113 protein-coding genes and 1 pseudogene (1 of these 114 running past the window's edge) are annotated in these 109,913 nt (G+C 64.9%); 63 read left to right on the top strand and 51 right to left on the bottom strand.

Translation table 11 applies throughout. The features are described 5' to 3' along the window. The 5 genes from B7G53_RS12760 to B7G53_RS12740 form a co-directional block, all read left to right on the top strand. Positions 1–688 carry the 3' portion of a metallophosphoesterase gene (locus B7G53_RS12760; protein WP_096668180.1) on the top strand. The gene continues 83 nt to the left of window position 1, outside the view, so only the last 688 of its 771 coding nucleotides appear in the window; its start codon lies off the left edge, out of view; the stop codon is at positions 686–688. A gap of 53 nt (positions 689–741) precedes the next feature. Beyond that, positions 742–1,458, top strand: coding sequence for an RNA polymerase sigma factor (locus B7G53_RS12755; RefSeq protein ID WP_096668178.1), 717 nt, complete (start codon positions 742–744; stop codon positions 1,456–1,458). An 18-nt stretch (positions 1,459–1,476) separates the two neighbouring features. After that, positions 1,477–2,049, top strand: a complete 573-nt coding sequence (locus B7G53_RS12750; protein WP_096668176.1) for a ferritin-like domain-containing protein — start codon at positions 1,477–1,479, stop codon at positions 2,047–2,049. Next, complete coding sequence (locus tag B7G53_RS12745) at positions 2,046–2,432, top strand: c-type cytochrome (protein WP_096668174.1); 387 nt, start codon at positions 2,046–2,048, stop codon at positions 2,430–2,432. Before B7G53_RS12750 ends, B7G53_RS12745 begins: the two co-directional genes overlap by 4 nt. 473 nt (positions 2,433–2,905) lie before the next feature. Beyond that, entirely contained in the window at positions 2,906–3,307 is a 402-nt protein-coding gene (locus B7G53_RS12740) for a hypothetical protein (protein WP_096668172.1), read from the top strand. On the opposite strand, the gene B7G53_RS12735 is transcribed toward B7G53_RS12740, so the two are convergent. Further along, a complete protein-coding gene (locus B7G53_RS12735; protein ID WP_096668170.1) occupies positions 3,304–4,755 on the bottom strand; it encodes an aminotransferase-like domain-containing protein in 1,452 nt (483 codons plus the stop codon). The genes B7G53_RS12740 and B7G53_RS12735 overlap by 4 nt on opposite strands. A 145-nt stretch (positions 4,756–4,900) precedes the next feature. Here B7G53_RS12735 and B7G53_RS12730 point away from each other — a divergent pair, with 145 nt between their 5' ends. From B7G53_RS12730 to B7G53_RS12715, 5 genes are all read left to right on the top strand, one after another. Next, complete coding sequence (locus B7G53_RS12730) at positions 4,901–5,647, top strand: c-type cytochrome (RefSeq protein WP_255249999.1); 747 nt, start codon at positions 4,901–4,903, stop codon at positions 5,645–5,647. Next, on the top strand, positions 5,644–6,921 hold the full coding sequence (locus B7G53_RS12725; RefSeq protein ID WP_096668229.1) for a c-type cytochrome: 1,278 nt from the start codon (positions 5,644–5,646) through the stop codon (positions 6,919–6,921). The genes B7G53_RS12730 and B7G53_RS12725 overlap by 4 nt, the downstream gene beginning before the upstream one ends. A gap of 237 nt (positions 6,922–7,158) precedes the next feature. Further along, positions 7,159–8,466, top strand: coding sequence for an NAD(P)/FAD-dependent oxidoreductase (locus tag B7G53_RS12720; RefSeq protein WP_096668166.1), 1,308 nt, complete (start codon positions 7,159–7,161; stop codon positions 8,464–8,466). Between the two features lie 39 nt (positions 8,467–8,505). Next, complete coding sequence (locus B7G53_RS22855; protein WP_170954859.1) at positions 8,506–8,649, top strand: hypothetical protein; 144 nt, start codon at positions 8,506–8,508, stop codon at positions 8,647–8,649. Positions 8,650–8,664: 15 nt separating this feature from the next. After that, entirely contained in the window at positions 8,665–8,958 is a 294-nt protein-coding gene (locus tag B7G53_RS12715) for a VF530 family DNA-binding protein (RefSeq protein ID WP_096668164.1), read from the top strand. On the opposite strand, the gene atpE is transcribed toward B7G53_RS12715, so the two are convergent. Continuing rightward, on the bottom strand, positions 8,955–9,197 hold the full coding sequence (gene atpE, locus B7G53_RS12710) for a F0F1 ATP synthase subunit C (RefSeq protein ID WP_096668162.1): 243 nt from the start codon (positions 9,195–9,197) through the stop codon (positions 8,955–8,957). The two genes, B7G53_RS12715 and atpE, sit on opposite strands and share 4 nt — an antisense overlap. Positions 9,198–9,237: 40 nt before the next feature. Here atpE and B7G53_RS12705 point away from each other — a divergent pair, with 40 nt between their 5' ends. The 3 genes from B7G53_RS12705 (at position 9,238) to B7G53_RS12695 (ending at position 11,472) form a co-directional block, all read left to right on the top strand. Then, on the top strand, positions 9,238–9,939 hold the full coding sequence (locus B7G53_RS12705; RefSeq protein WP_096668160.1) for a pseudouridine synthase: 702 nt from the start codon (positions 9,238–9,240) through the stop codon (positions 9,937–9,939). Positions 9,940–10,018: 79 nt separating this feature from the next. Continuing rightward, positions 10,019–10,666: a dioxygenase family protein gene (locus tag B7G53_RS12700; protein WP_096668158.1), complete on the top strand. Its 648-nt coding sequence runs from the start codon at positions 10,019–10,021 to the stop codon at positions 10,664–10,666. Positions 10,667–10,716: 50 nt separating this feature from the next. Beyond that, positions 10,717–11,472 carry an SDR family NAD(P)-dependent oxidoreductase gene (locus B7G53_RS12695; RefSeq protein ID WP_096668156.1) on the top strand — a complete coding sequence of 252 codons (756 nt, stop codon included), beginning with the start codon at positions 10,717–10,719 and terminating at the stop codon, positions 11,470–11,472. A 123-nt stretch (positions 11,473–11,595) separates the two neighbouring features. On the opposite strand, the gene B7G53_RS12690 is transcribed toward B7G53_RS12695, so the two are convergent. The 7 genes from B7G53_RS12690 to B7G53_RS12660 all read right to left on the bottom strand — a co-directional run bounded on the left by B7G53_RS12690 (position 11,596) and on the right by B7G53_RS12660 (position 17,243). Then, positions 11,596–12,033, bottom strand: a complete 438-nt coding sequence (locus B7G53_RS12690; protein WP_096668227.1) for a universal stress protein — start codon at positions 12,031–12,033, stop codon at positions 11,596–11,598. A gap of 40 nt (positions 12,034–12,073) precedes the next feature. Further along, entirely contained in the window at positions 12,074–12,355 is a 282-nt protein-coding gene (locus tag B7G53_RS12685; protein WP_096668154.1) for a DUF427 domain-containing protein, read from the bottom strand. 191 nt (positions 12,356–12,546) lie between these two features. After that, entirely contained in the window at positions 12,547–13,227 is a 681-nt protein-coding gene (locus B7G53_RS12680; protein WP_096668152.1) for a glycine zipper 2TM domain-containing protein, read from the bottom strand. Positions 13,228–13,394: 167 nt separating this feature from the next. Continuing rightward, a complete protein-coding gene (locus B7G53_RS12675; protein ID WP_096668150.1) occupies positions 13,395–13,910 on the bottom strand; it encodes a cupin domain-containing protein in 516 nt (171 codons plus the stop codon). A gap of 40 nt (positions 13,911–13,950) precedes the next feature. Continuing rightward, positions 13,951–15,132: a serine hydrolase domain-containing protein gene (locus B7G53_RS12670; protein WP_096668225.1), complete on the bottom strand. Its 1,182-nt coding sequence runs from the start codon at positions 15,130–15,132 to the stop codon at positions 13,951–13,953. Positions 15,133–15,142: 10 nt separating this feature from the next. Further along, positions 15,143–16,165 (bottom strand): methionine synthase, encoded by a 1,023-nt coding sequence (locus tag B7G53_RS12665; protein ID WP_096668223.1) that lies wholly within the window; start codon positions 16,163–16,165, stop codon positions 15,143–15,145. A gap of 67 nt (positions 16,166–16,232) precedes the next feature. Continuing rightward, positions 16,233–17,243 carry an LLM class flavin-dependent oxidoreductase gene (locus tag B7G53_RS12660; RefSeq protein WP_096668221.1) on the bottom strand — a complete coding sequence of 337 codons (1,011 nt, stop codon included), beginning with the start codon at positions 17,241–17,243 and terminating at the stop codon, positions 16,233–16,235. A gap of 106 nt (positions 17,244–17,349) precedes the next feature. Here B7G53_RS12660 and B7G53_RS12655 point away from each other — a divergent pair, with 106 nt between their 5' ends. After that, a complete protein-coding gene (locus tag B7G53_RS12655) occupies positions 17,350–17,907 on the top strand; it encodes a YaeQ family protein (protein WP_096668148.1) in 558 nt (185 codons plus the stop codon). A gap of 26 nt (positions 17,908–17,933) precedes the next feature. On the opposite strand, the gene B7G53_RS12650 is transcribed toward B7G53_RS12655, so the two are convergent. After that, positions 17,934–18,827, bottom strand: coding sequence for an ion transporter (locus B7G53_RS12650; protein ID WP_096668146.1), 894 nt, complete (start codon positions 18,825–18,827; stop codon positions 17,934–17,936). 162 nt (positions 18,828–18,989) lie between these two features. Further along, positions 18,990–20,714, bottom strand: coding sequence for a long-chain fatty acid--CoA ligase (locus B7G53_RS12645; protein WP_096668144.1), 1,725 nt, complete (start codon positions 20,712–20,714; stop codon positions 18,990–18,992). Between the two features lie 273 nt (positions 20,715–20,987). Here B7G53_RS12645 and B7G53_RS12640 point away from each other — a divergent pair, with 273 nt between their 5' ends. From B7G53_RS12640 to B7G53_RS12600, 9 genes are all read left to right on the top strand, one after another. Continuing rightward, the gene (locus B7G53_RS12640; protein ID WP_096668219.1) at positions 20,988–21,959 is read left to right on the top strand and encodes a Bug family tripartite tricarboxylate transporter substrate binding protein; all 972 of its coding nucleotides are present in this window, start codon (positions 20,988–20,990) and stop codon (positions 21,957–21,959) included. Positions 21,960–22,194: 235 nt separating this feature from the next. After that, the gene (locus tag B7G53_RS12635) at positions 22,195–23,361 is read left to right on the top strand and encodes an MFS transporter (RefSeq protein ID WP_096668142.1); all 1,167 of its coding nucleotides are present in this window, start codon (positions 22,195–22,197) and stop codon (positions 23,359–23,361) included. Beyond that, the gene (locus B7G53_RS12630; RefSeq protein ID WP_096668140.1) at positions 23,358–23,642 is read left to right on the top strand and encodes a hypothetical protein; all 285 of its coding nucleotides are present in this window, start codon (positions 23,358–23,360) and stop codon (positions 23,640–23,642) included. Before B7G53_RS12635 ends, B7G53_RS12630 begins: the two co-directional genes overlap by 4 nt. Then, positions 23,639–24,334 (top strand): DsbA family protein, encoded by a 696-nt coding sequence (locus tag B7G53_RS12625; protein ID WP_096668138.1) that lies wholly within the window; start codon positions 23,639–23,641, stop codon positions 24,332–24,334. The genes B7G53_RS12630 and B7G53_RS12625 overlap by 4 nt, the downstream gene beginning before the upstream one ends. A gap of 164 nt (positions 24,335–24,498) precedes the next feature. Continuing rightward, on the top strand, positions 24,499–24,873 hold the full coding sequence (locus B7G53_RS12620) for a hypothetical protein (protein ID WP_141396330.1): 375 nt from the start codon (positions 24,499–24,501) through the stop codon (positions 24,871–24,873). A gap of 82 nt (positions 24,874–24,955) precedes the next feature. Then, positions 24,956–26,239, top strand: a complete 1,284-nt coding sequence (locus B7G53_RS12615; protein WP_096668134.1) for a TolC family protein — start codon at positions 24,956–24,958, stop codon at positions 26,237–26,239. Then, entirely contained in the window at positions 26,236–27,915 is a 1,680-nt protein-coding gene (locus B7G53_RS23215; protein WP_255249998.1) for an efflux RND transporter periplasmic adaptor subunit, read from the top strand. The genes B7G53_RS12615 and B7G53_RS23215 overlap by 4 nt, the downstream gene beginning before the upstream one ends. A 17-nt stretch (positions 27,916–27,932) precedes the next feature. Then, positions 27,933–31,046, top strand: a complete 3,114-nt coding sequence (locus tag B7G53_RS12605; RefSeq protein ID WP_096668132.1) for an efflux RND transporter permease subunit — start codon at positions 27,933–27,935, stop codon at positions 31,044–31,046. 42 nt (positions 31,047–31,088) lie between these two features. Continuing rightward, the gene (locus tag B7G53_RS12600; protein WP_096668130.1) at positions 31,089–31,472 is read left to right on the top strand and encodes a hypothetical protein; all 384 of its coding nucleotides are present in this window, start codon (positions 31,089–31,091) and stop codon (positions 31,470–31,472) included. A gap of 52 nt (positions 31,473–31,524) precedes the next feature. Here the strand turns inward: B7G53_RS12600 and B7G53_RS12595 are convergent, their stop codons facing one another. Further along, entirely contained in the window at positions 31,525–31,998 is a 474-nt protein-coding gene (locus B7G53_RS12595) for a Cd(II)/Pb(II)-responsive transcriptional regulator (protein ID WP_096668128.1), read from the bottom strand. Between the two features lie 70 nt (positions 31,999–32,068). On the opposite strand from B7G53_RS12595, the gene B7G53_RS12590 reads away from it, so the two are divergent. Next, positions 32,069–32,713, top strand: coding sequence for a cation transporter (locus tag B7G53_RS12590; protein ID WP_096668126.1), 645 nt, complete (start codon positions 32,069–32,071; stop codon positions 32,711–32,713). A 6-nt stretch (positions 32,714–32,719) separates the two neighbouring features. Here B7G53_RS12590 and B7G53_RS23210 read toward each other — a convergent pair whose 3' ends face one another. Continuing rightward, the gene (locus B7G53_RS23210) at positions 32,720–32,848 is read right to left on the bottom strand and encodes a hypothetical protein (RefSeq protein ID WP_255249997.1); all 129 of its coding nucleotides are present in this window, start codon (positions 32,846–32,848) and stop codon (positions 32,720–32,722) included. Positions 32,849–32,870: 22 nt separating this feature from the next. Between B7G53_RS23210 and B7G53_RS12585 the strand changes: the two genes are divergently transcribed. The 11 genes from B7G53_RS12585 (at position 32,871) to B7G53_RS12535 (ending at position 44,648) form a co-directional block, all read left to right on the top strand. Next, the gene (locus B7G53_RS12585) at positions 32,871–33,320 is read left to right on the top strand and encodes a hypothetical protein (RefSeq protein WP_096668124.1); all 450 of its coding nucleotides are present in this window, start codon (positions 32,871–32,873) and stop codon (positions 33,318–33,320) included. Positions 33,321–33,432: 112 nt separating this feature from the next. After that, positions 33,433–33,753 (top strand): hypothetical protein, encoded by a 321-nt coding sequence (locus B7G53_RS12580; protein ID WP_141396329.1) that lies wholly within the window; start codon positions 33,433–33,435, stop codon positions 33,751–33,753. Positions 33,754–33,761: 8 nt separating this feature from the next. Further along, a complete protein-coding gene (locus B7G53_RS12575) occupies positions 33,762–35,180 on the top strand; it encodes a TolC family protein (RefSeq protein WP_096668120.1) in 1,419 nt (472 codons plus the stop codon). 1 nt (position 35,181) lies between these two features. After that, on the top strand, positions 35,182–36,600 hold the full coding sequence (locus B7G53_RS12570; RefSeq protein WP_096668118.1) for a multicopper oxidase family protein: 1,419 nt from the start codon (positions 35,182–35,184) through the stop codon (positions 36,598–36,600). Positions 36,601–36,618: 18 nt separating this feature from the next. Further along, positions 36,619–37,119, top strand: a complete 501-nt coding sequence (locus tag B7G53_RS12565) for a cupredoxin domain-containing protein (protein ID WP_096668116.1) — start codon at positions 36,619–36,621, stop codon at positions 37,117–37,119. A gap of 59 nt (positions 37,120–37,178) precedes the next feature. Continuing rightward, entirely contained in the window at positions 37,179–37,646 is a 468-nt protein-coding gene (locus B7G53_RS12560; RefSeq protein ID WP_096668114.1) for a DUF411 domain-containing protein, read from the top strand. Positions 37,647–37,666: 20 nt separating this feature from the next. Continuing rightward, the gene (locus B7G53_RS12555) at positions 37,667–37,951 is read left to right on the top strand and encodes a copper-binding protein (RefSeq protein WP_096668112.1); all 285 of its coding nucleotides are present in this window, start codon (positions 37,667–37,669) and stop codon (positions 37,949–37,951) included. Between the two features lie 108 nt (positions 37,952–38,059). Further along, entirely contained in the window at positions 38,060–38,473 is a 414-nt protein-coding gene (locus tag B7G53_RS12550; RefSeq protein WP_096668110.1) for a hypothetical protein, read from the top strand. A gap of 69 nt (positions 38,474–38,542) precedes the next feature. Further along, positions 38,543–39,880, top strand: a complete 1,338-nt coding sequence (locus B7G53_RS12545; RefSeq protein WP_096668108.1) for a TolC family protein — start codon at positions 38,543–38,545, stop codon at positions 39,878–39,880. Further along, the gene (locus tag B7G53_RS12540; RefSeq protein WP_096668106.1) at positions 39,877–41,490 is read left to right on the top strand and encodes an efflux RND transporter periplasmic adaptor subunit; all 1,614 of its coding nucleotides are present in this window, start codon (positions 39,877–39,879) and stop codon (positions 41,488–41,490) included. The genes B7G53_RS12545 and B7G53_RS12540 overlap by 4 nt, the downstream gene beginning before the upstream one ends. Further along, positions 41,487–44,648, top strand: coding sequence for an efflux RND transporter permease subunit (locus tag B7G53_RS12535; protein ID WP_096668104.1), 3,162 nt, complete (start codon positions 41,487–41,489; stop codon positions 44,646–44,648). Before B7G53_RS12540 ends, B7G53_RS12535 begins: the two co-directional genes overlap by 4 nt. A gap of 146 nt (positions 44,649–44,794) precedes the next feature. On the opposite strand, the gene B7G53_RS12530 is transcribed toward B7G53_RS12535, so the two are convergent. The 6 genes from B7G53_RS12530 to B7G53_RS12505 all read right to left on the bottom strand — a co-directional run bounded on the left by B7G53_RS12530 (position 44,795) and on the right by B7G53_RS12505 (position 48,250). Continuing rightward, positions 44,795–45,841 (bottom strand): YVTN family beta-propeller repeat protein, encoded by a 1,047-nt coding sequence (locus B7G53_RS12530; RefSeq protein WP_441338983.1) that lies wholly within the window; start codon positions 45,839–45,841, stop codon positions 44,795–44,797. After that, positions 45,841–46,338: an SRPBCC family protein gene (locus tag B7G53_RS12525; RefSeq protein ID WP_096668100.1), complete on the bottom strand. Its 498-nt coding sequence runs from the start codon at positions 46,336–46,338 to the stop codon at positions 45,841–45,843. Before B7G53_RS12525 ends, B7G53_RS12530 begins: the two co-directional genes overlap by 1 nt. 45 nt (positions 46,339–46,383) lie before the next feature. Continuing rightward, positions 46,384–46,635 carry a DUF2933 domain-containing protein gene (locus B7G53_RS12520; protein ID WP_096668215.1) on the bottom strand — a complete coding sequence of 84 codons (252 nt, stop codon included), beginning with the start codon at positions 46,633–46,635 and terminating at the stop codon, positions 46,384–46,386. 18 nt (positions 46,636–46,653) lie between these two features. Beyond that, a complete protein-coding gene (locus B7G53_RS12515) occupies positions 46,654–47,103 on the bottom strand; it encodes a hypothetical protein (protein WP_255249996.1) in 450 nt (149 codons plus the stop codon). 97 nt (positions 47,104–47,200) lie between these two features. Continuing rightward, the gene (locus tag B7G53_RS12510; RefSeq protein ID WP_096668098.1) at positions 47,201–47,623 is read right to left on the bottom strand and encodes a hypothetical protein; all 423 of its coding nucleotides are present in this window, start codon (positions 47,621–47,623) and stop codon (positions 47,201–47,203) included. A gap of 183 nt (positions 47,624–47,806) precedes the next feature. Then, positions 47,807–48,250 (bottom strand): hypothetical protein, encoded by a 444-nt coding sequence (locus B7G53_RS12505; protein ID WP_096668096.1) that lies wholly within the window; start codon positions 48,248–48,250, stop codon positions 47,807–47,809. A 277-nt stretch (positions 48,251–48,527) separates the two neighbouring features. On the opposite strand from B7G53_RS12505, the gene B7G53_RS12500 reads away from it, so the two are divergent. Together B7G53_RS12500 and B7G53_RS12495 are read left to right on the top strand one after the other, a co-directional pair. Next, on the top strand, positions 48,528–51,227 hold the full coding sequence (locus tag B7G53_RS12500; protein ID WP_096668094.1) for a cation-translocating P-type ATPase: 2,700 nt from the start codon (positions 48,528–48,530) through the stop codon (positions 51,225–51,227). 146 nt (positions 51,228–51,373) lie between these two features. After that, the gene (locus B7G53_RS12495) at positions 51,374–52,690 is read left to right on the top strand and encodes a TAXI family TRAP transporter solute-binding subunit (protein ID WP_096668092.1); all 1,317 of its coding nucleotides are present in this window, start codon (positions 51,374–51,376) and stop codon (positions 52,688–52,690) included. Positions 52,691–52,747: 57 nt separating this feature from the next. On the opposite strand, the pseudogene B7G53_RS12490 reads toward B7G53_RS12495, so the two are convergent. The 6 genes and pseudogenes from B7G53_RS12490 to ettA form a co-directional block, all read right to left on the bottom strand. Further along, a pseudogene (locus B7G53_RS12490) lies at positions 52,748–52,924 on the bottom strand (YgaP family membrane protein); the annotation flags it as partial. Between the two features lie 261 nt (positions 52,925–53,185). Further along, on the bottom strand, positions 53,186–54,190 hold the full coding sequence (locus tag B7G53_RS12480) for a sodium:calcium antiporter (protein ID WP_096668090.1): 1,005 nt from the start codon (positions 54,188–54,190) through the stop codon (positions 53,186–53,188). 131 nt (positions 54,191–54,321) lie between these two features. After that, the gene (locus B7G53_RS12475; protein WP_096668211.1) at positions 54,322–55,179 is read right to left on the bottom strand and encodes a universal stress protein; all 858 of its coding nucleotides are present in this window, start codon (positions 55,177–55,179) and stop codon (positions 54,322–54,324) included. Positions 55,180–55,197: 18 nt separating this feature from the next. Next, positions 55,198–56,682 carry a SulP family inorganic anion transporter gene (locus tag B7G53_RS12470; RefSeq protein ID WP_096668088.1) on the bottom strand — a complete coding sequence of 495 codons (1,485 nt, stop codon included), beginning with the start codon at positions 56,680–56,682 and terminating at the stop codon, positions 55,198–55,200. A gap of 298 nt (positions 56,683–56,980) precedes the next feature. Then, positions 56,981–57,517 (bottom strand): DUF1415 domain-containing protein, encoded by a 537-nt coding sequence (locus B7G53_RS12465; protein WP_096668086.1) that lies wholly within the window; start codon positions 57,515–57,517, stop codon positions 56,981–56,983. A gap of 227 nt (positions 57,518–57,744) precedes the next feature. Then, positions 57,745–59,406 (bottom strand): energy-dependent translational throttle protein EttA, encoded by a 1,662-nt coding sequence (gene ettA, locus B7G53_RS12460; protein ID WP_096668084.1) that lies wholly within the window; start codon positions 59,404–59,406, stop codon positions 57,745–57,747. 352 nt (positions 59,407–59,758) lie between these two features. Here ettA and B7G53_RS12455 point away from each other — a divergent pair, with 352 nt between their 5' ends. Beyond that, positions 59,759–61,474 (top strand): DEAD/DEAH box helicase, encoded by a 1,716-nt coding sequence (locus B7G53_RS12455; RefSeq protein ID WP_096668082.1) that lies wholly within the window; start codon positions 59,759–59,761, stop codon positions 61,472–61,474. Further along, on the top strand, positions 61,389–62,045 hold the full coding sequence (locus B7G53_RS12450) for an NAD-dependent epimerase/dehydratase family protein (RefSeq protein WP_096668080.1): 657 nt from the start codon (positions 61,389–61,391) through the stop codon (positions 62,043–62,045). Before B7G53_RS12455 ends, B7G53_RS12450 begins: the two co-directional genes overlap by 86 nt. A 91-nt stretch (positions 62,046–62,136) precedes the next feature. Here B7G53_RS12450 and B7G53_RS12445 read toward each other — a convergent pair whose 3' ends face one another. The 7 genes from B7G53_RS12445 to B7G53_RS12415 all read right to left on the bottom strand — a co-directional run bounded on the left by B7G53_RS12445 (position 62,137) and on the right by B7G53_RS12415 (position 68,056). After that, the gene (locus B7G53_RS12445; RefSeq protein ID WP_096668078.1) at positions 62,137–62,520 is read right to left on the bottom strand and encodes a hypothetical protein; all 384 of its coding nucleotides are present in this window, start codon (positions 62,518–62,520) and stop codon (positions 62,137–62,139) included. Positions 62,521–62,553: 33 nt separating this feature from the next. Continuing rightward, positions 62,554–63,066, bottom strand: coding sequence for a gluconokinase (locus tag B7G53_RS12440; protein WP_255249995.1), 513 nt, complete (start codon positions 63,064–63,066; stop codon positions 62,554–62,556). Positions 63,067–63,091: 25 nt separating this feature from the next. Beyond that, complete coding sequence (locus B7G53_RS12435; protein WP_096668076.1) at positions 63,092–64,297, bottom strand: mandelate racemase/muconate lactonizing enzyme family protein; 1,206 nt, start codon at positions 64,295–64,297, stop codon at positions 63,092–63,094. A gap of 71 nt (positions 64,298–64,368) precedes the next feature. Further along, entirely contained in the window at positions 64,369–65,373 is a 1,005-nt protein-coding gene (locus B7G53_RS12430) for a TRAP transporter substrate-binding protein (RefSeq protein ID WP_096668074.1), read from the bottom strand. Between the two features lie 53 nt (positions 65,374–65,426). Further along, complete coding sequence (locus B7G53_RS12425; RefSeq protein ID WP_096668072.1) at positions 65,427–66,725, bottom strand: TRAP transporter large permease subunit; 1,299 nt, start codon at positions 66,723–66,725, stop codon at positions 65,427–65,429. Continuing rightward, positions 66,722–67,285, bottom strand: coding sequence for a TRAP transporter small permease (locus B7G53_RS12420; protein WP_255249994.1), 564 nt, complete (start codon positions 67,283–67,285; stop codon positions 66,722–66,724). Before B7G53_RS12420 ends, B7G53_RS12425 begins: the two co-directional genes overlap by 4 nt. A 27-nt stretch (positions 67,286–67,312) precedes the next feature. Next, the gene (locus B7G53_RS12415) at positions 67,313–68,056 is read right to left on the bottom strand and encodes a FadR/GntR family transcriptional regulator (RefSeq protein WP_096668068.1); all 744 of its coding nucleotides are present in this window, start codon (positions 68,054–68,056) and stop codon (positions 67,313–67,315) included. A gap of 82 nt (positions 68,057–68,138) precedes the next feature. Between B7G53_RS12415 and B7G53_RS12410 the strand changes: the two genes are divergently transcribed. From B7G53_RS12410 to B7G53_RS12365, 10 genes are all read left to right on the top strand, one after another. After that, the gene (locus B7G53_RS12410; RefSeq protein WP_096668066.1) at positions 68,139–69,881 is read left to right on the top strand and encodes an IlvD/Edd family dehydratase; all 1,743 of its coding nucleotides are present in this window, start codon (positions 68,139–68,141) and stop codon (positions 69,879–69,881) included. Between the two features lie 15 nt (positions 69,882–69,896). Then, positions 69,897–70,898: a D-erythronate dehydrogenase gene (gene denD / locus B7G53_RS12405; protein WP_096668064.1), complete on the top strand. Its 1,002-nt coding sequence runs from the start codon at positions 69,897–69,899 to the stop codon at positions 70,896–70,898. A 47-nt stretch (positions 70,899–70,945) separates the two neighbouring features. Next, the gene (locus tag B7G53_RS12400) at positions 70,946–71,848 is read left to right on the top strand and encodes a 2-dehydro-3-deoxygalactonokinase (protein ID WP_096668062.1); all 903 of its coding nucleotides are present in this window, start codon (positions 70,946–70,948) and stop codon (positions 71,846–71,848) included. 12 nt (positions 71,849–71,860) lie between these two features. Further along, positions 71,861–72,499 (top strand): 2-dehydro-3-deoxy-6-phosphogalactonate aldolase, encoded by a 639-nt coding sequence (locus B7G53_RS12395; protein WP_096668060.1) that lies wholly within the window; start codon positions 71,861–71,863, stop codon positions 72,497–72,499. Beyond that, on the top strand, positions 72,496–73,290 hold the full coding sequence (locus tag B7G53_RS12390; RefSeq protein ID WP_096668058.1) for an SDR family NAD(P)-dependent oxidoreductase: 795 nt from the start codon (positions 72,496–72,498) through the stop codon (positions 73,288–73,290). The genes B7G53_RS12395 and B7G53_RS12390 overlap by 4 nt, the downstream gene beginning before the upstream one ends. Before the next feature lie 124 nt (positions 73,291–73,414). Then, positions 73,415–73,852, top strand: coding sequence for a hypothetical protein (locus B7G53_RS12385; protein WP_096668056.1), 438 nt, complete (start codon positions 73,415–73,417; stop codon positions 73,850–73,852). Between the two features lie 8 nt (positions 73,853–73,860). Beyond that, a complete protein-coding gene (locus B7G53_RS12380) occupies positions 73,861–74,322 on the top strand; it encodes a DUF302 domain-containing protein (RefSeq protein WP_096668054.1) in 462 nt (153 codons plus the stop codon). A 12-nt stretch (positions 74,323–74,334) separates the two neighbouring features. Then, complete coding sequence (locus B7G53_RS12375; protein ID WP_255249993.1) at positions 74,335–74,589, top strand: SHOCT domain-containing protein; 255 nt, start codon at positions 74,335–74,337, stop codon at positions 74,587–74,589. A gap of 263 nt (positions 74,590–74,852) precedes the next feature. Next, on the top strand, positions 74,853–76,103 hold the full coding sequence (locus B7G53_RS12370; RefSeq protein ID WP_096668052.1) for an MgtC/SapB family protein: 1,251 nt from the start codon (positions 74,853–74,855) through the stop codon (positions 76,101–76,103). A gap of 43 nt (positions 76,104–76,146) precedes the next feature. Beyond that, on the top strand, positions 76,147–76,791 hold the full coding sequence (locus B7G53_RS12365; RefSeq protein ID WP_096668050.1) for a DNA-3-methyladenine glycosylase I: 645 nt from the start codon (positions 76,147–76,149) through the stop codon (positions 76,789–76,791). A 73-nt stretch (positions 76,792–76,864) separates the two neighbouring features. Here the strand turns inward: B7G53_RS12365 and B7G53_RS12360 are convergent, their stop codons facing one another. The 3 genes from B7G53_RS12360 to B7G53_RS12350 all read right to left on the bottom strand — a co-directional run bounded on the left by B7G53_RS12360 (position 76,865) and on the right by B7G53_RS12350 (position 80,141). After that, complete coding sequence (locus tag B7G53_RS12360; RefSeq protein ID WP_096668048.1) at positions 76,865–78,277, bottom strand: MATE family efflux transporter; 1,413 nt, start codon at positions 78,275–78,277, stop codon at positions 76,865–76,867. A 123-nt stretch (positions 78,278–78,400) separates the two neighbouring features. Continuing rightward, positions 78,401–79,663, bottom strand: a complete 1,263-nt coding sequence (locus tag B7G53_RS12355) for an MFS transporter (protein WP_096668046.1) — start codon at positions 79,661–79,663, stop codon at positions 78,401–78,403. Next, a complete protein-coding gene (locus tag B7G53_RS12350; protein ID WP_096668044.1) occupies positions 79,656–80,141 on the bottom strand; it encodes a MarR family winged helix-turn-helix transcriptional regulator in 486 nt (161 codons plus the stop codon). Before B7G53_RS12350 ends, B7G53_RS12355 begins: the two co-directional genes overlap by 8 nt. 48 nt (positions 80,142–80,189) lie before the next feature. Here B7G53_RS12350 and B7G53_RS12345 point away from each other — a divergent pair, with 48 nt between their 5' ends. Then, positions 80,190–80,744 carry a PaaI family thioesterase gene (locus B7G53_RS12345; RefSeq protein WP_096668042.1) on the top strand — a complete coding sequence of 185 codons (555 nt, stop codon included), beginning with the start codon at positions 80,190–80,192 and terminating at the stop codon, positions 80,742–80,744. 20 nt (positions 80,745–80,764) lie between these two features. Here B7G53_RS12345 and B7G53_RS12340 read toward each other — a convergent pair whose 3' ends face one another. Beyond that, complete coding sequence (locus B7G53_RS12340; RefSeq protein WP_176491351.1) at positions 80,765–81,511, bottom strand: transglutaminase-like domain-containing protein; 747 nt, start codon at positions 81,509–81,511, stop codon at positions 80,765–80,767. A 130-nt stretch (positions 81,512–81,641) separates the two neighbouring features. Between B7G53_RS12340 and gloA the strand changes: the two genes are divergently transcribed. The 4 genes from gloA to B7G53_RS12320 all read left to right on the top strand — a co-directional run bounded on the left by gloA (position 81,642) and on the right by B7G53_RS12320 (position 85,449). After that, positions 81,642–82,055: a lactoylglutathione lyase gene (gene gloA / locus B7G53_RS12335; RefSeq protein WP_096668038.1), complete on the top strand. Its 414-nt coding sequence runs from the start codon at positions 81,642–81,644 to the stop codon at positions 82,053–82,055. Between the two features lie 614 nt (positions 82,056–82,669). Further along, positions 82,670–83,380: a hypothetical protein gene (locus B7G53_RS12330; RefSeq protein WP_096668036.1), complete on the top strand. Its 711-nt coding sequence runs from the start codon at positions 82,670–82,672 to the stop codon at positions 83,378–83,380. Between the two features lie 62 nt (positions 83,381–83,442). Further along, on the top strand, positions 83,443–84,657 hold the full coding sequence (locus tag B7G53_RS12325; protein WP_096668034.1) for an IS256 family transposase: 1,215 nt from the start codon (positions 83,443–83,445) through the stop codon (positions 84,655–84,657). A gap of 465 nt (positions 84,658–85,122) precedes the next feature. Further along, complete coding sequence (locus B7G53_RS12320; RefSeq protein ID WP_096668032.1) at positions 85,123–85,449, top strand: hypothetical protein; 327 nt, start codon at positions 85,123–85,125, stop codon at positions 85,447–85,449. Between the two features lie 919 nt (positions 85,450–86,368). Here the strand turns inward: B7G53_RS12320 and eda are convergent. The 3 genes from eda to B7G53_RS12305 form a co-directional block, all read right to left on the bottom strand. Continuing rightward, positions 86,369–87,016: a bifunctional 4-hydroxy-2-oxoglutarate aldolase/2-dehydro-3-deoxy-phosphogluconate aldolase gene (gene eda / locus B7G53_RS12315; RefSeq protein ID WP_441338982.1), complete on the bottom strand. Its 648-nt coding sequence runs from the start codon at positions 87,014–87,016 to the stop codon at positions 86,369–86,371. 8 nt (positions 87,017–87,024) lie between these two features. Beyond that, positions 87,025–88,845 (bottom strand): phosphogluconate dehydratase, encoded by a 1,821-nt coding sequence (gene edd / locus B7G53_RS12310; RefSeq protein WP_096668030.1) that lies wholly within the window; start codon positions 88,843–88,845, stop codon positions 87,025–87,027. A gap of 192 nt (positions 88,846–89,037) precedes the next feature. Beyond that, entirely contained in the window at positions 89,038–89,601 is a 564-nt protein-coding gene (locus tag B7G53_RS12305; RefSeq protein WP_096668203.1) for an OmpA family protein, read from the bottom strand. Positions 89,602–89,704: 103 nt separating this feature from the next. Here B7G53_RS12305 and B7G53_RS12300 point away from each other — a divergent pair, with 103 nt between their 5' ends. Next, positions 89,705–90,331: a gamma-glutamylcyclotransferase gene (locus B7G53_RS12300; protein WP_369680282.1), complete on the top strand. Its 627-nt coding sequence runs from the start codon at positions 89,705–89,707 to the stop codon at positions 90,329–90,331. 62 nt (positions 90,332–90,393) lie between these two features. Continuing rightward, entirely contained in the window at positions 90,394–90,909 is a 516-nt protein-coding gene (locus B7G53_RS12295) for a superoxide dismutase family protein (protein WP_096668028.1), read from the top strand. Positions 90,910–90,911: 2 nt separating this feature from the next. On the opposite strand, the gene B7G53_RS12290 is transcribed toward B7G53_RS12295, so the two are convergent. From B7G53_RS12290 to B7G53_RS12275, 4 genes are all read right to left on the bottom strand, one after another. Further along, positions 90,912–91,481, bottom strand: a complete 570-nt coding sequence (locus B7G53_RS12290; RefSeq protein WP_096668026.1) for a nucleotidyltransferase family protein — start codon at positions 91,479–91,481, stop codon at positions 90,912–90,914. After that, the gene (locus B7G53_RS12285; RefSeq protein WP_096668199.1) at positions 91,481–93,760 is read right to left on the bottom strand and encodes a xanthine dehydrogenase family protein molybdopterin-binding subunit; all 2,280 of its coding nucleotides are present in this window, start codon (positions 93,758–93,760) and stop codon (positions 91,481–91,483) included. Before B7G53_RS12285 ends, B7G53_RS12290 begins: the two co-directional genes overlap by 1 nt. A gap of 11 nt (positions 93,761–93,771) precedes the next feature. Then, positions 93,772–94,230: a (2Fe-2S)-binding protein gene (locus B7G53_RS12280; protein WP_096668024.1), complete on the bottom strand. Its 459-nt coding sequence runs from the start codon at positions 94,228–94,230 to the stop codon at positions 93,772–93,774. A 96-nt stretch (positions 94,231–94,326) separates the two neighbouring features. Then, entirely contained in the window at positions 94,327–94,899 is a 573-nt protein-coding gene (locus B7G53_RS12275; RefSeq protein WP_096668022.1) for a TetR/AcrR family transcriptional regulator, read from the bottom strand. 83 nt (positions 94,900–94,982) lie between these two features. Here B7G53_RS12275 and pdxH point away from each other — a divergent pair, with 83 nt between their 5' ends. Then, entirely contained in the window at positions 94,983–95,630 is a 648-nt protein-coding gene (gene pdxH / locus B7G53_RS12270; protein ID WP_096668020.1) for a pyridoxamine 5'-phosphate oxidase, read from the top strand. An 11-nt stretch (positions 95,631–95,641) separates the two neighbouring features. Here pdxH and folK read toward each other — a convergent pair whose 3' ends face one another. The 5 genes from folK to B7G53_RS12245 form a co-directional block, all read right to left on the bottom strand. After that, entirely contained in the window at positions 95,642–96,157 is a 516-nt protein-coding gene (gene folK / locus B7G53_RS12265; RefSeq protein WP_096668018.1) for a 2-amino-4-hydroxy-6-hydroxymethyldihydropteridine diphosphokinase, read from the bottom strand. A gap of 10 nt (positions 96,158–96,167) precedes the next feature. Beyond that, the gene (gene pcnB / locus B7G53_RS12260; protein WP_096668016.1) at positions 96,168–97,766 is read right to left on the bottom strand and encodes a polynucleotide adenylyltransferase PcnB; all 1,599 of its coding nucleotides are present in this window, start codon (positions 97,764–97,766) and stop codon (positions 96,168–96,170) included. A 62-nt stretch (positions 97,767–97,828) separates the two neighbouring features. After that, positions 97,829–98,518, bottom strand: coding sequence for an HAD family hydrolase (locus tag B7G53_RS12255; protein ID WP_096668014.1), 690 nt, complete (start codon positions 98,516–98,518; stop codon positions 97,829–97,831). Further along, positions 98,515–99,201 (bottom strand): DnaA regulatory inactivator Hda, encoded by a 687-nt coding sequence (gene hda / locus B7G53_RS12250; RefSeq protein ID WP_096668012.1) that lies wholly within the window; start codon positions 99,199–99,201, stop codon positions 98,515–98,517. Before hda ends, B7G53_RS12255 begins: the two co-directional genes overlap by 4 nt. Positions 99,202–99,218: 17 nt before the next feature. Further along, positions 99,219–100,289, bottom strand: coding sequence for an AI-2E family transporter (locus B7G53_RS12245; RefSeq protein WP_096668010.1), 1,071 nt, complete (start codon positions 100,287–100,289; stop codon positions 99,219–99,221). Between the two features lie 94 nt (positions 100,290–100,383). Between B7G53_RS12245 and purM the strand changes: the two genes are divergently transcribed. From purM to B7G53_RS12230, 3 genes are all read left to right on the top strand, one after another. After that, positions 100,384–101,424 carry a phosphoribosylformylglycinamidine cyclo-ligase gene (gene purM, locus B7G53_RS12240; protein ID WP_096668008.1) on the top strand — a complete coding sequence of 347 codons (1,041 nt, stop codon included), beginning with the start codon at positions 100,384–100,386 and terminating at the stop codon, positions 101,422–101,424. 33 nt (positions 101,425–101,457) lie between these two features. Beyond that, entirely contained in the window at positions 101,458–102,684 is a 1,227-nt protein-coding gene (locus B7G53_RS12235) for an MFS transporter (RefSeq protein WP_096668006.1), read from the top strand. Between the two features lie 111 nt (positions 102,685–102,795). Further along, a complete protein-coding gene (locus tag B7G53_RS12230; RefSeq protein ID WP_096668004.1) occupies positions 102,796–103,731 on the top strand; it encodes a ParA family protein in 936 nt (311 codons plus the stop codon). A gap of 144 nt (positions 103,732–103,875) precedes the next feature. On the opposite strand, the gene B7G53_RS12225 is transcribed toward B7G53_RS12230, so the two are convergent. Both B7G53_RS12225 and murJ read right to left on the bottom strand, forming a co-directional pair. Then, positions 103,876–104,727, bottom strand: a complete 852-nt coding sequence (locus B7G53_RS12225) for a SirB1 family protein (protein ID WP_096668002.1) — start codon at positions 104,725–104,727, stop codon at positions 103,876–103,878. Between the two features lie 54 nt (positions 104,728–104,781). Continuing rightward, positions 104,782–106,347 (bottom strand): murein biosynthesis integral membrane protein MurJ, encoded by a 1,566-nt coding sequence (gene murJ / locus B7G53_RS12220; protein WP_096668000.1) that lies wholly within the window; start codon positions 106,345–106,347, stop codon positions 104,782–104,784. 233 nt (positions 106,348–106,580) lie between these two features. Here murJ and rpsT point away from each other — a divergent pair, with 233 nt between their 5' ends. Then, complete coding sequence (rpsT, locus tag B7G53_RS12215; RefSeq protein WP_096667998.1) at positions 106,581–106,889, top strand: 30S ribosomal protein S20; 309 nt, start codon at positions 106,581–106,583, stop codon at positions 106,887–106,889. A gap of 250 nt (positions 106,890–107,139) precedes the next feature. Here the strand turns inward: rpsT and B7G53_RS12210 are convergent, their stop codons facing one another. Continuing rightward, on the bottom strand, positions 107,140–107,451 hold the full coding sequence (locus B7G53_RS12210; protein ID WP_096667996.1) for a DUF3579 domain-containing protein: 312 nt from the start codon (positions 107,449–107,451) through the stop codon (positions 107,140–107,142). A gap of 229 nt (positions 107,452–107,680) precedes the next feature. Between B7G53_RS12210 and B7G53_RS12205 the strand changes: the two genes are divergently transcribed. Together B7G53_RS12205 and argF are read left to right on the top strand one after the other, a co-directional pair. Beyond that, positions 107,681–108,904: an aspartate aminotransferase family protein gene (locus B7G53_RS12205; RefSeq protein WP_096667994.1), complete on the top strand. Its 1,224-nt coding sequence runs from the start codon at positions 107,681–107,683 to the stop codon at positions 108,902–108,904. Beyond that, a complete protein-coding gene (gene argF, locus B7G53_RS12200) occupies positions 108,901–109,836 on the top strand; it encodes an ornithine carbamoyltransferase (RefSeq protein WP_096667992.1) in 936 nt (311 codons plus the stop codon). The genes B7G53_RS12205 and argF overlap by 4 nt, the downstream gene beginning before the upstream one ends. Positions 109,837–109,913: the final 77 nt, after the last annotated feature.

Here is a 109,913-nt window from a genome sequence, read left to right as displayed (position 1 = left end):
GGCGGGCGACATCGCGCGGCCGGAACAGGCGGTGGCGTGGGCGTTGCGGCTGGAAAAACCGGTGCTGTATGTACCCGGCAACCACGAGTTTTACGGTGGCAGCATTGCCGGCACCGCCGCAAGGCTCAAGGTCTTGTGTGCCGACACCCCTGTCCATGTGCTTGACGACGATGTGCTTCAGCTGGGCGGTGTGCGCTTCCTCGGCTCCACCTTATGGACGGACTTTCTGCTGTTCGGCGATGGCGATGAACGGGCCAGCGCGGTAGAGGAAGCCTTTCGCTCCATGCGCGACTTTCGCCGCATCCATCTTGATGAAGCGGCCACCCAGCCCTTCATGCCGCTGGACGCGGAGACGCTGTTTCGTCGCCATGCCGCCTGGCTGGCAGCCCGCCTGGCCGAACCTTACGCTGGGCCGACTGTGGTGATCACCCACCACGCGCCATCACCGCGCAGCATCCACCCGCGGTTTGCAGGCTCGCTGCTGAACCCTTGTTTTGTCTCGAATGCCGAACACCTGCTGGACGGCACACGCGTGCAGCTCTGGGTGCACGGGCATACCCACGACAGCTTTGACTACCAGCTGAACGGCACACGCGTTGTGTGCAATCCGCGTGGTTACGCCAGCGCTACGGCCAATGAGAACGCGCTGTTTGACGCCAACTTCATGGTTGATCTGCCCCAAAACTAGAAGCACGCGGGAACGTGGCGGGCTCCAGCAACATCCAACGACCAGAGCCCACCATGCAAAACATACCCGCCCCCTCTCCCGCCGACTATTCCGGCCAGGTCACCGACGCCGAACTGGCGGCGCGCGCCGCGCAAGGCGATGCCCGCGCCTTCGAATGCATCATGCGCCGCCACAACCGGCTGCTGTTTCGCACCGCGCGAAGCATCCTGAAAAGCGACGCCGACACGGAAGATGCGGTGCAGGACGCTTACCTCAGCGCATGGCGCTCCATAGGCAGCTTTCGTGACGACGCCCGCCTGTCAACCTGGCTGGTGCGCATTGTGCTCAACGAGGCATTTGGCCGCGTCCGGCGCCAATCCGCCCAGGTCATTTCACTGAACATGGTGACCGGGCATGCCGAATCCGGGGAGCACGAACCCATGCAAGGCCATACCGACGAACAACCCGACCAGCTGGCAAGCCGCGCCGAAATACGCCGCCTGATGGAAGCCCGCATCGATGCATTGCCCGAGGTATTTCGCACGGTTTTCATGTTGCGCGCGGTGCAGGAGCTGAGCGCAGAAGAGGTCGCCGGCGCACTCGGGATTCCCGATGCCACCGTGCGCACACGTTTCTTTCGTGCCCGCAGCCTGCTACGTGAAAGCCTGTCACGCGACATCGACTTCGCCATGGAAGACGCCTTTTCGTTTGCCGGTGAGCGTTGCGACAACATCGTCGCAAACGTCATGGCAAACATCACCGGGGGCGGACACAAACCGCCCGATATTTGAGCCCACCAGGAGATCACCATGTCCTTTTTTGCCATGCCCAACCCCGTCGCCGCGCGGCGCCTGTTTTTAGGCCAGTCCGGCCTGGTCCTGTCCGGAGCGGCAGTGGCCCTGCTCTCCGGCAACGAAGCGCTTGCCGCCAAGGCGGGCAGCGGCACCGCCGGTGACGTGCAGATCCTGAACACGGCGCTGGGCGCAGAGCTGGAAGCCATTGCCGCCTACCAGTTGGGCGCCGAAAGCAATCTGCTGCAAAAACCTGCGCTTGATCTTGCCGTGAGTTTTCAGGGCCATCACAAGGAGCATGCCGACGTGCTCAGAAAAACCATCATGAAGCTGGGCGGAAAACCAGGCGTGGCAAAAACAAAGTACGACTTCCCTGTGGACCAGCTCAAGTCGCAGGCCGACGTGCTCAAGTTTGCGGCCAAACTGGAGCAAGGCGCCGTCAGCGCCTACCTGGGTGCGGTGCCACTATTCGGCGACCGCGACCTGGCCAAGGCGGCCGCCAGCATCCTCGGCGATGAGGCCATGCACTGGGCGGTGCTGCGCCAGGTGCTGGGTGAAACCCCGGTTGTTCCCTCGGCCTTCATGTCATGAGCTTGCGCGGCCTCATGCTCGCCTGTGCGTTTGCGTGCAGCGCCGCGGCTTCGGCAGGCGCGGCGACCGACACGCTGCACGGCGAGCAGGTGTACAGCCGCTGCCTGGCCTGCCATGCACTGGCAAGCGACCGGGTCGGCCCGCGGCACTGCGGCCTGCTCGGCCGTCGCGCCGGCACGGTGCCCGGTTTTGCATATTCGCAGGCGATGAAAAACGCCAAGCTTGTATGGGATGAAAAAACGCTAAACCTGTTTCTGGCAAAACCGCTCAAGGTGGTGCCGGGAACAGCCATGACTTACGACGGCGTTCCGGATGCAAAAGACCGCCGCGACCTGATCGCTTACCTGAAGCAGGCAGGCCACTCTGCCGAATGCAGGCGGTGAAAATCGGGCGCCTGCATCCCCTGCATCCATCTGTCAAACAACTGCGCCGAACGCACCATCCAACGGCTGACCTGCAACAACACCTCATCGCGCGCGGTCAATGTCGCGGCATGGGCCCACATTCGCCAGACGGCCCCACGCTGGTGTTGACGTCGGGCGCCGACCGGCTGCTGGACCGCGCTGCTCATACCGGGTGGCCGGCGCCTGGCAGGCGGCCCACCACCCCCACCTCTGGGCCGGCCACGACCTGCCGCACGATGACCCCGGCTGGGTCTGCCTGCAGCTTGCCCGCTGGCTGGCCGGACCATGAAATTGCTCCTATTTTTATAGCTGTCGACGCTTTACCTATAAGGGTCGGCGTCGCCAAGGCCGTCGAAGTGCGCAGGCGTAGCACAGCGTCTTGCAGGCGCCGGCCAGCAGGCCCCGGACAAGTCAGGGAAAATTCAGCTTTGCCTGCCAAGCTCAGCAGTTCCATGAAGACGTCACTCGCAACCGAACCCCAGGAGACCGCGGCACCCGTTGCCGGGTCGATTCACGTCGCGCCCACACGCGACAAGCGCATCTGGGCACTGGCACTAGGCACGGTGGCGGTCTGGTACCTGGACCCGGCTTTGGCAGAAATGGCCGAACTGGTGGGCGGCATCGCCTGCGCGTCCAACAAGTCACTGGTCAAGGACGATATCTCGGACATGCGCATTAAGGCCGGCGCCATGCGCCAGCAGGTCGGGCCCCTGCCGGCCAGCGCCCTGTCCAAGGTGGTCAGGCGCACCGAGGCGGCCAGCGGCGCCGTGCTCGACAAGGGCGCCCGCATGAGAGAGCTGCAGGCCAGCTGGGACCACTTCCTGGCCTGCCTGCGCAGCAGCCCCAAGCGCTAGGGACCCGGCTCGGCATACGGGCTTTGCTGGCGGGCCAACACCCCCAGCGTGCGCACCGCGTCCTCCAGCCGCGCACCCCAGGGATGGCCGTAATTGAGCCGCAGGCAATGGCGAAAATCCCGCCGCGCTGAAAAAATCGGACCGGGAGCCACGCTGATGCCGTGTGCCAGCGCCGCCTCGTACAGGGCCAGCGCATCAAAACCGGCGTCAAACGCCACCCAGACGAAATAGCCGCCCGCCGGCCGCCCCACCCGCACACCGGGCGGAAAATGCCGCGCGATCGCGGCCAGCAAGCTGGCCAGTTGGGCCTCCATCGCATGGCGCAGCTTGCGCAGGTGTTTGTCGTAACCGCCGTGCTGCAGGTAGTCGGCCAGCGCCAGTTGCGCCGGCAGGCTGGCCGACAGGGTGGTCATGAGCTGCAGCCGGGCAATACGCTCGCCGAAACGTCCGGGCGAGACCCAGCCCACGCGGTAGCCCGGCGCCAGCGTCTTGCTGAAGGAGCTGCAATGCATCACCAGACCCTCGCGGTCAAAGGCCTTGGCCGGCCACGGTGCGCGCTCGCCGAAATACAGCTCGCCATAAACATCGTCCTCGATCAGCGGAATGCCGCGCCCGGCCAGCAGCGCCACGAGCGCCTGTTTTTTCTCCCGTGACAGGCTGGTGCCCGTTGGGTTCTGGAACGAGGTCATGAACCAGCAGGCTTTCACCGGATGCCGCTCCAGCGCCTTGCCCAGCGCGGCCAGGTCCAGCCCGTCCTGCGGGTGCACCGGTATCTCCAGGGCTTGCATGTTCAGCCGTTCCAGCGCCTGCAGGCTGGCGTAAAACCCGGGCGACTCGATCGCCACCAGATCGCCCGGTTGCGCCACCGCCGACAGACACAGGTTCAGGGCTTCGAGCGCGCCGCTGGTAATGACCAGCTCATCCATCGGCTGCGCGATTCCCATCGCCAGGTAACGCAGCGCAATCTGCTGACGCAACGCCGGGTGGCCCTGCGCAAGATGCGCCACCATCTCCCGACCGTGCAGGCGCGGCGCGACACGGGCCAGCGACTTGCCCAGACGCTGCAGCGGAAACAGGTCCGGACTGGGAAAGGCCGAGCCCAGCGGCACGATGTCCGCGTCCTGCACCGCGTCCAGCACCGAAAACACCAGTTCGCTGACATCCAGTCTGGACGACACATGCGCGGGTTTTCTTTTCTCCCTCACGCCTGCCTGGCCGCCCGGTGCGAGGGCGAGCACGGGCGGGCCGATCACGTAGTAGCCGGACCGGGGCCGGGCCCGCACCAGGCCCTTTTCTTCCAGCCGGTAGTAGGCCTTGAAGGCGGTGGACGCGCTCAGGCCATGCTGCAGCGTGATGGTCCGTATCGAGGGCAGACGCGCGCCCGGCGCCAGCCGCCCGTTGCGAATGTCGGCGGCCAGCAGTTCAACGAGTTGTTCGTAGCGCTTCAAGGGCTTGCCCGCTCCAGGTTCCGGCACGGCCCGGGGGCCGAATCTGATATTGTAAATTTTTCTGCTTTATCATCTGATATGGTTTTTTGCACGGCATCTGAGTCTTACGCTTGGTGACGCCATGGCTCATGATGTGGTCATGCCAATGACTTTTTCAGCAACTTCCCCTTGGGCGCGCCGACTGGCGGCCCTCACCTTGGCCGGGTCCGCCCTCGCCCCGGCGCTGGCCGCCGCGCCGTTTGAAAACACCATCGCCCAACGCACCCTGGCCTGCACCGCCTGCCACGGCGCCCAAGGGCGCGCCGGCCCCGACGGCTACTACCCACGGCTGGCCGGCAAACCCGCCGGCTACCTGTACAACCAGCTGCTCAACTTCCGCGACGGCCGGCGCCACTACGCGTTGATGACGCAGCTGGTCGATCCGCTGTCCGATGACTACCTGATGGAAATTGCGCGCTACTTTTCGGCCCTCGATCTGCCCTACCCGGGCCCGGCCGCACCGGCTGCTGCGCCTGACGTGTTGCAGCGCGGCAAGGCGCTTGTCATGCAGGGTGACCCTGGGCGGCGCCTGCCGGCCTGCGTGTCCTGCCACGGCCAGGCCATGACCGGCGTCACCCCCCATGTGCCCGGCCTGCTGGGCCTGCCGCGCGACTACCTGAACGCGCAGCTCGGCGCCTGGCGCACCGGACAGCGGCGCGCCCATGCGCCGGACTGTATGGCCGACATCGTCGCCCGGATGAGCGACGCAGACATCCATGCCGCCACCAGCTGGCTGGCGGCCCAGCCCCTGCCGGCCAGCAGCAAACCGGCGACGGCCCTGCCGGCCGCGCCCGCCGGCCAGCTGGTGCCGGCATGCGGCAGCGCCACCGCACCCCGGGGCACCCGGCCATGAAGCGGCTCGCCATCTGGATCCTGGGCCTCGCCGTGGCCATGCTGGCACTGGCCGCCCTCGTCTGGCAGCTCAACGTGCGTGATGAACCCAACGTCACGACCCCGGTGGCCACCGCCGCCGCGCTGCCGGCGCGGATAGCACGTGGTGCCTACCTCGCGCGCGCCGGCAACTGCATGAGTTGCCACACCGCGCGCGGCGGTACTCCCTACGCCGGCGGCCGCGGCATAGACACGCCGTTCGGCACCGTGTACTCGAGCAACCTGACATCCGACCGCAGCACCGGCATCGGGCAATGGTCGCCTACCCACTTCTGGCGTGCCATGCACAACGGCCGCTCCCGGGACGGCCGCCTGCTTTATCCGGCCTTCCCCTACACCAACTACACCGAAATCACGCGCGAAGACTCGGACGCGCTCTACGCCTACCTGCACAGCCTGCCGCCGGCCACGCAGCCCAACACGCCCCACACCCTGCGCTGGCCCTTCAGCACGCAGGCCGCGCTGGCGGTCTGGCGCGCGCTGTACTTCAGCCCGGGGCGTTACGAGCCCGACACGAAACAATCGGCCGAGTGGAACCGCGGCGCCTACCTGGTGCGCGGCCTGGGCCACTGCAGCGCCTGCCACAGCACGCGCAATGCGCTGGGGGCCAGCAACACCCCGCTGGACCTGGCCGGCGGCCTGATCCCGATGCAGAACTGGTACGCGCCCTCGCTGACCTCGGCGTCGGAGGCCGGCGTGGCCGACTGGACGCCGCAGGACATTGCGGCGCTGCTCAAGACCGGCGTGTCGCCGCGCGGTTCGGTGCTCGGGCCCATGGCCGAGGTGGTGCTGCACAGTACCCAGCATATGAGCGATCAGGACCTGGCGGCGATGGCCGTGTTCCTGAAGTCGCTGCCGCCTGCGCCGGTGGCCCGCGCTTCCACCGCAGTGGCTGGCCGGCCGCCGGCCGCCGGCGCCAAGCTCTACGAGCAGCATTGCGCGCAGTGCCACGGCGACCAGGGACAGGGCGTGCCGGGCGCCTACCCGGCGCTGGCCGGCAACCGCGCCGTGACCATGGACGCCACCGCCAACCTCGTGCAGATCGTGCTCAACGGCGGTTATGCCCCAGCCACGGCCGGCAACCCGCGCCCCTTCGGCATGCCGCCGTTTGTCCTGGTGCTCGACGACACCGAACTGGCCGAGCTGCTGACTTACCTGCGCAGCGCCTGGGGCCACCAGGCGAGCGCGGTGACGCCGACCGAGATCAATCGCATGCGCGGGGAGAATCAGCGGTGAGGGTTGGCTGCCTTTTTTGCCTGCTCGATCTGGCGTAGTGCCGCCAGCAAGCCGGGTCTCGCCCCGGCTTGTTGGCCGACCACCAAAGCTATCCACACCAGAAACCCAATCACTCTCACCCCGATTTCCACAACGATAGAGTCTCCACCCCAAACCCGCGGCAACATCAGGCACCCCCGGCAGTTACCATGTCGCCACAACAACACTGCCGGCGCCTGATGCCGAGGAGGGAAATTCATGCAACGTATCGTCATCGTCGGCGGCGGCGCAGGCGGGCTGGCGCTGGCCACGCAACTGGGCAAGCGTCTGGGCAAAAAAGGCCAGGCCGAAATCACGCTGGTGGACGCCGCGCGCACCCATGTGTGGAAGCCGCTGCTGCACCAGCTGGCGGCCGGCAGTTTTGACACCCATGCCGAAGAGATCGAGTATCTGGCGCAGGCGCGCTGGAACCATTTCAAGTTCCGCCTCGGCCGCCTCGAAGGCGTGGACCGCAGCGCCAAAACCCTGCAGCTGGCCGCCAGCCACGACGAGGCCGGGCGCGAGATCACGCCGGCGCAGCAGCTGGGCTACGACACGCTGGTGATTGCCGTGGGCAGCCAGACCAACGACTTCGGCACCCTGGGTGCGGCCGAGCACACGATCAAGCTGGACAGCCCGCAAGCGGCCAAACGTTTCAACGACCGCCTGATCAACGCCTGCATACGGGCGCAAACCGTGCCGCGCAGTGCCGGCAGCGGGCGCCTGACGGTGGCCATTGTCGGTGGCGGCGCCACCGGTGTGGAGCTGGCCGCCGAACTCCATGCGTCGGCCAAGGTGCTGGCCCATTTCGGCTTCGACCACATCCACCCGGAAAAAGACCTGCAGATCGTGCTGATCGAAGCGGCCCCGCGCCTGCTGGCTCAACTGCCCGAACGCCTGAGCGATGCGGCCCTGCGCGAACTGCGCAAGCTGGCCATCGAGGTGCATACCAATGAGAAGGTGGTGGAGGTCACCGCGGACAGCCTGAAGATGGCCAGCGGCAAGGTGATTTCCTCCAGTCTCTCGGTCTGGGCGGCCGGCGTGAAGGCGGCGGACTTCCTGAAAAGCCTCGGCGGTGATGCCCCCCTGGAAACCAACCGGCTGAACCAGCTCGTCGTCAACGGCAACCTGCAGACCACGGATGCCAGCATCTTCGCTTTCGGCGACTGCGCCGCCTGTCAGCAGCCCGACGGCACCTGGGTGCCGCCGCGTGCGCAGGCCGCCTACCAGCAGGCGATGTACCTGGTCAGGGCGCTGCCGCGGCTGCAGCGCGGCGAGCCGGTTTCCCCCTTTGTCTTCCGGGACCAGGGCTCGCTGGTGTCGCTGTCGGAGTATTCCTCGGTCGGCAGCCTGATGGGCAGCCTGACCAAGGGCAGTTTTTTCATCGAGGGGCAGCTCGCCAAGATCATGTACTGGGCGCTGCACAAGCAGCACCAGCTGGCGCTGGGTGGCTGGAAAAAAACCGCCCTGATCACGCTGTCGGAAATGATTGACCGCACCTATCGCCCGCGCATCAAGTTGCACTGATAATCACGCTACATCCCCATCAACCCACCGGAGAACACCATGGCAAAAGGACAGCAAAACAAGGACAAGATGGTCAAGAAGCCCAAGAAGGACACGGCGCCCCCGAAAGCCGTGTCGCCCGATGCGGTGCGTCCGACCGTCGTCACGCAAGTCCCCGTGCGCGGCAAGCTGAAAAACAAATAAAAAGCAGCCTGCAGCATGGCTGACACGCCCGCAACGCCTGCAACGTCCGATCAGTCCGGCAACCCGCTGCACGGGCTGACGCTGGAAGCGATTGTCACGGCGCTGTCAGACCATTACGGCTGGGAGGAACTGGGCCAGCGCATCAACATCCGCTGTTTCACCAGCGAGCCCAGTGTCGCGTCCAGCCTGAAGTTCCTGCGCAAGACCCCCTGGGCCCGGGACAAGGTCGAAAGCCTTTACCTGTTCATGCTGCGCGAGCAGCGGCGTGCCGCTCCGACCGTGCACAACTTCCCACCGCCCAAAAACTAGGCCGCCAGCGGGTTGGCGAACAGCAGCATCATGGCCACGCCGACACCGATCAGGAAGTTGGCATCGATCAGGCCCGCCAGCAAAAACATCTTGACCTGCAGCGGCTCCATCAGTTCGGGCTGGCGCACCGCCCCCTCGATGAAGCGGCCGCCCATCACGCCAATGCCCAGGCAGGCGCCAATCGCGCCCAGGCCGATCATCAAGCCACATGCAATCGAAATGGCACCTGCGTCACTCATGGTTTTCTCCTTCTTCAAGTTGCTTGCTGATGGGTGAATCATGAACGCGGCGGCGCAGCAAAACCATGACCCCGCAGGTCATGGCGTCCCCGACGGTTTTGAGCTCGTCCATGCCGATGCCGCCCTGCTGGTACTCGCCAAACCCGCCGGCCTGCTGGCGGTGCCGGGCAGGGGCGAAGACAAGCAGGACTGCCTGAGCGCGCGCGTCCAGGCGAGCTACCCCGACGCGCTGGTGGTGCACCGGCTGGACATGGCCACCTCGGGCCTGATGCTGATGGCGCGCAGCATCAGCATCCAGCGTGCCCTGGGCGCGCTGTTCGAACGCCGCGAGATCCACAAGCGTTATGTCGCCGTGGTCGATGGCCGGCCCACGGCGGCGCCCGGTGCCGGTCCCGCGGGCTGGAGCCTGATCGACCTGCCCATCGTGGTGGACTGGCCGCGCCGGCCACTGCGCATCATCGACGCCGAACGTGGCAAGGCCAGCCAGACGCGTTGGCGGGCCGTGGCGTTTGACGCAGCCAGCCACAGCACCCGCGTGGAACTCGAGCCCATCACCGGCCGCTCGCACCAGTTGCGTGTGCACCTGCAGGCCCTGGGCCACCCGATCCTGGGCGACAGGCTGTATGCGCCGGCGGACGTGCAAGCCCGCGCGCCCCGGCTGCTGCTGCATGCCTGCGCGCTGGGTTTGGTGCACCCGGTCAGCGGCCTGCCCCTGCAGTTCGACAGCCCCGCACCCTTCTGACACCTGCTGACAAGCCGGGGCGCCAGGCCGGAACTTCAGTGCCGGCTTCGCCTCTCATGTTGATCACCGGAGACCACCGATGCGCCCTGCCCCACCGCCTTCTTCCCCGGCCGCCCTGCTGCGCCGCCGCACCGTGGCCGCCGCCCTGGCGGCGGCGCCTGCCCTGTGGCTGGGCCCGCGCGCCCAGCCGGCCGCCAGCCGCCGCGCCACACCGGCGCAAACCGAGGGGCCGTTTTACCCGGTGGTCCTGCCCCGGGACAGCGACCACGACCTGCTGCGCAACGGCGCGCTGACTTACCCCGAAGGGCAAAGCGCCTGGATCGAGGGCAGCGTCAGCGACCTGGCCGGAAAACCCGTGGCCGGCGCGCAGGTGGAGATCTGGCAATGCGACCACGCCGGTCACTACCACCACCCGGGTGACGGCGACAGGGCCGACCGCCGCTTCCAGGGCTTTGGCCGGGTGACGGTGGGCGCCGACGGCAGCTACCGCTTTCGCACCCTGCGCCCGGTGGCCTATGCCGGGCGCACACCGCATATCCACGTCAAGGTCAGACTCGGCCAGCGGGAGCTGCTGACCACCCAGCTGTATGTGGCCGGCGACCCCGGCAATCCCCGCGACTTCCTGTGGCGCAGCCTGGGCGAGGCGGACCGCGCGGCCCTGACCGTGCCGTTTGCGCCGGGCAGCGACGGCCTGCAGGCCCGCTTTCCCATCGTGCTGGCCGCCTGATCCGCAGGAACAAGGCTCAGCGTCACCGTTTGTCGGTAATATCGCTAGCCATGACCCAACACCTCTTTATCCTCACCGGCGCCTCCCGCGGCATGGGCTTGGCCATGGCGCGCAAGCTGCTCAAGCCAGGCAACACCCTGCTGTGCATTTCACGCAAGGCCAATGAAACCCTGGCCGCCCAGGCCAAGATCGCCGGCACGCCGCTGCTGCAGTGGACGCTGGACCTGGCGCGCAGCGCGGATGCCAGCGCGCGGCTCGAACAATGGCTGCGCGAGCAGGCCCACGCCGGTTTCTCCAGCGCCGTGCTGATCAACAACGCCGGCATGATTCCGCGCATCGGCCCGCTCAGCGATGCCGACGCCGACGATCTGCGCCTGGGGCTGCGTGTCGGCCTGGAAGCGCCCATGCAGCTGACCGCGGCTTTTCTGCGCGCCACCGAAAGCTGGCCGGCGCGGCGCAAGGTGCTCAATATTTCGTCGGGGCTGGGACGCAAGGCCATGGCCTCGCAGTCCATCTATTGCGCGGCCAAGGCCGGCATGGACCACTTCACGCGTTGCGTGGCGCTCGAAGAAGCCCTCAAGCCGAACGGCGCGGCGGTCTGCTCGCTCGCGCCCGGCGTGATCGACACCGACATGCAGATCCAGTTGCGCAGCGCCGACGCGTCGGCGTTTCCCGACCAGCAGAACTTCATCAGCCTCAAGGACAAGGGCCAGCTGACGTCGCCGGACGAAGCCGCCGCGCGCATCCTGGCCTACCTGGCCCGGCCGGACTTTGGCAACCAGCCGGTGGCCGATGTGCGCGACTGAAGTCTGGTCAGCACGTCAGTTCGCTATACTTTTGATAGCTTCTTGCGCTTTCACTATATGGGATACAGCCCGATTTGATGCAAAAAAAACAGGTGGGATCGGGCAATCCCCCGAGTAAAGAACTCAGTCCCGCACCACCAGAATCGGCAAGTGCGCATGCGCCAGCACCTGCGCGGCAACGCTGCCAAGCACGAGTTTTTCCAGTCCGCGGCGCCCGTGCGACCCCAGCACAATCAGGTCGGCACCGATCGCACTGGCGGTCTCCAGAATGCCGCGGTAAACCGCATGGCCTTCGATGACGGAGGCCTTGACCGCCACACCTGCCGCTTCCAGCACCTGCGTGGCGCCCTTGAGGGCTTCGTTGGCTTCCGCCGTGGCCGCTCCGAGGTATTGGGCCTGGCCATAGGCGAAATCGGTGCCTACCCCGCTGAAGGCGTAGGGATCGATCACGTAGATCACCGTCACCTTGCTTTTGAAAGCCTGGGCCAGCCCGCAGGCCTTGTCGACCGCCATCATCGAGGTGGAGGAGCCGTCAACCGGCAACAGGATGTGTTTGAACATGATCTGGCTTTCTTCGCAAAAACTCACTCGGGCCGGGGCATCAGGGTTCGATCTTCACACCCTTCCAGAAAGCCACATGGCCCTTGATGTTGTCGGCCTCGGGTTTCGGGTCGGGGTAATACCAGGCGGCGTCGGTGTTCATCTCGCCATTGACCAGCAGCGAGTAGTAGCTGGCCTGCCCTTTCCAGGCGCACATGGTGTGGTGGTTGCTGAAGGTGACGTAGTCGCGATTGAGCGAACTTTCGGGGAAATAGTGGTTGCCTTCGAGCACCACGGTGTCGTCGCTTTGCGCAATCACTGCGCCGTTCCAGATGGCCTTCATATCACTTCTTTCATGGGTTGCCGGGGTCCGCCGTCTGCGGAGGGGAAGGGGGTTGCCTGTCAACAATCTTCGCACACTCTGCGTGAACTGCGAGGCCAGGTTGCAAACGGAAAAAAAAGAAAAGCGTGATGGTTACCCATCACGCTTTTTCGAGATTCTGTGAGAAATCGCGCCGCCAAGGCGGCGACCCATCAGGCCATGCGCAGGTTGTTGCCTTCAACAATCACGCGGGAGCCCACGGGGATCGAGCTGGACACTTCCACGTTGCGGGTCGAACCGTCGTTCATGCGCACGCGCACCTGGTAGACGGTGACTTTCTTCATGTTTTTCTCGATCTGGTTGCCGGCAAACGCACCGCCGGCGACGCCGAGCACCGTCATGGCCGTCTTGCCGTTGCCGCCGCCCACCTGGTTGCCCAACAGGCCGCCGACCACGCCGCCCGCGACGGTGCCCAGGCCGACGGTGGTGTTGCCCACAGCCACGCCGTTGACTTCGCCCTGGCGCTGAACGGCAGTCACGGCTTCCACCGTGCCGCAGTCGGCGCAGACCACGGGCTTGGGCGCCGGTGCCTGGGCCACGACAACAGGCCGGGGCTGGACGACCGGCTTGGCTGGTGCCGGCCTGGTGCTGTTGGTGCTGGTCGTGCTGTTGCTGGCCAGCTTGGTGGAAGTGCTGGATTGTGTCGTTGGGGCGAGGGCCTCGGTGCCGCCCGGCTGCGCGTCAGAACGGTTGACCACGAGTGCGGCGGCGAGCGCCATCACGGTGACCCCGAGCACGGCCACAATCGCGATCAGCGATTTGCTGTGCTGCATGCGTTGCGAGAAAGCGGGCTGGCTGCCGGGGGTGGCTGGTGTCTGGTTGTTTGTATCCATGATGGGTACTCCTTGGTTGAGCCTCAGTTGTAACCAACTCATGTGAACGCGGATGTAGGACGAGGTGACATTCGTAAGGGAAGGTTAGCGCGACCCGTCCCAAAGTGTGTCTTATTGCACACTCGCGCACAGCTTCACCCGCTGCTCACCGCAGCTTGACCTGCGCTTTACACACCACCGTGGGGGTGGGTCGGATCAATCCACAACACCTGCTCGGGCTTCTCGACCGGCGCGATATCGAGGTTGATGGCCACCGCTTCGCCGTCGCTGCGGCAGAGCACACACTCGAGCAGCTCGGTCGGACTCGCGTTGATTTCCTGGTGCGGCACATAGGGCGGCACATAAATGAAGTCGCCCGGGCCGGCCTCGGCGGTGAACTCCAGGTGCTCGCCCCAGCGCATGCGGGCCCGGCCGCGGACGACGTAAATCACGCTTTCCAGGTGGCCATGGTGGTGCGCGCCGGTCTTGGCGTTGGCATGGATGGTGACGGTGCCGGCCCAGAGCTTTTGCGCACCGACGCGGGCGAAATTGATCGCCGCCTTGCGGTCCATGCCGGGCGTGGACGGCACGTTGCCGTCCAGTTGCCCCCCAGGGATCACGCGCACACCGTCATGTTTCCAGTCGGTGCCTTCGGGCGCGTGGCTGTGCGTGTGGGGATGGCTGTGGCCGGTGTCGTGGCTCATGGTGTGTCTCCGGAAAAACCAGTTTCTGGTCCAGCAATTTCTAATCCAGCAGGGCAGCGTACACCAGGCTGCGAAACAGCGGCCGGTAGTGGTCACGCTGGTTGGGCGCCTGGATCATCAGCACCGCATACAGGTCTTCGGCCGGGTCCACAAAAAACGTGGTGCCGGCGATGCCTCCCCAGTAATACAGGCCCCTGGAGCCGTGCACGGACGCGATGCCGGTCGCGGTGCGCACGGCAAAGCCGAGGCCGAAGCCATAACCAGGCGGCAACACGTCACCCGTGACGGGGATGGCGCCCAGGTGGTCGGCTGTCATGAAGTCCACGGTACGCGAACCCAGCAGGCGCACGCCATCGAGTTCGCCCCGGTTGCGCATGAACTGCAGAAACCGCGCGTAGTCCATGGCCGTGGACAACAGGCCACCACCACCACTTTCCATGGCCGCCGCGCGGCGCGGCTCCAGCACGCGCATCGGCACACCACCGTCCGGGTCGTGTGCAAAGGGCTCGGCAATCCGCGGGTGATGGGCCTGGTCCACCGAAAAACCGGTGTCGTCCATGCCCAGCGGAACGAAGATGTGGCGGTGCAGGTACTCGCCCAGGGCCTGGCCGCTGAGCACTTCGACCAGCCGCCCCAGCACGTCCGTCGCACGGCTGTATTCCCAGACGCTGCCGGGCTGGTACATCAGCGGCAAGCCGGCCAGCACCCTGGAAAACTCCGCATTGCTGCGCTCGCGCGAGCCCATCTGCAGCTTGGCATACTGGCGCTGCACGTCGGCGCTTCCCAAAAATTCATAGGTCAGGCCGGCCGTGTGGCGCAGCAAGTCCTGCACGGTGGCGGGCCGCTGGACATCGGCCAGCGTCACCTGGCCGCCCCGCTCCACGGCAACCTTCTGGTTGGCAAATTCCGGCAGGTGCCTGGCCACCGGGTCACTGAGCAGCAGCCTGCCCTGCTCCAAAAGCATCATCACCGCCACCGACACCAAGGGTTTGGTCATGGAGTAGATGCGGAAAATCGAATCGCGGGTCATCGGGCTGCCTGCAGCCGGGTCCTGCCGGCCCAGGCTTTCGAACAGGGCGACCTGGCCGCGGCGCGCCACCAGCGCCACCGCGCCGGGCAGTCGGCCACGGTCGATGTCGGCCTGCAACACGGCCAGCAGGCGCTGCAGGCGCTCAGGGCACAGGCCGACCTCGGCGGGCGCAGCAAAAGCCAGTTCGGTCACGGCGCCCGCCTCAGGCGCCGTAACGCTCGCGCGCCAGTGCCGCACCCTGGGCCAACGCCTGCAGCTTCTTCAGGGCCACCTCGCGGTCCATGGGCGCCAGGCCGCAATTGGTGCAGGGCAGCAGGCGGTTTTTCGGCACGTACTTGAGGGCCTCGCCGATGGTGTCGGCAATCTGCTCGGGGGTTTCAATCTCGTCGCTCGCCACGTCGATCACACCGACCATCACGTCCTTGCCTTCGAGCAGGGCCATCAGGTGCGGCGGCACATGCGAGTGGTAACACTCGAGGCTGACCTGCTGGATGCTGCTTTTGGCGAGCGCGGGAAGGATTTGCTCATACTGGCGCCATTCTTCGCCCAGTGTTTTCTTCCAGTCGTCGTTCGCCTTGATGCCGTAGCCGTAGCAGATGTGCACCGCCGTCGTGCAGGTCAGGCCCTGCGCGGCACGCTCGAGCGCCTTCACGCCCCAGTCGGCGGCGTCCTTCATGTAGACGTTGAAGGCCGGTTCGTCGAACTGGATGATGTCCACGCCGTCGGCCTGCAGTGCCAGCGCCTCCTGGTTCAGCAGCTCGGCGAACGCCATGGCCATCTTCACGCGGTCGCCATAAAACTGGTCGGCCACGGTATCGACAATCGTCATCGGGCCGGGCAAGGTGAACTTGATCTTTCTGGTCGTGTGCGCGCGCAGCAGTTGCGCCTCGGCCGCATGCACACGCCCCTTGAGTTTGAGCGCCGACACGACCTGCGGCAGCATGGCGTCATAGCGGTTGTTGCGTATGCCCATCTTGACCTTGTGCTCGAAGTCGATGCCTTCGACCTGCTCGAGAAAGCCGTGCACAAAATGCTGGCGCGACTGCTCGCCGTCACCAATGACATCCAGGCCGGCATCCTCCTGCGCCTTGATCCACAGCAGCGTGGCATCGGCCTTGGCCTGCGCCAGTTCGGCGCCTTCGGCCTTCCACTGCGGCCAGAGTTTTTGGGTTTCCGACAGCCAGGCGGGTTTGGGCAGGCTGCCGGCAATGGTGGCGCTGAACAGGGGAGCAGTCATGGCGGGGTCCTCGGGTTGTTGTCTCATGGGGTTATTGTCTGATGGCGTGATGGGCTCAGGCCGGGGCGGCGCCCAACGCCTGCGCCAGCAATTCGTAGGAGCGGCGGCGCGCCACCGGGTCATGCGTCCAGGTGATGACCACCAGCTCCTCGACCTGCAGGGTGTCGGAGAGCGCACGCAGCTTGCCGGCCACCTGCCCGGCACTGCCGACCAGCGCCGTGCGCCGCAGCCGGTCGGCCTCGGCCTGCTCGGCCGTGCCGTAAGGCCGCTGCGCGACTTCCGCCGGTGACTGCAGCGGTCCCAGCGCACCCTGGTTGCGGTCGATTTTCCAGCGCTCGCGGCTGGTGAAAAGCTGCCAGGCTTGGTCCTCGGTGTCAGCGGCCAGCGCCCACACACACAGCGCGGGCTGCGGTTCGGGATGTAGCGCGCTGGGCCGGTACAGCTCGCGGTAAATGGCCAGCGCCTCTTCGGCCCCCTGGCCGTCGGTGATGAAGTACGCAAACGCATAGGGCAGGCCGTAATGCGCCGCCAGCTGCGCGCCGTAATTCGAGCTGCCCAGCATCCACAGTGTGGGCGCGCCCGGCCCGGTCGGGTTGGCCGTCACGCCGCGGCCGGGGTGGCCCTCGGGCAGGTCGACGCCGCCGACCCAGGCCTGCAGTTCACGCACCTGCCGGGGAAAATCATCGGCCGCGTGACGCGCATTCGGGTTGAGCAGCTGGGCCGTGCGCCCGTCCGAGCCCGGCGCACGCCCGACACCGAGGTCGATGCGACCCGGGGCCAGCGCCTCCAGCACGCGGAACTGCTCGGCGACCTTGAGCGCTGAATAATGCGGCAGCATCACGCCGGCACTGCCGATGCGGATGCGCTGCGTGGTGGCGGCGATCGCGGCCATCAGCACCTCGGGGGCGCTGCCGACAATCGTCGGGTGGCTGTGGTGCTCGCTGACCCAGAAACGGTCGTAGCCGAGGCCCTCGCAGTGCTGCGCAAGCGCCAGCGTTTCGCGGATGGAAGCGTCTTCGCTGCGGCCGGTAACGGCGACGGACTGGTCAAGAACGGACAAACGGATCATGCATGAACTATAGCCAGCCTGCCGCTTCCGGACAGGCGGTCGCACAAAGGTCTGTTCCAATAGGGGGTTACCGCCCGCCCCTCACCCAACCAGCAGACCCGCCATGGCACTCAAAGCCACCATCTACAAAGCACAACTGGCGATTGCCGACATGGACCGCGGCGTCTATGCCGACCACAACGTCACGATCGCGCGCCACCCCTCCGAGGCCGATGAACGCATGATGATCCGGCTGCTGGCTTTTGCGCTCAACGTGACGGCCGATGACAACAAGGGCAAGCTGGAGTTCGCCAAGGACCTGTGGGATGTCGACGAGGCAGCCCTCTGGCACAAGGACTACACCGACCAGATCCTGCACTGGATCGACGTTGGCCAGCCCGACGACAAGCGCCTGATGCGCGCCGCCGGACGCGCCGAACGTGTCACCGTCTACAGCTTTGCCAGCAGCACGCCAGTGTGGTGGAAGGCCATCGAAAGCAAGCTGACCCGCGCCGCCAACCTGGTGGTCTGGCAGATCGAGGCGGCGCAAAGCCAGGCGCTGGCCAAACTGGCCAACCGCACCATGCAGCTGCAGGTGACGATCCAGGATGGCACGGTCTGGATGAGCACCGGCAGCGAGTCGGTCGAGATCACACCGATCCGGCTCACGGCCGGCGGCTAGGAGCCTGTCGGGCTTGAGGCCAACCGTCAGGACGCCTTGCCGGCCTGCTGCTGGTAAGGCGGCAGCCGGGCGCCGCAGTTGAAGCAGAAATTCGCGTCGGCGGCGTGGCCCTCGGTCAGGCACTCGTGGCAAGTGCGTGTGGTCGGCGTCTGAAGCAGCGGGTGCCGCCGCTGCGCGGCCATTTCCGCGGTCACGATGCCGGTCGGCACGGCCAGGATGCCCCAACCCATCAGCATCATGAAAGACGCAATCAGCCGGCCCAGGTCGGTCTTGGGCGTGATGTCGCCAAAACCCACGGTTGTCACCGTGCTGATCGCCCAGTAGACCGAGGTCGGGATGCTGGTGAAGCCGTTGCCCGGCCCCTCGACCACGTACATCACCGTGCCCATGACCAGCACCACCATGACCACGGCCGACAGGAACACCAGGATCTTGCGCCCGCTGGCGGCCAAAGCGCGCCCCAGAAACTGGTATTCGGCGACATAGGCGGCCAGTTTGAAGATGCGGAACACCCGCAGCAGGCGCAGCACCCGCACATCGATGAGCGCATGCAGCTCGGGGAAAAACAGCGCCAGGTAGGTCGGCAACACGGCGACCAGGTCGATGATGCCGAAGAAGCTGGTGGCGTACTGCAGCGGCCGGCGCACACACAGCAGGCGCGCAATGTATTCGGCGGTGAACAGCAGTGTGAAAATCCACTCCAGGCCGTTGAGCGCACGCCCATGCACCTGGTGCACAGCCTGCACGCTGTCCGCCATCACCACCACAATGCTGAGCAGGATCACGGCGATCAGGGCCTGGTCGAACAGGCGTCCGGCGCGGGTGTCCGCTTCAAAAATGATGGTGTACAGGCGCAGCCGCCAGCCGGCCGGCGGCTTGTCGTACACGGGGTCAGAGGTGGGCGGTGAGTTTTGTTCCATGAGCGCAGGCGACGCCTCCAGAGCGTCGCACCTGTTCGAAGTCCGGGAGACGAACCTTAACCGATCTGGCCGGCCGCGCGCCGAGCCCTCCAGGACGCTCTTGTTTTGATAGCTGCCTGCGAGCGCCAATAAAGGGCTGCAGGCACTTTTTATTCAAAAACCTCAGGCGGTGGCGCCTTCCGCCTCCTGCAGGGTCCGCCACATCACCTTGCCCGAGCCGCTTTTCGGCAGGGCATCGACAAACTGCACGACACGCGGGTACTTGTAGGCCGCCATGTTCTCCTTGCACCAGTCGATGATGTCGGCCTCGCTGACCTGTCCCTTGTGGCTTTGCCGCAGCACCACCACGGCCTTGACGGTCTCGCCGCGGTAGGCGTCGCGCGTGGAAATGATGCAGGCCTCCTGGATGGCCGGGTGCTTGAACATCAACGCCTCCACCTCGGCCGGCCAGACCTTGAAGCCCGACGCGTTGATCATGCGTTTGAGCCGGTCGGTGATGAAGAAGTAGCCCTCTTCATCGACGCGCCCGAGGTCGCCCGAGCGGAAGAAGCGCTTGCCGTCGATCTCGATGAAGGCTGCCTCGGTGGCCTCGGGCCGCTTCCAGTAGCCGGAGAAATTCTGCGGCCCGCACATGATGATTTCGCCCTGCTCGCCCAGCGGCATTTCCTCCAGTGTCAAGGGGTCGATCACGCGTGCATCGACATTGAGAAAAGGCACGCCCAGGCACTGCTGCTTGGTGGCGTCGGGCGGGTTGCTGTGCGAGGGTGCGGCGGTTTCCGTCAGGCCATAACCTTCGGCAAAACGCAGGCCGTACTGCTCCCACAGGCGCTGGGCCACGGCCTGCGGCATGGCCGCGCCGCCGCCGCCGATATAGACCAGGCTGCTCAAATCAAACTCTGCAAAGTTCGGGCTGGCCAGCAGGTCGATCACCATGGTCGGGATGTTGGTCCAGTGGGTCACGCGCCATGTGGAGATCAGCCGGCCCGCCAGTTCGCGGTCCCAGCGCGGCATGATGACCAGCGTGGCGCCGCCGTAGATCGAGGCATGCATGACCGACACCATGCCGGTGATGTGGAACATGGGCACGACCGAGAGCACGGTGTTTTCCGGCGTGCTGTTGCCCCACAGGCTGCTGGCCACCGCGTTGTGCATGATGCTGGCATGGGTGTGCATGCAGCCCTTGGGCAGGCCGGTGGTGCCGCTGGTGTAAGGCAGCACCGCCAGGTCCTGCGGCGTGGCGGTGTGGTCGGGCAGCCGGCCCTGCGCGCCCTGCGCCAGCGCCTCGGCCCAGGACATGACCTGGCAATCACCGGCCGCCGGTGCCGGGTGCTGCGTGCCCAGCCACTCCTGCCAGGCCGGCGGCAATGCTGCCGCTTCGGCCTGTAGATCAAAAGCATCGCTGTAATGCGTGACGATCAGGTGTTGCAGTTGCTGCCCGGGCGGTAGCTGGCTGTTGGCCTTGACCAGTTCGGGCGCCAGGTCCGCCGCGGTGATGGCCACCCGGGCGTCCGGGTCGATGATGTAGTGCTTGAGCTCTTCGGCGCGGTTCATCGGGTTGACCGGCACCACCACGGCATTGGCCCGCAGGATGGCAAAGTGGGCAATCACCCATTGCGGGCAGTTCTGCATGTTCAGCACCACCCGGTCGCCTTTTTTGACACCCATGTCGTGCAGCGTGGCCGCCAGGCGCTCGGCTTTGTCCAGCACCTCGGCATAGGTGAAGACGCGCCCGAAAAACACCAGCGCCGCCTTGTTCGGGTAACGCAGCGCGCTGACCGCCAGGTTGTGCCACAACGAAGTGGCCGGTGCCGTGATGCGGTGCGGCAGGCGCTTGGGCCAGACCTTGTAATGCAGGGTATGCGGGACGGCGCTTTTGCTAGCTGCCATTGCAGCTGTTTTCGGGTCGGACAAATCGGGCTCCAGATTGCAGGAAATTGAAGCTACAGCCTACTCCACCTGTACCGCCCGTCCATCGGGGAAGCTCCTGATAAAACAGTGTCGCCTGAGCGACCTCGCCTGACTATGATGAAACCCTGCGCGCAGCCAGCGGCCGGGCCGGGAGCGTTGCCTCCACCGCCCGCGCCGGCTGCGATTTCCCGGCTGGCCACACCACCAAGAAACACCATGCGCTTTTTTTCCGCCCACGCCCTGTTCCCCACCCTGCGGCCACGGACGCTGATCAAGGCCTGCCTGGTCGCTGCCTCCGCGCTGGCCGCGTCCGCAGCGCTGGCCGCCTTTCCCGACAAGCCCATCCGCGTGGTGATCGGTTTTCCGGCGGGCGGGCCGCTGGACCAGCATGCACGCCTGCTGACCGAACGGCTGCAGGCCGTGCTGGGGCAGCCGGTCATCATCGACTACAAGTCGGGCGCCGGCGGCACGGTCGGGGCGCAGGACGTGATGAAGGCCCCACCCGACGGCTACACCCTGATGCTGGCCAACACCGGCGTGATGGTCATCAACCCGGCGCTGTACACGCGGCTGCCCTACAGCACGCTGCGCGACTTCACGCCAATCGCCCGCACCGCCATGCAGCCGCTGGCCCTGCTGGTCAATCCCAAACTGCCGGTCAACACGCTGAAGGAATTTGTCGACTACGCCCGCGCGCGCCCCGGCCAGATCAACTACGGCTCGGCCGGCAATGGCGGCATCAGCCACCTGGTGCCCGAAATGTTCAAGAACGCCACCGGGCTGTTCATGGTGCACATTCCCTACCGCGGCAGTGCCCCGGCCTTCACCGACCTGATGGGCGGCCAGGTGCAGTTCATGGGCGAGTCGATTCCGCAGGCGGCCGCGTACCACAAGCAGGGCAAGGTGCGTGCCCTGGCCGTCACCAGCAAGGCGCGCAACCCGGCCCTGCCCGATGTGCCCACCGTCATGGAGTCGGGCATCAAAAATTTCGAAGTGGTCGGCTTTTACGGCTTTCTGGCGCCGGCCGGGTTGCCCGCGGACGTCACCGCGAAACTGAGCGATGCCTTCAAACAGGTCATGACCAGCGCCGAGGTCCGCAACCGCATGATCACCCAAGGCGCCGACCCGGCCTTCATGGGCAGCGAGGAGTTCGGCAAATTCCTCTCCGCGGAAATGCCGCGCTGGGCTCAGGCGGTCAAGGCGTCGGGCGCCAGGCTCGATTGACGGCCGGGACTCCGCCCCCTGGCGTCCCCGCCACTCCCACCGCGCGGCCAACCCAAAGCCGCGCGCGTTTGGCGCCATCCGGGCACAATCAGCAAATAGCCGGCGTGCAGGCACTCTACTTTTCATAGCAGCCTGCGTCCGTATTTATTGGGCTGAGACCCGTTTCATTGATTATTTTTCAGAACTTGCCCGGTGCACGTCAAAACGCCCGGGTGCTGTTTGCCCACCTGCAACCATGCCGCCTGTTCTTTATCTCTTCGCCCTGTGCAACCTGGTCATCGGCAGTGGCGCCTTTGTGCTGGGCGGCATTCTGGTGCCGCTGAGCGAGTCGCTCCACATCAGCCTGGCCGCGGCCGGTCAGGCCATGACGGCCTACGCGGTGTCCACCGCGCTGCTGGCGCCGGTGCTGATCATTGCCACCGCACGCTGGCCGCGCAAACGTGCGGTGCAGCTGGCCCTGGCCCTGTTTGCCGCCGGCTGCCTGGTGTGCGCACTGTCGGGCAGCCTCGTCATGCTGCTGCTGGGCCGGGTGCTGATGGGCGCCGGCGCGATGTTCAGCGCCGCGGCCTCGGCGCTGGCCGTCAGCCTGGTGGCGCCGGCACTGCGCGGCCGGGCCTTGTCCATCACCTTTCTGGGCATGAGCATCAGCTATGCGGTGGGCGTGCCGGTCGGTGCCTGGCTCGGCTTTGAATACGGCTGGCGCGTGCCGGTCTGGCTCTCGGCAGGCGCCAGCTTGGCGGCGCTGGTGGCGGCCAGCTGGCTGCTGCCCGCCAACCTGGCCTCGGCCGGCGCCAATTTCTCCGGCTTCGGCGTAGCGGCGCGGCAGCCCGCCGTGCTGCGCACCTGGCTGCGCACGCTGCTTTATTTCGTGGCGATTTTCAGCGTGTTTGCCTACATCGGCCCGGTGCTGCAGGCGCTCAACCCCCTGAGTTCCACGCAGCTGTCCATCACGCTGGCGGTGTTCGGTCTGGCCGGCGTGGCCGGCACGCTGTCGGGCGGCTGGGCCAACGACCGCTTCGGCTCCCTGCCCACCATGCGCGTTCAACTGGCGGTGCTGGTGACCACCATGGCCGTGCTGCCGCTCACGCGCGGCCACCTCTATGCGACCATGGCGACACTCGTCGTCTGGGGCATCGCCGGTTTCGGCGTGATGGCGCCGCAGCAAAGCCGCCTGGCCGGCATGGCACCGGCCCAGGCGCCGCTGCTGCTGAGCCTGAACGGCTCCATGTTGTATGTGGGCACGGCACTGGGCGCCGTCATCAGCGGCGCCATGCTGGACCACCTTCCTCTGTCGCAACTGGGCTGGGTGGGCGTGCCCTTCGGCCTGCTGGCGCTGCTGACGCTGGCGTTTGAACCGGCGCAGGTCCGGCCTGTGGCCGGTGCCGCCACCGGATCGCCATGACGGCCCGTGACCAGCTCGCCAGCCTGGCCACTGCCTTGCAGCAGTTGCGCAGCGATGCGCTGGGCATACCGGCGTTTTCCCGGCTCGCGCAAAGCCAGACGGCGCTGCAAGCGGCACTTCCGGCAAGGTATGCGGAGGTGCTGCAGCAGTTGCTCGACAGGCTCGAGTCCAGTGCCCTCTTCAGCGAAGAAAGTTGCTCGTTCAGCCAGAAGGAACTGCTGGACAGCCTGCAGCTGTGGGTGGACAAGGCCCAGACCCTGCTTGACAAGACCAGCCCATGAACACGCCAACGCCGACGCCTGCTCCAACTTCTGCTCCTGCTCCTGCTGTCACCCTGATTTATGTCGGCGACCCGATGTGCTCCTGGTGTTACGGTTTTGGCGTGCCGCTGGGGCAGTTGCTGGCGCGCTTTCCCGAGGTGCCGGTGCAGCTGGTGCTGGGCGGCCTGCGCGCCTACAACACGCAGGTGATGGACGCCGCGCTGAAGGACAAGCTGCGCAACGCCTGGGCAGAAGTCGGCAGGCGCTCCGGCCAGCCGTTTTCACAGGCGCTGTTCGAACGCGAGGACTTCATCTACGACACCGAGCCGGCCTGCCGTGCGGTCGTCACGGTGCGCCGGCACGCGCCGGCGCTGGCCCTGCGCATGTACCACGCGATCCAGCAGGCCTTTTATGCGCAGGGACGCGACGTCACCAAGGCGGCGGTGCTCGCTGAAATCTGGGACGAGCTGCGTGGCCGCACCCAGGAGGCCTGGGGCCACATTGACTTCCTGCGCGACGTCGAGAGTGAAGCCATGCGCCAGCAGACCAGAGACGATTTTTCGCAGGCGCAGCGCTGGGGCATACGCGGCTTTCCCGCACTGCTGGCCGTGCGGGATGGCCAGGCCCAGTTGCTGGCCAGCGGCTACACCGGGGCCGATGTGCTCATCGAACGCCTGGCAGCGCTGGCCGGCCCGCGGGACCACACCCGCTAGACGTGGCGTTTTTTCGGTGCCGGGGCCGCCGGGCCCGCGGCCTGCGCATCGGCCAGCTCGTGCGAGGAATTGCGCTGAGGCCAGCACGCATCAGCAGCAGTTTGCCGGCCTTGATTCATCCCTTACGCGCCGCGGGGACTTTGCCGGCTGTTAGCATGGCGCCCGTGAAACGTTTTATTTGTCACGTCCTGATCGTCTGGCTGGCGCTGCTGTCGAGCGGCGCCCATGCCCACGCAGCGGCCGACGCCGCGCAGGAACTCGGCCACATCGCCGCCCACGCCGTGGAGGCCCAACTGGCCGGCGCAGAGGCCGCTGAAAAATCCGGCATGACCCATGAACATGGCCACACCGAGTCCTGTAGCCATAGCCACTGCGGCCATGGCCACACGACCGGCATGCTGGCTGCCCAGTTCCGTTACACCGATGCGAGCGTCGGCGCCCCGCTGCCCACGCGGCAGGCCTGGGCCAGCCGCGAGCAGCCCAACAGCATCGAGCGCCCCAAATGGAAGTTCACCACGCCATCTGTGGTGAACCTTTGAGCTGACGGGCGCTTAAACTCTTTTTTTCCATCCGCCCTCGCGCAAATGTTCGCCGAAGTTTCAGTCACTTCGGAGAACGCTCTTGCCTTACTTTTCCCCCTTCTGCCTGGCACAGCCGGCCTGTGCGGCCCTGGTGCTGGCGTCTGCCTTTGTTGCCGCCGCGACCGCACAAACGTCCCCCTTGCCACTACCCCCTGGCCCGGAAGCCACCGCCCCGGCGCGCAGCGGCCCCAACCTGCGCGAGGCACTCGATGCCGCCTGGGCCCTGAGCCCGGCGGCCCGCAGCGCCGACAGCCGCCGCGCGCAACTGCAGGCCCGGGAACGCGCCGCTTCGTCCTGGATCAACGGCTCGCCCAGCGCCCTGCTGGCGCAACGCAGCGACCGCTTCAACAACAACGGCGGCTTACTGGAATACGAAGCCGAGCTGGAATTCCCGGTCTGGAGCCCCGGCGTGCGCGGCGCCACCCAGCGTGAGCTTGCAGCGCTGCGCTTGGGTTTCGAACCACAGCAGCTGGTGGCGCGGCTGAAACTTGCTGCAGAGGTGCGCGAAGCGGCCGCCAGCTTGGCTGTGGCGCGTACCGAACGCGACTTGGCTCAACGCAAACACGGCGAGGCGCTGGCGTTGGCGCAGGATGTGCAACGCCGCGTGAAAGCCGGCGACAGCGCGCGCGTGGATGAGTTGCAGGCACAGTCTTTGGTAGCGCAGGCCGCCAGCGGACAAGAGCAGGCGGGGCAGACCCTGGCCCGCCTGCAAAACCAGTGGCTGGCCCTTACCGGGCTGGCCGCCGTGCCGTCGCTGGAGGAGCCGCTACCACCCGCCAACCCGGTCATTGGTCCAGACCACCCTGCGATACAGGCCGCACAGACGCGGGGCCAGGCGGCGCAAGCGGCGCTCGAGCTGAGCGAAACCGACAAGCGTGACCCGATGTCAGTCGGTGTAGGTGTCACGCGCGAACGTTCGGCCTTCGGCGCCGCGGGCGAGAACAGCTTGCGTCTGGCGCTGAAAATTCCCTTCGGTACCGACAGCCGCAATGCCCCGCGCATCGCTGCGGCACGCGCAGAACTCGACGCCGCGCAGGCCGAACTGGATGCTGCCCAGCGGCAGGTACAGACCGAACTGGCATCGGCACTGGCCGAACTCGACGCCGCCCGCCGCACGCAAGCCAGCATGACCGAACGCGCGCGCCTGAGCACCGAGGTGCAAGCCCTGGTGGCCAAGGCTTACCGCCTGGGCGAGTCCGACCTGCCGACCCGCCTGCGCGCCGACAGCGAAAAGTTTGAAGCCGATCTTTCCCTGGCGCGCTCCCGTGTGGGCCTGCAGCGCGCCGTATCCCAATTAAATCAAGCCCTTGGATTGCTCCCATGAACCCCATTTACAAGCCAAATAAGCCTCTAGCCCATATCCAGAAAGTGCTGGCAGCTATTTTTTTCATAGCGTTTAATTTCTTCGCCACGGCCTGGGCGGCGGGAGACCACGGCGCAGAAGCGCCAGCAACGGCCGGCGCGGTCACCTCACCGCGTATCAGCAGCCACTCCGACCTGTTCGAGCTGGTCGGGGTCGTCGAGAACGGGGAGATGAAAATTTACCTGGACCGCTACACGAGCAACGAGCCGGTCACCGACGCGAAGATCGAGGTCGAGGCCGGTGCAGCCAAAGGAACCGCCGCGCCCCAGCAGGACGGCAGTTACAGCTTCAAACATGAGTTGCTGGGCCAGCCGGGCACGCTGGCCGTCAGTTTTGTCATCGCCGCAGGAAAGGACACCGACCTGCTGGCTGGCGACCTGGTCATTACAGACCCGCACGCTGAAGACGATCATGCCGGCGTGAAGCGGCCCTGGCTGCGTTGGGCAGCCTATGCAGGCGCTGCGCTGCTTCTTGTGGCGACGGCCATCGCCGTCTTCAAGCGTCGGCGCGGAAAAGTCGTTGCTAGCATTTTTATAGCTGCTGGTGCTTTAGTGATGGGCGCCACAGCCACTTTTGATGCCCAAGCCGCTGCCGGCCACGACCACGGCGAAGAATCCGCGCCCGCCACAGGCGGCAATACGCCGCAGCGCCTGACCGACGGAGACGTGTTTTTGCCCAAGGCGAGCCAGCGGCAACTCGGCGTGCGCACCATCAGCGTCGAAGAAGCGTCCCTGCCGACCACCGTCGAGCTGACAGGCCGGGTGGTGCTGGACAGCAACGCCGGCGGCAAGGTGCAACCCACACAGGCTGGGCGCATTGAAGCCGGACCGCGCGGCCTGCCGCAACTCGGGCAGGCGGTGCGCAAGGGTGAAGTCCTCGCAGTCGTGCGTGCCTCCAGCAGCGCCATCGAACGCGCCAACCAGCAGGCGCAAAGCGCTGAGCTCAATGCCAGCCTGGACCTTGCCCGCAGGCGCGTGGACCGGCTGCAGCAACTCGAAGGCACGGTGCCACAAAAAGACATTGAAGCAGCGCAGTCCGACGTGCTCAGCCTGCGCCAGCGCGCAGCCGCCGTGACCGGCAGCGTGTCAGCCACCGAAGCGCTGGTGGCGCCCGTCTCCGGTGTGATTGCCGCCGCCAACGTGGTGGCTGGTCAGGTAGTCGATGAGCGCGAAGTGTTGTTTGAAATTGTCGACCCCTCGCGCATGAGTGTGGAGGCCAGTGCCTTTGATGCCGCACTGTCGGCCAACATCGCTTCGGCCAGCGCCAGCGCGGCCCCCGGCACCAGCGTGCCGCTGCAATTTGTGGGCGCGGGCAGCAGCCTGCGCGAGGGCGCGATCCCGCTGGTGTTTCGCACCGTGCCAGGCAAAAACGCCCCGCCGCTGTCCATCAACCAGCCGGTCAAGGTGACGGTGCAGACCACAAGCCAGGTCAAGGGCTTTGCCATACCCACCGGCGCCGTGGTCAAGAACGCCAGCAACCAGGACATGGTATGGATTCACACCGGCGCCGAACTTTTCGCGCCACGCACCGTGCGCCAGGTGCCGCTGGATGGCAGCACTGCAGCCGTTGTCGATGGCCTGAAAACCGGTGACCGGGTGGTGACGCAAGGTGCGCCACTGGTCAACCAGGTTCGCTGAGAACAGGGCCACACACCATGTTTGAAAAACTCATTCATGCCGCCCTCGGCAACCGCCTGATGGTGGTGGTGCTGTCGGTGGTGCTGCTGCTGGTCGGTGCGCTCACGCTGGTGAAAATGCCGGTCGATGTCTTCCCCGACCTGAACAAACCCACGGTGACGCTGCAGGCCGAGGCCGGCGGCATGGCGCCCGAAGAAGTCGAGCAACTGATCACCGCGCCGCTGGAAATTGCCATGGGCGGCATCCCGGGCGTGGAAAGCATACGCTCGATCTCCAGCGTCGGCCTGTCTTTCGTCTACGTCACCTTCGACTGGAAAACCGACATCTACCGCGCCCGCCAATTGGTGGGCGAGCGACTGCAACTGGCCCGCGAGCAGTTACCGCAGGGCGTGACGCACGTTGGCATGGGGCCAATCAGCTCGGTCATGGGCGAGATCATGCTGCTGGCATTGCCGATTGACACCAGCAAGATCAGCCCGATGGCGGTGCGTGAATACGCCGACTTCGTGATGCGCCCGCGCCTGCTCACCCTGCCCGGCGTGGCCCAGGTGGTTCCGATTGGCGGCGAGGTGCGCCAGTACCAGGTGCAACCCGACACCGCGCTCATGGCAGCACTCAAGGTTGATCTGGAAAACGTCGAGTCTGCGCTCAAAGGCTTTTCGGGCAACTCCAGTGGCGGCTTTCTCGAACTCAATTCACGCGAGTACCTGATCCGCAACATCGGCCGCACCACGCGGCTGCAGGACCTGGAGCGCCTGCCGGTGGCGTTTCAAAACGGCAAACCGATTCAGCTCAACCAGGTCGCCAAGGTCACGTTTGCACCGGCCATCAAGCGCGGCGATGCGGGCCTGAACGGCCAGCCGGCGGTGATTTTGGGCATTCAGAAGCAGCCCGATGCTGACACCGTGAAGTTGACGGAAAAAATCGAGGCCGCCATAGCAGAGCTGAAAAAAGGCATGCCCCCAGGCATGGGCGAGCCTAAAGTCACCATGCGCCAGGCTACCTTTATTGAATCGTCGGTGAACACACTCAAAGGCAAGTTGATGCTGGCGTTTGCCGTTGTGGCGGTGGTACTGTATTTATTTCTGCTGAACGTTCGTACCACCGTGATTTCGCTGGTGGCCATACCGATTTCGTTCATGGCGACCGTGCTGGTTTTCAAGTATTTCGGTTTCTCCATCAACACCATGACGCTGGGCGGTCTCACGATTGCCATCGGCGAGCTGGTCGATGATGCCGTGGTGGGCGTGGAAAATGTGCTGCGCCGCCTGAAGATGGACCGCGCCGCGCATCCCACCAGGCGGCTCGGCCCCCTGGAGTTGATTGCCAAGGCCACACTGGAAGTACGCTCTGGCATCGTGATTGCCACCTTGATTGTTGTGCTGGTGTTGGTGCCGCTGTTCTTTTTGCCGGGTGTCGAGGGGCGCTTGATGCAGCCGCTGGCTGTGGCCTACATCGTCGCCATGCTTGCATCAATGCTCGTGTCGGTGACGCTCACGCCAGTGATGGCGTATTACCTGTTACCGGGAATGAAAGGGCTGGACCATGGAGATACGAGGGCCCAGCTATGGCTGAAAGCACGCTACGCGAGAGCACTGGCGTATGTACTGGGGCGTCCTCGCGCCTGGGTGACCGCTGGCGCGGTTGCTGCCGCACTGGCAATGGCAGCAGTGCCGTTCTTTCCCACGACTTTCTTGCCGCCGTTCAACGAAGGCGTGGCGCTGGTCGGCCTGCGGCTGAACCCCGGCACCACACTCACGGAATCGGCCCGCATTGGCAGCATTGCTGAAAAAGCACTGGCCAGCCTGCCCGAGGTGGAACATGTAGGCCGCCGCTCGGGCCGGGCCGAGCTAGATGAACATGCCGAGGGCGTCCATGTGTCGGAGCTGGACTTGAAGCTCAAACGCAGCGAGCGCAGCATGGAAGAGATCTACGCGGACATCCGTAGCCGCGTCGCCACCCTGCCCGCGGCCATCGGCATCGGCCAGCCGATCAGCCACCGTATCGACCACATGTTGTCGGGCGTGCGCTCACAAATCGCCATCAAGATATTCGGCGACGACCTGGACACCCTGCGCACGCAGGCCGCGGCGTTGCGGCAAAAGCTCGCGGGCATTGAAGGTGTGGTGGACCTGGAGGTGGAAAAACAGGTGCTGACGCCGCAAATCAGGATCCAGGTGGACTATGACCGTGCCCTGGGCCTGGGCCTGCCACCGGCCAAACTGCTGCAAGAGCTGCAGGTGCTGATTGATGGTGAAAAAGTCACGCAGATCGTCGAAGGCAGCCGCCGCTTCAACCTGGTGCTGCGCCTGCCGGAAGCCTCTCGCGGCATCGAGGGCCTGCGCAACCTGATGATTGACACGCCCGGTGGCCGTGTGCCGCTGAGCCAACTGGCCAGCGTGGAGGAATCCGACGGCCCCAATCAGGTCAGCCGCGACGACGGGCGCAGGCGCATCGTGTTGTCGGCCAACACCCAGGGCAGGGCGCTGAGCGAAGTGGTGGCCGACATGCGGGCGTCGATTGCTGGCACGGCCTTGCCCGAGGGCTACTTCATCACGATAGGCGGGCAGTTCCAGGCGCAGGAAGACGCCTCGCGCCTGATCGGCCTGCTGTCGCTGGCCTCGGTGGCGATGATCTTTTTAATTCTTTACTCGCGCTACAGATCCGGTGTACTGGCGGCCATCATCATGGCCAACATTCCGCTGGCGCTGGTCGGCGCGGTGGTGGGGCTGTGGCTGTCCGGCCAGCCGCTTTCGGTGGCGGCGCTGGTGGGCTTCATCACGCTGGCTGGCATTGCAATCCGCAACGGCATTTTGAAGGTGTCGCACTACATCAATCTGTGCGCCTTTGAAGGTGAAAACTTCGGCAACGCCATGCTACTGCGCGGCTCGCAGGAGCGCTTGACGCCGGTGCTGATGACCGCACTGGTGGCCGCCCTGGCTCTGGCCCCGCTGCTGTTCGAGGCCGATATGCCGGGTACCGAAATTTTGCACCCGGTGGCGGTGGTGATTTTCTCGGGCTTGATCACCTCGACCCTGCTCGACTCGTTTTTGACGCCGGCCATGGTCGCGCTGTTTGGCCGCAAGCCGATAGAGGCTCTGATTGCCGACTCCGGTTCCGAAACGTTTTGATTTCCCCACAACTTTGTTAAACCTCAACCTGAAAGCCATTTCATGAAACGCACATCCCTTAGCCTCGCCCTTACCGCCTGCCTCGCGCTGTCCAGTTGGACTGCGATGGCTGCGGGCGGCCACGCCCATACGCCCAAATTTGGCGGCATGGTGGTCGAAACCAAAGCGGCTGAACTGGAGATCGTCGCCAAGCCCGATGCCATCCAGATTTACCTCAGCGACCACGGCAAAGCCGTGAAGCCCGACGGCGCCAAGGCCAGAGTTACCCTGCTGAATGGCACCGAAAAATCCGAGGTGGAACTGGTCCCCGCCGGTGACAAGCTTGAAGCCAAAGGCAACTTCAAAGTAGGTAAAGGGACCAAAGGCATTGCGGTGTTGATGCTGGCTGGCAAGCCACCTGCCACGGCAAGATTTGAAGTGAAGTAGGCACCGAGCGTTCGCAGGCCGCTATCGCGGGGCCTACCCGCACCCATCGCCGCTAAACGTGGCGTTTTTTCGGTGCCGGGGCCGCCGGGCCCGCGGCCTGCGCATCGGCCAGCTCGTGCAGCGCCTCGATGATGTGGCAATGGGCGTCAGTTCCGTCGCAGCGGCTGCGCAAGGCCTTGAGGTCCTTCTCCAGCGCCTTCAGCTCCGCCAAGCGCGCGCGCACATGGCCCAGGTGCCCGTCCAGCGCGTCGCGGGCCGCCGCGCAATCGGTCTTGTTGTTCAGGTCCAGCCCCAGCAGCGCGCGCACCTCGGCCAGCGACATGTCCATGGCCCGGCACAGGCGGATAAACCGCAGCTGGTGCACGTCGCCTTCGCTATACAAACGATAGCTGTTGTCGCCCCGTCCGTGCGGGCTGAGCAGGCTTTCCTTCTCATAAAAGCGGATGTTCGCGGGGCTGACGCCGCTTTGCCGCGCGGCTTCACCGATCTGGTAACCCGCGGTGGCAGAGGGACTTGACACAGGCATCGCTTGACCTTGAAGTGACTTGAGGGTTTCCAATCATGCCATCAACCCGATGTTTCTGGAGAATCCCTCAATGTCTGCCCACTGCTGCGATCACAACCACGACACCACCGCCGCCGAGGCCAACAGCCCGCGCTACCGGAAAATCCTCTGGATCGCACTGGTCATCAACTTCGCCATGTTTGCGCTGGAAATTGCGGCGGGCTTCCGCTCCGGCTCGGTCTCGCTGCTGGCCGATGCGATCGACTTCTTCGGCGATGCCGCCAACTACGGCGTGAGCCTGGCGGTGTTGTCCCTGGGCCTGGTCTGGCGTGCCCGTGCGGCGCTGTTGAAGGCCTCCAGCATGCTGGCCTTCGGCGTGTTTGTGCTGGCACGGGCGGGGTGGGTGGCCAGCCAGGGTGGTACGCCCGAGGCCCTGACCATGGGCGCGATCGGCCTGCTCGCCCTGATCGCCAACGTGTCGGTCGCCGCCCTGTTGTATGCGTACCGGGAAGGCGACGCCAACATGCGCAGCGTCTGGCTGTGCTCGCGCAACGACGCCATCGGCAACCTGGCCGTGATGCTGGCCGCGCTGGGCGTGTTCGGGACCAAGAGCGCCTGGCCCGACCTGGCCGTCGCCGCGGTCATGGCCAGCCTGGCGATCTGGGGCGGCTGGTCGGTGATGCAGCAGGCGCGGCGCGAGTTGCGGGCCGGCCGCTTGTTGCAGAAGCCGGCATGAACAGCGTCACGCCCCGTCCACCGGCGGCCGCGCCACGGTCAGCGCGTTGGCGCCCATGCCGGTTGATGCGCGTTTGGGCGACCTGATCCGGCTGGCCGCAGCGGCCTCCCGGAAACCCTTCTTTTGAACTTTCACAACTCCAACGTATCATCTACCTATGCGCCGACCCCTGTTCATCGCCATGATCTTCCTGCTGCTCCTGCGCGGCTGGGTGGGCGATGCCATGGCCACCGGCATGGCCGCCGGCCATCTGCAACAGGCGGCACCTGCTACAGAATTCATAGCTACTCACATCCATGAATCAGGGGCTGGCGCTCATTTTGACCATGAAATGGCCAGCGAGCCGGTCGCACCCATGCTGCATTCGGCGGCGGTTCCTCCGGACTGCGCAGGACACGCCTCTGGCCAGACTTCCGACCCCCTGGCCCCGGAAGCCGCCGGGCACTGCGAATCCTGTTCCGCCTGCCAGACCTGCCACACGGTCGCGCTGTCGCCGGTGACCGCCAGCACCGCTTCCCTCACCATTTCACCTGTCCTGCCGCATTCGCCGGCCGCCCGCTTTGCCAGTGTCATCGCGACGCTGGGCCAAAAACCACCCATTTCCTGATTTCCAGGCCCGTAGTGGGTCTGTACTTGCCATCCGGCACGGGGCAGCCTGCCCTTTTTGCCGGATTCGCGCGATTTTTACGATCGCCCCGCTTGTCCGTCAGGAGATTTTTGTGACCTTCCGTATCCTTTTTTGCATGCTGCTCCTGCCGCTGGGCAGCGCCCATGCACAGGGCGCACCGGCCTTGCAGCCCGGCGACCCCGCGGCGCCCGTGCCGGCGGTACCGTATCGCTCCGTGTTTGCCGACCTGCCCACCGGCGTGGAAGCCGGGCGCGAGAACTGGAAGAAGGCCAACGCCGAGGTTGGCCGCTTCACGCGCGGCCATGTCGACATCCTCAAGTGGGAGCAGCAAACGCCACCGGCGAACCCGGCAACCCCGGCAACCCCGGCGGAGGCTGCCAAACCTGCAGCCCCTTCGTCGCACCAACGTTGAGCCCAACCATGTTTACATTCCAACCCTCCGCCACAGCCCTGCTGGTCGTGACGCTGCTCGGCGGTTGTGCCAGCCTCTCGCCCGACGGCAACCAGGCCGACATCAACGCCCTGACCGCCGGCAAAACTGCGGGCATCAACGCCTCCGTCGGGCGCGGCGACAGCGCGGAAACCCGCGAAGCGGTGGCACGGCTGCTGGCCGGGCCCCTGAGCGCCGAGTCGGCCGTGCGTATTGCGCTGCTGAACAACCCCGGCATCCACGCGTCGATGGCCACGCTGGGCATCAGCGATGCCGAGCGCGTGCGCGCCGGCACGCTGCCGAACCCGCATTTCTCGATTGGCCGCTTTGTCGAAGGCAGCAAGGTGGAAATCGAGCGCGGCATTGGCTTCAATGTCATTGGCCTGATCACCCTGCCCTGGCGTGCCAGATACCAGAGCCAGCAGCATGAGGTGGCCAAGCTGCAGGCCGCGCAGGAAGTCGTCAAGCTCGCCGCCGACACGCGCAAGGCCTGGATCCACGCCGTCGCCGCCCAGCAGACCGCCAGCTACATGAAAGACGCCAAGGAGGCAGCCGAAGCCAGCGGCGAGCTGGCGCGGCGCCTGGCACGCGTGGGCAACTGGAGCAAGCTGAACCAGGCGCGCGAGCAGGCCTTTGTCGCCGATGCCGGCGCGCAGCTGGCGCGCAGCCAGAACACGGCCTATGCCGCGCGCGAAAAACTCATACGCCTGATGGGCCTGTGGGGCGCACAGACGCAGTTCACGCTCAGCGAGCGCCTGCCCGACCTGCCCAAAACCGTGGCGGAGATGCCGGACATCGAGGCCCGGGCCCTGCGCGACCGCCTGGACGTGCGCGCCAGCATGGCGCAGGCAGGCTACGTCGCCGACTCGATGGGCCTGACCCGTACCACCGGCTTCATCAATGCCCTCGATGCGAAGTATTCCCGCAACACCACGTTTGACAATGCAACGGGTGACAAGGAGATCAAGCGCGGTTGGGAGCTGGAACTGCCGCTGCCGATTTTCGACTGGGGCGGTGCCAGCAACGCGCGCGCGCAGGGCCAGTACATGCAGTCGGTGGCGCGTGTGCGCGAAACGGCCGTCCAGGCCCGCTCCGAGGCGCGCGAAAGTTACCACGCCTGGCGCACCGCCCATGACCTGGCGCTGCACTACCGCGACGAGGTCGTGCCGCTGCGCAAGTTCATCAACAACGAGCTGCTGCTGCGCTACAACGGCATGCTCTCGGGCGTGTTCGAGCTGCTGACCGACACCCGCACCTCCATCGCTGCGGTCAATGCCAGCATTGAAGCGCAGCGCGACTTCTGGCTGGCCGATACCGACCTGCAAACCACACTGACAGGGACCTCCGCCGGCATGGCGCCCCTGGCCGCCGGCACTGCTGCCAGCGGCAGCGACGCCAAAGGACATTGACATGAGCATCAACAACGAACGCAGACGATTTTTTGCCGGTGCCGCCGCTGCCACAGCCACCGCGGTGGCCGCCAGCGCCGTCAGCCGCGTCGCCATGGCCGCCCTGCCCGAGCCGGTGCTGCAGGACAAACCCGACACCATGCCGCCGCTGGTGCCCAGCACGGGCCGGCCCTACAACCCGGTGGTCACGCTCAACGGCTGGACCCTGCCCTGGCGCATGAACAGCGGCGTCAAGGAGTTTCACCTGGTGGCCGAGCCCGTGGTGCGCGAGATGGCGCCCGGCTTCAAGGCCAACATGTGGGGCTACAACGGGCAAAGCCCCGGCCCGACCATCGAGGTGGTGGAAGGCGACCGGGTGCGCATTTTTGTCACCAACAAGCTGCCCGAACACACCAGCGTGCATTGGCACGGCCAGCGCCTGCCCAACGGCATGGACGGTGTGTCGGGCCTGACGCAGCCGGCCATCCCGGTCGGCAAGACCTTTGTCTACGAGTTTGTCGCGCGGCGCCCCGGCACCTTCATGTACCACCCGCACGCCGACGAGATGACGCAGATGGCCATGGGCATGATGGGCTTCTGGATCACCCACCCCAAGGCAAAACACCCGCTGATCGACGAGGTGGACCGCGACTTCGTGTTCCTGCTCAACGCCTACGACATCGACCCCGGCAGCATGACCCCAAAAATCATGACGATGACGGACTTCAATCTGTGGTCGTGGAACAGCCGGGTCTTTCCGGGCATTGACACCCTCAACGTGCGCAAGGGCGACAAGGTGCGCATACGCATGGGCAACCTGACCATGACCAACCACCCCATCCACCTGCACGGCCACGAGTTTTTGGTGACCGGCACCGACGGCGGCCCCACCCCCAAATCCACGCGCTGGTACGAGGTGACCACCGACGTGGCGGTAGGCCAGATGCGGCAGATCGAGTTTCTGGCCGATGAGGAAGGCGACTGGGCCTTTCATTGCCACAAGAGCCACCACACCATGAATGCCATGGGCCACGACGTGCCGACGATGATCGGCGTGGACCACCGCGGCCTGATCAAGAAACTGCAGAAGGCCGTGCCCGACTACATGGTCATGGGTGAACGCGGCATGGCCGACATGGGCGAAATGGAGATGGAGATCCCCGAAAACACCGCCCCGATGATGACCGGCACCGGCCCGTTCGGCCCGGTCGAAATGGGCGGCATGTTCAGCATGCTCAAGGTGCGCAGGAACCAGAAGCCCGGCGACTACAAGGACCCGGGCTGGTACAAGCACCCGGCCGGCGAAGTCGCCTATGAATGGACCGGCGCGCTGCCGGCCCCGGCCCGGCCGCGTGTCGGCAGCAAGGCGATGCCGGCGGCCTCACCCGGACCGGTGACCGAAGTGCAGATCCGCAAACCCTCCGGCCATGCCGGCCATTGATTTGAAAGAGACAGTCTCATGAAACAACTTCACTTACTCCTTGCCGCACTGCTGCTCGCAGGCGCCACCACCCAAAGCATTGCCCATGGAGATGGTCCGAAAACCGGCAAGGCCGCCGTGGTTGCCAAGGAGCAAAAGGAATGGGGCATCGCCGGCGATGCCAAATCGGTCACGCGCACCGTGACCCTGACCATGGACGACAAGATGCGTTTCACACCCGACAAGCTGGACTTCAAGCAGGGCGAGACCGTGCGTTTTGTCATCCGCAATAAAGGCAAGCTGTTGCACGAACTGGTGATTGGCACTAAAAAGGAACTCGAAGAACATGCCGCCCTGATGCTGAAGTTCCCCACCATGCAGCACGACGAACCTTACATGGCCCACGTCGCCGCGGGCAAGCGCGGCGACATCATCTGGACCTTCAACCGTGCCGGCGAGTTCGACTTTGCCTGCCTGATTGCCGGCCACTACCAGGCGGGCATGGTCGGCAAGATCAGCGTCGCCGCGACAACCCTCTGACCCGCTAACGCGTTAACCCGATAGCCCCCGACGACACCCAACCACTCAAGGAGCATCTCATGCAAAGACGATTTTTTGTACACGCCATGGCCGGCCTCGCCGGGACCGCTCTGCTGGCACCCACGCTGATGGCACAGACCCGGCCGCAGGTCGAAGTCTGGAAAGACCCCAACTGCGGTTGCTGCAAGGACTGGGTGGCCCACATGGAAGCCAACGGTTTCGATGTCAAGGTGCACGACAGCGGCAACACCGCTGCCCGCAAGCGGCTGGGCGTGCCCGACAAGCTCGGCTCCTGCCACACCGCACTGGTCGGCGGCTATGCCATCGAAGGCCATGTACCGGCCCGCGAGGTGCACCGCCTGCTCAAGGAGCGTCCGGCCGCGGTCGGCCTGTCGGTGCCTGGCATGCCGGTTGGCTCGCCCGGCATGGATGGCCCCGAGTACGGCACGCGCAAGGACCCGTATGACGTCGTGCTCATCAGCCGCAGCGGCGCGACCCATGTTTATCAAAGTTATCATCGCGCCTGAGCGCATTCAAGGAAATTGACATGAAATACTTCACCACACTGATCGCCACCCTCGTGACGTCGGCCGCATTCGCGCAGGCCGCCCTGCCTGTTTCTGAAGCCGAGGTCCGCAAGGTCGACAAGGATGCCGGCAAGATCACCCTCAAACACGGCGAAATCAAGAACCTGGACATGCCGCCCATGAGCATGGTGTTCCAGGTCAAGGACAAAGCCCTGCTCGACAAGGTCAAGGCCGGCGACAAGGTCAGCTTCACGGCCGACAAGATCGACGGCAGGTACACCGTTCTGACCCTCGAGCCGAAGTAAGTTGTTTGATGCCTATCAGTCACAGCGGTGAGCGGCCTTGTCAAAAAGCAGTCCTCCACGTTTAAAATCCGCTGTGCCGTTCATCATGACTTCACCTGACCCCCTCCCATGACCTGGAACCGCCGCAAGCGCCTGTTCACCGTGCTGTTCGCGCTGGTGAATGTGCTGTTCATGCAGCTTGCGGTGGCCGCCTATGCCTGCCCGGGAGGTGGCACCCTGGAGTCCAGAGTGAACCAGGCCGCCGCCCTGGCGGCCCACGCGGCCATGCCCTGCGCCGAGTCCATGGAACTCGCAATGGACAACGAGCAGCCCGGCCTCTGCGCGGCCCACTGCAAGGCCGACCTGCAGACTGCCGACAAGTACCAGCTTCTTGTCCTTGCCTCGCTGGCCGCGGCAACCAGCGACTATTCGCTGGCCCGTCTGCTGGACCTGGCGCCGCCGGGTGTGTCCCTGCAAGCCCCCTTGCTGGCGCGCACCACTGCGCTGTCGGTGGCGGTGCGTCACTGCTGCCTCCGCCTTTAAAGCCTCCTGCTTCCTGCTTTACGCCTGAGCACGTGGTGTGCTCCGGCTTGACATGTCGTCGGAGGTTTCATGCTTGCATTTGCTGTTATTCATTGGGCACGCCCGCTTCGAGGAGCGGCGCTGTCGTCCCTGCTGGTTCTTGCTGCGCCGCTGCTGTGGGCCACTGGCGCCGCGCCTCCGCCCTTGTCCCTGCGGGAAGCGCAGCAACTTGCCGTGCGGCACTCCCGGCAAGTGCAGGCCCAGGACGCGCTGGTCCGCTCGGCGCGCGACATGGCGGTGTCGGCTGGCCAGTTGCCCGATCCGGTGCTCAAGCTGGGCGTCGACAACCTGCCTCTCAGCGGGCCCGCGCAGCTCAGCCTCACGCAGGATTTCATGACCATGCGCCGCATCGGTCTCATGCAGGAGTTGCCTCGCGCGGAAAAGCGCCAGCTCAAGGCCGAGCGCTTCGAGCGCGATGCCGAGCGTGCCCAGGCCCAACGGCGGCAAGCCCTGGCCGGCATCCAGCGTGACACGGCCCTGGCGTGGCTGGAACGTTATTACGCGCTGGCCGTGCGCACGCAGCTGCAGCAGCAACAGGAAGAAACGCGGCTGCAGGAGCAAGGCGCCCTCATCGCCTTCCGCGAGGGCAAAGGTGCGCAGGCCGATGTGTTTGCCGCACGCACGGCGCTGATCGAGATTGAAGACCGGCTCAGCCAGGTGGACAGCCAGGCCAGAAATGCCGACCTGATGCTGATGCGCTGGACCGGCACGCAGGCCAACCGTCCGCTGTCGGGGACGCCCGACTGGCAAAACACCGTCCTGGAAAGCAAGCTTTCCATCGACGAACTCCGGCAGCATCCGCCGCTGGCGGTGCTGGCTGCGCAGGTGGATGCCGCCGAGACCGAACTCAGGCTGGCCCAGGCCAACACCAAGCCCGACTGGGCGCTGGAGGCGACCTACCTGCAGCGCGGACCGGCTTACGCCAACATGGTTTCGATCGGCGTCTCGATTCCCTTGCAGTGGGACCGGAAAAATCGCCAGGATCGCGACATCGCGGCCAGGCTGGCACAGGTCGATGAAGCCCGCGCCAACCATGAAGACGCCCTGCAATCCTATGAGGCCGACGTGCGCACACTGCTCAACGACTGGCAGACCAGCAAGGAGCGGGCAAGGCGCTACAGGCAGCAGATGGTCCCCGTGGCCGGCCAGCGTTCGGCGGCCGCCCTGAGCAGCTACCGCGTCGGCAAGGGCGACCTGGCCAGCGTGCTGGCTGCACGCCAGGCTGAAATCAACACCCGTCTCCAGGCCCTGGAGCTGGAACGGGAAACCGCGCGGTTATGGGCGCGGCTCAACCACCTGAGGCCGGACCCCGCCATCGACAGCAGCGCCCCTGTCAACACGCCCGTACCCGCGAAAGGCCAGCCATGAACACCAGAAAAATCCTCATCGCATCGCTGGCTATCGCATTGACCGTGCTGGCCGGCGGCTACGGCCTGTACACGCTGGGAATGAAACGGGGCATGACTGCGACTGCGCACACGGCCAGCTCCGCCGCTGGTACCCCACCCCCGCAGCCCGCGGATCCGCAAAGCCTGGACGGCGAGCAAGCCACCCGGCGGCACATCAGCGCCGGCATCCAGGCAGGCGACATCGACCCGGCCAGCGGCCGCAAGGTCCTGTACTACCACGACCCCATGGTGCCGGGAAGCCGCTTCGACAAACCCGCCAAATCCCCCTTCATGGACATGATGCTGGTGCCCGTTTTTGCAGATACAGACAGCGATCAGGGCAAAGTCACCGTAAGCCCCCGTGTTCAGCAAAACCTGGGGGTACGCATGGCGCCGGTGACGGAAGGCACGCTCTCGCCCGAACTGTCGGCGGTCGGCAGCATCGCCTTCAACGAACGCGACCAGGTCACGGTGCAGGCCCGCGCCACCGCTTATGTGGAACGCCTGCATGTGCGCGCCACGCTGGACAAGGTCATCCGGGGCCAGCCGCTGGCGGAACTCCATGTTCCCGACTGGGTGGCCGCACAGGAAGAGTTCCTGGCGGTGCGCCGCATGCAGGGCTCCCAGCTGGCGGAGCTGGTTGATGGCGCGCGCCAGCGCATGCGCCAGGCCGGCATGAGCGAGGCGCAAATTGCCGCGGTGGAAACCAGCGGCCGGCCGCGCGCGCGCATCACGCTGTTTGCGCCCATCGCAGGTGTCGTCACGGAGCTGGCGGCGCGCGAAGGCATGGCGGTGATGCCGGGTGCGACGCTGTTCCGCATCAATGGACTCTCCACCGTCTGGGCGAATGCCGAGGTTCCGGAAAGCCGGGCGGCCTTGCTGCACCCCGGGGCCAGGGTTGAGGCCAGAAGTCCGGCCGTGCCGGGCGAGGTGTTCAAGGGCCAGGTCCAGACGATCCTGCCGCAGGTCAGTGCGGACACCCGCACGCTCAAGGCCCGGCTGGAACTGGCCAACCCCGGCAACCGCCTGGTACCCGGCATGTTTGTGCAAATGCAGTTCATGGACACACGCGCCGGCAAGGTACTGCTGGTTCCCACCGAGGCGGTGATTCAGACCGGCCGGCGCAGCGTGGTCATGCTGGCAGAAAAGGAAGGCCGCTTCCGTCCGGTGGAGGTGGAAACTGGCATGGAAAGCGGCGGGCAAACCGAAATCACGCGCGGGCTGCAGGCCGGCCAGCAGGTGGTGGTGTCGTCGCAGTTCCTGATCGATTCGGAAGCCAGCCTCAAAGGTGTGGAAGCCCGGCTCAACGACCCGGCCAAGGCCGCTGCCGCCAGCGGTGTGCCTCACCATCAGGGAGAAGGAAAAGTTGATGCGCTTGCACCGGATGCCGTGACCTTGACGCACGGCCCCATTGCTTCGCTGAAATGGGGCGCCATGACGATGGAGTTCCTACCTCCCGAGGCAGGAATGCCGCGCAACGTCAAGCCAGGCGACCGCGTGACGTTCGAGTTCTATATAGATGCCGGAGGCATGGCGCAACTCACGGGGATCCGTCCGCTGACTACACCGGAAACACGGAGCAAACCATGATTGCCGGCCTGATCCGCTGGTCCATCGTCAACCGCTTCCTGGTCCTGCTGGCCACACTGATGATCAGCGCCTGGGGCGTGTACGCGGTTCTGAAGACACCGCTGGACGCACTCCCCGACCTGTCCGATGTGCAGGTGATCATCCGCACCAGCTACCCCGGCCAGGCACCGCGCATTGTGGAAAACCAGGTCACCTACCCGCTGACGACCACCATGCTCTCGGTACCGGGCGCCAAAACGGTACGCGGCTATTCCTTCTTTGGCGATTCTTTTGTCTATGTGTTGTTTGAGGACGGCACAGACCTCTACTGGGCGCGTTCGCGCGTTCTGGAGTACCTGAACCAGGTGCAGTCGCGCCTGCCTGCCGGCGCCAAAGCCTCGCTCGGTCCCGATGCAACCGGTGTCGGCTGGATCTACCAGTACGCGCTGGTCGACCGCAGCGGCACGCAGGACGCCTCGCAGCTGCGCGCGCTGCAGGACTGGTTCCTGAAATACGAACTCAAGACAGTGCCCAACGTGGCCGAGGTCGCCTCGGTGGGTGGCATGGTGCGGCAGTACCAGATCGTGCTGGACCCTGACAAGCTGGCAGCCTACCGCCTGCCGCACACGCGGGTGCTGGAGGCCATGCAAAAGGCCAATCAGGAAAGCGGCGGTTCGGTGCTGGAACTCGGGGAAGCCGAATACATGGTGCGCGCCTCGGGCTATTTGCAGACGCTGGACGATTTCCGCAAGGTGCCGCTCGTGACCACCGAGGCCGGCATCTCGGTCAGGCTGGGTGACGTGGCGCGCATCCAGCTGGGCCCCGAGATGCGGCGCGGCATTGGCGAGCTGGACGGCGAAGGCGAAGCGACCGGCGGCGTGATCGTGATGCGTTCCGGCAAGAATGCGCTGGAAACCATTGCAGCGGTCAAGGCCAAACTGCGGCAGCTCCAGACGAGCTTGCCCCGCGGTGTTGAAATTGTTCCGGTCTACGACCGTTCCGGCCTGATCGAGCGGGCCATCGACAACCTGGGCTTCAAACTGCTGGAAGAGTTTGCCGTGGTGGCCGTGGTGTGCCTGATCTTCCTGTTCCACCTGCGTTCGGCGCTGGTGGCCATTGTCTCGCTGCCGCTGGGCATTCTCGCGGCCTTCATCGTCATGCACTACCAGGGCGTCAACGCGAACATCATGTCGCTGGGCGGCATCGCGATTGCCATCGGGGCCATGGTCGATGCGGCGGTGGTGATGATAGAAAACGCGCACCGGCACCTGGAACAATGGACGCACGACCATCCGCACGGCAGGCTTGCCGGGGATGCGCGCTGGAAGGTGATTGGCGACTCTGCGGTGGAGGTCGGGCCCGCCCTGTTTTTCTCGCTGCTCATCATCACGCTGTCCTTCATCCCGGTGTTCACGCTGGAAGCCCAGGAGGGGCGGCTGTTTTCGCCGCTGGCATTTACCAAGACCTACGCCATGGCGGCTGCAGCCGGCCTGTCCGTGACCCTGATCCCGGTGCTGATGGGCTACCTGATCCGCGGCCACATCCCGGGCGAAAAGGCCAACCCGCTGAACCGCCTGCTGATCAGGTTGTATGAGCCGCTGCTCGACCTGGTGCTGCGCTGGCCCAAACTCACGCTGGGTGCCGCCGCACTGCTGCTGGGTTTGAGTCTGTGGCCCCTGCAACACATCGGCGGCGAGTTCATGCCGCGACTGGACGAGGGCGACCTGCTCTACATGCCGTCGGCCCTGCCGGGCTTGTCCGCAGGCAAGGCGGCCGAGTTGCTGCAGCAGACCGACCGCCTGATCAAAACCGTGCCCGAGGTGCTCAGCGTGTATGGCAAGGCGGGACGCGCAGAAACCGCCACCGACCCGGCGCCCATGGAAATGTTTGAAACCACCATCCAGTTCAAGCCGCGCGGCGAGTGGCGGCCGGGCATGACGCAGGACAAGCTGGTCGAGGAACTGGACCGCATCGTCAAGGTACCGGGGCTGGCCAATATCTGGGTTCCTCCTATCCGTAACCGCATCGACATGCTGGCCACCGGCATCAAAAGTCCGGTGGGGGTGAAGGTCGCCGGCGCCGACCTGGCCACCATCGACCGGGCGACCGGCGAGATCGAGCGGATCCTGAAGGGCGTTCCCGGGGTGAGCAGCGCACTGGCCGAGCGGCTGACGGGCGGCCGCTACGTCGATGTCAACATCCGGCGCGACGATGCGGCCCGCTATGGCATGAACGTCGCCGACGTGCAATCGGTCATCTCGACAGCTGTGGGCGGCGAAAACCTGGGCGGTAGCGGCGGCGAGGTGGTGCTGGGCCTGCAGCGCTTTCCGATCAATGTGCGCTACCCGCGTGAAATCCGCGACTCACTGGAAAAGCTGCGCAGCCTGCCCATCGTCAATGAACGCGGCGCGCGGCTGGTGCTCTCCGATGTCGCCGATATTCGCATCACCGATGGGCCGCCCATGCTGCGCAGCGAAAACGCACGCCTGTCGGGATGGGTTTATGTGGACATTCGCGGCCGCGACCTGCGCTCGGCGGTCCGGGACATGCAGGCGGCCGTGGCAGCGCAGGTTTCGCTGCCGCCGGGTTACTCGATTTCCTGGTCGGGCCAGTTCGAATTCCTGGAGCGGGCAACAGCCCGCCTCCAGGTGGTCGTTCCCTTCACGCTGTTGATCATCTTTGTGCTCCTGTACCTGACCTTCAGGCGCTTTGACGACGCTTTCCTGATCATGGCCACCCTGCCTTTTGCACTGATAGGCGGCATCTGGCTGCTTTATCTGCTGAGCTACAACCTGTCCGTGGCAGGTGCGGTGGGCTTTATTGCACTGGCGGGCGTCTCGGCAGAGTTCGGCGTCATCATGCTGCTCTACCTGAAACAGGCCTGGGACAGACGGACGGCAGAAGGGAAGACCTCCGCCGGTGACCTGATCGAAGCAATCCACGAGGGCGCGGTGCTCAGGGTGCGGCCCAAGGCCATGACCGTGGCGGTGATTCTGGGCGGCCTGCTTCCGATCATGTGGGGCGCTGGCACGGGCTCCGAGGTCATGCAGCGCATCGCGGCGCCCATGGTGGGCGGCATGATCACCGCCCCGCTGCTGTCCATGTTCGTGCTGCCGGCCGCGTACCTGCTGATCCGGCGCCGGCACTGCACAGCCGAAAGCCGGCCGGCCGGCGGGTGAAGGGCCGCTTGGCGGCGCAGCCCGGCAGGGTTTTGCTGCTCCGACGCCTGCGTCAGCGCAGCAGGGTCTCCTGACACCCGTGCACCTCGCCGGAAGTACGCATTCTCATTTCGGCCGGCTGCATGAACCGGCTCCTGTGGAAGTTCTCAAGGTCGCACGCTGACGCCGTTGGGCCCTTTGCCAACGGGGACCGTTGCCACCACACTGCGCTTGCTGATGTCGAGCACCGACAGGGAGCCAGCGTAGGTGTTCGTGATGTACGCATACCGTCCTTCCCGGTCCAGCGCCACGCCGTGGGTGCCGGACCCGGTTTCAACGGTCTTGACCACCTCGAAACTCCCCAGATCGATCATGCTGATGGTCTTGCCCGGCTTATGGCGCGTGCCCTGGTTGGCAACAAGCAAGGTGCGGGAATCCGGCGTCGCGAACAACTGGATGGGGACCGTGCCCACAGCGATCCTGCGCAACACCTTGCGGGTCGCCGGATCAATGACGGCGACAGCGTTTTCTTCAGACAGTGAAACAAAAGCCAGTCGCCCGTCGGGGGTGAAACCCACCTGGGCAGGCCCTTTGCCCACCGGTATCTGTGTCACCTCTTTTTGACTGGCGGTATCCACCACGGATACCGTGCCCCCCTTGAGGTTGGCCACGTAGGCCTGCGTGCCGTCCGGGCTGAACCGAATGCCGTGGGGAAATTTTCCCACCGCGATCGTCGATACCCGGCGCTGTGTCGAGGCATCTATCACGCTCAATGTGTTGTCGCCGCCGTTGGTGACGTAGGCGAAGCGCCCATCAGGTGTCAGCACCACATGGGCGGGATGCAGCCCTACGGGGATTTTTGCAACCACTGCATCGCTGCTGGCGTCGATCACCCAAACGGCTCCGGCACGGCCCATGGCCTGATGTTCTTCCTTGCCCATGCCTTGATGGGCAGAGGCATCTGCGGTAGCGGGCTCTCCGTTGTTGGTCACCCACACCCGTTGGCCATCCGGTGACGCCTGCACGTTGTGCGGCCTGGCGCCGACACGCACATTGGCGAGCATCCTGAACGATGCAGCATCCAGCACACTGACGGTGTCGGACTCCTCGTTCGCGACATACACCTTGCCCGCCGCTGCGCCGGCACCCGCAACACCCCACAGTCCTGACAGCATTGCCGCCGTCACCAGCCAGTTCCAGGTTCCAGACATGATCACCCCTTGTTAAAAAATTTCACCGCGTCCCGCACCATGCGAGTCACACACCAATCTGCATAGACCCGACCCAGGCGTTGTCCCAGCCAGCGCCCGACCAGGCCGGAGGGCAAGCTGTAGTCAATCCAGACACGCAAGTGGGTACCGGTGGCTGCAGGGGAAAGCTCGAATCCCATTTGGTAACGGCCGATCACCAGCAGGCGTGGCTGGCCGCGTGTTTCCCAGGTTTTCCGCACAGGCGGTTCATGGTGGATAACCACTTCCTCCACCTGCAAAGACATGCCGAGAATCCTGCCTTTCATGCGTATCACTGATCCCACCGCCTGGCCGCGCAGGCTGTCGAGCTCTGTTGTCATCGTCGCACCCGCCATCATGAGAGACGGCTTCTCCATGTGCGCAGAAAGTCGCCTGTGATCGTCCAGCACGGCGAAGACGGCGCTGGAATCCGCGGCGATCTCGGCCAGTGCTTCCCGATGAAGCGGGAACGGCGCACTCATGCCCGGCTCCGCTGCAGGCCGTGGTGAAGCATTTTCAGTTCCATCTCATGACCCCTTCCCTTGGCTCGTGCGCTCCGGCGCCTGTCGCCGATGCTCATGGCCGTCGTGGCCATGCCCATGCATCAGGTGCATCAACGGACAGACCAGCAAAAGCAGGTACGACCAGTAGCCCAGGACATGGCTCCAGTGTTCACGCAGCAGGTAGAAGCCGGCGATCAAGGCGGCCGTGGTGACCGCCATGCCGGCAGGCCGACGCCAGAACGGTGACGCCTGCCGATCGCGATCGTTGTCCAACATGTCCATGATGGCACTCCTTCAAAGTTGCCAGCGAAAAATGCGGGGGGCGGCTTCGCCCGGTCGCGCAATCCTGAGTTCGATCACGCCGGGCCGCGGTGCCGGAACATCGAAGGCCAGCACGCCTTCGCGGTGATGGCCGCCGGGTGGTGCGCCCCGCCAGCTCACAGGCCTGAATGTCCGCCCATCGTCGGTCACCAGGGTGGCGCTGAGGGTCAGGTCATCGCTCAGGTCAGCACTGTGCGTGTCCAGCGTGACCCCGAACTCCCACCGGCTGTCCGGGCTTTCAACCGACTTCGGTGTCACCCTGACCGTCACCCCTTGATCGCTCGTCGACTGCGTGGTGACCGCCTCGGGACTGGCCTGAGCCATCACCCCCCAGGACACGGTCGCCAGCACCAGGCCGGCGCAGGCCGCCCCGCCAGCGAGCAAGCTGCGCCGACTCAATTTGTAGCCTCTTGTGTCAAGCATGCCGATCTCCTCGAAAAACATCTGTACTGAAAGCCAGCCTGCGGCCAGTGGCCCGATGCATGACGACATCGCTCGGCAACGGCGGGCCGGCAACGCCTCACCTGGCGGGCGCAGTCGGCATGCGGTCCATCATCATTTTCATCATGGTCTGCATCATCTCCATGCGTTTTTCCATCATCTGCTGGCGCGCGTCCAGGTCGCCGGCCATACCCGGCATGCCTTTCATGCCGCCCATGCCAGCACCCGACATGCGGTCCATCATGGCCATGCCGTCCTGCATTGTTTTCATGTGTTCGGCCATCAGTTTGTTGCGCTCCTCTGCCGACTTGGCGTTCATCATTTTTTCGTGCATGCCCTGCATGGTTTTCATCTGAGCGTCCATCCTGGCCATCTGGTCAGATGCAGCCATGCTGGGGGTGTTTGTGCTGCCCATGCGCATGGCAGGGGCCGTGTTGCAGGCCGTCAATGCGCCGACAGCGGTGAGCGCCACGGCAAGGGGAATGAATCGGAATGGGGTCATGACAAACTCCTGATGGGTTGAAGGAAGTGAAAAAAAAGGAGGGAGTGCAGCGTGTCTGGGTAGACACAGGCGCTGGCGCGATGCCTGACGCCACCGCCTTCACCTGGACACAGCGTCCCTCGGGCTTGAAATGGAGACAGGTCTGCGGGGCCACGAGGTTCCGGGCCAACCGTCAGAAGGCGGCTAAAGTGCCAGGCGCGAGTAGCGGACCCGAATGGGCCGCTCAGGTAAGGCAGGCTGGACGTCGTCCATCCGCCGGAGCGCCGTGGCCGCAGGCGACGCCGTCCAGAGAATTGACAGGAGAGGCGCCGGACCAGGATCGGCCTGGGTCGCCGTCAGGTCCTGCCTGGCCAGGGAATGCGCGCCGTCTTCGCAGGCCTTCAGGCACGGGGCCTTGGCGGCGTGCGAGTCGTCGCCGCCGTGGCCAGCCACAACGCCCGCATGGGCCGCGGAGACAAGGGGTGCCTGCACTGTTTCGAACAGTTCGACGGGTGTGGCGTGGGCGTGCGTAACGCGCACTTCCAGCAAGCAGGCATTGGCGACCCCTGCAACCAGGGCAAACAGCCACCCCAGCAACACCAAGCGTGTGGTGTGGCGTTTGCTGCGGGTGCTGAAAGACGGCATCATGGAGGTACAGGTTCCGAATGGTTCATGCTACCGAGGTCGCGCCATGGCTGATTGATATGCATCAAGGGGATGCCGCATGTGGATGCGTCCCGCCGCTCGCCACGCGAAATTCATGCGCCTTGCGGTATGGCAGCGGCCCCTGCAGGGCGGCGTGATCGCCGCGCTGGCAGGCTTGATGTAACGCAAGCGGCAGGACATTCGGTCCGGTGAGGCTGAGGCTTGCAGGCCGTTGTGGCTGATTTTTACGCTACCCTGACAAGACCAACCAGTCCTGCCCATGACCGCCAAGACCCTCTCCTCACACAGCGGGCCTGCGCCCGTGCTGTGGCATGCCTTGCCGGCCGGCGAAGTCCTCGACCGGCTGGCCTGCGATCCTGCGCTGGGGCTCGGCGCCGCAGAAGTGGAGAAACGACGCGCAAGCGAAGGCGCCAACGCCCTGCCCGAAGCACCACGCCGCCCGATGCTGGCCGTGTTTGCGCACCAGTTCAAGAGCCCGCTGATCTACATCCTGTTTGCCGCCGCGGTCCTGGCGGTTGCCATGGCCCACCATGGCGATGCGGTGGTCATCCTGGCCGTGGTGCTGGTCAATGCCGTGGTGGGCACCTTCCAGGAGGGTCGTGCGGAACGCTCGATGGCCTCGTTACGCCAGCTCGCGGCACTGCGGGTGCGGGTCTTGCGCGATGGGCAGGAGGCCATGATCGCAGCGCGTGAGTTGGTGCCGGGCGATCTGCTGCTGCTGACGGCGGGCGACGCAGTGGGTGCCGATGCCCGCCTGATCGACGCGGCGCAGTTGCAGGTCGCCGAGGCTGCCCTGACCGGCGAGTCGGTCCCGGTCAACAAGGCGGTGGCGCCGCTGGCCGAGTCCACCGGGCTGGCGGACCGCCGCAACATGCTGTTCTCCGGTACCTACGCAACTGCCGGCCGCGGTCGGGCGGTGGTCGTGGCCATCGGCAGCCACACCGAGGTCGGCCGCATTGCCGAGCTGACCGAAGCGGCCGCCGACCCCCAGACGCCGCTGGAGCAGCGCATCGCGCAGTTTGGACGCGCACTGGTCGTCGCCGCGCTGGTTCTTTTCATGACGGTGGTCACGCTCGGGAGGTTCCGGGATCTGCCGCTGGCCGATGTGCTGATGGTGGCCATCAGCCAGATGGTGTCCATGGTGCCCGAAGGCCTGCCGGTGGCCATGACCATCGCTCTTGCGGTGGGCATGCAGCGCATGGCGGGGCGTGGGGCCATCATCCGCCGCCTGTCGGCCGTCGAGACCCTGGGCTCGACGACCGTGATCTGCACCGACAAGACCGGCACCCTGACACGCAACGAAATGACGGTCAGCGCCTTGTGGCTGCCCGGCGGGCTGGAGGTGTCCGTCAGCGGCACGGGCTACGCGCCCGAGGGCCTGCTCAGTGCTGACCATGCGGCCCTGCTGCCGCTGCTGCAGGCTGCGGCGCTGTGCAATGACGCGCAGCTGATGCCGCCCGAGGGGGCGCGCAGGCAGTGGTCGGTGCTGGGCGACCCGACGGAAGGCGCGCTGAAGGTGCTGGCCGCCAAGGCGGGAATCGATCTGGAAGAACTTGCCCGCGAGGCACCGCGCGAGGCCGAACTGGCCTTCGATGCCGACACCCGCATGATGGCCACGCGCCACCGCTTCGCCGGCGCACCGCGCCGCGTGTTCATCAAGGGGGCGCCCGAAGTGCTGCTGCACCTGTGTGCGGCCGACGGAACGGCCGTGATCCACGCGGCCCGCGCTGCCGCCGACGCCATGGCGGCACGCGCGCTGCGGGTGCTGGCTTTTGCCGTGGTGGACGACGATGTGCTGGACCCCGACGCCGGTTTCGACGCGCTGGCCGGTCGCGCCCACCTGCTCGGCCTGGCCGGCCAGATCGACCCACCGCGCGAGGAGGTCAAGGCCGCCGTCGCCGAATGCCGCGCGGCTGGCATTCGCCCCGTCATGGTGACCGGCGACCACAAACTCACCGGCCTGGCGATTGCCCGTGAACTCGGCATCGCGCGTGACAGTGACCGCGCGGTGGACGGTGACGAACTCGAGCGCATGAACGAGGCAGACCTGCGCGACGGGCTCAATCACATCTCGGTCTTTGCGCGTGTGCATCCGGCGCAGAAGCTGCGCATCGTCGAAGCCCTGCAGGCGCAGGGCGAGGTGGTGGCGATGACCGGCGACGGCGTCAACGATGCGCCGGCGCTGGCGCGCGCCGATGTCGGGGTGGCCATGGGCATCACCGGCACCGATGTGGCCAAAAGCGCGGCCAAGATCATCATCACCGACGACAACTTCGCCACCATCGTCGGCGCGGTCGAGCAGGGGCGCGTGGTCTACGGCAACCTGAAAAAAGTCATCCTCTACCTGTTCGCCACTTCGATCGACGAGGTCGTGCTGCTGCTGCTGGCCTTGCTGGCCGGCTACCCGCTGCCGCTGGCGGCGGTGCAGATCCTGTGGATCAACATCGTGACCGAGGGCACCCTGACCCTGAACCTGGTGATGGACCCGCCCGACGGCGACGAGATGAAACGCACGCCGGTGCCACGCAACGACAGGCTGGTGGACCGCACCATGCTTGGGCGGGTGCTGCTGATGTCGGCGACCGCCGTGCTGGTCACCTTCGGCTGGTTCGTCTGGCGGCTGGGACAGGGCCTGCCGATGGACCTGGTGCGTACCGAAACCTTCACCGTGCTGGCGATGTGCCAGTGGTTCAATGTGCTCAACTGCCAGTCGGCCACCCGCTCGGCGTTCAGGCTGGGCCTGCTGAAAAACCCCTGGCTGCTCGGCGGCCTGGCCCTGAGCGTCGCGCTGCAGCTGCTGGTGCTGTATGCCTCGTTCATGAACACCCTGTTCTACACGGTGCCGCTGGCGGCCGCCACCTTGCTGCCCTTGTTGCTGCTGGCCAGCGGTGTGTTGTGGGCGGAAGAGCTGCGCAAGTTCATCGTGCGCCTGCACCAGAAGCGGACCGCATCAGCCTGACCGTGCGCATGCTCGTCCCAGCGCTCCCGCTGTTCGCTATCAATAATGTAGCAGACGGCACAGGCGGATAGTTGGCTGCAGCCTGTTTTCTTGATGAGACGGGAAAGCCCGCCGTGACTTTGGCAGGTCCATGTTAAGGTTCCTGCATGAGCAAAACCATACGTTACACCTTGCTGTCGCTGCGCGATCTGGTGGTTTCTGCAGGGCCTTTTGTGGTGCTGGCGGCCACGCTGCTGATACTGGCCTATTGGTGGTTGGACCCGAACCCGCCCAAGCGCGTCACGCTGGCCACCGGCCCCGCACAAAGCGCCTATGAGGAGTTCGGCAAGCGTTACGTCAAAATTCTGGCAGCAGAGGGCATTGAAGTGGCACTGTTGCCATCGCAGGGTTCTGCGCACAACCTGCAACTGTTGCGGGAAGGCAAAGCCGACCTGGGTTTCGTGCAAGGCGGCACCAGCGACTACAGTGCCGCCGATGCTGAACACCTGACGTCTCTGGGCAGCCTGTTTATCGAGCCCCTGTGGCTGTTTTACCGCGAAGAAGCGGCGCAAAAAGCCGGGAAGACCGGAGGCCTGAATTCACTGACCCAATTGCAGGGCATGCGTATCAATCTGGGCACGGACGGCAGCGGCGTCCCCAGCCTGATGGGCAAGCTGCTTGAAAGCAACCGGATTGAACCGGCCAGCCTGACCATCACCACGCTGGATCAGACCCCCGCCACCATGGCCTTCCTCGGTGGTGAGCTCGATGCGATTGTGTTTGCCTCGGCACCTGAATCGTTGATGGTGCAGATGCTGCTGCAGACACCGGGTGTCAAACTCATGAACTTCACCCAGAGTGAGGCGTATTCCAAACGATTCTCCTTCCTGAGCACGGCCCGCCTGCCGCAAGGGGTGGTGGACCTGGCGCGCAACATTCCGTCCGAAGATATCAGTCTGGTGGCACCGACCACCTCCCTGATCGCCCGCAGCTCCACCCATCCGGCACTGGTGCAACTGTTTGCCCAGGCCGGCAACGTGATCCACGGACCCGCCGGCTGGTTCAAGGATGCGCGCGAGTTTCCGAACCGCAACCACAGCGAACTGCCCATCTCCGAGGAAGCCGAGCGCGCGATCAAGAACGATGCACCGCTGCTGCAGCGCTACCTGCCTTTCTGGGTGGCCAACCTGGTCGAGCGCATGTGGCTGGTGATGGGCGTGATCATCGCGATCATGCTGCCGTTGTCGCGAATCGTGCCGCCGCTGTATGAGTTCCGCGTGCGGTCGCGCATTTTCAGGTGGTATGGCCAGTTGCGTGATATCGAGATGCGCAGCGAAAACGAAGACAGCGCCGTCCTGCTGCAAGCGCTGGATGAACTTGAAAGCCGCGCTGAAAAAATCACCGTACCGCTGTCTTACACCGATGAGCTGTACGCGCTGAGAAACAACATTCAACTGGTGCGCAAGAAGCTGCAGAAACTCTAGGGCCGTCGATTGCTCAGCGGCCTGCGGGCCTGCGGGCTTGCGGTCCATCGGGCAGGTACTGATCCCCAGCAGCGAATAAAGCGGGCAGATACCGACCACCCCGGTGAGCAGCGGCACCAGACCGACCAGACTCCACCAGCGGGCCTGGCCTTCGAGAACAAAAAACAGCGACAGCAAGGCCAACCCGACAACGATGCGCAGCACCTTGTCGATGGTTCCCACATTGGTTTTCATGGATCGCTTCCTCAGAGACAACAGACGATCAGCATAAATAGCCGGGCTCGCCGGGGGTTGATGCAAATCAATTCCCGCGCGTACCAGTGTCAGCGGGCCAGCGGGCCCCGGCTGGCTGCGGGACGGAAGGTGCCGCGCCAAGTGTGGCAGGTGCGCGCCGAGGCCATGCTGGCGGCCGCGGACATGACGCTTTTTCGCAAGCGGCTGGCGGGCCAGCTCTCGGGCGGCATGAAACTGCAGGTGAGCTCCTCCGAGTTTCCCTTACTGTCCGTGCAGGAACTGAATCGCTGCGTTGAGCAAGTACAGGGCCAACAGCGAAATGCTGGCCCAACTGGCGATATGCCACACCCGGGACACGGGCCGGTACACCAGCGCCACGATGACGGCGCCACTCATCAGGCAGGCACTGATCGCAGATACGGCATGGACTGGCGACACATGGGCGTAGATCGGCCCCTGCAGGTAGGCGAAGTCATCGATGGCCAGGATCAGCACGTCGAACAAATTGCTGCCCAGCAGGTTGCCAATCGCCATATCGATGGCGCCGATACGAATCGCCCCCCAGGTGGTGGCCAGTTCTGGCACGGAGGTGGCAAACGCCACGAACAGGGTTCCGACAAAGGAGTTGGACCAACCCATCAACCGGGCCAGTTCCACACCGATCAACGGCAACCATATGCCAGCACCCACAATCACGGCTGAAGCCACGCCATAACCCATCAACGCGGCCTTGAGGGTCATGCCTGACTGCACTGCGGCGATGGTGCTGGTGTTGCGCTGTTCCGTGAGATACAGCGCACGCATCGCCACCAGGTACATCACGAAGATCGCCACGCTGGCGAAGCTGACATGCCCAAAGGACGGCATCATGCCCTGCATGGTCAACAGCACGGCCAGGCCCACGCCCGCCAGCAGAATGACGCCAAAACCCGCCGACATGACATGGCCAGGGCCGGCGAGGGCGTAGATGGAGCCTTTGCGGTAGGACACATCGATCATGGCAAGAATCGCCAGATTGAACACGCAGCTGCCCAAGGCATCGCCCACGGCTATGTCGGGCGCGGCAGCCACGGTCACGGCGCTCAAGCCCGTCACGAGTTCGGGCAAGGAGGTGACGGTGGCCACCAGAATCAGGCCGATCCAACCGCGGGAGAGTCCGGTCAGCGATGCGATAGCGTCTCCATAGCGGCTCAGGCGCACGCCGGCGATGCCTATCACGCCGACGCAAACAAGGAATTGCAGCCAGATCAGGACGATGGGATTCATGGCGTTTCAAGACAGAACGACAGACAGTGGGCCTCAGCAAGCAAGCTCACGATAGCCGAATGTACGTTTGATGGAACAGGCTGGCAAGCGCGAGCTGATGGCGAGCGAAGCACAGCTGTGGTGCCAGTTCCTCAGCGAAGTACGAGAACCGGAACCGGGCTGGTGCGAAGCAAGGTGGTGGTCGTGCTGCCTATGATGAACTGCCGGATGCGGGAATGCCCGTAAGCGCCCATGACCAGCAGGTCAACGGCGTGTGTCTTCAGGTATGCCGGCAAGGTGGCTTCAGGCTCTCCTGTCACGACAGAAACCCGCGCATCGAACCCTGCCGTGACCAGGGTGGTCCGTGCCCACGCAAGGTGTTTTTGCATGCTTGCAGTTTCCTCTTGGCTGGCAATCGCCACATGGCACAGCAGGCCCTGGAGCAAAGGGCTATTCGCAACCGTCTCTATCATCTTGCGGCCAGTCGGACTGCCGTCGAAAGCGATGGCAAAGTGTTTGGGATCGCGGAAGTCGGTAGAAGCCACCAGCACCGGGCGCTGCACCGAACGGATGGCCTGCTCAACGTGATGGTCCAGGTGAAGCTTTGCGCCAGGTTCGGCAGGGTGGTCTTGCCCGATAACAAAGAGCTTGCTTTCGGGCTCCAGGTCCACCAGGGTTTCGATCAAGCTTCCGTGGCGTTGCCGGCTTTCCACCGCGGGCACGCCCGCCTCCTTCGCCCGGCGCACCATGGCATTGAGCAGTTCCCTGCCATGTTGCTGCGCCAGCGTGCTACGTCTTTCATCCAGCGCACCCAGTTCCTGCAGCAAAGACTCCTGGGTGCCCAGGCCTATGCTTCCGCTGTAGTCGGTGACCGGCGCACGCTCCGGATGCCGGTCCAGCACATGCAAAAACTCCAGCGGCGTGGCTAGCCGCTGCGCAGCCCAGGTCGCGTAGTCGCACACTTTGAGCGTGGAGGCTGCTGCATCCACACAGGCAATGACTTTATTCATGGTTTTCGCCTCCATTTTTTAATGGCCCATCATTCGTTCAACGGCATCAGGCTTGTCGTGTACCGCGAACTTGTCGATCAGGGTCGCGCTCGCTTCACTCATTCCAATGACTTCGACCGCCGTGCCTTCGCGGCGAAACTTCATCACGACCTTGTCGAGAGCATTCACGGCGGTGATATCCCAGAAGTGCGCCCGGCTCACATCAATGTGCACATTTTGGATGACTTCCTTGAAATCGAAACTGGCGATAAAGTTATCGGCCGAGGCAAAGAACACCTGACCGACAACTGTGTAAGCACGGCCCTGGCCTTCACCGGTGCTCTCACTGTCTACCCGCAGCACGCGTCCAACCTTGTGCGCGAAGAAGATGCCGCTCAGCAGCACGCCGACAAACACGCCTTTGGCCAGGTCATGTGTGGCGACCACCACCAGGACCGTGGCCACCATGACCACGCTCGAGCTGGGCGGATGCTTGCCCAGGTTCTTCAGCGACTCCCAGCTGAAGGTGCCTATGGACACCATGACCATGACGGCCACCAAAGCAGCCATGGGGATCTGTTTGACCCACTGGCCCAGGAACACCACCATGATGAGCAGGAACACGCCTGCCGCCAATGCTGACAGCCGCCCCCGGCCACCGGATTTCACGTTGATCACCGACTGGCCAATCATGGCGCAGCCGGCCATGCCGCCTAGCAAGCCCGATGCGATGTTGGCCACACCCTGCCCGACACATTCGCGGTTCTTGTTGCTTGGCGTATCGGTCAGGTCATCGACGATGGAGGCGGTCATCATCGACTCCAGCAGACCGACCACGGCCAGCGTCAGCGCGTACGGGAAAATGATCTGTAGCGTCTGCAAGTTCAGCGGCACGTCGGGCAGCAGGAAGACAGGCAGGCTGTCGGGCAGCTGGCCCATGTCGCCGACCGTGCGGATGTCCAGGCCAAGCGCCATCGCCACGCCGGTCAGCACCACGATGCACACCAATGGCGAGGGCACGGCTTTCGTCAACAAAGGAAAGAGATAAATGATCCCCAGACCCGCAGCAACCATCGCATAAACGACCCAGGGCGCGCCAATGAGCTCGGGCAACTGCGCCATGAAGATCAGAATGGCCAGCGCATTGACGAAGCCGGTGACCACGGAGCGCGAGACGAAGCGCATCAGCACGCCGAGCCTCAGCCAGCCCGCCACGATTTGCAGCACCCCCGTGAGCAGGGTCGCCGCCAGCAGGTATTGCAGCCCATGGTCCTTGACGAGCGTGACCATCACCAGCGCCATGGCGCCGGTGGCCGCCGAGATCATGCCGGGCCGGCCGCCGGCAAAGGCGATGACCACGGCGATGCAGAACGAGGCGTAGAGACCGATTTTGGGGTCGACCCCGGCGATGATGGAAAAAGCGATGGCCTCGGGAATCAGGGCCAGCGCGACGACGAGTCCGGCAAGCAGGTCGCCACGGATGTTGGCCAGCCAGTTCTGGCGCAAGGATGTTTTGAGTTGCATGGATGGAATAGCAGCAGCAGCGCCTGCGCGGGGCAGGGGCGGATCATGAAAAGGAGTGGCGCGTGAAGCGCCCAGTATGGCTCGCGAGGAGCAGGCTCAAAAGCCGCTCAGGGCGGCGTGACCGAACAGAAGTAGCCGAGCGGCAGCATGCTCACTGGAGAGCTTCCCGGCCTGCCATGGACTTTGCGATCGGCTTGCTGCATGGCTTCATTGTATCTGTGGCGGTTTCATGCTCAGGCAGAAAGCAACGTTCATCTGATTGACGCTTCGCGGTCAAACCGGCGTGGGCCATTTGAACCTAGAGCCCGAGCGCCTTCCAGCCTGCGTGGCCGAGCTTTTCCAGCGTCTGGATGTTGACGTCGAAAATGGCATCGGCCTCGGGGAAGGCTTCGACCGCGCGCTCCATGCTGTCCTCGCGCAGCAGGTGCAGGATGGCAAACGGCGCGCGGTTGGTGAAGTTGCCGATGTCGTCGGGCTCGGTGCCCTCGAACTGGAACTTCGGGTGAAAACTGGCGAGCTGCACCACGCCGTCAAGGCCATGCTCGTCCACCACCCCTTCGGCAATCTCCAGGAAATCATTGAAGTCCAGGAAATCATCGAACAGCGTGGGGTGGATCAGCAGCGTGGTGTCGATCTGCTCAGCCGGTGTGGCCACCAGCAGGTCGAGCTCCTTGTCGAGCTCCTCGAGCAGATCGTCGGCGTGACGCGCATGGCTGACCACCAGGCGCACCTGGTTCTTGACATACACCGCCTTGGCAAACGGGCACAGGTTCAGCCCGATCACGGCTTTTTCGAGCCAGTGACGCGTTTGAGTCAGGACTTCATCGTCGGTCATCAGCATCTCCAGGAAACGACACGCAATCAGCGGTCGTGAGAGTTCTTCATCCCAGCCGGGGCCGCGGAACCGGCTTTGCCGGCCCGCAGGCTGGCGGCTGCGGCTCCGAGCCCGCTTGAGCGGGCTTGGACAGCCTCCAGATGCGCTGCCTCTGGCAGCGTGGCGCCCTGCAAGGGCAGCGCCCCCTCGGGGAGCAGCGCATTACACGAAGTGAAAAGCGTGGGGGCTTAGTGAAGTGCCTTGAACCGCATGCGTTTGGGCTTGGCGCCCTCTTCGCCCAGGCGTTTCTTCTTGTCGGCTTCGTACTCCTGGTAGTTGCCGTCGAAGAAGGTCCACTGGCTGTCGCCTTCGGCCGCCAGGATGTGGGTGGCGATGCGGTCCAGGAACCAGCGGTCATGGCTGATCACCATGATGGAACCGGCGAACTCGAGCAGCGCGTCTTCCAGCGAACGCAGCGTTTCGACGTCGAGGTCGTTCGAGGGTTCATCGAGCATCAGCACGTTGCCGCCGGCAATCAGGGTCTTGGCCAGGTGCAGGCGCCCGCGCTCGCCGCCGGACAGCATGCCCACGCGTTTTTGCTGGTCGGCGCCGTTGAAGTTGAAACGGCCGGCATAAGCGCGGCTGGGCATGGTGAACTTGCCGACGGTCAGCATGTCGAGTCCGCCGGAGATGTCTTCCCAGACGGTTTTTTCGTTGGCCAGGTCGTCGCGGTGCTGGTCGACAAAGGCCATGCGCGCGGTCTTGCCGATCGCCACCTCGCCGCTGTCGGGCTGCTCCTTGCCGGCAATCAGCTTGAACAGCGTGGACTTGCCGGCGCCGTTCGGGCCGATGATGCCGACAATGGCGCCGGCCGGGATCTTGAAGCTCAGGTTGTCGATCAGCAGGCGGTCGCCGAAGGACTTGCTGACGTTCTTGAACTCGATGACCTCATTGCCCAGGCGCTCGGCCACGGGAATGAAAATCTCCTGGGTTTCGTTGCGCTGCTGGTATTCAAAGTCGGACAGCTCTTCAAACCGTGCCAGACGCGACTTGCTTTTGGCCTGGCGCGCTTTCGGGTTCTGGCGTGACCATTCGAGTTCTTTCTTCAGGGCCTTGGCGCGGGCTTCCTCGCCCTTTTGCTCCTGCGCCAGGCGTTCACCCTTTTGCTCCAGCCAGGTGCTGTAGTTGCCTTTCCAGGGAATGCCGCGGCCGCGGTCCAGCTCCAGAATCCACTCGGCGGCGTTGTCCAGGAAGTAGCGGTCATGGGTGATGGCCACCACGGTGCCCGGGTAGCGCTGCAGGAACTGCTCGAGCCAGTCCACCGATTCGGCGTCCAGGTGGTTGGTCGGCTCGTCGAGCAGCAGCATGTCGGGCTTGGACAGCAGCAGGCTGCACAGGGCCACGCGGCGCTTCTCGCCACCCGAGAGGACGCCGACCTTGGCATCCCAGGGCGGCAGGCGCAGCGCATCGGCGGCGATCTCGAGCTGGTGCTCGGAGTCGCTGCCGGAGGTGGCGATGATGGCTTCCAGGCGCGCCTGCTCGGCAGCCAACGCGTCAAAGTCGGCATCGGGCTCGCCGTAAGCGGTGTACACGGCCTCGAGCTGGGCCTTGGCGGCAAACACCGCACCCATGCCGGCTTCCACGCTCTCGCGCACCGTGTGTTCGGGATCGAGCTTGGGCTCCTGCGGCAGATAACCGATGTTCAGGCCCGGCATCGGCGTGGCTTCGCCCTCGATCTCGTGGTCCAGGCCGGCCATGATCTTGAGCAGCGTGGACTTGCCGGAACCGTTGGTGCCGAGCACGCCGATCTTGGCGCCGGGGAAAAAGCTGAGGGAAACGTCCTTGAGAATCTGACGCTTGGGCGGCACGATCTTGCCGACCTTGTTCATGGTAAATACGTACTGGGCCATCGGGGTTCAACTTCTAAAAAATGGGAAAACAAGGCAGGAAGAATGAAGCCCATGCAGCCTGCCAACAGGGCTTTTGACAGGCCATTTGCGGATCTCCCTGCAAACGAAAATCACACTCCCCAAGTGGGGGGCTGGCGCCCCAAATCAAGGCGCGTTTCTGGCGTGAACCCCCCGATTATCGTTCCATGCGACAATACACGGGTTGCTGGCTCCAGTTGCCTGCAGCAATTAGGCACACCTTCGGTGACAGTTTGGGTGCCCAGCCTGACTTTTTTACCCGTCTGCCTTTCACTGGCGGAGGCTTCAACAGCCCCCGACTGGCCGATCTTTGGCACCTCCGCGTGCACCATCAATGACTTTTGAAAATCTGAACTTGGCTCCGGCCATTCTTAAAGCCGTGCTTGAGCAGGGCTATACCGTTCCCACCCCGATCCAGGCCCAGGCGATCCCTGCCGTGCTGGCAGGCGGCGACCTGCTCGGCGGCGCCCAGACCGGCACCGGCAAAACCGCGGCCTTTGTGCTGCCCATGCTGCAGCGCCTGTCCTCCGAACCATCCCTGAAAAACAAGCGCGGCGTCAACGCCGTGCGCGCCCTGATCATGACCCCGACGCGCGAACTCGCCGCCCAGGTCGAGGAAAGCGTTCGCCTCTATGGCAAATACCTCGAACTCTCCTCCATGGTGATGTTCGGCGGTGTCGGCATGGGCGCGCAGATTGAAAAACTGCGCCGCGGCGTCGACATCCTGGTGGCCACCCCCGGCCGCCTGCTGGACCACGCCAGCCAGGGCACGCTGGACCTGAGCCAGGTGCAGATCCTGGTGCTCGACGAAGCCGACCGCATGCTGGACATGGGCTTCATCCACGACATCAAGAAGGTGCTGGCCCTGGTACCCAAGCAGAAGCAGACGCTACTGTTTTCCGCCACCTTCAGCGACGAGATCCGCGACCTGGCCAACGGCCTGCTGCGCGACCCGCTGCACATCCAGGTGACGCCGCGCAACACCACGGTGCAGCGCATCACGCAGACGATCCACCCGGTCGGCCGCGGCAAGAAAAAAGCGCTGCTCACGCACATCATCAACGAGCACAACTGGAGCCAGGTTCTGGTGTTCACGCGCACCAAGTTCGGCGCCAACAATGTGGCCGAACACCTGACGAAAAACGGCATCCCGGCGATGGCGCTGCATGGCAACAAGAGCCAGACCGCCCGTACCCAGGCGCTGCAGGACTTCAAGAGCGGCAGCATCCGCGCGCTGGTGGCCACCGACATTGCCGCCCGCGGCATCGACATCGACGAGCTGCCCCACGTCGTGAACTATGAAATCCCCAATGTCAGCGAAGACTATGTGCACCGTATCGGCCGCACCGGCCGCGCCGGCAACAGCGGCGAGGCCGTGAGCCTGGTCTGCCTGGACGAGGAAGGCTTCATGCAGGACATCGAGCGTTTCACCAAGCAGAACATCGAAAAAGTCATCGTGCCCGGTTTTGAAGCCGAGCCCGGCGAAAAAGCCGAGCCGCTGGCCATGGGCCGCCAGACCATCTGGGGCGGCCTGGGCAAGCCGCCGAGCCGTGACGTGATGCAGGCCGCCGCCAAGGCCGCCCGCAGCGAAATGATGACGCGCATCCGCGAGAACAAGCCCCAGGCGGGCCGCGGCGCCGGCAATGGCGGCGGCGGCAACGGTGGTGGCAATGGCGGCGGCAACGGTGGCGGACGAGGCCGCAGCGGCGGTGGCGGCAATGGTGGTGGCCGCAGCCAGCCCCAGGGCGGCCAGCCGCGCCAGAACTCGGGTTATTCTTCGCAAGGCGGCCAGCCACAGCAGCAGCAAGCGAGGAACTCCAATGACCAACCCCCACGGCAGCGTGAACCCCAGGAACGCGGCGATGCCCAACCGAGCAGCCATGTCTCTTCCGGCTTCCCCTCCTCCGGCCAGCCCACGGGCGGCAACCGCGGCAACTACCGCGGCGGCGGACGGCCAGCTGGCGGTGGCGGCGGACGCTCGGGTGGCTCTGGTGGCCGGAGCAACGGGTCTGGTCGGTCGGGAAATTCTGGCTCGTTTACTGGCCGATAAAGGCTACTCGGCGGTCCACTGCGTGGGCCGCCGCAACCCTGATCCTGTACACCCCGCACTGGTGGTGCATCTGACCGATTCGCTCCGCGAGTTTTCAGCCCCGCCGGTGGACGATGTCTTCATCGCGCTGGGCACCACCCTCAAGGTGGCGGGCAGCCAGCAGGCGTTCCGGGCGGTCGATTTCGACACCGTCGTGGCCCTGGCCCAGTCGGCGCGTGCCGCCGGCGCAACCCGCCTGGGCATCGTCAGCGCCATGGGCGCCGACGCCCAGTCCCCCGTTTTTTACAACCGCGTCAAGGGCGAGATGGAAGAGGCTGTCAGCCAGCTCGGCTACGACAGCGTGGTGTTCGCACGCCCCTCGCTTCTGGCGGGCGACCGCGCGGCCCTGGCACAGGCCAGCCGACCTGGCGAACAGCTCGCCCTGGTCGCCATGCGCCTGTTCAAGCCGCTGATCCCGCGCAACTACCGCGTGGTTGCAGCAGCCGACGTCGCCGCGGCCCTGGTGAAAGCCGTCCAAGCCGGCCAGCCGGGACGCCGCGTGCTGCTCTCGGGTGAGCTGCAGCCCGCCTGACAATTCACAGCCTTTTTGGCCTCCAGCCCTTTAGATACGGGCGCATATAGCTATCTATTCAATAGCATTTGATCCCCTGTCCGTGCGGCTTTCAGCCCTGCACAAACAGCGTCACCAGCGGGTCCGGCCCGACCTGGCGGCTCCAGTGGCCGTGGATGGCCGCATCAAACTTGGCACCCGGTGGCAACAGATCGGCCGAATAAAAATGGTCCCCGGGCTTGAACACGCGCGATGTGCCATCCTGCAGGCCAATTTCCATCTGGCCGCCAAGAATGACCACCCATTGCGGTGTCACCGTGCAATGAAACTGGCTGCGAAACCCCACCGGGCTGTGGCGCAGTTGGTAGCCGGTCGACGGCAACAAGGGCGAGAGCAGCGCTTGTGGCGACCCTTCGGTCAGCGCCAGCGGCTCTTCGCGGAATCCGGCGCGGCCATCGGGGCCGGTGTAAAGCGTGGTTTTGGTGAAAACAGTCATGGCACATCCGTGAAAAGTAAATAAAGGGTGGGCTCAGGCACCGGGGTTTTGCCGCCAGGCCAGCACGGCGGCCACGATGTCTTCGGGCCGGCTCGCTAGGTCGAAGCTTTGTGCATTTTCCTCCGGGCCGGGCGCTTCCAGCGTGCTGAGCTGGCTGGCCAGCAGCGACAGCGGCATGTAGTGGCCGGTTCGCGCGGCCATGCGCGCCGCGAGCAAGGGATAGTCGCCCTGCAGATGGAGAAAACGGGCGTCGGGCGCACCGCGCCGCAGGATGTCGCGGTAGGCCCGCTTGAGCGCGGAGCACGACAGCACCAGACCCCGCCCGCCCGCCTGCGCCTGCTGCAGCCGCCCGGCCAGCGTTTGCAACCAGCCCTCGCGGTCCGCGTCGCTCAGCGCCACCCCGGCGGCCATGCGCGCCACGTTGGCCGCGGGATGCAGGCTGTCGCCCTCCAGAAACTCCAGGCCCAGGGCGGCCGCCAGCTGGGCGCCCACGGTGCTTTTGCCGCAGCCGCTGACGCCCATGACCACAAAAATATCGGAACCCATCTGCGTCATCTTCGACCTTGCACGCCTAGGCCGACCAGCGCACCGTGGCGTCGGCGCGTAGGTGCAGGTCGGGCAGCAGCTCCAGCCCCAGCCCGGGCTTGCCGTTCAGGCTGAGCATGCCTTGGGTCACCGTGGGCAACTCGGTCACGAGTTCCTTGTACCAGCCGGTGTAGAACGCGCGCACGCTTTCCTGGATCAGGGCATTGGGCGCGTGCAGGGACAGGTGGCTGGACGCCGCCCAGACCACCGGCCCGGTGCAGTCGTGCGGCGCCACCGGCAGTTGCCAGGCATCGGCCATGGCCGCGATCTTGCGCGCCTCGGTCAGGCCGCCGCACCAGCTCAGGTCCAGCATGGCGACCCCGGCCACACCGGTCTGCAGGTAGTCCTTGAAGCCCCACTTGTAGCTGAGCGTTTCGCTCGCGCAGATCAGCGCGTCACAGTCTTTTGAATATTGCTTGAGCAGGTCCAGCGAATCCATGCGGATCGCATCCTCGTGCCAGAAGGTATTGAAGGGCTTGAGCGCGCGCGCAATTTTCTGCGCCATCGGCAGCCGCCACAGGCTGTGGAACTCCACCATGATGTCCATCTGCTCGCCGACCGCGGAGCGGATCTTGCGAAACGGCTCCAGCGCGAGGTCCAGGTCCGCGTTGCTGATGTATTGCCCGTCGCTTTTTTCGGCTGCCGGATCGAAGGGCCAGATCTTCATGGCCGTCACGCCTTCAGACAGCAGCGATTCGGCCAGTTCATCGGCCCGGTGCAAAAAGCCTTCGAGGTCCTCATAAGGTCCGGCGTTGGACTTTTTGGCGTCGCCTATGCCCCAGTTGGCGCTGCTCTGGTTGACGGTGCTGCGCACGTACTGGTAGCCCGCGCAGGTGTTGTAGATGCGTATGCTGTCGCGGCTCTTGCCGCCCAGCGCGGTGTACAGCGGCATGTTGGCCGCCTTGCCGAAAATGTCCCACAGCGCGATGTCGATGGCCGAGTTGCCGCGCGTTTCCACGCCGGAGCCGCGCCAGCCGAGGTAACCGGTGATGTCCTTGTTGCGCGCCTCGATGGCCAGCGGGTCCTTGCCCAGCAGCTTGGGACCGGCCCATTCGTGGACGTAGGCTTCCACGGCCGCGGCCCCCATGAAGGTTTCGCCGAGGCCGACCAGGCCTTCGTCGGTGTGGATGCGGACCCAGATGATGTTGGGAAACTCGCCCAGGCGCAGGGTTTCGACTTTGGTGATTTTCAATTCATGCTCCGTAAAAAAGGCCGCGAGGGTTACCCCTTGCGGCCTTGCAACGACTCCGGCAAGAAAGCCGCTTAGCCGCCGCGCGCCTTCTTCAGCGCATCCATCACCATCTTGACGGGTTCAGCGCCTATGGTCGGAATGTTTTTGTCATAGACAGGCTTGACCTTGTCGAACATGCGTTTCTGTTCGGCCGCACTCACTTCGTTGACCTGCATCCCTTTGGCCTTGAGGCTGGCCAGGGACTTTTCATTGAGCGCACGGTTGGCAGCGCGCTGGACCTTCTGGCCCTCCATCGCCGCTTCACGCAGCACCGCCTGCTCCTGGGGGTTCAGCTGGTCCCACAGTTTCTTGCTGTACAGCACCAGGAAGGGGGTGTAGGCGTGACGCGTGACGCTCAGGTACTTCTGCACTTCATTGAACTTGGACGTTTCAATGGTCACGAAGGGGTTTTCCTGGCCGTCGATGGTCTTGGTTTCCAGCGCGGTGAACACCTCGCCAAACGCCATGGGCACGGCGTTGGTCCCCAGGGTCTTGAAGGTGTCGATGAAAATGTTGTTCTGCATCACACGGACCTTGACGCCGTCAAAATCTTCCGCCCGGGCGACCGGCCGCTTGCTGTTGGTCAGGTTGCGGAAACCGTTTTCCCAGTAGGCCAAATTGATCAGGCCGGCTTCTTCCAGCTTCTTGTTGAAGTAGGCGCCAGCCGGGCCGTCGAGCACGGCGTCGGCTTCCTTTTCATTGGCAAACAGGAAAGGCAGATCGAAGGCGCCGAGTTCCTTGACGATGCCCACCAGCGGCGAGCTCGAGGTGCACACCATCTCCTGCGTGCCGGCGCGCAGCGCCTGAGTGGCCGGCAGGTCGCCGCCCGCGGCGCCGCCCCAGAAGGCATTGATTTTCATCTTGCCGCCGGTCTTGGCGGCCAGCACTTCCTGCATCTTCTTGACGCCGACGCCGACCGGGTGGTCTTCGTTGACGCCGTTGGTGAACTTGATCGTGCGGTCGGCAAACTGCGCGAAGCTCGAAGTGGCCACCAGCAAGGCGGCGGCGGCCAGGGCCAGGGTTCTACGTTTGAACATGGTTGTCTCCTTTTATAAAAACGACAGGGTTGAAAAAAAACGACGGGGAGCCCTCATCGCATCCACCATTTGAGTGGCTCGGTGACGATGGAGGGAAAAAGCACCAGCAGAAAAAGCACGGCCAGTTGCGCCATGAGGAAAGGCAGCACGCCCTTGAAGGCCTCGTCCATGCTGATCTTGGCGACGCCACAGACCACATTGAGCACGGTGCCCACCGGCGGCGTGATCAGGCCAATGGCATTGTTCATGATGAACATGATGCCGAAATACACCGGGTCGATGCCGGCCTTGAGCACCAGGGGCATCAGCACCGGCGTGAGGATCAGCACCGTCGGCGTGAAATCCAGCGCGGTACCGACAATCACGATGAGCACCATCATGATGAACATCAGCAGCATCTTGTTGCCCATGAAAGGCGCCATCATGTTGGCGACTTCGGTGGGGATGTTGGCGACCGTGATCAGCCAGGCGCTGACCATGGCCGCGGCCACCAGGAACATCACCACCGCGGTGGTCTTGCCGGCGGCCAGGATCAGGCCGTACAACTCGGACCACTTGAGCTCGCGGTAGATGAACATGCCGACGACAAAGCTGTAAACGGCGGCCACCACGGCGGCCTCGGTCGGGGTGAAGATACCGAACTTCATGCCGCCAATGATGACGATGGGCAGGGTCAGCGCGAAGCCGCCCTGGGCCGTGATGCGCAGGCGCTCCGGCATGGGCAATTTGGGCGCTGCGGGAACGTTTTCCTTCCTGGCCACCCACCACCAGGTGAGCCCGATCGCCACGCCCATCAGGATGCCGGGCACGATGCCAGCCAAAAACAGCTTGGTGATGGAGACGTTGCCGGCCACACCGAAAATGATCAGGCCGATCGACGGCGGTATCACCGGCGCAATGATGCCGCCAGACGCAATCAGCCCCGAGGCCCGGCCCACGTTGTAACCGGCCGCCCGCATCATGGGAATCAGCAGCGCGGCCAGCGCGGCGGTGTCGGCAATCGCCGAGCCCGACAGCGAGGCCATGATGACCGCGGCAATCACCGTGACGTAACCGAGGCCGCCGCGAAAATGCCCGACCCAGGCCATCGCCAGGTTGACAATGCGGCGGCTGATGCCGCCGGCATTCATGAACTCACCGGCCAGCAGGAAAAACGGCACCGCCAGCAGCGGAAAGTTGTCGGCACCGTCGACAAAACGCTGGGCCAGGATCTGGCTGTCGAAAGTGACGAGGCCGCTGGTGGCGGCCAGGAAAGCCATCAGCGTGACACCACAGACCAGCAGTGCATAGGCGATCGGCATGCCGATGGCCATGGCGGCCAGCAGGCTGAGGATAAAAACGCTGACGGTCATGCCTTGCTTCCCTGAATTTGTTTTTCGACGTCGGCCAGGCCTTCGGTTTCGATCACCTGGACCAGCTCTTCCTCGCTGATGCGCCCCGTCACCAGCCGGAACAGCACGTTGAGATTGATCATGCCCATCACCACACTGACGACGTAACCGATGCCGTAGATCCAGATCATGGAAATGCCGACCACCGGCGAAACATTGGTGACCTGCAGTTCATGCATCTCGAAAGTGCCCATGAAAAAGAGCACATTGCAGAACAACATCAGTGCTTCGCTCAGGAAGAGGCAAACTTTTTTGCCCAGCACCGGCAGGTGCTTGATCAAGGTATCCACCCCCAGGTGCCCGCCTTCGTGCATGGCCAGCATCGCGCCGATGTAGGTCAGCCAGATGAAGAAGTACCGAGACATTTCGTCGGAAACGGAAATGCCGGAATTGAAGGCGTAACGCAGCACCACGTTGCCGAACACCATGATGACCATGGCCACCATGCAGACGACCACCAGCAGCTCCAGGAACTTGAAGAACCAGTGAACCGCCGCATCCATTGTTTTTTGCAAATTCATCTTTCGCCTGTTGTTTGATGGGATGGCTCAGGCCGCCTTGAGTTGCCGTGCGGGGCTGCTCAGGACGGGCAGGCGGCGGCGCGAGGCCAGCACCTCTTCAATGTCTTCCTTGGCGCCGTCGATCAGCACGCGGATCGCGCGCTCGGCCTCGTCGGGCTGGTGGGCGATCACCGCGTCCAGCACGGCACGGTGCAGCGGCAGGGAGTGGCTCGGGCCGTCCTTGCGACGTGTGGAAATTTCAAAGCTGGTGCGCAGCAGCGCCCCCAGCGCCTTGCTCATCTGCACCAGCATGCGGTTGCGGCTGGCGCGTAGCAGGCCCTGGTGGAAACGCAGGTCGTGCGTGACATAGTCGCCGCCTTCCTCGACCGCATGTTTCATGCCGGCGTAAGCGGCCTCGACCTCGGCAATGTCCTGCGCCGTGGCGCGCTCCGCCGCCAGACGCATCGCGGCCGGCTCCACCACGCGGCGCAGGTCCTGCAGGTCGCGCAAGAATTCAGGGGTGAGACCCGCCTTGGACTGCCAGATGATGACGTCGGGGTCGAACCAGTTCCAGTGGTCCTCCGACAACACGCGGGTGCCCACCTTGGGCCCGGTGGTCATCAGGCCCTTGGCGATCAGTGATTTGACCGCCTCGCGCACCACCGTGCGGCTGACACCGAGTTCCTGGCACAACACCGGCTCGGGCGGAATCGACGCGCCCACGGCATACCGGCCCGCAACAATGGCTTCGCCAAGGTGGTCAACCGTATTGCCGTGAACGTTTTTGATCATTGCCGCCTGTTTAATGGTTATTACTAGGATTCGCGGCGCAATGGTATGACGATAATATGTTTATCAATTAAGGATTTTCCCTATGACCGACCCCAAGACCCCCCGGAAGAAACCCGAAGAGCTACGCAGCCAGCAATGGTTTGGCCGCCAGGACCGCGACGGTTTCGCCTACCGCAGCTGGGTCAAGGGCAAGGGTGTGCCGCATGACCAGTTCGACGGCAGGCCCGTCATCGGCATCTGCAACACCTTCAGCGAACTGACGCCCTGCAATTCCCATTTCCGCACGATTGCCGAGCAGGTGAAGATCGGCGTGTACGAGGCCGGCGGCTTCCCGCTCGAGTTCCCCGTCATGTCGCTCGGCGAAACCCTGCTGCGCCCGACCGCCATGCTGTACCGCAACCTCGCCAGCATGGACGTGGAGGAAAGCATTCGCGGCAACCCGATCGACGGCGTGGTGCTCTTGATGGGCTGCGACAAGACCACGCCTTCGCTGGTCATGGGTGCGGCCAGCGTGGACCTGCCGACCGTGGGCGTCAGCGGCGGCCCCATGCTCAGCGGCAAATGGCGCGGCCAGGAGCTCGGCTCGGGCACCGGTGTCTGGAGCATGAGCGAGCAGGTGCGCGCGGGCACACTCAAGCTCGCCGACTTTTTTGAAGCTGAAAGCTGCATGCACCGCAGCCACGGCCACTGCATGACCATGGGAACGGCCAGCACCATGGCCAGCATGGTCGAGGCGCTGGGCATCGGCCTGCCGGGCAACGCGGCCTACCCGGCCGTCGATGGCCGGCGCAATGTGCTGGCGCGCATGGCCGGGCGCCGCGCGGTCGAGATGGTGCATGAGGATCTGACACTCTCGAAAATCCTGACCCGCGAGGCCTTCGAAAACGCCATCAAGACCTTGGCTGCAATTGGCGGCTCCACCAACGCGGTGATCCACCTGATTGCGATGGCCGGCCGCATCGGCGTGAAACTCACGGTGGACGACTTTGACCGCCTGGCGAGTGAGTTGCCCTGCCTGGTCAACCTGCAGCCTTCCGGCAAGTTCCTGATGGAAGACTTCTGTTACGCCGGCGGCCTGCCGGTGGTGATGAAGGAAATTGCGCAGCACCTGCACCTGGGCGCCATCACCGCCAACGGGCAAACCATAGGCGCCAACATCGCCGACGCGCAAAACTACAACACCGAAGTGATCATGCCGCTGGCCACGCCGTTCAAGGACAAGGCCGGCATTGCCGTGCTGCGCGGCAACCTGTCGCCGCGCGGCGCGGTCATCAAGCCGAGTGCGGCGACGCCCGCGCTGATGGTGCACACCGGGCGCGCGGTGGTGTTTGAAAACATCGAGGACTTCCACGCACGCATCGACGACGAGGACCTCGACATCGACGAGACCTGTGTCATGGTGCTGAAAAACTGCGGCCCGAAAGGTTACCCCGGCATGGCCGAGGTCGGCAACATGCCGCTGCCGCCCAAGGTGCTGCGCAAGGGCATCACCGACATGGTGCGCATCAGCGACGCCCGCATGAGCGGCACCGCCTACGGCACCGTGGTGCTGCACACCGCGCCGGAAGCGGCCGCCGGCGGCCCGCTGGCGATTGTGCAGAACGGCGACCTGATCGAGCTCAACGTGCCGCTGCGCAAGCTGCATCTGCACATCAGCGACGAGGAGCTAGCGCGCCGCCTGGCCGGATGGACCGCACCGCCGCCGCCGCTGTCCTCGGGTTACTGGAAGCTGTATGTCGACCATGTGCTGCAGGCCGACGAGGGCGTGGACCTGGACTTCCTGGTCGGCAAACGCGGCTCCTTCGTGCCGCGCGACAACCACTGATTTACAAGGCTTGACATGAAATTACTCATCACAGGGGGCGCCGGCTTTGTCGGCGCCAGGCTGGCCCGCACCATTCTCAAGAAAGACCGGCTCGACGGCCAGACCATTGACGAACTGCACATTGCCGACATGTTTGCACCACCCGCCGATCTGGCGGCCGACAAGCGGGTGCGGGTGCACACCGGCCCGCTGCTCAATCAGGCCGAGCTGTTTGCCAGCGGCTTCGACGCCGTGTTCCACCTGGCCTCGGCCGTGTCAGGCGAGTGCGAGCTCGACTTCGACCTGGGCCTGCGCTCCAACCTCGACAGCACCCGCCTTCTGCTCGACGGCCTGCGAAAGGCCGGTAATGCCCCGCGGCTGGTGTTCGCCAGTTCGGTGGCGGTCTTCGGCCCGGACGCATCCAACCCGCTGCCCGACCTCGTGAGCGACCACACGCTGCCGTCGCCGCAGACCTCCTACGGCATGCACAAGCTGGTGTGTGAACACCTGATTGCCGACTACACCCGCAAGGGTTTTGTCGATGGCCGCTCGGCGCGCCTGATGACGGTCACCGTGCGCCCAGGCAAACCCAACGGCGCGGCGTCCTCGTTTTTCAGCGGCATCATCCGCGAACCCCTGGCCGGCGAGGAAACCACCTGCCCGGTGGATGCCAGCGTCACACACCCGGTGTCCTCGCCGTCGAACACGGTGCACGGCCTGATCACCGTGTTCGAGGCCAGCCAGCAAGCCATGGGCGGTCGCCTGGCACTGAACCTGCCTGGTCTGAATGTCAGCGTCGGCGAGATGCTGCAGGCCCTGGAAGAGGTCGCCGGCCCCGCGGTCCGCCGGCGGGTGCGCTTCGAGCGCGACGAACGCATCGCCGGCATCGTGGCCAACTGGGCACGCGGTGCCAGCGCCGATCGGGCGCATGCGCTGGGCCTGAAGCCCGATGCGTCCTTCAAGGCCATCATTGAACAGTACATCGAGGATTGCCGCAGCCCCGCCTACCCGGCCGGTGCCCTGCTGGGCATGTCCTGAACCATGCGCACCGGCAGGCCTGACGCCGCGCCCTGCACCCAGCCCGTATGAACGGCCGCCGGTTGCTGGCGGTCGACTGGGGCACCTCGTCGCTGCGCGGGGCGCTGGTCGGGCCCGAGGGCCAGGTGCTGGCAGAACGCGCCCTGGCGCGCGGCATCCTCAGCGTGGCGGCAGGCGACTTTCCGGCGGTTTTTGACAACGCGTTTGGCGACTGGATGACGGCCGGCACCTTGTGCCTGATCTCGGGCATGGCCGGCAGCCAGCAGGGCTGGCGGGAAGCGCCCTACTGCGCCTGTCCAGCCGGCTTCAGCGACATTGCCGCCCGGCTTGAATGGCTGGAGCCGGGCCGCATCGCCATCGTGCCCGGCCTCAGCATCGGCACCAACGGCGTTCCCGATGTCATGCGCGGCGAGGAAACGCAGATCGTCGGTGCCCTGCTGCTGCTGGGCCTCACCGATGCGCGCCTGGTGCTGCCGGGGACCCACAGCAAATGGGTCACGGTCGCCGGCGGCCGCATCACGGACTTTTCGACCTGGATGACCGGCGAGTTTTACGCCCTGCTGCGCCAGCACTCGATTCTGGCGCGCACACTGCCTGCGGAGGAGCCGCCGGCTGACACAGCCGCCTTCGGGCAAGGCGTGACCCGCGCGCTGGCCGGCCCCGGCCTGCTGCACACGGCCTTCAGCACGCGCACGCTGTCGCTGTTCCAGCGCATGGCGCCTGAGGCCCTGCCCAGCTACCTGTCGGGGCTGGTCATCGGCGAAGAACTCAAAGCCCAGAACCTGCAGCGCGGCGATGCAGTGGTGCTCATGGGTGCAGAGGCGCTGACCGCGCGTTATGAACAGGCGCTGGCGCAGCTGGGCGTGACGGTCAGTCGCGTGGGCGCCAGTGCCACCTGGCGCGGCCTGCGTGCCATTGCCGACACCTTGCCTGCCCCCTCTCTTCCATGAACCCATGACCCCATGAACGCTTCCCCAAAATTTGCCGCCGCCCTGCAGACCCTGCCGCTGGTCGCCATCCTGCGCGGCCTGCGTCCCGCCGAGGCCGTGCCGGTGGGCCAGGCGCTGCTGTCCACCGGCTGGACGCTGATCGAGGTCCCGCTCAATTCTCCGCAACCGCTCGACAGCATTGCGGCCCTGGCCGCCGCCTGTCCCCAGGCCCTGGTCGGCGCCGGCACGGTGCTGAGCGTGGAGGATGTTCGTAATGTGCAGGCGGCGGGCGGCCAGCTCATCGTGTCGCCCAACTTCAACCCGGCCGTCGTGCGCGAAGCCGTGCGGCTGGGCCTGGTCTGCCTGCCCGGCGTGATGACGGCCAGCGAAGCCTTTGCCGCGCTGGAGTGCGGCGCCACCGGCCTGAAAATTTTCCCGGCGGAGATGATCACCCCCGCCGTGCTGAAAGCGCTGCGCGCCGTGTTGCCGGCCGCCACCCGGGTGTTGCCGGTGGGCGGCATCACGCCGGACAACATGGCGGCTTATTTCGCGGCCGGCGCCAGCGGCTTCGGCATCGGCTCGGCGCTCTACAAGCCCGGCATGGCGGCCGCGGAAGTTGCTGAAAACGCTACCAAATTCATAGCTGCCTGCGCTGGTAATATCGCGGCATGAGCACACTTTCACCCACATCTTCCGCAGGCATTTCATTCGGGCTGTCGGGCCGCGTCTGCCTGGTCACGGGCGGCGCCCAGGGCATCGGCGAGGCCTGCATACGGCGCTTTGCGCGCGAGGGAGCCCAGGTCGTCATTGCCGACATTGACAACAGCCGCGGCGCGGCACTGGCCAGCGAACTCGGCGGCCTGTACGTGCACTGCGACGTCGGCGACAAGGCCCAGGTCGACGCGCTGGTGGCACAAACCATGGCCGCGCACGGCCGCATCGACGTGCTGGTCAACAACGCCGGTATTTTCAGGGCCGCCGATTTTCTGGAGGTCACCGAGGCCGACTTCGACGCCGTGCTGCGCATCAACCTCAAGGGCTCGTTCCTGGTGGGCCAGGCCGTGGCGCGCGTGATGGCCGGCGCGGGCAAGGGCAGCATCATCAACATGAGTTCGGTCAACGCCGTGCTGACCATTCCGACCATTGCCAGCTACAACGTCAGCAAGGGTGGCATCAACCAGCTCACCCGCGTGATGGCGCTGGCGCTGGCCGACAAGGGTGTACGCGTGAACGCGGTCGCGCCCGGCACCATTGCCACCGAGCTGGCCGCCAAAGCGGTGCTGACCAGCCCCGAGGCCACGGCCCGCATCATGAGCCGCACGCCGATGAAACGCCTGGGCCAACCCTCAGAGATCGCCGACACCGTGGCCTACCTGGCCAGCGATGCGGCGAGTTACATCACCGGCGAGATCGTGGTGGTCGACGGTGGGCGCATGACCCTGAATTACACCGTGGCGGTCTAGAAGCCCGGCCAGGGTCCGGGAGAGCTTCCCGCTTCCCGTTGACATAGATCATGGAAGCGCGCAGGGGAATTGCCAAAAAATGACCAGATTCAATAGACTTGCAGCTCACCTTCTGGAGTTCGCCATGATGTCATTTCGTCTGGTTTCGATCATCGCAGTCACCGCTGCATTGGGCTTGACCGGTTGCGCCCAAACACGCTACGGTCACATGGCTTCAGCAACGGGCCAAGCCATGCCCATGGCCGGTCCCGGCAGCCCCATGGCGCGCATGGACGACCACATGATGGCCATGCGTGCCATGCATGACAGAGTGTCGCGCGCCAGGACGCCCGAGGAGCGCAATGCCCTGATGGCCGAGCAGCAAAAACTCATGCAGGAAGGCATGGGCATGATGGGTGGCATGGGTCCCGGCGCCATGGGAGGCATGATGGGTCCCGGCCCGGGCCCCATGGCCGGCGACCCGGCGGCACGCCAGCAATGGATGGAAAAACGCATGGAGATGATGCAGTCCATGATGCAGATGATGATGGACCGGCTGCCCCCGCCGCCGGCCAAACCCTGAAAGAAACCATGACCCCCAGCACCACGTCCTCCGCCGCGTCCTCCGCCGGCGCCGCTTACGGCTTTTATTGCAAACCGGACGACAATAGCTTTGCCCATGTGGTGACCCGTGCGACCGAGGCTCTCAAGGCCGAAGGCTTCGGCGTGCTGACCGACATCGACGTGCAGGCGACCATGAAAACCAAGCTGGGCGTCGATGTGCGGCCCTACCGCATCCTGGGTGCCTGCAATCCGCCGCTGGCGCATCGCGCCCTGACGGCCCAGCCCGACATCGGGCTGCTGCTTCCCTGCAACGTGATCGTGCGTGAAGATGACGACGGCAGCTTCACCGTGGGCTTCATGGACCCGGTGGCAGTGATGCAGATGACCGACGACCCCGAGGTGGCCCGGGTGGCCGACGAGGTGCGCAGCCGCCTCCAGCGGGTCCGCTCGGCGCTGATGGCGGCACCCGGCGGCGCCGCGAAAACCTGAGAAGGTCAGCGCATGTACAGCCTGTTTGACGGCAGTGGCTACATGATGGGCATGCATGGGCTGGGATGGCTGGGGCTGTTGGTTCTGCTGGTCCTTCTCGTCGGGGTTTTTCTTTCCGGCCAGGGCCGTTACATGGACCGCGGAGGTGACCGGCGCGAAACGCCGCAGGAGGTGTTGCGCAGGCGACTGGCCAGTGGCGACATCACCGTGGCGGAGTATGAAGAGCGCAAGGCCCTGCTCGATCGCGACAGCAGCCGGTCCGCCTGAAGCACGATCCGGCTGTCCACCCCCTCCCGCGAAGCGCGGCCGAGATCTGCGAACGCGCCGCGGGCCTGCTCTACCCCTTCACCGGCCGGCTGCTGTCGCCGGCGATCGCAGCCCTGCCGATGAGCCTGAGCGCGGTGTCCGCCATCGGCAACACGCTGCGGCTGCGCAAGGCGCGGTTGGCTGCCTCTGCTTGATGGGTCTGCCCGCAACCCTCTCCGCGTTTCCGGCAGAGCCGGGCGCACGCGCGCCCTTACACTGCCGCCATGCCGTCCTTGCCTGATTTTTCCACCCTGCTGGGCCTCAGCGTGGCGTTGGGCATTGGCCTGCTGGTCGGCGCTGAGCGCGAACGCCGCAAAGGCAGCGGGCCGACGCGCGGCGCGGCCGGCATACGCACTTTTGCAGTGACCTCGGTGCTGGGCGCCGTCGGGGTGTTGCTGGGCGGCGGCCTGTTGCTGGGGGTGGTCGCCCTGGTCACAGGCGCACTGGCCGTCGTGGCCTACCAGCGCACCCGGGAAAAAGACCCGGGCATGACCACCGAGATCGCCCTGCTGCTGACTTGCCTGCTGGGCGGGCTGGCGATGCGCAACCCGGCCCTGGCAGCCGGTGTGGGCGCGGCGCTGGCGGCGCTGCTGGCGGCACGCAACCGCCTTCACCATTTCGTGCGCAGCGTGCTGACCGAGCGCGAGCTGCACGACGCCCTGCTGTTTTCAGCGGCGGCCCTGATCGCCCTGCCGCTGGCCCCGGACCGCTTCCTGGGCCCCTTCGGCGCCATCAATCCCCATGCCATCACCCAGCTGGTCGTGCTGGTGATGGCTGTCAGCGCGCTGGGCTACGTGGCGACGCGCGCACTGGGTCCGCGTTACGGCCTGCCGCTGGCCGGGTTCGCGGCGGGTTTCATCTCGAGCACGGCCACCATTCATGCCATGGGCACACGCGCGGCCGGATCGGGCCCCCAGGCGGACGGGGCCATCGCCGGTGCGGTGCTCTCCAGCCTGGCCACCATGGTGCAGCTGGCGGTCGTGGTGGCGGCGGTGCAGCCGGCACTGCTGGACCCGCTGAGGTGGCCGCTGGTTCTCGGCAGTCTGGCGGCCTGCGCCTACAGCCTGCTGTTCTTTCCGCGCGGCGCACCGGCGGCCGGCCATCCGGACAAGCCGGACCTGGGCCGGGCCTTCGACCTCAAGACCGCGCTGGCGTTTGCCGCCATCGTCAGCGTCGTGCTGCTGCTGTCGGCAGCGCTCAGCGCCTGGCTGGGCGAACGCGGTACCCTGCTGGCGGCCGCAGTCACCGGTCTGGTCGATGCCCATGCGACCGCCGCCTCGGTCGCCTCGCTGGTCGCGGCCGGCAAGCTGCCGGCGGACGCCGCGCTGTGGCCCATCCTCGCCGGCCTGAGCACCAACGCGCTGATGAAGGCCGTTGTGGCCTTCCACGCCGGCGGTACCGCCTACGCGGCGCGTATCGTGCCGGGGCTGGTGCTGGTCATCGCTGCGGTCTGGCTGGGCGTGTGGCTGGGCTGAATGGAACAACGACGCCCTGCCGGGCCTGACCACTGGATGACCAATGCCCGCTGATGCCCCCGCCCCTGGCCTGTTTACCGATGAAACCTCCTGCACGCGCTGCACGTGGTGCCAGGCCACGCCGCTGTACCGCCACTACCACGACACCGAATGGGGCTTTCCGGTCGCCGATGAACGCCGGCTGTTTGAAAAGATCTGCCTGGAAGGTTTCCAGGCCGGCCTGAGCTGGCTGACCATCCTGAACAAGCGCGAAGCCTTTCGCAGCGCGTTCGCCAACTTCGATGCCGAGCAGCTGGCGTGTTTTGATGCCGCCGATGTCCGGCGCCTGCTCGGCGATGCCGGCATCGTGCGGCACGCGGGCAAGATCGCCTCGGCCATCAACAACGCGGGGCGTGTCCTGGAACTGCGCCGCGAGTTCGGCTCGCTGGCCGCCTATGCCTGGCGGCTGGAACCCGACGCTGCGAGCCGGCCCGAGCGCATCACGCTGGAGACCGCGCGGGCCATGCCCAGCTCCCCTGCCTCGACAGCCCTGTCCAAGGACCTGAAGAAACGCGGTTGGACCTTTGTCGGGCCGACCACGATGTACGCCTTCATGCAGGCCATGGGCCTCGTCAACGACCACCTCGAAGGTTGCGCCAGCCGCGCGCAGGCGCTGGCAGCCCGTGCGGCCTTCACGCCACCGGCTTGAAGGCTGCAGCCATCTGCTACAGAATACATAGCTGCTTTCGCCCGTGGTTACTGGGCTGGAGGCATTTTTTGCTTCAAGCCCCGGCGCGTGGCATTCTTTTCAGCAAGCCCGCCGTGCTGCGCGGCCAGCCGATGCCGCCAAACCAGGCGCCGCCAGCCACCGCCCAGGCGTTGAGCACGCCGTAGAGCACCAGTGCCACCGCCTGCGCCAGGAAAACGCCGGCCAGGCCGCCGCCCCAGCGCAGCGCCAACCAGCCGCCGGCAAGGGCCACCGCCAGCCGCGCCAGGTTGCCGAGCACCGGCCAGAGCAGCCGTCCCGCCCCCTGCGACGCAAAGTACAGCGCCAGGCCGAGGCCGAAGAAGCCGTAGACCGGCCCCACCACCCGCAGGTAGGCGCTGCCGGCTTCGATCATGGCCGGGTCGCTGTTGAACAGCGACAGCCAGGCCCTCGGAAACGCCGCGGCCCACAGGCCGATGGCTTCGGTCATCAGGAAGGCCATGCCCGCGCCTATCCAGGTGGCGTGCAGCGCGCGCTCACGCTGGCCGGCGCCCATGCAGGTGCCGACCATGGCGACCAGCGGGGCACCGAAACCGAACACCAGCGGCACCAGCAGATACTCCAGCCGCGACGCCGTGCCGTAACCGGCGATCGCCGCGGTGCCGAAGCCGCCGACCAGCGCGGTGGTGATGCCGATGGCCAGGTTGGTGGCGACCGTGGACACCGTGCCGACCAGGCCGACACGCAGGATGTCCTTGAACAAAATCCAGCGAAACCGGATGCGAGCGAGCGAGGGGCGCAGCAGGCTTTTGGGCGACCACAAATAAGCCGCCAGCACCAGGCTGCCCACCAGGTAGTAGGCCAGCAGCGCAATGGCGCCACCGGCGATGCCCAGCGCGGGCAGCGGGCCCCAGCCGAAAATCAGCAGGGGCGACAGCGGCAGCAGCACCAGCGCACCCAGCACCGTGACATTGGCCGGCACCGCCATGTTGCCGGTGCCGCGAATCACCGCCGACAGCGTGTTGAACAGCCACACCAGCACCGCGCCGGCAAACACCCAGTTGGAATACACCATGGCCGCCTCCAGCGCGCCGCCGGTGCCGCCCATGCGGGCATACAGCCAGCGCCCGCCGCCCAGCACCGCGACCGTGAACAGCAGCGCAAACACCGCAGCGATGACCAGCGCGTGGAGTACCAGCGCATCGGCATCGTCGCGCCGGCGCGCCCCGAGTGCCCGCGCGATGGCCGAGGCAATGCCGCCACCCATGGCACCGGCCGAGGTCATCTGCATCAGCATCACCACCGGAAACACCAGGGCCATGCCGGCCAGCGCGTCGGTGCCGAGTTTGCCGACGAAGTAGGTTTCAATCAGCCCGACACCGGCCTGCGCCAGCATGACCAGCACATTGGGTGCGGCCAGGCGCAGCAGGGTCGGGGCAATCGGCGCTTCGAGCAGCAGCCGCGTGCGCGGGTCGAGATCAGCCCCCACGTTCGTTCACTCCGTGTAACTCTCTGCCCCCCGAGGGGGCCGCTGCGCCTGCGGACTGGCAAAGCCAGATCCGCGGCCCCAACTTGAAAATACCGTGCGCCACACACGGAACCTGGAGCAATCTCATGCTGCGGCCTTCGCTTGACGCGGCAGCACGGCCTCGCGGATCGGCAGGTTCACGAGTGCGGCCCCCGCGGCCAGCACGATGTCGATGTACCAGACCCAGTCGTAGCTGCCGGTCGCCTGGAACACATAACCGCCGAGGAAGGCGCCGAAAAAACCACCGATCTGGTGCGCCAGCATCACGATGCCGAACAGCATGGCCATGTTGGCCGTACCGAACATCTTGGCCACCAGACCCGCCGTTGGTGGCACCGTCGAGAGAAAGGTCACGCCCATGACGGCGGCGAACACCAGCATCACGGCCGGTGTTTTCGGCGCCAGCAGAAAGACCAGCACCGCGATGCCACGCGTCGCATACAGCAGCGCCAGCAGCGACTTCATGCGCCAGCGGCCCACGGCCCAGCCCATGGCCAGGCTGCCGACGATGTTGAACAGGCCGATCATGGCCAGCGCCCAGCCGCCGATCTCCGGCGGCAGGCCGCAGGCGGCCACCACACCCGGCAAATGCGTGGCCAGAAACGCAACGTGGAATCCGCAAACGAAAAACCCCAGGCTCAGGTAGCGGTAACTGGGCGTGGCCAGCGCCTGGCGAATCGCCTGGCGGGCGCTCAGCGCTTTCTTGCCGGAGGCCGCCGCGGCCTGCGCCGCCAGGGCCTTCGAGTTGCCCTGGAGCACCCACACCGCCGGCAGCGCCAGCAAGATCAGCACACCCAGCCACTGCATCGCGTTGGCCCAGCCGACGGCCGCCGTCAGGCCAATCGCGATCGGCGCCATCGCGAACTGGCCGAAAGAGCCCCCCGCATTGACGATGCCGCTGGCGAAGCCGCGTTTTTCCAGCGGCACCAGGCGTGCGGTTGCCGCCATCAGCACCGACGGGCCGGCCATGCCAGCACCACCCGCGGCGAGCACGCCGATGGCAAAAATCAGGCCCGCCGTGCTGGTCATCAGCGGCGTGAGGATGGTGCCTGTGGCCACCAGCAACACGCCCAGGAAGATCACGCGGCCGGTGCCGATGCGGTCGGCCACGGCGCCGGCAAAAGGCTGGGTCAACCCCCACCACAACTGGCCGAAGGCGAAAGCCAGGCTGATGCTGCCGATGCCCAGCGCGGTTGAGGTATTGAGCGCCGACAGGAACAGGCCCATGGTCTGGCGCACACCCATGGTCAGCGCAAAGGTGCCGGCCGCGGCCAGCAGCACCAGCCAGAGCGCGACATGCCGCCGGGCAGACGACGAGGAAGAGGAAGAAGAGAAAGGCTTATTCATCATCGGCTCCGGATCCGGTTGCAATCGGGGACAGCAGTTCCAGCGACTCATTGATCAGGCCATGCAGCGCCAGCACGCGCTGCGCGCCCAGCAGCTGGTTCAGGCCCTCCTGGGCCACCTTCCAGCGATGGCGGGCCTCCTCGCGTTTGGCACGGCCTGCCGCTGTGATAACCACACTGCGGCTGCGCGCATCGGTGCCGGCGGCCAGTTCGATCCAGCCGGCCTCGATCAGGGGCTTGAGATTGCGCGTCAGGGTGGAAGCGCTGACCTTCATGCTTTGCGCAAGTTCGCCGGGACGCAGGGGGCCGAGTTTGACGACATGGGACAACAGCGAATACTGTGTGGTCTTCAGGCCCGCCTTCGCCATCTCGAGATCGTAATACGCGGCCACGCGCCGCATCAGCTGGCGCAGCTTCAGGTTGGTGCAGCCCAGGGCTTTCAGTTCGGCCTGGGTGGCGGCATCGGATTTTCTGGACATGCGATAATTGTAGCTGCAATTGTTGCAGGTGCAATCAAAGGAGAAGCAATGACCCCGGAAGAAACATTGGCGTTATGGAACGAGGAACGCAGCGCCGTCGTCGAACGCATGCTGGCCGGTGGCGGCAAACCGGGCCTGGCCGATCCCGCCATGGTGGCCAGCAAGAGCGGGCTGGAAATCATGCAGGCCATGCTGGCCGGTGAGCTGCCCTTTCCGCACATTGCCGACACGCTGGATTTTTCGCTGGTGCAGGTCGGCCCCGGCAAAGCCGTGTTCCAGGGCACACCTCAGCTCAAGCACTACAACCCGCTGGGAACTGTCCATGGCGGCTGGTACGCCACACTGCTGGACTCGGCGCTGGGCTGCGCAGTGCACACCATGATGCCGGCCGGCCGCGCCTACACCACGGCAGAACTCGGCGTCAACATCGTGCGGGCGGCATCGCACAAAACCGGGCCGCTGCGGGCCATCGGGACGGTCCTCCACTGCGGCCGGCAAATGGCCACCGCCGAAGCCCGCATCGTCGGGCCGGACGGCAAGCTGTATGCCCACGCCACCACCACCTGCCTGGTGTTTGAGGTGCCGCCGCCTAAAGCGGCCTGACCCCGCACGGGAAAGCGTGGCTAGACGGGCTGGCCCGCCGGCCTGGACGGGGTGCGGACCTGCTCCACCCGCCGGTTCACCAACGCGGCGGCGAGCATCCATTTGGCGCGCGTCAGCCAGCCGAGCGCCAGCTCCGCATGAGCCTTGCTGCTGTAGAAATGTTCGGGGTCGTGCGCCACGCCCCAGTCGTGCAGCGGCAGGCTGGCCGGGTCGGAAACGCTGTACTGCGCATGCGCAGCATGCCGGCCATCCCAGAAATGCAGGCCCCTGACGTGGATGCCGTAGCCCACCAGACCACCGGTCTGGCTCAGCAACTGCGCGGCCCGCGCCTCCAGCAGGGAGTCCGTCACGTAGGTGTCGGTCTGTATCCAGCGGTCGTCGAGGTAAACCTCTGCCACGGCATGGGTGATGGTGCTCTGCGGCACGTCGATGATGCCCTTGAGGAAGGCGCTGGAGAGCGTCACGAAACGCAGCCGGGCCGGCACGCCGACCGATCGCAGCATGGCCACAAACAGCGTGCCTTTGGTGTGGCAATCGCCACGCCCGGCTTTCAGCACGGCCGCCGCCGGCACATGGTCGAAACCGGCCACGCAGCCAAAAGGCAGCGACTTGACGAAGTCATGAACGGCCACGGCTTTCCGGGTTGGCGTGGTCGCCAGCTGCGTGATGCGCATGGCCTGGATGCGGAGTTTGGGATCATCAAGATCGAGCAGGCGGGTGGAGCACAGCCAGTCACGGGGCTGATCGGTCGGGCAAGACAAGGGCATGAAGAAGGGGTGCGATGAATTGCCGGCCATTATGCCGCCCCGGGAGCCGACCATTGTCCGCGGCGGCGCCGGGTGTTTGGGATTGCCGGACAATGCCAACACCTGTTCACAAGGAAGGAAGCGAGACACGATGAGACTCCTGCACACCATGCTGCGCGTTGGCAACCTGCAACGCTCGATTGATTTCTACACCCAGGTGCTCGGCATGACGCTGCTGCGCACGTCGGAAAATCCGGCATACAAATACAGCCTGGCCTTTGTCGGCTACGAGGGCGGCAACCCGGGCCAGGCCGAAATCGAGCTGACCTGGAACTGGGACATCGACAGCTACGAGATGGGCACCGCCTACGGCCACATCGCACTGGGCGTGCCCGATGCCTACGCCGCCTGCGAAAAAATCAAGGCGGCCGGCGGCAACGTGACGCGCGAAGCCGGGCCGGTCAAGGGCGGCACCACGGTGATTGCTTTTGTCACTGATCCGGATGGCTACAAGATCGAACTCATTGAGCGCAAGGGTGACACGGGTGGAGCGGGTCTGCGCTGATTGCACCGGCGCCCACACACGCTCGCCCGATTGGACTCGGGCATCACGCTGCGTCCCCGTTTGGTTTTGCGACGGTAGTTTCAACTCCCCACTCCCAACCCCCCGCCCTTCCCTCGCCCCGCTGGGCGAGAGAAGGGAGCCTCATTTGGCCGCGTGCGCTGCGCTCGCGTGCAAACATGGCGGTCTGTTGGGATTCCCGTGCAGGAAGCGCTTTGCGCTTCCTGCACTCCGGATGGGTGCCCGGTGTCTGTATTCGGATCTCTGTCTTCGCCCCCCAACCGTCGGGCTGGGCCGAGGAGCGCAGACAAAAGCGGATCAGGGATCGCGATTGTCTGAGCCGAAGGCGAGTTCGAGCGAGACCCCGCTTTTGTCGAGCACCGCAGGTTGCCCGCAGCGAAGCGGAGGGACCCAGACCATCAGGTCGTTTTTTCTTTGCTTATTTTATTTTGGGCGACGCAAAACAAAGTAAGTTGCCACCAGACAATCACCGGCCAACAGGCACGAGCACCTAATGTCGCTTGAAATATCTATGTGATCCGGGAAGCACAGACGTGAATGCGCTGGATTGCGCGGGCACGCTATGACTATGATGTTAAAAAATTCAGGGGGACGGCATGGAAACCATCAAGGACTTGTGGGCGTCACTTGTCGCTTACGCTAATGAGCGCAGCACAAATCCGCTCACCTCAGCATTCTTTCTGACTTGGGCAGCTTGGAACTACAAGTTCTTTGTGGTGCTGTTCAATGACGGGACTTCAGCTGAGAAGTTCGACGCGATTGCAGAGCTGTATCCACGCAGCAATGATTGGTGTTTACTGACTGATGCACTGTGCATGCCTCCAGATGCGTTCTGGGGCAGTGCCTTCGTCTATCCAGCTCTAACGACGCTGCTCTACGTGTTCGCTTATCCGTACCTCACTAGGAAGGTGGTGAGCTTCTACCGCAAGCGTCAAATCGAGATTGCAAACGAGGTAAAGGAAATTGAGAAGGACAGAGTGCGCACGGTTGATGAAGTAAATGCGCTTGTCCGTAGATATGAGGAAAAGCTTACTGCTGTAGAACTTGAAGCCTCGACGGCAAGGGATGAGGTCAACAGTCTGCGCAATGCACTTACTGCAGCAGAGTCTGAGCTAAAGGAGTTGCGGAAGTCAGCAAGTGATCTTGCGGAAACCAATCGTCAGATGGTGCACGACAGCATTAACTATCGAAACTCGTCTCACATTGAAGCCCGTAAAAAAGCAAGTGATTTTCTCATTGCGTTCGGGCTGAGGAAAAATCTAGCAACCGAGACTTTGCTAAGAGAAATTGCCCCTTTGGGGGTGTAAGAACTTTTGTGTAAACGGTCAATTGGCAGGAAACTGCTGCACTCCAATGGAAATGCAAATAAATGACCGTCACAAACGAATTGATCGACAGCCTGCTGGCTGATTACAAGAAACCTGAAGACCTCATTGGAGAGAACGGCTTATTGAAGCTTCTGACCAAGAAACTGGTGGAGCGAGCCCTTCAAGCCGAGATGGCTGAACACCTGGGCCACGCCAAGAATGAGAGCGTTGCCAACCCGGCGGGAAACACCCGCAACGGCAAAAGCAAGAAAACGCTCAAGGGCGATTTTGGCGAGTTGCCCATAGAGATCCCCCGTGACCGTCACGGCAGCTTCGAGCCTCAGCTCGTCACCAAGCACCAGACCCGCTGGAGCGGCTTTGACGAGAAAATCCTGTCCCTGTATGCCCGTGGCATGACCGTGCGTGAAATCCAGAGCCATCTGGAGGAAATGTACGGGGCTGAAGTTTCACCCACGCTGATCTCATCGGTCACGGATGCTGTCATGGATGAGGCCAAAGCCTGGCAGGCCCGACCGCTGGACGCGCTGTATCCCATCGTCTACCTGGACTGCATCCACGTCAAAACCCGTGACGCAGGGGCCGTGCGTACCAAAGCCGTGTACCTGGCACTGGGCATCAGCATGACCGGTGAGAAGGAGATTTTGGGCCTGTGGATTGCCCAGACCGAGGGCGCCAAGTTCTGGCTGCAAGTGGTGACTGAGCTTAAGAACAGGGGGGTACAGGACATCTTCATTGCCTGCGTGGATGGCTTGAAGGGCTTTCCTGATGCCATTGAGGCCGTGTATCCCAAGACGGCCGTCCAGCTGTGCCTGGTGCATATGGTGCGCCACAGCCTGAATTACGTGAGCTGGAAACTGCGCAAGGTCATTGCTGCCGACTTGAAAACCATCTATGCCGCCGCCACTGTGGACGAAGCCCAAATCCGGCTGCAGGAGTTCGATGACAAGTGGGGTGCCGACTATCCGACCATCGTGAAGTCCTGGAGGAGCAACTGGGCACGCATCACGCCGTTCTTTGACTACCCGCCGGAGATACGGCGCATCATTTACACCACCAACGCCATCGAGTCGGTGAACATGAGCTTGCGCAAGGTCACCAAGAACCGGGGATCGTTTCCGAGCGACGATGCGCTGCTGAAATTGTTCTATCTGGCACTGGCCAACATCAGCAAGAAATGGACGATGCCGCTTAGAGACTGGAAGGCTGCATTGACCCGGTTTACCATCCAGTTCGAGGAGAGAATGCCCAAGACTTAACGCTCGCCCCGTTTACACAAAATTCGGGACACCCTCCCCCTTTATCCATTGATGAACTGAAGATTCTCTTCTACCTTGCCGATGATGTGCAAAGAGAACCAACATCAATCGACATCGGCAATTTCTTAGAGCGAAACGCCTCAGAGGTAACGCCACTTCTGATTAGATTGGAAGAACGAGATTTAGTCTACATTAAGCTCGCTTCAGCTAAGCTGACGCCAAAAGGCAGACATACACTCGAACAAATGAAGGAAATTGCGAACACCGGAGGATGATTTGAAAATTTGATACGGCAACGAGCGTGTATATATTTTTACTCACTCGTTTTGTGTTTGCTACCCCATGCTCTTTTTCTTAAGTGCGTTTCACGTCAGCCATGTTTTTTAAAGTGTGCTTTCTGTACTTATTTCCCTATAAGCAGCAACTGATCATGGTTACCATGAAGACTTCATTAAGGGAGACAACATGAACGACATGACATTTCGTGTGTACACAAACCGCTGGAAAAACGAAACCACCTATCGCATTTCAAAGACTGCGACTGGCTGGCACCTCAGAGCAAACGCCATCTACGGCGACTGCGATAAAGAATGTCATCCGTTTCTGTACGGCAACTTCGATCAAGACAATATGAACTACCCGAGCAACATCGGCGCGTTCATGGAGCATCTGTGGGGGCTGATCGACAAGGGTGAGATTGATGCTGCTGAGGCTCAAGAGAAGCTGCAAGAGCTTGCAGACTGGGTGTCAGCGTGTGAGAAAGCCGAACCGCATTGGCCCGGTTGGAACTAGTCGATTACGTCAGCACGTTCAGCTGACCAGCGCCAGTAGCTGCTGCGGTAGTGTCGGAACTTCTTGAGGCGATAAGTGATGCGCATTGGTACATGCAGGTGAGGCACATGGACATCAACAGTCCGAACAGGCTTGAAGTTTTCTTCAGCTGATGCAGCAGACAACGTGTCAGATGCAATCGAAGTGAGTTCGCCAGATACGTAAAGCAGATACCCGTTGAATGGACTGCATGTCAGCCCCTTGAGGCGGTGAGTGGATTCCGGTGATGTTGGCATACCATATAAACATACAGTACTCTATTTGACGAGGTGCAACACCTTTGGGACTGGAGCAGCAGCCGCAGTCTGCGCTGCTTCCTGAGCCGCTTGCAATGCATTCAGCACCTGGACGGACTTGTTAGCTGCGTCCTGTTTAACGAAGTGCGCATACTTAGCAGTCATTGCGACTGATTTGTGTCCAAGGAGATGACTGACTTAAGGAAAGGACAAGCCGTTCTGCAGCATCATGGAAGCGAATGTGTGCCGGCATGTATGCGGAGTGATTGGTATACGTTATTGGCCTTCTCCTCCACCCGTCGGGCTGGGCCGAGGAAGGCAAAAGCGGATCAGGGCTGGCGTTGTTTGAGCCGCAGGCGAGTTTAGCCAGCCCCCTTTTTTTGGCGAGCACAACAGGCTACCTGGAGCTAAGCGGAATGACCCCGACCATCGGGTCGCCTTCTCTTTGCTTACTTTCTCCTGGCAACGCAAGAGAAAGTGAGTCGCCCGCCGGGGCGAGACCCGGCTTGTTGGCGCTCCAAGGGATACGAGTTATCCAACATGGATCCCGAATCAAGTCCGGGATGACAAAGACGCGCAAGGCATTCGCTATTAATTCAGTAGCTGCTTGCGACCGCCAAATAAGGGCTACAGGCCTATTTGACCTATAAAACCAGTGACCTCGGCAACCCAACCGCCTGCCGGGCCAGCTCGGTCACCCGGCTCCAGTCGCCGCGCGCCAGCGCATCAGCCGGCACCAGCCAGGAGCCACCGACACACACCACGTTGGGCAGTGCCAGAAAATCGGCTGCGTTGGCTGCCGTGATGCCGCCGGTGGGGCAGAACTTCACGTCGCCGAAGGGCCCGTTCCAGGCCTTGAGCATGGCCAGGCCGCCCGCTTGCAGCGCCGGGAAAAATTTGAGTTCGGTGAAGCCGTCTTCCTGCGCCGCCATGATTTCACTGGCCGTGGCCACGCCGGGCAGCAGCGGCAGGTGGGCATCGCGGCAGGCCGCACCCACCGCATGCGTGTAGCCCGGGCTCACGATGAACCGCGCGCCGGCCATCGCGCAGGCCTGCACGTCGGCGGCGCTGCGCGCGGTCCCCGCGCCGACCACGGCTTCGGGCACGTCACGCGCAATCGCCTCGATGCAGGCCAGCGCCTGCGGCGTGCGCAGGGTCACTTCCAGCATGCGTATCCCGCCGGCCACCAGCGCACGCGCCAGCGGAACGGCATGCGCCACATCGGTCAACACAATCACCGGAATCACCGCCGCATCCTGCATCACCTGCAGGGCCGTCAGCTGACCCTGGATATCGATACTCACATCCACGATAACGCTCCTTCTTCGGCTGTCAGCGCGTGCCGGCGCATGCCGGCAAACAGTTCGCGCCCCAGACCCTGACCATTGGCATCACGCAGCGCCTGCGGCATGACCGCGGTCGGCCGGGCCGCCCACTCGTCGGCCGCAACCCTGACCTCCAGCGTGCCGGCGAGTGCATCGACCCGCACGATGTCGCCGTCGCGCACTTTCGCCAGCGGGCCGCCGGCCGCCGCTTCCGGCGACACATGGATGGCCGCCGGCACCGCGCCCGAGGCGCCACTCATGCGGCCGTCGGTCACCAGCGCCACCTTGAACCCCTTGCCCTGCAACACCGCCAGCGGCGGCGTGAGTTTGTGCAGCTCGGGCATGCCGTTGGCTTGCGGGCCCTGCCAGCGCACCACACAGACCACGTCGCGCTCCAGTTCACCGGCACGGAAGGCCACATGCAGGTCTTCCTGCGAATCAAACACGCGTGCCGGCGCCTCGATCACATGGCGGTCGTCGGGCACCGCCGAAACCTTGATCACGCTGCGCCCCAGGTTGCCCCGCAGCAGCTTGAGGCCGCCGGTGGCGCTGAAAGGCGCGCTGGCCGGCCGCACGATGGCCTCGTCTTTTGTCGCGCCCATCTCGTGCCAGGCCAGCTTGCCGCCCACCATGGCCGGCTCGCGCGTGTATTCGCGGATGCCGCCGGCACGTACCGTCAGCACGTCCTCGTGCATGAAGCCGCCGTCGAGCAGTTCACGGATCACGAAACCCGTGCCGCCGGCCGCCTGGAACTGGTTCACGTCGGCACTGCCGTTGGGATAGACATGGGTCAGCAGCGGCACCACCGCGGACAAGGCAGAGAAATCGTCCCAGTCGATCAGGATGCCGGCCGAACGCGCTACCGCCACCCAGTGGATCAGGTGGTTGGTGGAGCCGCCGGTGGCCAGCAGCGCAACCATGGCATTGACGATGGCCTGTTCATCGACGATTTTCCCGATCGGCGAAAAACGTTTCGACGACTTGACGATGCCCAGCACCGTGCGTGCCGCCTCGCGCGTGAGTTCGTCGCGCAGGTCGCCGCCGGGGTTCACAAACGCGGTGCCGGGCACGTGCAGGCCCATGGCTTCGAGCAGCATCTGGTTGCTGTTGGCCGTGCCGTAAAAGGTGCAGGTGCCGGGGCTGTGGTAACTCTTGAGTTCGGCCTCGAGTAATTCCGCGCGGCCGACCAGACCCTGCGCGGCCTGCTCACGCACGCGGGCTTTTTCCTTGTTGGGCAGGCCGGACGGCATCGGGCCGGCCGGCACAAACACCGTGGGCAGGTGGCCGAAATGCAGCGCGCCTATCAGCAGGCCGGGCACGATCTTGTCGCACACACCCAGCATCAGCGCCGCATCGAACATGTCATGGCTCAGGGACACCGCCGTGGCCATGGCAATCACGTCGCGGCTGAACAGGCTGAGTTCCATGCCCGGCGTGCCCTGCGTGACACCGTCACACATGGCCGGCACACCGCCGGCCACCTGGGCGGTGGCACCGTGCAGGCGCGCCTCCCACTTGATCAGGTCCGGATAGGGCTGCAGCGGGGTGTGCGCCGACAACATGTCGTTGTAGGCGGTCACGATGCCGATGTTGGGCGCGCGCTGCGTGACCACCTTGAAGCGGTCGTCCAGCGGCATGCCGGCCACCGCGTGCGCGATGTTGCCGCAGCCCATGCGGTCAACGCTGATGGCCCGTGTGGCCGCGCCGTCCAGGCGCTGGAGGTAGGCACTGCGCGTCACACGGCTGCGCTCGCGGATGCGCGCGGTGACGTCGGCGACGGTGGAATGAAGGGTCATGGGGTGCGGGCCAAACAGGTGGCTGAAGATGAGTCGGTAACTTTATTACTTACGTTGCTCATCGTACTTGTTTGCCCCGGCTTTGGAAAGGCGCGGGTTACAGACCGGGTACCACGCAGGGACAAGAAGCGCGGGCAGCGCCGCCCATGCAGGCCCCGGGATGCGCCGCTTTATCGCAGCTTTAGCGCAGCCTTATTGCAGCCTGATTTCGACCCGGCGCGCCTCGGCGTCGCTGCCCGAGCCAGCCATCTGTTCGGGTTTTTGCAGCGTGATCTGGCTGTCGGCCACACCCGCTGCTTTCAGCGCATCGCGAACCGCCAGCGCGCGCTGGCGGGCCAGTTCGGCATTGACCGCGGCATTGCCCTTGGGGTCGTGAAAACCCGCAATGACCACTTTCTTGCCGGTCCTGGCGGCCCGGACCACATCGACCAGGGCCGCGCCGGCGCCGGGCGCCAGATCGGCCTTGCCGGACGCAAAATAAAACTTCACCACACCGTATTCCACCGTGATGCTGGCGGCATCCGACACGGCCTGCGGCGACGGCACGGGCGGCACGGCAGGGGCCGGCGCGGCCGGCATCGGCGCGGCCATCACCGGCAGCCGGGCGGCGCTTGGCGGGGTGGTCAGCGCTGGCAAGGCAGGCGTGTCCCGGCGGTGCAGCGCAGCGCCTAACACCAGCGCGATCACGAGGGCAACCAGGGCAAAAACAAGGCCCAGAACCAGGCCCAGCTGGTCATCATCCGATGAGGAAGACATGGATAACACTCCGTAAAACTGCACAGGCTGCGGCGCCTGTGCCAGCCGCAAAAAAATAACCGGCCGCTTTGCCGGTGAGAGCGGGTCATTGTAAAGTCTGGCTGTGGAAAATCCCCCGCCCAACGACCTGTCAGCCCTGCGTGATCCGGCGCCCATGCTGGAGCGTTTTCTGCACCAGTGGGGCGGCCGCGAGGACCTCTGGATTTTCGGCTACGCCTCGTTGATCTGGCGGCCCGATTTCGACTTTGCCGAACTGCGGCGCGCGCGGGTGCACGGCTGGCACCGGGCGCTGAAGATGTGGAGCCGCATCAACCGCGGCACACCCGAGTGCCCGGGGCTGGTGTTTGCGCTGCTCTCGGGCGGCAGCTGCCACGGCGTGGTCTACCGTGTGCCCCGGCATGAGGTGCCGGACGTGGTGGCCAGGCTCTGGCTGCGCGAAATGGTCACAGCGGTGTATGACCCGCGCTCGCTGCGCTGCAACACCGACAAGGGCCCGGTACAGGCGCTGGCCTTCACCCTGTCGCGGCGCAGCCCCAGCTTCACCGGCGAACTCAGCGAGACGCGTTACCGGCAGATTTTCTCAAGCGCCTGCGGCTGTTACGGCACCACGCACGACTATGCGCGCCAGACGCTGGAAAGCCTGCACAGCCATGGCATTTCGGATCCCCGGCTGGCGCGCCTGCTCAGACTCTCGCAAGCAGGGATTGCCAGCGACGGGCCGCAGGCCTAAAGTCATGCGTCGTAGAAGTCTTTCCGCAACGACCTGGAACTTGTCCGTAACCTGGAGACACCATGAAAACAGCCTTTGTTCTTGTTGCCACAGCCACCCTGCTTAGCGCCTGCGCCAGCACCCCCAGCGGTCCACGCGCCACCGCGCAGTTGCAACCCACCACCGGCAATGCCACCAGCGGCAGCGTCAGTTTTGTCCAGAAGGGCAACAAGGTTCTTGTGAGCGGCGAAATCCGCGGTCTCAAGCCGAATGCGGAACACGGTTTCCATGTGCATGAAAAAGGCGACTGCTCCAGCGGCGACGGCATGAGCGCGGGCGGGCACTTCAACCCCACCGGCGCGCCACACGGCGCCCACGGCGTGGGCATGCACCACACCGGCGACCTGCCCAGCCTGAAAGCCGACGCCGGCGGCATCGCGCGCTTCAACTTTGAGTCAGGCTCCCTGGCCGTCGGCAGCGGCGTGACCGACATCGTCGGCAAAGGCCTGATTGTTCACCGCGACCCCGATGACTACAAAACCCAGCCAACCGGCAACGCCGGCCCGCGACTGGCCTGCGCGATCATTATCCGGAGTTGAAACTAGGCTTGGCGCGCAGCCAGCAGCTCCCCGGCGCGCGCCAGATCGTCCACGGTGTCGATGTCGGTCACGATGCCGATATCGTCCAGCGCCAAAAACGCTACTGAATTCATAGCTTCCTGCGCACGCACCACGGGCGCTGCGCCCTGATTTCCCTTTAAATCCAGCAAACCGTCCCGGCACACCGCGGCAAAGCCGACCGGGTGGCCGCGCAGGCCCTGGTACAGCGGAATCACCACCGCGTGCTGCGCCAGCGCCCGGGCCACGGCGCGCAGCGTGTCGCTGCGCACCAGCGGCAGGTCGCCCGGCAGCACCAGCCAGCCAGCCGCATCCGGCGTGGCACGCACCGCCGCCGCAATCGAGTCACCCATGCCGGGATGGCCCGCGTCTTCGAGGTGCCAGGGCAGGCCGCTGGCGATCACCGCGTCCAGCGTGTGCTGCAGCACCGGCTTGCCGGCCAGCAGGGCCTGCAGCTTGTGGGTGTGGCCGCCGGACGCGGTGAAACGTTCACCGCGGCCCGAGGCCAGCACCAGCACCGTGGGCAAATCGACCTCAGGCCGGATGGCGTCCATCAGGCCAGCTTGAAAGGCAGCTCGCGCGGCGCCTGGCCGCTCAGGCGCGCCACAGCGTTGGCAAAGGCCGGCGCCAGCGGCGGCAGGCCGGGCTCGCCGAGACCGGTGGGCGCATCGGCACTCGGCACCACAAACACCGCCACGGTCGGCATGTCAGTGATGCGCGGCACCGCGAAGTCGCCGAAGTTGCTTTGCTCGACCACGCCGTCTTTCAGCGTGATGGCGGCGCCCGGCAGGCACATGGACAGGCCCATCAGCGCCCCGCCCTGGATCTGCGCCTCGATGCTGGTCGGGTTGATCGCCAGGTTGCAGTGCACGCCTGCCGTCACCGCATGCAGCACCGGCGTCTTGTCCTTGACCGACGCCTCGACCACGTAGGCCACCACGGTGTTGAAAGACTCGTGCACCGCCACGCCCCAGGCGCGCCCGGCCGCCAGCGTGCGTTTGCCATAACCGGACTTGTCCACCGCGAGCTGCAGCGCCGCGCGGTGACGCGGGTGCTGACTGCCGAACTGTTTCATGCGGTACGCCACCGGGTCCTGGCCGCTGCTGCGGGCGATCTCGTCGATCAGTGTTTCCATCACATAGGCCGTGTGGGTGGAACCGACACTGCGCCACCAGAGCACCGGCACATTGACCTTGGGGTGGTGCACCGACAGCCGCATCGGGATGTCATAGGGCGCCTTCATGCCCTCCACCATGGTGCCGTCCACGCCGTCCTTGACCATGAAGGCTTCAAAGGGCGAGCCCGCCACGATGGACTGGCCGACGATCACATGGTCCCAGGCCAGGATGTTGCCCTGCGCGTCGTAGCCGATCTCGGCACGGTGGATGTGCATGGGCCGGTAGTAGCCGCCCTTGATGTCGTCCTCGCGGCTCCACAAGGTGCGCACCGCGGCATTCAGGCCGGCGGCGCGTGCCGCTTTGGCCACCGTGCAGGCTTCCACCACGTAGTCGCTGCTCGGAATGGCGCGGCGACCGAAACCGCCACCCGCCATCTGCACATTCATCTTCAGGTTCTGCGGCGCCACACCCAGCACCTTGGCGGCCGCCAGGGTGTCCAGCCCGGGCATCTGCGTGCCCAGCCAGAGCTCAGCGCGCGTGTCGGCGCCCTGCCCGCTGAACTGCACGGTGCAATTGAGCGGCTCCATGGGCGCGTGGGCCAGGTAGGGAAAGACAAACTCGGCGCTGATTTTTTTCGGCGCGGCGGCGAGTTTGCCGACATCGGCGGCGTACTTGATGGCACCCGTGGTTTGTGCCAGCGCGCGGTAGCTGGCCAGCTGTTTGGCGCTGTCCACCTTCTCGACCGCGCTGCTATCCCACTCGACCTTGAGCGCGTCACGGCCCTGTTTCGCCGCCCAGTAACCCTCGGCGACCACCGCCACACCCTCGCCGCCGCGGTCCAGCGGCACACGAAACACGCCCTTGACGCCGGGGATGGCGCGCGCAGCGGCGTCGTCGAGCGAGCGCACCTTGCCGGCGAACACCGGCGGGTGCGCGACCACGGCGGTGAGCATGCCGGGCAATTGCACGTCGATGCCGTAACTCTGGGTGCCGGTGGATTTGGCACGTGCATCGAGCCGGCCCGTGGGCTGGCCGATGATGCGAAACTGTTTCGGGTCCTTCAGCGTGACCTGCTCGGGCACCGGCTGCTTCATCGCCGCTTCGGCCAGCTCGCCATACCCCAGGCGTTTGCCGCCGGGGCCGATCACCACGCCCTCGCTGGTGCGCAGGCCGGCGGCGTCCACGCCCCACTGCGCCGCGGCCGCCGACACCAGCATGGCGCGCGTGCGGGCGCCGAGCTCGCGGTACTGCGTGTAGGAATTCTTGATCGAACCCGAGCCACCGGTCAGGTGCATGCCGAAGGCCGGGTCCACATAGGCCGGGTCGGCATTGCCGTGCTGGCTTTTCACGAGGCGCCAGTCGGCGTCGAGTTCCTCGGCCAGGATCATCGGCAGGCCGGTCTGCACGCCCTGCCCGAAATCGAGCCGGTTGATGGTGACGGTGACCGTGCCGTCCTTGTCGATGCGCACAAAGGCCGAAGGCTGTTGCGTCGGTTTCAGCGCGGAAGCGGCTGCGGCAGGCGCGGCACCCTGGGCCTGCGCCAGCAGCGGAAACGCGCCCAGCGCAAACCCGCTGGCCGTGGCGACCTTGAGGAAGCTGCGGCGATGCAGCCCTGCCATCGCTCCGTTTTCAGGAGCACCATGCGCTTGCTGCGCAAGGGCCTGCAGGCCTTTTGGCAACCGATGGAAGATATCGGAAGAAGTGGTGTTGTACATGGTGATCTCCTTCAAGCCAGGGCCACGGCGGCGTCTTTGATGGCAGCGCGGATACGCACGTAAGTGCCGCAGCGGCAGATGTTGCCGGCCATGGCCGCGTCGATGTCGGCGTCGGTCGGTTTGGGTTGGGTCTTGAGCAGCGCGGTGGCACTCATCACCTGCCCGCTCTGGCAGTAGCCGCACTGGGCCACGTCGTGTTTGACCCAGGCGGCCTGCACGGCCTGGCCGACGCGGTCGCTGGCCACCGCCTCGATGGTGGTGATTTTCTGGCCCACCGCCGCCGACACCGGCGTCACGCAGGAGCGGATGGCCGCGCCGTTGAGATGCACGGTGCAAGCGCCGCACAGGGCGGCGCCGCAGCCGAACTTGGTGCCAGTCATGCCCAGCGTGTCACGCAGGGCCCAGAGGATGGGGGTGGCAGCGTCGGCATTGACCGGCACGTCCTTGCCGTTGATGTTCAAAGTAGGCATCGTGGAACTCCTTGGGGGGACTGTTTTTTTGTGAGGAAAAAGCTGACGAATTCTTATTCGCTTAAATTAGGTGGGCATTAGCATGACGCGTGGCGCTCAGGCCTTGATGGCGTCCCAGCACAGGCTGAAGGCTGCCTGCTGCACCGCCTCGTCGTCGGGCAACACGCCGGTGCGGATCAGGTTGGCGGTTTCGCGCACCGAGCCGACCACACTGGCCGTCAGCAGCGGCAGCGGCACCGGCTTGAAAATCTCCTGCTGCTGGCCCTCTTCCATCAGCGCCAGGAAACCGGCGGCGAGGCGGGTCGACAGTTCGCGGTTGCCCTGCGAGAACCAGGGCGAGTTGTAGTACTGCTCCTGGAACACCACTTCGGCATAACGCTCGAGCCGGTGCCGCAGCAGGTTGCCCCAGATGCGGCGCACCCGGCTGCGCAGCGAGGCGCCCGGCACCACACCGTCCATCAGGCGCTGCATGGTGGCGGTTTTGGCCTCCTGGTAGAGCTGGCTGATGAGTTCGTCCTTGGACGGGTAATACACGTACAGCGTGCTGGTGGCGATGCCGGCCGTGCGGGCGATGTCGGCCATGGTCAGGCCGCTCAGGCCGGTCTGGGCCACCAGGGTAAAGGTGGCCTCGGCGATCGCACGCTGCTTTTCGTCGTCTTTGGGTTTCATCGGAAGCAGGAATATAAACGAATATTAATTCGCTTTCAAGCGCACCCCTTCCCGCGCCCGGTGGACCGTGCACAATCGCAGGCATGAGCCCACCCACCTCCATTGCCGACTTGCGCAAAAGTTACGAACGCGCCGAACTCAACGAAGAGGCGTCGCATGCCGATCCGCTGCAACAATTCGACCAGTGGCTCAAGGAAGCCATCGCGGCCGAGGTGCCCGAGCCCAATGCGATGACGGTGGCCACGGTGGCCGCCAACGGGCGTCCGTCGACCCGCGTCGTGCTGATCAAAGGGTATGACGAGCGCGGCATCGTCTGGTACACCAACTACGACAGCCGCAAGGGCCAGGAGCTGGCCGCCAACCCCTTTGCCGCGCTGCAGTTTCACTGGGTCGAGCTCGAGCGCGTGGTGCGCATCGAAGGTCTGGTTGAAAAAGTGTCTTCCGAGGAAAGCGACGCCTACTTCCACAGCCGGCCACTCGATTCGCGCATTGGCGCCTGGGCCAGCCCGCAAAGCCAGGTGATCTCCGGCCGCAGCGTGCTGGTGGCCAATGCGGCGAAGTACGGCGCGAAATTTTTGCTGCAGCCGCCACGGCCGCCGCACTGGGGCGGCTACCGGCTCAAGCCCGACAACTGGCAGTTCTGGCAGGGCCGCAAGAGCCGGCTGCATGACCGGCTGCGCTACACGCCGCAGGACGGGGGCGGCTGGCTGCGTGAGCGCCTGGCGCCCTGAAGCCGGCCGCCTCAGGCATCCAGCCGCCGGATCACCTGATCCGCTACCGCCTCGAGTTGCGCCCGCGGTACCAGCGCCGGGGCAATTTCCGCCAGCGGCACCAGCACAAAAGCCCGTTGCGCCATGCGCGGGTGCGGCACGGTGAGGCGGGCTGAATCGATGCGGCCACTGCCGTACAAAAGAAGATCAAGGTCCAGCGTGCGCGGCGCGTTGCGGTAGGGCCGCTCGCGGCCGGCGGCCTGCTCCAGGGCCTGCAGCCGGCGCAGCAGCTCGGGCGCGCTCAGGGTCGTCTGTACTTCCACCACGGCATTGATGTAGTCACCACCGGCGGCCGGGCCGGGCGTGTCGCCCGCGTCGGCCAGCGGCGCGGTCCGGTACAGGCTGGAGCGGCGGGTGACCTCGGTCAGCGGCAGGTCAGACAAAGCGTCCATGGCTGCCCGCACCGCCGCGGCGGCGTCGCCGAGGTTGGCGCCCAGCGCGACGTAAGCCGTGACAACATCGGACCGCTGGCGCAGGGCCGTCCCCATGCCGGCTGACTTAAAAGTCGGTGGGGGCGTCCGACGCCGGACCGGCAGCCGGGCCACCTTCGCGGTTGGCCGGCTTGCGGCGGCGGCGGCGCTTTTTGGCGGGGGCGGGTTCACCGAACTCGCCGGTTTCCGGCGCAGGTGCCGGGCCATGACCGGCATCGTCACTGCGTGGCGCATCGCCTTCGGCGCGTTTGACGCGGGTACGCGCTGGCTGCGGTTTTTTCGACTGCTCGAGCCTGGCCTGCTCGATCATCTCGTGGCGTTCGTCGTCGTAGGCGGTGCTGAATTTTTCCCACCACTCGGCGAGTTCAGGCTCGATCTCGCCGGTCTGCGCGCGCAGGCGCAGGAAGTCAAAACCGGCGCGAAAGCGCGGCTGCTCCAGCAGCGAATAAGGCGAGCTGCCGGTGCGTTTCTCAAAACGCGGCTGCATGGTCCAGATCTCGCGCATGTCGGTGCCCAGCTTGCCGCGGCCGGACACGTCGCCGATCTTGGCATTGAAGGCATCGTCGATCGCATCCTGCAGCGCAGGCATGGTGTGCTCGCCGCGCTTGAGGCGCCGCGCCCAGCCTTCGCGCACATCGGCCCAGAGCACACAGGACAGCAGAAAGCTGGGCGCGACCGGCTTGCCTTCGCCGACACGGCGGTCGGTGTCGAGCAGCGCCAGTTGCAGGAACGGTTCTTCCGACGTGTCCACCACCACATCCAGCAAGGGGTAGATGCCGGTATTCAGCCCGAGGAACTTGAGCTGCTCGATGCTGGCCAGCGAGTGGCCGGTTTGCAGCAGCTTGAGCATTTCGTCAAACAGGCGCGACTGCGGCACGTCGGCCAGCAGGCCTTTCATCTCGCGCAGGGGCGCCACGGTCTTGTCTTCAAACTTGAAACCCAGATCGCTGAGCTTGGCGGCAAAACGCACGGCGCGGATGATGCGCACCGGGTCTTCGCGGTAACGCGTGGCCGGATCGCCAATCATGCGGATGATTTTTTTCTTCGCGTCGCGGATGCCGTGGTGGTAGTCGACCACGATCTGCGTCTCCGGGTCGTAATACATGGCGTTGATGGTGAAGTCGCGCCGTGCGGCATCTTCTTCCATCGGGCCCCAGACGTTGTCGCGCAGCACGCGGCCGGAGGCGTCCACGGCGTGTTTCATGCCTGCGAGTTCGCTCTTGCTGGTGCGCTCGTTGCCGCCGACCTGCTCGGCCAGGCTGCTGTCCAGGTGCGCGCGGAAGGTCGAGACCTCAATCACCTCGTGCTCGCGGCCGCGGCCGTAAATCACGTGCACGATGCGAAAGCGCCGGCCAATGATGAAGGCGCGGCGGAACAGCGACTTGACCTGCTCGGGCGTGGCGTTGGTAGCCACATCGAAGTCCTTGGGACGCAGGCCGACCAGCAGATCGCGCACCGCACCGCCGACGATGAAGGCCTCGTAGCCGGCCCGCTTGAGGGTGTGCACCACGTCCATCGCGCGTTCATCGACCAGCTTGGGGTCGATCGCATGGTCCTGCGGGCCGACTTCGCGGCGCTCCCCGAAAACTGATTTTTTGGACCGGGTGGCACCGCTGGCGGGACTGGCAGACTTGCCAAACAGCTTGTCGATAAATTTTTTGATCATGGAATCAGGAGATTGTGCCGGGCTGGCCGCGCTTGCAGGGCAAGGGGCCTGGCCTCCAGCAGTTAGAACAGCTCAAGTATGCGCCATCCGCGCTCGGTGGCGATCGCCCGCAGGCGTTCCTCGGGGTTGGTGGCCACCGGGTGCGTGACTTTTTCCAGCAAGGGCAGATCGTTCATGGAGTCGCTGTAAAAAGTGCTCTCCACCACCTCCCAGTGCAGCCCGCGGTCGGCCAGCCACTGCTCGACCCGCGCCACCTTGCCTTCCCGGAAAGACGGGATGCCGCGGATTTCACCGGTCAGCTGGCCGCCGGCGTCACGCTCGAGTTCCACCGCAATCAGCTCGGCCACCCCGAACGCGTCGGCGATGGGCCGGGTCACGAATTCGTTGGTGGCCGTGACGATCACGGTGTCGTCACCCGCCGCCTGGTGGCTGCGGACCAGGTCCAGCGCCGCGGCTTGGATGCCTTTTTGCACGATTTCGCTCATGAAACGGTCGTGGGCTGCTATCGATTTTGTAGCACCCTGCTCCCGGATGGCCTGGGTGGCAAAACGCATGTAGTCATGGATGTCGAGCGTGCCGGCCTGGTAGTGGGCATAAAACTCGGCGTTGCGGCGCTTGAACTCGTGGCCCTCGCACCAGCCCAGTGCAATCGTGAACTCGCCCCATTCGTAGTCGGAATCGATGGGAATCAGGGTGTGGTCGAGATCGAACAGGGCTACGCGCCGTTTTGCGGCGCCCGGGCGTGATGTCACAGTGTCTCCAGCATGGATTTGATCAGCGGAATCGTGATCGCGCGCTGGGTCTGCAGCGCGTAGGCGTCGAGCTGGTCCAGCAGCTGCATCAGGTTGCCGAGGTCGCGCGAGAAGCGGCTCAGGATGAAATCCATGGCCTCGTCGCTGAGGAACACGCCGCGCGCGTCGGCCTCCTGGCGCAGCACCGCACGGCGTTCCGTCTCGGTCAGGGCCTGCAGCGCAAACACATGGCCCCAGCCCAGGCGCGTGCGCAAATCCTCGCGCAGGGCCAGGTCGGCCGGTGGCGCGTTGCCGGCCGCCAGCACCCAGCGCGGGTGGCCGTCGGGTGCGTTCAGCGCATTGACGAACCAGTTGAAGGCCGCCTGCTGCTGCACCGCGGTGTACAGATGGCAGTCGTCCATGATCACCGCCGCCCATTTTTCATTGAATTCGGGCGGCTCCAGCATGGAAGCATCGAGCCAGCCCACCGAGGCGCCCTGCTCGCGCAGCGTCTCGCTGACGGCCTTGAGCAGATGGGTCTTGCCGCTGCCGGGCTCGCCCCACAGGTAGGTCGGCACCGGCGAACGCAGGCTGTTGCCGGCCCACAGCTCCAGGTGCCGGAGCGCCGCCTCGTTGGGTCCGGCAAAAAAATTGGCGAACGACGGCGGTGAGGCCAGCCCGATGTCCAGTGCAATCTGCTTCATGCCTGCCATTGTCGTCCTCAGCTTTGGTACAGCTTGCTCAGCATGTAGCTGGCCCGCATGCGGCGAATCGCCACCAGCAGCACGGCGCTGGCCGGCAAGGCAATCAGCACGCCGAGAAAGCCGAACAGCTGCCCGAAAGCCAGCAGCGCAAAAATGACGGCCAGCGGGTGCAGGCCAATACGCTCACCGACCAGCCGCGGGGTCAGGTAAAAACTCTCGACCAGTTGCCCCGCGCCATACACGCCGGCAACCACCAGCACGCCATACAGACCGCCGAACTGGAGGACACCGGCCAGCAGGGCCAGCACCAGCCCCAGTCCGAAGCCCAGGTAAGGGATGAAAAACGCCAGGCCGGTGAACACACCCACCGGCACGGCCAGGTCGAACCCGAACAGGGCCAGCGCCACGCTGAAATAAACCGCCAGCGTCCCCATGACCAGAAACTGGCCGCGCAGGTACTGGCCCAGCACCAGGTCGGACTCGGCCATGAAGCTGTCAAACGAAGCGCGCAGCTTGGGCGGCACCAGTTCGACCACGAGGCCGACGAAACGGTCCCAGTCCTTGAGCAGGAAAAACAGGGCCACCGGAATCAGCACGCCATTGCCCACGATGGCCAGTGCCACGCTGCCGCCCAGCTTGAGCGAGGACAGGACCGAGCCGAAGGCATCTTCAAAATTGGCGTTGAGGTACTTCACGACAAAGGCCTTGATGCTGGCCACATCCAGCGACACCTTGATGCCGAACTGCGCCAGCCACGGCCCCAGCGCGGCGTTGACGCGATCGGCCAGCAAGGGCAGCTGCTCGCGCAGCAGCGGCAGTTCCTTGGCAAAAATCGGCACCACCAGCAGCAGGATGGACAGCAGAATCAGGATGAACAGGGTCTCCACGATCAGGACGGCCAGCACGCGCGGCATCCGGCCGCGGCCCAGGCCGTCGAGCCAGTTCACCACCGGCGTCAGCACATAGGCCAGCACGGCGGCCACCACAAAAGGCGTCAGCACCGGCCCCAGCAGCCACAACGCCAGCATCACCAGGGCCGCGATCAGGCACCAGGCGGCGGTACGTTTTTGGGTGGAAGTAAATTGCATGCAGGCGGACGGGGGTGAACCCTTAGAATCTTGGCTTGGATTCTATCGGGCTTGCATGTCCGTCCCGCCGGCCTCTTCCCACCACCCAAGCAGCATGACCACCTCCTCCCCTTCCCCCCTGAGCTACAAAGACGCCGGCGTTGACATCGACGCGGGCGACGCCCTGGTTGAACGCATCAAGCCCCTGGCCAAAAAAACCATGCGCGAAGGCGTGCTGGCCGGGATTGGCGGCTTTGGCGCGCTGTTCGAGGTGCCCAAACGCTACAAGGAGCCGGTGCTGGTCAGCGGCACCGATGGCGTCGGCACCAAGCTGCGCCTGGCGTTCGAATGGGCCATGCACGACACGGTGGGCATCGACCTGGTGGCCATGAGCGTCAACGACGTGCTGGTGCAGGGCGCCGAGCCGCTGTTCTTCCTGGACTACTTTGCCTGCGGCAAGCTCGATGTGGACACCGCCGCCGCCGTGGTCGGCGGCATTGCCAAAGGCTGCGAACTCAGCGGCTGCGCATTGATAGGCGGCGAAACCGCCGAAATGCCCGGCATGTACCCCGAGGGCGAGTACGACCTGGCGGGTTTTGCCGTGGGCGCCGTTGAAAAGTCCAAAATCCTCACCGGCAAGGATGTCCAGCCCGGCGACGTGGTGCTGGGCCTGGCCAGCAGCGGCGTGCATTCCAACGGTTTCAGCCTGGTGCGCAAATGTATCGAACGCGCGGGCGCCGACCTGCCCGCGGCGCTGGACGGCCAACCGTTCAGGCAGGCCCTGATGGAACCCACCCGCCTGTACGTCAAAAACGTGCTGGCCGCCCTGGCCGCCCACCCGATCAAGGCGCTGGCCCACATCACCGGCGGCGGCCTGCTGGAAAACATTCCGCGCGTGCTGCCCGAAGGCACGGCCGCCCATCTGAAAAAGGGCAGTTGGCCGCAAACCGAGCTGTTTGCCTGGCTGCAGAAAACCGCCGCCATTTCCGATTTCGAGATGAACCGCACCTTCAACAACGGCATCGGCATGGTCGTGGTGGTGGATGCCGCCCACGCCCAGGCCACCGCCAACACCCTGCGCAACGCCGGCGAGCAGGTGTATGAGATCGGCGTGATTGCGCCCCAAGGCGACGGCGCCGCGGTCACCGTCAGCTAGGGCAGGCGCCACAGGCCCAAGGATCTCGCCGCCATGCCCGGCACCCCTGCTGTCCCGCCCCAACGGCTTCCGGCCGCCATCTGGGCACTGGGCTTTGTCAGCCTGCTGATGGACATCTCCTCCGAGATGATCCACAGCCTGTTGCCCGTTTTCATGGTGACGGTTCTGGGCACCAGCATGTGGGCCGTCGGCCTGATTGAAGGGGTTGCCGAGGCCACGGCCCTGATCGTCAAGGTCTTCTCGGGCGTGCTCAGCGACTACTGGGGCAAGCGCAAACCGCTGGCGGTGCTGGGCTACGGGCTGGGCGCCGCCTCCAAACCCCTGTTTGCGCTGGCCACCACCACCGGCATGGTGCTGACCGCCCGCCTGATCGACCGTACCGGAAAAGGCATACGCGGCGCGCCGCGTGATGCGCTGGTGGCCGATCTGGCCCCGCCCGGCATGCGGGGTGCGGCCTTCGGACTGCGCCAGTCGCTCGACACTGTGGGCGCCTTTGTCGGGCCGCTGCTCGCCATGGGCCTGATGCTGCTCTGGGCCAACGACTTCCGGGCGATCTTCTGGGTCGCCATGGTCCCGGGTTTCATGGCGGTGGCCTTGCTGCTGTTCGGCGTGCAGGAACCCGCACCTGCGCCGGACAGCGCGGCGGCGCCACGCCGCAACCCGATCAGCCGGGACGAGTTGCGGCGCCTGGGGGCGCCGTACTGGCGGGTGGTCGTGATTGGCGCCGTCTTCACCCTCGCGCGTTTCAGCGAAGCCTTTCTGGTGCTGCGCGCGCTGCAGGGCGGCCTGCCCGTCGCCTGGACGCCGCTGGTGCTGATCGGCATGAACATCGTTTACGCCATGGGCGCCTACCCCTTCGGCAAACTGTCGGACCAGATGAGCCACACCAAACTGTTGGCCGGCGGACTGGTGGTGCTGATCGCCGCTGATGTGGTGCTGGCCTCGGGCAACCACTGGACCTTTGTCTGGGCCGGCATTGCCCTGTGGGGCTTGCACATGGCCATGACGCAGGGCCTGCTGGCGACCATGGTGGCCGACGCCGCACCGGCCGACCTGCGCGGGACCGCCTTCGGGTTTTTCAACCTGATGAGCGGCCTGGCCATGCTGCTGGCCAGCACGGTGGCCGGGGTGTTGTGGGACCAGCTGGGCGCCCCGGTGACCTTTGTTGCGGGCGCGGTCTTCAGCCTGGCGGCCTTGGCGCTGCTGGGGTACTGGCGCGGGGCACGGGTCCGCGATGACGCCGTGGCCTCCCCTGAATAAGACATTTTTGCTACAAAAATACTAGCTGCTTGCTCCCGCATTCATTGGGCAGACTGGACTTTTTGACCACCTTGTATCAAACTGTTGCTTCTGTCAGTTTCTGGAGCATTCATGCCGGTCATCGCAGTCGTCAACCGCAAGGGGGGCAGTGGCAAAAGCACGCTGGCCGCCCACATCGCGGCGTGGTGCGCGCGCAATGGCAGCTCGGTCATGCTGGGCGACGTGGACCGGCAGCAATCGGCGCGTGCCTGGCTGAAACGGCGCGACGCCTCGCTGCCGGCCATCGCGCCCTGGGCGGTGGACCAGAAAAACATGTTGCGTGTGCCCACCGGCATCACCCACGTGGTGCTTGACACCCCCGGCGGCATGCACGGCTTTGAACTCGCGCGCGTCGTGATGTTTGCCGACACCATCGTGATGCCGGTGTGCAACTCGATATTCGACCGCGAATCGGCCGAGGCCTGCCACGCCGAACTGATGACCATGCCGCGTGTGGCCAGCGGCCGCTGCCGCCTGGCGGTGGTGGGCATGCGTATCGACGGGCGCACCAATGCCGCCCAGACCCTCGAAGAATGGTCGGAATCGCTGGGCGTGCCTTTTCTGGGCGCCCTGCGCGAAACGCAGCTTTACGTACGCAGCCTGGAGCGTGGCCTGACGATTTTTGACCTGCAGCCCCAGCTGGCCGCTGCCGATCTGGCCCAGTGGGCGCCCATCCTGCAGTGGCTCAAGCCCCAGCTCTATCCGCCGCAGGCCGCCAACGACGGCGCAGGCGTGGTGCGCGCACCGGCGCGCAGCCTGGCGCCCAAAGGCGCGGTGTCACCCCAGACCGCGCCCGGCGAGGTGGTGTCCAGGCGGCTGGGCTCTTTGCCGGGCAGCCTGATGCCGGCCCAGGAGTCCCTGGTTCAGGGTGGCCGCATGTCCACCCTCAGCGCCAGCCGGACCGCGCCCGCCCCGGTGCGGCCCCCGGTCGTGCCCACCCTGGTCCGCCCCGCACGCGCCGTCGACAGCCCGCTGATTCCCCCGTTTTTGAAACGCAGCGCTGGTTAGACAGGCCCCCACGTTCGCTCACTGCGTGTAGCTCTCTGCCCCCCGAGGGGGCGCTGCGCCTGCGGCCCGGCGAAGCCGGTTCCGCGGCCCCTGCTTGAAATAGCCTCCACTCACCCGCTGGCTCCCTGCCCGGGGTGGCCCGGTTCAGCTTTTCTGGCGTCGCAAGCGGGCCAGGCGGTCGGCGATGGCGTCGAGGTCCAGCGCGTCCTCGGCATGCGCGATATAGATCTCCAGATCCGGCACGGCGCGTCCGGCCTCGCCCTGCTCGGCCAGCGCCAGGCCGCGATCGCGGTAGTCGGGCCAGGACGCGGGATGCAGCACGATCAGCCGGTCCTGCACGGCGATCAGCCGCGGCCAGTCCTGCTGGGTCTTGTGGATTTCCTTGAGGTTGCGCAGCATGCGGCTGATGATGTCGCGCGACGGCACCGACTGCAGGTACAGGCCGATCGGCACCTCGAAGTCGTCCACCAGGCCGCTGCGCTGGCGAAACGGCTCCAGCCGCTCGGCGAGCTCTTCGCGGCTCAGTGACTGGCCGGTAAAGGGGTCGATCACCACCTGGCCCTTGGGCAAGTTGACCTTGACCATGAAGTGGCCCGGAAAAGCAATGCCGCGGGCATTGAGCCCGACACCGCCGGCCAGTTCCAGCCAGAGCACCGCCAGCGAGATAGGGATGCCGCGCCGGGTCTTCAGCACCGCGTTCAGGTAGCTGTTGTCGGGGTCGTAGTAGTCATTGATGTTGCCGCCGAAGTTCAGATCGCGGAAGAAAAACTGGTTCAGTGCCCGCAGCCGCTGCAGGGCCGAGGCGTCGGACGGCAAGCGGCGCTTGAGGCGGGCCAGCAGCTGGTCCACATCGCCGAGCACCTGCTCCACATCCAGATCCGGGTACTCGTCCTGGGCCACACTGGCCGCCGCTTCCAGCAGCGGAAAATGCTCATCGCTTTGCACGAGGCTGGCAAAGTACTGCAGGGGCGACGGAACATCCAGATTGAGCGGCATGACGCTACTTTCTCACAAAGCGCCGGGCGACGCGAGTGCCACGACCGAAAAACGTCAGCGCCGCATCAACTTTCGCACTTTCAGGCCGGCGGTCCAAAGCGCTCCGAAATAGATAGCAGCCGACACAGACAGGACAAGGGCCAGCAGCCCGATTCGCTTGAAGGATTCGGCCCGCAGCCCGGTCCAGCTGACGGCCTGGGCGGCCCACATCAAAAAGACCGCGAGCAGCGCCGTGGCGGCCAGCACCTGCAGCAGGAACAGGCCCCAGCCGGGCGACGGCTTGTAGCTGCCGCGCTGGCGCAGGCCGATCAGCAGCCACAGCGCATTGATCAGCGCGCCGATGCCGATGGCCAGCGCCAGCCCGGCGTGTTGCAGCAGCGGCACAAAGGCCAGGTTGAGCAATTGCGTGATCACCAGCACCACCAGGGCAATGCGCACCGGGGTCTTGATGTCCTGGCTCGCGTAAAAACCGGGCGCCAGCACCTTGATGGCCACCAGGCCCACCAGCCCGGCGCCATAGCCCATCAACGCCGTCGTGGTCTGCTGCACATCGCGGTCGGTGAAGGCGCCGTAGTGGTACAGCGTCGCCACCAGCGGCTGGGCGAAGGTCAGCAGGGCGACGGCGCTCGGCACCGCCATCAGCACGACGATGCGCAGGCCCCAGTCCAGCATGGCGGAATAGGCGTCAGCGTCGCCTGCGGCCTTGGCGGCGGCCAGCTGCGGCATCAGCACCACCCCGATGGCCACCCCCAGCATGGCGGTGGGGAACTCCATCAGGCGGTCGGCGTAGGTCAGCCAGCTCACGCTGCCGGGGGTCAGGTGCGAGGCGATCTGGGTGTTGATGATGGTGGAGACATGCGCCACGCTGACCCCCAGCAGCGCCGGCATCATCAGGCGCGCGATGTTTTGGGTGCCGGGGTCGGCCCAAGCGTTGCGGATGGCCGTCCAGCCCAGGCCGATGCGCGGCAACATGCCTATCCGGAGCAGGGCCGGCACCTGCACCGCCAGCTGCAGGGCCCCGCCCAGCATCACGCCGGCGCCCATCGCGTAAATCGGCTCCACGCCCTGGGTCTTGAGCCAGGGCGCACCGAACCAGGCCGCGCCAATCATGGCGAGGTTCAGCAGCACCGGTGTGGCGGCCGGCACGGCAAAGCGCTTCCAGGTGTTCAGAATGCCGGCCGACAGGGCCACCAGCGACATGAAGCCGATGTAGGGAAACATCCAGCGCGTCATGAAAACCGCGGCCTCGAACCCGCGCGGCTCCTGCTTCAGCCCGCTGGCCATCAGCCAGACCAGCACCGGCGCCGCCGCCACCCCGATCACGCAGGTCAGCAGCAGGGCCCAGGCCAGCAAGGTGGCGACCCGGTTGACCAGCACCTGGGTGGCCGCCTCGCCGTTCTGGGCCTTGCTGGCGGCCAGCACCGGCACAAACGCCTGGCTGAATGCACCCTCGGCAAACAGGCGGCGAAACAGGTTGGGAATGCGGAAAGCGACGTTGAAGGCGTCCGTCATGGCGCTGGCGCCAAACGTCGAGGCCACCAGCAGCTCCCGCACCAGACCGGTGATCCGGGACACCAGCGTGAACAGGGAAACGGTGGACGCGGATTTGAAAAGTGACACGGAGGGAGTTTAGCCCGCACAGTCGCCCGTTTGCGGAGCTGGACGTTGCATTGAGGCCTAAACCCAGCAGGGGCCGCGGAACCGGCTTTGCCGGGCCGCAGGCGCAACGGCCCCCTCGGGGGCAGGAAGCTACACGCAGTGAGCGACCATGGGGGCATCAGCTATGGCTGCTATAATCGTGGGCTTTGCTAAGCATCATCCGCAGACCTTTCCTCATTTAAAGGAACACTTATATGGCTACCGCCAAACCCAAGAAAAAGAACCCCCGCCTGGCCTCCGGCCGCAAACGCGTCCGCCAGGACAGCAAACTCAATGCCGCCAACACCTCGCTGCGCTCGAAATACCGCACCGCCGTGAAAAACGTCGAAAAAGCTGTCGCCGCCGGCGACAAGACCAAAGCCACCGAACTCTTCGCCAAGGCGCAGAGCATTGTGGACACGATCGCCGACAAGGGCATCTTCCACAAGAACAAGGCAGCGCGCGACAAGAGCCGCCTGTCCACCAAGGTCAAGGCACTCGCCCTGGCCACTCCCGCCGCGTAATACCCACCGCCTGAGCAATCAGGCAACCCGCCCGGACTGATCTTCAGTCCGCCGTTCTGCAGGGTGCGCTGCCAGCAAAGCAAAAAAGCCGTCTTTCGACGGCTTTTTTGTTTTCCGCTCCCTCCAAGGATGAGTCAGAACGCGTAGCGAGCGGATGCAAGGCAAGGCGCACGAAGCGCAACAACCGGAAAGTGAGCTACATGAGGATGGCGAACACCGCGCAACGCCGCATGGCGCCCGCGCAGCAGCGTTAGGGCTTGTCCGGAATCAGGCAGGCCTCGGCGATCTGCAAATCGTTGTCCTTGGCGAAATTGATCGCAAAGTCCCAGGCCATGGGCTCGGCGTCGCGCAACTCGCTGTTGACCACCACACACTTGACGCCGTTGATCACCGTGGGCACACACCACGGGGAATAGGTCAGATGGCTGCCGGGCTGCGGGCCACCGGGGCGGAACTGGCTCATCACCCCGCACAGCCGGTCCGCCCAGTCGCTGGGGCGGAAGGTTTTGCCGTCGCGGGTGATGCCTTGAATGAAGACTTCTTTGGCGGTGTTGGAGACCATCGGGTGGAGGGTTTTGGCGTGCCCGGGGCCAGGATCGAGCCCCATGTTGCAGCGCACAACGATTCTATCTTATATAAGACTGGAGCCTGGGTTTTCCGCCCACACGGCCACGCATGGCTGTGATGCAGGATCCTCACCAAAGGCCGCGGGGTCTGCGCCTAAAATCACTTCAGAGCCGCCGCCTCGATGGCGGCCTCCCTGTTTTTCAGCCCTGTCCCCGGAGTTTCCAATGACCGCAGCCCTTCCCCAGCACATCGAAGCCGCTTCCCCCCACGTGATGAACACCTACGGCCGTCTGCCGATAGCCTTGTCGCATGGCCAGGGCTGCCGCGTCTGGGACGTCAACGGCAAGGTCTACCTCGACGCGCTGGGCGGCATTGCGGTCAACACGCTGGGCCACAACCACCCGAAGCTGGTGCCGGCCCTGCAGGACCAGATTGGCAAGATCATCCACAGCTCCAACTACTACCACGTGCCCAACCAGGAAGTGCTGGCGGCCAAACTGGTCGAGCTGTCGGGCCTGGAAAACGTGTTTTTCTGCTCCACCGGCCTGGAAGCCAATGAGGCCGCGCTGAAGCTGGCGCGCAAGTTCGGCCACGACAAGGGCATTGAACGCCCGGAAATCGTGGTGTACGAAAAAGCCTTTCATGGCCGCAGCATTGCCACGCTGAGCGCCACCGGCAACCCCAAGGTGCAGGCTGGTTTTGGCCCGCTGGTCGAAGGGTTCATCCGCGTGCCGCTCAACGACGTGGCCGCGCTGGAAAGCGCCACCGCCGGCAACCCGAATGTGGTGGCCGTCTTTTTTGAGGCCATCCAGGGAGAAGGCGGCGTCAACCCGATGGACGCCGACTACCTGCGGCAGGTGCGTGCCCTGTGTGACAAGCGCGACTGGCTGCTGATGATCGACGAAGTGCAGTGCGGCATGGGCCGCACCGGCAAGTGGTTCGCCCACCAGTGGGCCGGCATCAAGCCGGACGTGATGCCGCTGGCCAAGGGCCTGGGCTCGGGGGTGCCGGTCGGCGCGGTCGTGGCGGGTCCAAAAGCGGCGCACATCTTTGCCCCTGGCAACCACGGCACCACCTTCGGCGGCAACCCGCTGGCCATGCGCGCCGGGGTGGAGACCATCCGGATCATGGAAGAAGAGGGCCTGCTGGCCAATGCCGCCAAGGTGGGCGCACACCTGAAGTCCGCCCTCGGCCGCGAACTGGCTGCCGAGTTGGCTTCGGGCGCAGTCCAGGAAATCCGCGGCATGGGCCTGATGCTGGGCATCGACCTGGCCAAACCCTGCGGCGACCTGGTCAAACGCGCTGCCGACAAAGGCCTGTTGATCAGCGTGACGGCCGACAGCGTGATCCGGCTGGTGCCGCCGCTGATCATCACGCAAGCCGAGGCTGACGAAGTCGTGGCCATTTTGTGCCCGCTGATCAAGCAGTTGCTGGCGGAGAAACCATGAGCACCCCGGCCAACACGGCGATCCGCCACTACCTGCAGTTCAGCGACCTCAATGCCGCCGAGTACGCCTACGTCTTCGAGCGCGCCGCCCTCATCAAGAAAAAATTCAAGGCCTACGACAAACACCAGCCGCTGGTGGACCGCACGCTGGCCATGATTTTCGAAAAGGCCTCGACCCGCACCCGCGTCAGTTTTGAAGCCGGCATGTACCAGCTCGGCGGCTCCGTGGTGCACCTGACCACCGGCGACAGCCAGCTGGGCCGCGCCGAGCCAATCGAGGACAGCGCCAAGGTCATCAGCCGCATGGTGGACCTGGTGATGATCCGCACCTACGAACAAACCAAGATCGAGCTGTTTGCCGAACACTCGCGTGTGCCGGTGATCAATGGCCTGACCAACGAGTTCCACCCCTGCCAGATCCTGGCCGACATCTTCACCTACATCGAGCACCGCGGCTCGATCAAGGGCAAGACGGTGGCCTGGGTCGGCGACGGCAACAACATGGCCAACACCTGGCTGCAGGCCAGCGAGATCCTCGGCTTCAAGGTGCACCTGAGCACACCGACCGGCTACGAGGTGGACCAGTCGGTGGCCGGCATCCGCTCGGCCGATAGCTACCAGGTCTTCAAGGACCCGATGCAGGCCTGCGCCGGCGCCGACCTGGTCACCACCGACGTCTGGACCAGCATGGGTTATGAAGCCGAGAACGAAGAACGCAAGAAGGCGTTTGCCGACTGGTGTGTGGACAGCGACATGATGAAGGCCGCCAAACCCGACGCCCTCTTCATGCATTGCCTGCCGGCGCACCGTGGTGAAGAAGTCGAAGCCGATGTGATCGACGGGCCGCAGTCGGTGGTCTGGGACGAGGCGGAAAACCGCTTGCACGTGCAGAAGGCACTCATGGAGTTTTTGCTGCTGGGCAAGGTTGCGTAAGTTAACGGAGCGGCATCACGCTGCGTCTGCGGTTCGCTCTGGACAGTAGGAGCGACTCCCCACTCCCACCCCTAACC

The sequence above is a fragment of the Polaromonas sp. AET17H-212 genome (assembly GCF_002379085.1).
GTDB lineage: Bacteria > Pseudomonadota > Gammaproteobacteria > Burkholderiales > Burkholderiaceae_C > Polaromonas.
Note: the sequence above shows the minus strand (reverse complement) of the source record. Positions and strands in the feature narration are given on the sequence as shown.

What these genes read in the sequence shown, in the direction of transcription:
- B7G53_RS12205 (WP_096667994.1), top strand. Translation starts at nt 107,681, where the DNA reads ATGACCGCAGCCCTTCCCCAGCACATCGAAGCCGCTTCCCCCCACGTG.
- argF (WP_096667992.1), top strand. Translation starts at nt 108,901, where the DNA reads ATGAGCACCCCGGCCAACACGGCGATCCGCCACTACCTGCAGTTCAGC.
- denD (WP_096668064.1), top strand. Translation starts at nt 69,897, where the DNA reads ATGAAATTACTCATCACAGGGGGCGCCGGCTTTGTCGGCGCCAGGCTG.
- B7G53_RS22855 (WP_170954859.1), top strand. Translation starts at nt 8,506, where the DNA reads ATGGCAAAAGGACAGCAAAACAAGGACAAGATGGTCAAGAAGCCCAAG.
- B7G53_RS12400 (WP_096668062.1), top strand. Translation starts at nt 70,946, where the DNA reads ATGAACGGCCGCCGGTTGCTGGCGGTCGACTGGGGCACCTCGTCGCTG.
- B7G53_RS12750 (WP_096668176.1), top strand. Translation starts at nt 1,477, where the DNA reads ATGTCCTTTTTTGCCATGCCCAACCCCGTCGCCGCGCGGCGCCTGTTT.
- B7G53_RS12560 (WP_096668114.1), top strand. Translation starts at nt 37,179, where the DNA reads ATGCAAAGACGATTTTTTGTACACGCCATGGCCGGCCTCGCCGGGACC.
- B7G53_RS12340 (WP_176491351.1), bottom strand. Translation starts at nt 81,511, where the DNA reads ATGCCCTTGTCTTGCCCGACCGATCAGCCCCGTGACTGGCTGTGCTCC.
- B7G53_RS12440 (WP_255249995.1), bottom strand. Translation starts at nt 63,066, where the DNA reads ATGGGTTCCGATATTTTTGTGGTCATGGGCGTCAGCGGCTGCGGCAAA.
- B7G53_RS12655 (WP_096668148.1), top strand. Translation starts at nt 17,350, where the DNA reads ATGGCACTCAAAGCCACCATCTACAAAGCACAACTGGCGATTGCCGAC.
- B7G53_RS12350 (WP_096668044.1), bottom strand. Translation starts at nt 80,141, where the DNA reads ATGTCCAGAAAATCCGATGCCGCCACCCAGGCCGAACTGAAAGCCCTG.
- B7G53_RS12555 (WP_096668112.1), top strand. Translation starts at nt 37,667, where the DNA reads ATGAAATACTTCACCACACTGATCGCCACCCTCGTGACGTCGGCCGCA.
- B7G53_RS12465 (WP_096668086.1), bottom strand. Translation starts at nt 57,517, where the DNA reads ATGACCGACGATGAAGTCCTGACTCAAACGCGTCACTGGCTCGAAAAA.
- rpsT (WP_096667998.1), top strand. Translation starts at nt 106,581, where the DNA reads ATGGCTACCGCCAAACCCAAGAAAAAGAACCCCCGCCTGGCCTCCGGC.
- B7G53_RS12475 (WP_096668211.1), bottom strand. Translation starts at nt 55,179, where the DNA reads ATGAATAAAGTCATTGCCTGTGTGGATGCAGCAGCCTCCACGCTCAAA.
- B7G53_RS12515 (WP_255249996.1), bottom strand. Translation starts at nt 47,103, where the DNA reads ATGCTTGACACAAGAGGCTACAAATTGAGTCGGCGCAGCTTGCTCGCT.
- B7G53_RS12370 (WP_096668052.1), top strand. Translation starts at nt 74,853, where the DNA reads ATGCCGTCCTTGCCTGATTTTTCCACCCTGCTGGGCCTCAGCGTGGCG.
- B7G53_RS12705 (WP_096668160.1), top strand. Translation starts at nt 9,238, where the DNA reads ATGAACGCGGCGGCGCAGCAAAACCATGACCCCGCAGGTCATGGCGTC.
- B7G53_RS12585 (WP_096668124.1), top strand. Translation starts at nt 32,871, where the DNA reads ATGCGCCGACCCCTGTTCATCGCCATGATCTTCCTGCTGCTCCTGCGC.
- B7G53_RS12345 (WP_096668042.1), top strand. Translation starts at nt 80,190, where the DNA reads ATGACCCCGGAAGAAACATTGGCGTTATGGAACGAGGAACGCAGCGCC.
- atpE (WP_096668162.1), bottom strand. Translation starts at nt 9,197, where the DNA reads ATGAGTGACGCAGGTGCCATTTCGATTGCATGTGGCTTGATGATCGGC.
- B7G53_RS12420 (WP_255249994.1), bottom strand. Translation starts at nt 67,285, where the DNA reads ATGAATTTGCAAAAAACAATGGATGCGGCGGTTCACTGGTTCTTCAAG.
- B7G53_RS12600 (WP_096668130.1), top strand. Translation starts at nt 31,089, where the DNA reads ATGAAACGCACATCCCTTAGCCTCGCCCTTACCGCCTGCCTCGCGCTG.
- B7G53_RS12390 (WP_096668058.1), top strand. Translation starts at nt 72,496, where the DNA reads ATGAGCACACTTTCACCCACATCTTCCGCAGGCATTTCATTCGGGCTG.
- B7G53_RS12715 (WP_096668164.1), top strand. Translation starts at nt 8,665, where the DNA reads ATGGCTGACACGCCCGCAACGCCTGCAACGTCCGATCAGTCCGGCAAC.
- B7G53_RS12565 (WP_096668116.1), top strand. Translation starts at nt 36,619, where the DNA reads ATGAAACAACTTCACTTACTCCTTGCCGCACTGCTGCTCGCAGGCGCC.
- B7G53_RS12445 (WP_096668078.1), bottom strand. Translation starts at nt 62,520, where the DNA reads ATGACTGTTTTCACCAAAACCACGCTTTACACCGGCCCCGATGGCCGC.
- hda (WP_096668012.1), bottom strand. Translation starts at nt 99,201, where the DNA reads ATGAAGCAGATTGCACTGGACATCGGGCTGGCCTCACCGCCGTCGTTC.
- B7G53_RS12755 (WP_096668178.1), top strand. Translation starts at nt 742, where the DNA reads ATGCAAAACATACCCGCCCCCTCTCCCGCCGACTATTCCGGCCAGGTC.
- B7G53_RS12480 (WP_096668090.1), bottom strand. Translation starts at nt 54,190, where the DNA reads ATGAATCCCATCGTCCTGATCTGGCTGCAATTCCTTGTTTGCGTCGGC.
- B7G53_RS12535 (WP_096668104.1), top strand. Translation starts at nt 41,487, where the DNA reads ATGATTGCCGGCCTGATCCGCTGGTCCATCGTCAACCGCTTCCTGGTC.
- B7G53_RS12495 (WP_096668092.1), top strand. Translation starts at nt 51,374, where the DNA reads ATGAGCAAAACCATACGTTACACCTTGCTGTCGCTGCGCGATCTGGTG.
- gloA (WP_096668038.1), top strand. Translation starts at nt 81,642, where the DNA reads ATGAGACTCCTGCACACCATGCTGCGCGTTGGCAACCTGCAACGCTCG.
- B7G53_RS12625 (WP_096668138.1), top strand. Translation starts at nt 23,639, where the DNA reads ATGAACACGCCAACGCCGACGCCTGCTCCAACTTCTGCTCCTGCTCCT.
- folK (WP_096668018.1), bottom strand. Translation starts at nt 96,157, where the DNA reads ATGGGGACGGCCCTGCGCCAGCGGTCCGATGTTGTCACGGCTTACGTC.
- B7G53_RS12635 (WP_096668142.1), top strand. Translation starts at nt 22,195, where the DNA reads ATGCCGCCTGTTCTTTATCTCTTCGCCCTGTGCAACCTGGTCATCGGC.
- pdxH (WP_096668020.1), top strand. Translation starts at nt 94,983, where the DNA reads ATGAGCCCACCCACCTCCATTGCCGACTTGCGCAAAAGTTACGAACGC.
- B7G53_RS12645 (WP_096668144.1), bottom strand. Translation starts at nt 20,714, where the DNA reads ATGGCAGCTAGCAAAAGCGCCGTCCCGCATACCCTGCATTACAAGGTC.
- B7G53_RS12355 (WP_096668046.1), bottom strand. Translation starts at nt 79,663, where the DNA reads ATGAATAAGCCTTTCTCTTCTTCCTCTTCCTCGTCGTCTGCCCGGCGG.
- B7G53_RS12320 (WP_096668032.1), top strand. Translation starts at nt 85,123, where the DNA reads ATGAACGACATGACATTTCGTGTGTACACAAACCGCTGGAAAAACGAA.
- B7G53_RS12305 (WP_096668203.1), bottom strand. Translation starts at nt 89,601, where the DNA reads ATGTCTTCCTCATCGGATGATGACCAGCTGGGCCTGGTTCTGGGCCTT.
- B7G53_RS12605 (WP_096668132.1), top strand. Translation starts at nt 27,933, where the DNA reads ATGTTTGAAAAACTCATTCATGCCGCCCTCGGCAACCGCCTGATGGTG.
- B7G53_RS12245 (WP_096668010.1), bottom strand. Translation starts at nt 100,289, where the DNA reads ATGCAATTTACTTCCACCCAAAAACGTACCGCCGCCTGGTGCCTGATC.
- B7G53_RS12695 (WP_096668156.1), top strand. Translation starts at nt 10,717, where the DNA reads ATGACCCAACACCTCTTTATCCTCACCGGCGCCTCCCGCGGCATGGGC.
- purM (WP_096668008.1), top strand. Translation starts at nt 100,384, where the DNA reads ATGACCACCTCCTCCCCTTCCCCCCTGAGCTACAAAGACGCCGGCGTT.
- B7G53_RS12235 (WP_096668006.1), top strand. Translation starts at nt 101,458, where the DNA reads ATGCCCGGCACCCCTGCTGTCCCGCCCCAACGGCTTCCGGCCGCCATC.
- B7G53_RS12540 (WP_096668106.1), top strand. Translation starts at nt 39,877, where the DNA reads ATGAACACCAGAAAAATCCTCATCGCATCGCTGGCTATCGCATTGACC.
- B7G53_RS12325 (WP_096668034.1), top strand. Translation starts at nt 83,443, where the DNA reads ATGACCGTCACAAACGAATTGATCGACAGCCTGCTGGCTGATTACAAG.
- B7G53_RS12745 (WP_096668174.1), top strand. Translation starts at nt 2,046, where the DNA reads ATGAGCTTGCGCGGCCTCATGCTCGCCTGTGCGTTTGCGTGCAGCGCC.
- B7G53_RS12425 (WP_096668072.1), bottom strand. Translation starts at nt 66,725, where the DNA reads ATGACCGTCAGCGTTTTTATCCTCAGCCTGCTGGCCGCCATGGCCATC.
- B7G53_RS12545 (WP_096668108.1), top strand. Translation starts at nt 38,543, where the DNA reads ATGCTTGCATTTGCTGTTATTCATTGGGCACGCCCGCTTCGAGGAGCG.
- B7G53_RS12510 (WP_096668098.1), bottom strand. Translation starts at nt 47,623, where the DNA reads ATGACCCCATTCCGATTCATTCCCCTTGCCGTGGCGCTCACCGCTGTC.
- B7G53_RS12285 (WP_096668199.1), bottom strand. Translation starts at nt 93,760, where the DNA reads ATGTACAACACCACTTCTTCCGATATCTTCCATCGGTTGCCAAAAGGC.
- B7G53_RS12505 (WP_096668096.1), bottom strand. Translation starts at nt 48,250, where the DNA reads ATGATGCCGTCTTTCAGCACCCGCAGCAAACGCCACACCACACGCTTG.
- B7G53_RS12550 (WP_096668110.1), top strand. Translation starts at nt 38,060, where the DNA reads ATGACCTGGAACCGCCGCAAGCGCCTGTTCACCGTGCTGTTCGCGCTG.
- B7G53_RS12380 (WP_096668054.1), top strand. Translation starts at nt 73,861, where the DNA reads ATGACCCCCAGCACCACGTCCTCCGCCGCGTCCTCCGCCGGCGCCGCT.
- B7G53_RS12210 (WP_096667996.1), bottom strand. Translation starts at nt 107,451, where the DNA reads ATGGTCTCCAACACCGCCAAAGAAGTCTTCATTCAAGGCATCACCCGC.
- B7G53_RS12720 (WP_096668166.1), top strand. Translation starts at nt 7,159, where the DNA reads ATGCAACGTATCGTCATCGTCGGCGGCGGCGCAGGCGGGCTGGCGCTG.
- B7G53_RS12290 (WP_096668026.1), bottom strand. Translation starts at nt 91,481, where the DNA reads ATGGACGCCATCCGGCCTGAGGTCGATTTGCCCACGGTGCTGGTGCTG.
- B7G53_RS12690 (WP_096668227.1), bottom strand. Translation starts at nt 12,033, where the DNA reads ATGTTCAAACACATCCTGTTGCCGGTTGACGGCTCCTCCACCTCGATG.
- B7G53_RS12630 (WP_096668140.1), top strand. Translation starts at nt 23,358, where the DNA reads ATGACGGCCCGTGACCAGCTCGCCAGCCTGGCCACTGCCTTGCAGCAG.
- pcnB (WP_096668016.1), bottom strand. Translation starts at nt 97,766, where the DNA reads ATGATCAAAAAATTTATCGACAAGCTGTTTGGCAAGTCTGCCAGTCCC.
- B7G53_RS12685 (WP_096668154.1), bottom strand. Translation starts at nt 12,355, where the DNA reads ATGAAGGCCATCTGGAACGGCGCAGTGATTGCGCAAAGCGACGACACC.
- B7G53_RS12225 (WP_096668002.1), bottom strand. Translation starts at nt 104,727, where the DNA reads ATGCCGCTCAATCTGGATGTTCCGTCGCCCCTGCAGTACTTTGCCAGC.
- B7G53_RS12730 (WP_255249999.1), top strand. Translation starts at nt 4,901, where the DNA reads ATGACTTTTTCAGCAACTTCCCCTTGGGCGCGCCGACTGGCGGCCCTC.
- B7G53_RS12675 (WP_096668150.1), bottom strand. Translation starts at nt 13,910, where the DNA reads ATGAGCCACGACACCGGCCACAGCCATCCCCACACGCACAGCCACGCG.
- B7G53_RS12330 (WP_096668036.1), top strand. Translation starts at nt 82,670, where the DNA reads ATGGAAACCATCAAGGACTTGTGGGCGTCACTTGTCGCTTACGCTAAT.
- B7G53_RS12680 (WP_096668152.1), bottom strand. Translation starts at nt 13,227, where the DNA reads ATGGATACAAACAACCAGACACCAGCCACCCCCGGCAGCCAGCCCGCT.
- B7G53_RS12725 (WP_096668229.1), top strand. Translation starts at nt 5,644, where the DNA reads ATGAAGCGGCTCGCCATCTGGATCCTGGGCCTCGCCGTGGCCATGCTG.
- ettA (WP_096668084.1), bottom strand. Translation starts at nt 59,406, where the DNA reads ATGGCCCAGTACGTATTTACCATGAACAAGGTCGGCAAGATCGTGCCG.
- B7G53_RS12650 (WP_096668146.1), bottom strand. Translation starts at nt 18,827, where the DNA reads ATGGAACAAAACTCACCGCCCACCTCTGACCCCGTGTACGACAAGCCG.
- B7G53_RS23215 (WP_255249998.1), top strand. Translation starts at nt 26,236, where the DNA reads ATGAACCCCATTTACAAGCCAAATAAGCCTCTAGCCCATATCCAGAAA.
- B7G53_RS12295 (WP_096668028.1), top strand. Translation starts at nt 90,394, where the DNA reads ATGAAAACAGCCTTTGTTCTTGTTGCCACAGCCACCCTGCTTAGCGCC.
- edd (WP_096668030.1), bottom strand. Translation starts at nt 88,845, where the DNA reads ATGACCCTTCATTCCACCGTCGCCGACGTCACCGCGCGCATCCGCGAG.
- B7G53_RS12395 (WP_096668060.1), top strand. Translation starts at nt 71,861, where the DNA reads ATGAACGCTTCCCCAAAATTTGCCGCCGCCCTGCAGACCCTGCCGCTG.
- B7G53_RS12740 (WP_096668172.1), top strand. Translation starts at nt 2,906, where the DNA reads ATGAAGACGTCACTCGCAACCGAACCCCAGGAGACCGCGGCACCCGTT.
- B7G53_RS12275 (WP_096668022.1), bottom strand. Translation starts at nt 94,899, where the DNA reads ATGAAACCCAAAGACGACGAAAAGCAGCGTGCGATCGCCGAGGCCACC.
- B7G53_RS12410 (WP_096668066.1), top strand. Translation starts at nt 68,139, where the DNA reads ATGACCGACCCCAAGACCCCCCGGAAGAAACCCGAAGAGCTACGCAGC.
- B7G53_RS12570 (WP_096668118.1), top strand. Translation starts at nt 35,182, where the DNA reads ATGAGCATCAACAACGAACGCAGACGATTTTTTGCCGGTGCCGCCGCT.
- B7G53_RS12575 (WP_096668120.1), top strand. Translation starts at nt 33,762, where the DNA reads ATGTTTACATTCCAACCCTCCGCCACAGCCCTGCTGGTCGTGACGCTG.
- B7G53_RS12385 (WP_096668056.1), top strand. Translation starts at nt 73,415, where the DNA reads ATGATGTCATTTCGTCTGGTTTCGATCATCGCAGTCACCGCTGCATTG.
- B7G53_RS12595 (WP_096668128.1), bottom strand. Translation starts at nt 31,998, where the DNA reads ATGCCTGTGTCAAGTCCCTCTGCCACCGCGGGTTACCAGATCGGTGAA.
- B7G53_RS12430 (WP_096668074.1), bottom strand. Translation starts at nt 65,373, where the DNA reads ATGTTCAAACGTAGAACCCTGGCCCTGGCCGCCGCCGCCTTGCTGGTG.
- B7G53_RS12455 (WP_096668082.1), top strand. Translation starts at nt 59,759, where the DNA reads ATGACTTTTGAAAATCTGAACTTGGCTCCGGCCATTCTTAAAGCCGTG.
- B7G53_RS12415 (WP_096668068.1), bottom strand. Translation starts at nt 68,056, where the DNA reads ATGATCAAAAACGTTCACGGCAATACGGTTGACCACCTTGGCGAAGCC.
- B7G53_RS12525 (WP_096668100.1), bottom strand. Translation starts at nt 46,338, where the DNA reads ATGAGTGCGCCGTTCCCGCTTCATCGGGAAGCACTGGCCGAGATCGCC.
- B7G53_RS12700 (WP_096668158.1), top strand. Translation starts at nt 10,019, where the DNA reads ATGCGCCCTGCCCCACCGCCTTCTTCCCCGGCCGCCCTGCTGCGCCGC.
- B7G53_RS12375 (WP_255249993.1), top strand. Translation starts at nt 74,335, where the DNA reads ATGTACAGCCTGTTTGACGGCAGTGGCTACATGATGGGCATGCATGGG.
- B7G53_RS12590 (WP_096668126.1), top strand. Translation starts at nt 32,069, where the DNA reads ATGTCTGCCCACTGCTGCGATCACAACCACGACACCACCGCCGCCGAG.
- B7G53_RS12365 (WP_096668050.1), top strand. Translation starts at nt 76,147, where the DNA reads ATGCCCGCTGATGCCCCCGCCCCTGGCCTGTTTACCGATGAAACCTCC.
- B7G53_RS12500 (WP_096668094.1), top strand. Translation starts at nt 48,528, where the DNA reads ATGACCGCCAAGACCCTCTCCTCACACAGCGGGCCTGCGCCCGTGCTG.
- B7G53_RS12280 (WP_096668024.1), bottom strand. Translation starts at nt 94,230, where the DNA reads ATGCCTACTTTGAACATCAACGGCAAGGACGTGCCGGTCAATGCCGAC.
- B7G53_RS12520 (WP_096668215.1), bottom strand. Translation starts at nt 46,635, where the DNA reads ATGTTGGACAACGATCGCGATCGGCAGGCGTCACCGTTCTGGCGTCGG.
- B7G53_RS12470 (WP_096668088.1), bottom strand. Translation starts at nt 56,682, where the DNA reads ATGCAACTCAAAACATCCTTGCGCCAGAACTGGCTGGCCAACATCCGT.
- B7G53_RS12230 (WP_096668004.1), top strand. Translation starts at nt 102,796, where the DNA reads ATGCCGGTCATCGCAGTCGTCAACCGCAAGGGGGGCAGTGGCAAAAGC.